At 71.0% G+C, this 82,436-nt stretch carries 77 protein-coding genes and 1 other RNA gene; 36 read left to right on the forward strand and 42 right to left on the reverse strand.

What is annotated here, in order from left to right; genetic code table 11:
* Nucleotides 1–262: 262 nt before the first annotated feature.
* From ABD151_RS03290 to ABD151_RS03305, 4 genes are all read left to right on the forward strand, one after another.
* Nucleotides 263–670 (forward strand): YccF domain-containing protein, encoded by a 408-nt coding sequence (locus ABD151_RS03290; RefSeq protein ID WP_343991298.1) that lies wholly within the window; start codon nt 263–265, stop codon nt 668–670.
* Nucleotides 671–709: 39 nt separating this feature from the next.
* On the forward strand, nt 710–1,303 hold the full coding sequence (locus ABD151_RS03295; RefSeq protein WP_343991300.1) for a dihydrofolate reductase family protein: 594 nt from the start codon (nt 710–712) through the stop codon (nt 1,301–1,303).
* Between the two features lie 106 nt (nt 1,304–1,409).
* Nucleotides 1,410–2,942, forward strand: coding sequence for an HNH endonuclease signature motif containing protein (locus ABD151_RS03300; RefSeq protein ID WP_343991302.1), 1,533 nt, complete (start codon nt 1,410–1,412; stop codon nt 2,940–2,942).
* A gap of 80 nt (nt 2,943–3,022) precedes the next feature.
* A complete protein-coding gene (locus tag ABD151_RS03305; RefSeq protein WP_343991304.1) occupies nt 3,023–3,415 on the forward strand; it encodes a YdeI/OmpD-associated family protein in 393 nt (130 codons plus the stop codon).
* Between the two features lie 10 nt (nt 3,416–3,425).
* Here ABD151_RS03305 and ABD151_RS03310 read toward each other — a convergent pair whose 3' ends face one another.
* Complete coding sequence (locus ABD151_RS03310) at nt 3,426–4,166, reverse strand: NUDIX hydrolase (RefSeq protein ID WP_343991306.1); 741 nt, start codon at nt 4,164–4,166, stop codon at nt 3,426–3,428.
* Nucleotides 4,167–4,288: 122 nt separating this feature from the next.
* Here ABD151_RS03310 and ABD151_RS03315 point away from each other — a divergent pair, with 122 nt between their 5' ends.
* Nucleotides 4,289–5,074: a PIG-L deacetylase family protein gene (locus ABD151_RS03315; RefSeq protein WP_343991308.1), complete on the forward strand. Its 786-nt coding sequence runs from the start codon at nt 4,289–4,291 to the stop codon at nt 5,072–5,074.
* Between the two features lie 18 nt (nt 5,075–5,092).
* On the opposite strand, the gene ABD151_RS03320 is transcribed toward ABD151_RS03315, so the two are convergent.
* The 3 genes from ABD151_RS03320 to ABD151_RS03330 are packed head-to-tail and all read right to left on the reverse strand — an operon-like array spanning nt 5,093 to nt 8,612.
* Entirely contained in the window at nt 5,093–5,878 is a 786-nt protein-coding gene (locus ABD151_RS03320; protein ID WP_343991310.1) for an enoyl-CoA hydratase/isomerase family protein, read from the reverse strand.
* The gene (locus tag ABD151_RS03325) at nt 5,878–6,978 is read right to left on the reverse strand and encodes an NAD(P)H-dependent flavin oxidoreductase (RefSeq protein WP_343991312.1); all 1,101 of its coding nucleotides are present in this window, start codon (nt 6,976–6,978) and stop codon (nt 5,878–5,880) included. The genes ABD151_RS03320 and ABD151_RS03325 overlap by 1 nt, the downstream gene beginning before the upstream one ends.
* Entirely contained in the window at nt 6,978–8,612 is a 1,635-nt protein-coding gene (locus ABD151_RS03330; RefSeq protein WP_343991314.1) for an acyl-CoA synthetase, read from the reverse strand. Before ABD151_RS03330 ends, ABD151_RS03325 begins: the two co-directional genes overlap by 1 nt.
* A 47-nt stretch (nt 8,613–8,659) precedes the next feature.
* Here ABD151_RS03330 and ABD151_RS03335 point away from each other — a divergent pair, with 47 nt between their 5' ends.
* The 6 genes from ABD151_RS03335 (at nt 8,660) to ABD151_RS03360 (ending at nt 14,265) form a co-directional block, all read left to right on the forward strand.
* Nucleotides 8,660–9,460 carry a crotonase/enoyl-CoA hydratase family protein gene (locus tag ABD151_RS03335; RefSeq protein ID WP_343991316.1) on the forward strand — a complete coding sequence of 267 codons (801 nt, stop codon included), beginning with the start codon at nt 8,660–8,662 and terminating at the stop codon, nt 9,458–9,460.
* Between the two features lie 85 nt (nt 9,461–9,545).
* Nucleotides 9,546–10,181, forward strand: coding sequence for a M15 family metallopeptidase (locus tag ABD151_RS03340; protein WP_343991318.1), 636 nt, complete (start codon nt 9,546–9,548; stop codon nt 10,179–10,181).
* Entirely contained in the window at nt 10,178–11,320 is a 1,143-nt protein-coding gene (gene alr / locus ABD151_RS03345) for an alanine racemase (protein WP_343991320.1), read from the forward strand. Before ABD151_RS03340 ends, alr begins: the two co-directional genes overlap by 4 nt.
* Complete coding sequence (locus ABD151_RS03350) at nt 11,317–12,312, forward strand: D-alanine--D-alanine ligase family protein (RefSeq protein WP_343991322.1); 996 nt, start codon at nt 11,317–11,319, stop codon at nt 12,310–12,312. Before alr ends, ABD151_RS03350 begins: the two co-directional genes overlap by 4 nt.
* Nucleotides 12,296–13,606 carry a sensor histidine kinase gene (locus ABD151_RS03355; RefSeq protein ID WP_343991324.1) on the forward strand — a complete coding sequence of 437 codons (1,311 nt, stop codon included), beginning with the start codon at nt 12,296–12,298 and terminating at the stop codon, nt 13,604–13,606. The genes ABD151_RS03350 and ABD151_RS03355 overlap by 17 nt, the downstream gene beginning before the upstream one ends.
* Nucleotides 13,603–14,265 carry a response regulator gene (locus ABD151_RS03360; RefSeq protein ID WP_343991326.1) on the forward strand — a complete coding sequence of 221 codons (663 nt, stop codon included), beginning with the start codon at nt 13,603–13,605 and terminating at the stop codon, nt 14,263–14,265. The genes ABD151_RS03355 and ABD151_RS03360 overlap by 4 nt, the downstream gene beginning before the upstream one ends.
* A gap of 17 nt (nt 14,266–14,282) precedes the next feature.
* Here the strand turns inward: ABD151_RS03360 and fadD8 are convergent, their stop codons facing one another.
* Together fadD8 and ABD151_RS03370 are read right to left on the reverse strand one after the other, a co-directional pair.
* Nucleotides 14,283–15,923 (reverse strand): fatty-acid--CoA ligase FadD8, encoded by a 1,641-nt coding sequence (gene fadD8, locus ABD151_RS03365; RefSeq protein WP_343991328.1) that lies wholly within the window; start codon nt 15,921–15,923, stop codon nt 14,283–14,285.
* Nucleotides 15,920–16,966: an LLM class F420-dependent oxidoreductase gene (locus ABD151_RS03370; RefSeq protein ID WP_343991330.1), complete on the reverse strand. Its 1,047-nt coding sequence runs from the start codon at nt 16,964–16,966 to the stop codon at nt 15,920–15,922. The genes fadD8 and ABD151_RS03370 overlap by 4 nt, the downstream gene beginning before the upstream one ends.
* A 62-nt stretch (nt 16,967–17,028) precedes the next feature.
* Here ABD151_RS03370 and ABD151_RS03375 point away from each other — a divergent pair, with 62 nt between their 5' ends.
* From ABD151_RS03375 to map (ABD151_RS03390), 4 genes are all read left to right on the forward strand, one after another.
* Complete coding sequence (locus ABD151_RS03375; protein ID WP_343991332.1) at nt 17,029–18,003, forward strand: Zn-ribbon domain-containing OB-fold protein; 975 nt, start codon at nt 17,029–17,031, stop codon at nt 18,001–18,003.
* 15 nt (nt 18,004–18,018) lie between these two features.
* Nucleotides 18,019–19,071, forward strand: a complete 1,053-nt coding sequence (locus ABD151_RS03380; protein WP_343991334.1) for a thiolase domain-containing protein — start codon at nt 18,019–18,021, stop codon at nt 19,069–19,071.
* Entirely contained in the window at nt 19,071–20,234 is a 1,164-nt protein-coding gene (locus tag ABD151_RS03385; protein ID WP_343991336.1) for a thiolase domain-containing protein, read from the forward strand. The genes ABD151_RS03380 and ABD151_RS03385 overlap by 1 nt, the downstream gene beginning before the upstream one ends.
* Nucleotides 20,235–20,316: 82 nt before the next feature.
* Entirely contained in the window at nt 20,317–21,087 is a 771-nt protein-coding gene (map, locus tag ABD151_RS03390; protein WP_343991338.1) for a type I methionyl aminopeptidase, read from the forward strand.
* Nucleotides 21,088–21,126: 39 nt separating this feature from the next.
* Here the strand turns inward: map (ABD151_RS03390) and ABD151_RS03395 are convergent, their stop codons facing one another.
* The 3 genes from ABD151_RS03395 to ABD151_RS03405 all read right to left on the reverse strand — a co-directional run bounded on the left by ABD151_RS03395 (nt 21,127) and on the right by ABD151_RS03405 (nt 26,080).
* A complete protein-coding gene (locus tag ABD151_RS03395) occupies nt 21,127–21,456 on the reverse strand; it encodes a DUF1801 domain-containing protein (RefSeq protein WP_343991340.1) in 330 nt (109 codons plus the stop codon).
* On the reverse strand, nt 21,453–22,649 hold the full coding sequence (locus tag ABD151_RS03400; protein ID WP_343991342.1) for a glycoside hydrolase family 6 protein: 1,197 nt from the start codon (nt 22,647–22,649) through the stop codon (nt 21,453–21,455). Before ABD151_RS03400 ends, ABD151_RS03395 begins: the two co-directional genes overlap by 4 nt.
* Before the next feature lie 68 nt (nt 22,650–22,717).
* The gene (locus tag ABD151_RS03405; RefSeq protein WP_343991344.1) at nt 22,718–26,080 is read right to left on the reverse strand and encodes a M36 family metallopeptidase; all 3,363 of its coding nucleotides are present in this window, start codon (nt 26,078–26,080) and stop codon (nt 22,718–22,720) included.
* Nucleotides 26,081–26,273: 193 nt separating this feature from the next.
* Between ABD151_RS03405 and ABD151_RS03410 the strand changes: the two genes are divergently transcribed.
* The 6 genes from ABD151_RS03410 to ABD151_RS03435 all read left to right on the forward strand — a co-directional run bounded on the left by ABD151_RS03410 (nt 26,274) and on the right by ABD151_RS03435 (nt 30,775).
* Nucleotides 26,274–27,227, forward strand: a complete 954-nt coding sequence (locus tag ABD151_RS03410; RefSeq protein ID WP_343991346.1) for an RDD family protein — start codon at nt 26,274–26,276, stop codon at nt 27,225–27,227.
* A gap of 58 nt (nt 27,228–27,285) precedes the next feature.
* Nucleotides 27,286–27,519, forward strand: a complete 234-nt coding sequence (locus ABD151_RS03415) for a hypothetical protein (RefSeq protein WP_343991348.1) — start codon at nt 27,286–27,288, stop codon at nt 27,517–27,519.
* Nucleotides 27,516–27,929: a hypothetical protein gene (locus ABD151_RS03420; protein ID WP_343991349.1), complete on the forward strand. Its 414-nt coding sequence runs from the start codon at nt 27,516–27,518 to the stop codon at nt 27,927–27,929. Before ABD151_RS03415 ends, ABD151_RS03420 begins: the two co-directional genes overlap by 4 nt.
* A 104-nt stretch (nt 27,930–28,033) precedes the next feature.
* On the forward strand, nt 28,034–29,554 hold the full coding sequence (gene scpC / locus ABD151_RS03425) for a succinyl-CoA:acetate CoA-transferase ScpC (RefSeq protein WP_343991351.1): 1,521 nt from the start codon (nt 28,034–28,036) through the stop codon (nt 29,552–29,554).
* A gap of 10 nt (nt 29,555–29,564) precedes the next feature.
* Entirely contained in the window at nt 29,565–30,347 is a 783-nt protein-coding gene (locus ABD151_RS03430) for a sulfurtransferase (RefSeq protein ID WP_343991353.1), read from the forward strand.
* A gap of 20 nt (nt 30,348–30,367) precedes the next feature.
* Nucleotides 30,368–30,775, forward strand: a complete 408-nt coding sequence (locus ABD151_RS03435) for a S24/S26 family peptidase (protein ID WP_343991355.1) — start codon at nt 30,368–30,370, stop codon at nt 30,773–30,775.
* A 6-nt stretch (nt 30,776–30,781) separates the two neighbouring features.
* Here the strand turns inward: ABD151_RS03435 and ABD151_RS03440 are convergent, their stop codons facing one another.
* The 4 genes from ABD151_RS03440 to ABD151_RS03455 are packed head-to-tail and all read right to left on the reverse strand — an operon-like array spanning nt 30,782 to nt 33,957.
* Nucleotides 30,782–31,270, reverse strand: coding sequence for a hypothetical protein (locus ABD151_RS03440; protein WP_343991357.1), 489 nt, complete (start codon nt 31,268–31,270; stop codon nt 30,782–30,784).
* A 40-nt stretch (nt 31,271–31,310) separates the two neighbouring features.
* Nucleotides 31,311–32,336 carry an ABC transporter substrate-binding protein gene (locus ABD151_RS03445; RefSeq protein WP_343991359.1) on the reverse strand — a complete coding sequence of 342 codons (1,026 nt, stop codon included), beginning with the start codon at nt 32,334–32,336 and terminating at the stop codon, nt 31,311–31,313.
* A gap of 41 nt (nt 32,337–32,377) precedes the next feature.
* Nucleotides 32,378–33,094 (reverse strand): ABC transporter ATP-binding protein, encoded by a 717-nt coding sequence (locus ABD151_RS03450; RefSeq protein WP_343991361.1) that lies wholly within the window; start codon nt 33,092–33,094, stop codon nt 32,378–32,380.
* Nucleotides 33,094–33,957, reverse strand: coding sequence for an ABC transporter permease (locus ABD151_RS03455; protein ID WP_343991363.1), 864 nt, complete (start codon nt 33,955–33,957; stop codon nt 33,094–33,096). Before ABD151_RS03455 ends, ABD151_RS03450 begins: the two co-directional genes overlap by 1 nt.
* Before the next feature lie 139 nt (nt 33,958–34,096).
* Here ABD151_RS03455 and ABD151_RS03460 point away from each other — a divergent pair, with 139 nt between their 5' ends.
* The gene (locus ABD151_RS03460; RefSeq protein ID WP_343991365.1) at nt 34,097–35,005 is read left to right on the forward strand and encodes a LysR family transcriptional regulator; all 909 of its coding nucleotides are present in this window, start codon (nt 34,097–34,099) and stop codon (nt 35,003–35,005) included.
* Here the strand turns inward: ABD151_RS03460 and ABD151_RS03465 are convergent.
* The 4 genes from ABD151_RS03465 to ABD151_RS03480 all read right to left on the reverse strand — a co-directional run bounded on the left by ABD151_RS03465 (nt 35,002) and on the right by ABD151_RS03480 (nt 41,311).
* Complete coding sequence (locus ABD151_RS03465; protein WP_343991367.1) at nt 35,002–38,460, reverse strand: ATP-binding protein; 3,459 nt, start codon at nt 38,458–38,460, stop codon at nt 35,002–35,004. The genes ABD151_RS03460 and ABD151_RS03465 overlap by 4 nt on opposite strands.
* The gene (locus ABD151_RS03470) at nt 38,457–39,293 is read right to left on the reverse strand and encodes a DUF4194 domain-containing protein (RefSeq protein WP_343991369.1); all 837 of its coding nucleotides are present in this window, start codon (nt 39,291–39,293) and stop codon (nt 38,457–38,459) included. The genes ABD151_RS03465 and ABD151_RS03470 overlap by 4 nt, the downstream gene beginning before the upstream one ends.
* A complete protein-coding gene (locus tag ABD151_RS03475; RefSeq protein WP_343991371.1) occupies nt 39,290–40,804 on the reverse strand; it encodes a DUF3375 domain-containing protein in 1,515 nt (504 codons plus the stop codon). Before ABD151_RS03475 ends, ABD151_RS03470 begins: the two co-directional genes overlap by 4 nt.
* A gap of 105 nt (nt 40,805–40,909) precedes the next feature.
* Nucleotides 40,910–41,311: a DUF5709 domain-containing protein gene (locus ABD151_RS03480; protein WP_343991373.1), complete on the reverse strand. Its 402-nt coding sequence runs from the start codon at nt 41,309–41,311 to the stop codon at nt 40,910–40,912.
* Nucleotides 41,312–41,369: 58 nt separating this feature from the next.
* On the opposite strand from ABD151_RS03480, the gene ABD151_RS03485 reads away from it, so the two are divergent.
* Nucleotides 41,370–41,723: a hypothetical protein gene (locus ABD151_RS03485; RefSeq protein ID WP_343991375.1), complete on the forward strand. Its 354-nt coding sequence runs from the start codon at nt 41,370–41,372 to the stop codon at nt 41,721–41,723.
* 27 nt (nt 41,724–41,750) lie between these two features.
* Here ABD151_RS03485 and ABD151_RS03490 read toward each other — a convergent pair whose 3' ends face one another.
* The 5 genes from ABD151_RS03490 to ABD151_RS03510 all read right to left on the reverse strand — a co-directional run bounded on the left by ABD151_RS03490 (nt 41,751) and on the right by ABD151_RS03510 (nt 49,212).
* A complete protein-coding gene (locus ABD151_RS03490; protein WP_343991377.1) occupies nt 41,751–44,597 on the reverse strand; it encodes an ATP-binding protein in 2,847 nt (948 codons plus the stop codon).
* 120 nt (nt 44,598–44,717) lie between these two features.
* Nucleotides 44,718–45,188, reverse strand: coding sequence for a TspO/MBR family protein (locus ABD151_RS03495; protein ID WP_343991379.1), 471 nt, complete (start codon nt 45,186–45,188; stop codon nt 44,718–44,720).
* Nucleotides 45,189–45,216: 28 nt separating this feature from the next.
* Complete coding sequence (locus ABD151_RS03500; RefSeq protein WP_343991381.1) at nt 45,217–46,728, reverse strand: sulfatase family protein; 1,512 nt, start codon at nt 46,726–46,728, stop codon at nt 45,217–45,219.
* Nucleotides 46,729–46,795: 67 nt separating this feature from the next.
* The gene (locus ABD151_RS03505; RefSeq protein ID WP_343991383.1) at nt 46,796–48,349 is read right to left on the reverse strand and encodes a sulfatase family protein; all 1,554 of its coding nucleotides are present in this window, start codon (nt 48,347–48,349) and stop codon (nt 46,796–46,798) included.
* Nucleotides 48,283–49,212, reverse strand: coding sequence for an amidohydrolase family protein (locus ABD151_RS03510; RefSeq protein WP_343991385.1), 930 nt, complete (start codon nt 49,210–49,212; stop codon nt 48,283–48,285). The genes ABD151_RS03505 and ABD151_RS03510 overlap by 67 nt, the downstream gene beginning before the upstream one ends.
* Before the next feature lie 25 nt (nt 49,213–49,237).
* Here ABD151_RS03510 and ABD151_RS03515 point away from each other — a divergent pair, with 25 nt between their 5' ends.
* A complete protein-coding gene (locus tag ABD151_RS03515) occupies nt 49,238–50,242 on the forward strand; it encodes a 5'-3' exonuclease (protein WP_343991387.1) in 1,005 nt (334 codons plus the stop codon).
* A gap of 3 nt (nt 50,243–50,245) precedes the next feature.
* Here ABD151_RS03515 and ABD151_RS03520 read toward each other — a convergent pair whose 3' ends face one another.
* Nucleotides 50,246–51,718: an MDR family MFS transporter gene (locus tag ABD151_RS03520; RefSeq protein WP_343991389.1), complete on the reverse strand. Its 1,473-nt coding sequence runs from the start codon at nt 51,716–51,718 to the stop codon at nt 50,246–50,248.
* Between the two features lie 117 nt (nt 51,719–51,835).
* On the opposite strand from ABD151_RS03520, the gene ABD151_RS03525 reads away from it, so the two are divergent.
* Nucleotides 51,836–52,462 (forward strand): TetR/AcrR family transcriptional regulator, encoded by a 627-nt coding sequence (locus tag ABD151_RS03525; protein ID WP_343991391.1) that lies wholly within the window; start codon nt 51,836–51,838, stop codon nt 52,460–52,462.
* Nucleotides 52,463–52,490: 28 nt separating this feature from the next.
* Nucleotides 52,491–53,936 (forward strand): protein adenylyltransferase SelO, encoded by a 1,446-nt coding sequence (locus ABD151_RS03530; RefSeq protein WP_343991393.1) that lies wholly within the window; start codon nt 52,491–52,493, stop codon nt 53,934–53,936.
* A gap of 2 nt (nt 53,937–53,938) precedes the next feature.
* On the opposite strand, the gene ABD151_RS03535 is transcribed toward ABD151_RS03530, so the two are convergent.
* From ABD151_RS03535 to ABD151_RS03555, 5 genes are all read right to left on the reverse strand, one after another.
* Nucleotides 53,939–54,670 carry a hypothetical protein gene (locus ABD151_RS03535; protein ID WP_343991395.1) on the reverse strand — a complete coding sequence of 244 codons (732 nt, stop codon included), beginning with the start codon at nt 54,668–54,670 and terminating at the stop codon, nt 53,939–53,941.
* Nucleotides 54,667–55,308 carry a SatD family protein gene (locus ABD151_RS03540; protein WP_343991397.1) on the reverse strand — a complete coding sequence of 214 codons (642 nt, stop codon included), beginning with the start codon at nt 55,306–55,308 and terminating at the stop codon, nt 54,667–54,669. The genes ABD151_RS03535 and ABD151_RS03540 overlap by 4 nt, the downstream gene beginning before the upstream one ends.
* A 93-nt stretch (nt 55,309–55,401) precedes the next feature.
* Nucleotides 55,402–58,383 carry a bifunctional [glutamine synthetase] adenylyltransferase/[glutamine synthetase]-adenylyl-L-tyrosine phosphorylase gene (locus tag ABD151_RS03545; RefSeq protein WP_343991399.1) on the reverse strand — a complete coding sequence of 994 codons (2,982 nt, stop codon included), beginning with the start codon at nt 58,381–58,383 and terminating at the stop codon, nt 55,402–55,404.
* 19 nt (nt 58,384–58,402) lie between these two features.
* Nucleotides 58,403–59,740: a glutamine synthetase family protein gene (locus ABD151_RS03550; RefSeq protein ID WP_343991401.1), complete on the reverse strand. Its 1,338-nt coding sequence runs from the start codon at nt 59,738–59,740 to the stop codon at nt 58,403–58,405.
* A 73-nt stretch (nt 59,741–59,813) separates the two neighbouring features.
* The gene (locus ABD151_RS03555; protein ID WP_343991403.1) at nt 59,814–60,257 is read right to left on the reverse strand and encodes a hypothetical protein; all 444 of its coding nucleotides are present in this window, start codon (nt 60,255–60,257) and stop codon (nt 59,814–59,816) included.
* 112 nt (nt 60,258–60,369) lie between these two features.
* On the opposite strand from ABD151_RS03555, the gene ABD151_RS03560 reads away from it, so the two are divergent.
* A complete protein-coding gene (locus tag ABD151_RS03560; protein ID WP_343991405.1) occupies nt 60,370–61,056 on the forward strand; it encodes a response regulator transcription factor in 687 nt (228 codons plus the stop codon).
* A 3-nt stretch (nt 61,057–61,059) separates the two neighbouring features.
* Nucleotides 61,060–62,388 (forward strand): sensor histidine kinase, encoded by a 1,329-nt coding sequence (locus ABD151_RS03565; protein WP_343991407.1) that lies wholly within the window; start codon nt 61,060–61,062, stop codon nt 62,386–62,388.
* 38 nt (nt 62,389–62,426) lie between these two features.
* Here the strand turns inward: ABD151_RS03565 and ABD151_RS03570 are convergent, their stop codons facing one another.
* From ABD151_RS03570 to ABD151_RS03580, 3 genes are all read right to left on the reverse strand, one after another.
* A complete protein-coding gene (locus ABD151_RS03570) occupies nt 62,427–62,813 on the reverse strand; it encodes a hypothetical protein (RefSeq protein WP_343991409.1) in 387 nt (128 codons plus the stop codon).
* A 34-nt stretch (nt 62,814–62,847) separates the two neighbouring features.
* Nucleotides 62,848–63,237 (reverse strand): hypothetical protein, encoded by a 390-nt coding sequence (locus ABD151_RS03575; RefSeq protein WP_343991411.1) that lies wholly within the window; start codon nt 63,235–63,237, stop codon nt 62,848–62,850.
* A 117-nt stretch (nt 63,238–63,354) separates the two neighbouring features.
* A complete protein-coding gene (locus ABD151_RS03580) occupies nt 63,355–65,415 on the reverse strand; it encodes an NAD(+) synthase (RefSeq protein ID WP_343991413.1) in 2,061 nt (686 codons plus the stop codon).
* Nucleotides 65,416–65,546: 131 nt separating this feature from the next.
* On the opposite strand from ABD151_RS03580, the gene panB reads away from it, so the two are divergent.
* Both panB and ABD151_RS03590 read left to right on the forward strand, forming a co-directional pair.
* Complete coding sequence (gene panB / locus ABD151_RS03585) at nt 65,547–66,416, forward strand: 3-methyl-2-oxobutanoate hydroxymethyltransferase (RefSeq protein WP_343991415.1); 870 nt, start codon at nt 65,547–65,549, stop codon at nt 66,414–66,416.
* A gap of 39 nt (nt 66,417–66,455) precedes the next feature.
* Nucleotides 66,456–67,613, forward strand: coding sequence for a PQQ-dependent sugar dehydrogenase (locus ABD151_RS03590; protein WP_343991417.1), 1,158 nt, complete (start codon nt 66,456–66,458; stop codon nt 67,611–67,613).
* 9 nt (nt 67,614–67,622) lie between these two features.
* Here the strand turns inward: ABD151_RS03590 and ABD151_RS03595 are convergent, their stop codons facing one another.
* Nucleotides 67,623–67,886 (reverse strand): hypothetical protein, encoded by a 264-nt coding sequence (locus ABD151_RS03595; protein WP_343991419.1) that lies wholly within the window; start codon nt 67,884–67,886, stop codon nt 67,623–67,625.
* A gap of 19 nt (nt 67,887–67,905) precedes the next feature.
* Nucleotides 67,906–68,100 (reverse strand): hypothetical protein, encoded by a 195-nt coding sequence (locus ABD151_RS03600; RefSeq protein WP_343991421.1) that lies wholly within the window; start codon nt 68,098–68,100, stop codon nt 67,906–67,908.
* Between the two features lie 24 nt (nt 68,101–68,124).
* Between ABD151_RS03600 and map (ABD151_RS03605) the strand changes: the two genes are divergently transcribed.
* On the forward strand, nt 68,125–68,979 hold the full coding sequence (gene map / locus ABD151_RS03605; RefSeq protein ID WP_343991423.1) for a type I methionyl aminopeptidase: 855 nt from the start codon (nt 68,125–68,127) through the stop codon (nt 68,977–68,979).
* A 63-nt stretch (nt 68,980–69,042) separates the two neighbouring features.
* Here map (ABD151_RS03605) and ABD151_RS03610 read toward each other — a convergent pair whose 3' ends face one another.
* Nucleotides 69,043–69,444 (reverse strand): tetratricopeptide repeat protein, encoded by a 402-nt coding sequence (locus tag ABD151_RS03610; RefSeq protein WP_343991425.1) that lies wholly within the window; start codon nt 69,442–69,444, stop codon nt 69,043–69,045.
* A 65-nt stretch (nt 69,445–69,509) separates the two neighbouring features.
* On the opposite strand from ABD151_RS03610, the gene rnpB reads away from it, so the two are divergent.
* Both rnpB and ABD151_RS03620 read left to right on the forward strand, forming a co-directional pair.
* An RNA gene (gene rnpB, locus ABD151_RS03615) (RNase P RNA component class A) lies at nt 69,510–69,931 on the forward strand.
* Nucleotides 69,932–70,529: 598 nt separating this feature from the next.
* Nucleotides 70,530–70,931, forward strand: a complete 402-nt coding sequence (locus tag ABD151_RS03620) for a DUF5994 family protein (RefSeq protein WP_343991426.1) — start codon at nt 70,530–70,532, stop codon at nt 70,929–70,931.
* A gap of 204 nt (nt 70,932–71,135) precedes the next feature.
* On the opposite strand, the gene ABD151_RS03625 is transcribed toward ABD151_RS03620, so the two are convergent.
* Nucleotides 71,136–71,579, reverse strand: a complete 444-nt coding sequence (locus ABD151_RS03625) for a DUF5994 family protein (protein ID WP_343991428.1) — start codon at nt 71,577–71,579, stop codon at nt 71,136–71,138.
* A 316-nt stretch (nt 71,580–71,895) separates the two neighbouring features.
* On the opposite strand from ABD151_RS03625, the gene ABD151_RS03630 reads away from it, so the two are divergent.
* The 3 genes from ABD151_RS03630 (at nt 71,896) to ABD151_RS03640 (ending at nt 74,993) form a co-directional block, all read left to right on the forward strand.
* The gene (locus ABD151_RS03630; protein WP_343991430.1) at nt 71,896–73,005 is read left to right on the forward strand and encodes a fatty acid desaturase family protein; all 1,110 of its coding nucleotides are present in this window, start codon (nt 71,896–71,898) and stop codon (nt 73,003–73,005) included.
* Nucleotides 73,006–73,455: 450 nt separating this feature from the next.
* Nucleotides 73,456–73,929: an Ltp family lipoprotein gene (locus ABD151_RS03635; RefSeq protein WP_343991432.1), complete on the forward strand. Its 474-nt coding sequence runs from the start codon at nt 73,456–73,458 to the stop codon at nt 73,927–73,929.
* Nucleotides 73,930–74,366: 437 nt separating this feature from the next.
* Nucleotides 74,367–74,993, forward strand: a complete 627-nt coding sequence (locus ABD151_RS03640) for a hypothetical protein (protein WP_343991434.1) — start codon at nt 74,367–74,369, stop codon at nt 74,991–74,993.
* Between the two features lie 63 nt (nt 74,994–75,056).
* On the opposite strand, the gene ABD151_RS03645 is transcribed toward ABD151_RS03640, so the two are convergent.
* The 7 genes from ABD151_RS03645 to ABD151_RS03675 form a co-directional block, all read right to left on the reverse strand.
* Entirely contained in the window at nt 75,057–76,151 is a 1,095-nt protein-coding gene (locus tag ABD151_RS03645) for a DNA polymerase IV (RefSeq protein ID WP_343991436.1), read from the reverse strand.
* Nucleotides 76,148–77,842, reverse strand: coding sequence for an alpha/beta fold hydrolase (locus ABD151_RS03650; RefSeq protein WP_343991438.1), 1,695 nt, complete (start codon nt 77,840–77,842; stop codon nt 76,148–76,150). Before ABD151_RS03650 ends, ABD151_RS03645 begins: the two co-directional genes overlap by 4 nt.
* A complete protein-coding gene (locus ABD151_RS03655) occupies nt 77,839–78,522 on the reverse strand; it encodes an isochorismatase family protein (RefSeq protein ID WP_343991440.1) in 684 nt (227 codons plus the stop codon). The genes ABD151_RS03650 and ABD151_RS03655 overlap by 4 nt, the downstream gene beginning before the upstream one ends.
* On the reverse strand, nt 78,519–78,836 hold the full coding sequence (locus tag ABD151_RS03660; protein WP_343991442.1) for a Dabb family protein: 318 nt from the start codon (nt 78,834–78,836) through the stop codon (nt 78,519–78,521). Before ABD151_RS03660 ends, ABD151_RS03655 begins: the two co-directional genes overlap by 4 nt.
* 1 nt (nt 78,837) lies before the next feature.
* Entirely contained in the window at nt 78,838–79,605 is a 768-nt protein-coding gene (locus ABD151_RS03665) for a maleate cis-trans isomerase family protein (RefSeq protein WP_343991444.1), read from the reverse strand.
* Nucleotides 79,606–79,636: 31 nt separating this feature from the next.
* A complete protein-coding gene (locus ABD151_RS03670) occupies nt 79,637–81,781 on the reverse strand; it encodes an FAD-dependent monooxygenase (protein WP_343991446.1) in 2,145 nt (714 codons plus the stop codon).
* A partial coding sequence (locus ABD151_RS03675) for a carbon-nitrogen hydrolase family protein (RefSeq protein WP_343991448.1) occupies nt 81,774–82,436 on the reverse strand: 663 nt, incomplete at its 5' end. The genes ABD151_RS03675 and ABD151_RS03670, both read right to left, overlap by 8 nt.

Genomic DNA, 82,436 nt, shown 5'->3' on the forward strand with positions numbered 1-82,436 from the left:
CACCGGGTCGCGCACACCACCGTGCACATCCACGGCGGCGTGGGCATCGACCTCGACGGCGACGCACACCGCTACTTCACCGCCGCCAAGCGCTTCGAGTTCACCTTCGGCGGAGCGACCGAGCAGGCACTGGCGATCGGCCGGTTGCTGGCCGCGGGCTGAGCAGTCGCTCGCTGACCCGATGAGTCGGGTGTCCCGGGACCAAGGCCCTGGGGCACCCGATTCGCCGTCTCCACGGGGCGAACTGCCCTAGGCTCGAGCCGTGAAGGCCATCCTCAACGTGATCTGGCTGGTGCTCGCCGGCTTCTGGCTGTTCCTCGGCTACCTGCTGGCGGCGCTGCTCTGCTTCATCACCATCATCGGCATCCCGTTCGGCATCGCCTCGTTCCGGATCGGCGTCTATGCGCTGTGGCCGTTCGGACGGATCGCCGTCCGCAAGCCCACGGCGGGTGCCGGCAGCGCGATCGGGAACGTGCTCTGGTTCATCTTCGCCGGGATCTGGCTGGCCCTCGAGCACGCCTTCGTCGGCGTGCTGCTCTGCCTGACCATCATCGGCATCCCACTCGGCGTGGCGAGCTTCAAGATGATCCCGATCAGCCTGCTGCCGATGGGCCGCGAGATCGTCAGCACCGACGAGGTCGACGCGGCGATGGTGGCCTACCGCATCTGAGCCATCGCGCACCGCGTCTCGGGCCCCTAGTCTCGGTGCATGGGGCACCTGATCTATGCGGCGATCGGCTCACTCGACGGCTTCATCGCCGACGCGGACGGCGACTTCGGATTCGCCATGCCCTCGGCGGAGCTGCATGCCTACCTGAACGCGCGGGACCGCCGGGTGAGCGCCGACCTCTACGGACGGCGGCTGTACGAGGTGATGCGGTTCTGGGAGACCTACGGCGTGGATCCGGCGAGCATGCCGGACGACGCCGCGCAGGACCCGCTCTTCGAGGTGAGCAAGGAGTACGGCGAGCTCTGGCGGGGCCGCGACAAGGTCGTCTTCTCGACGACGCTGGACGCCGTCGACACCGCGCGCACCGGACTCGTCGACCACTTCTCCCCCGCCGCGGTGCGGCAGTTCGTCGAGGACCAGCCCGGCGACGTCAGCATCGGCGGCCCGACCCTGGCAGCGCACGCACTCCGGGCGGGCATCGTGGACCGCATCGAGTACTACGCGTTCCCGGTGGTGATCGGCTCCGGCGCCCCGTGGCTGCCTCCTGGCTGGCGCCAGGAGCTGCGGCTGATCGAGGAGCACCGGTTCCTGTCGGGCGTCATGCACAGTGCGTATGAGGTGCTCCGCGGGTAGCCCGGCTCGTGCGTGGAGGAGGCCTCCGGGGTTGTGTCGGCAGTCACTCGTAGCGTCTGTCGTGTGCTCGGGAATTCGCTCCGGGCCGGCCGACTCGGAGGCGCACATGCCACGCATCACTCCCTCACCCGATCCGCCCGGCGGGCTCGACGCCGCCGATGCGCTGACGTCGAGCCAGCAGGCGATCTGCCAAGCCACGTTGGCGATCGAGGCCGCACTCGACTCCTGCCTCGACGCGAATCCGATCTACCTCAGCACTGCCGAGAAGGAGGCCGTGCTGCTGAAGATGCCGGTGTTGCAGGCCCGTCTCACCGAGTTGAACTACCGGCTCCTGGCGTGTGCCTTCGACGTGGCCGACGCCCACGGCGCAAGGAACATCGGCGACTACCTCGCCCACGCCACCCACCAAGCCCACGGCACCATGGCCCGCGAGCTGCGGATCGCTCGTGAGCTCGACAGCAGGTGGATGCACCTACATGCCGCACTCCGCGAGGGCCGGGTCAACCTCGCTCAGTCGGTGGAGATCACCCGGTCCTTGAACGCGCTGCCCGATGACCTCGACGCCACGGTTCTTCGTGACGCCGAGCGGACCCTTGTCGAGCACGCCGAACAGTTCGGACCCAACGACCTCCGCCGGATGGGCAAACGCATCATCGACATCGTCGCCCCCGACATCGCCGAAGCAGTCGAAGGCAAACGCCTCGCCGACGAGGAACGCTCCGCCCGCGAACGGCAACAACTCACCTTGAAGCCCCAAGGCGACGGCACCACCCGCATCAGCGGCCTGCTGACCGACGGCTGCGCCAACCGCCTCGCCACCGCCTTGAACGCGATCACCAACCCACGTAGGGATCACCTCACCCCGGCACCCTGCGGGTGTGCGCCCGACGAGACGGGCGAGTACGCCGAGTCGTGCGGAGACCTCGAATGTCCTGGCCACGATCCTCACCACGGCGAGTTCGACGAACCAGCCAGCGACGACGCGACCGGCAGTGGTGGCGGCAACGGCGGCAGCGCCACCGGCTGCGGCTGTGGCAGCGACCGAGAAGGCGCCGGCAGTCGCTCCGGCTGCACGAGTGGTGGCGACACCAAGCCGAACCCCGTCCGCAAGCTCTCCACCCCACAACGCAACGCCCGCGCGCTCGACACACTCCTCGAGACGCTCGACCCGAAACGGTTGCCCCTGCACGGCGGAGACGCCACCACCGTCGTCGTCACCATCAGCCTCGACGCCCTGCGCAACGAGATCGGCACCGCCACCCTCACCACCCAACGCGACGGATGGCACGACAGGATCTCCGCCGGCGAAGCCAGGCGCCTCGCCTGCAACGCCGGGATCGTCCCGGCAGTGCTCGGCGGAAACTCCGTCCCGCTGGACCTGGGACGAACCAAACGCTTCTACAGCGCCGCCCAACACCGAGCACTCGCCCTCATCCATCCCTACTGCCTCGCCGAGAACTGCCGAATACCCGCCACCTGGTGCGAAGCACACCACAACAATCCCTGGGCACTCGGCGGGCGAACCGACCTCGCCGACGGCAGCCTCCTCTGCAGCAAGCACCACCACTACATCCACGACCCCACCTACACCGTCGAACATCTCCCCCACGGCGGGATCAGATTCCACAGACGCACGTGAGCAGTCACGACAGCCAGAAGAGCGGGGCCCACCCTCGTCAAGCGCTACCGGCGCGTGCCGCCGACTTCTACAGTGAGGCCATGTCTGCGACCCCAGAGTTCGAGATCGACGGCGAGCCAGCACTCGATCTGCCGAGTCGAGAGCAGTTCGAGCAGTGGCTCGCCGAGGCCCCGGGCGACACCCGTGCGGTCTGGCTGCGCACCGCCAAGAAGTCGTCTCGCCTGACCTCGATCACCGAGGACGAGACGGTCGACGCCGGGCTCTGCTACGGCTGGATCTCAGCGGTCCGCCGCAGCTGGGACAACGACACCTACGTCCAGCGCTACACCCGGCGCCGTCCCCGCAGCAAGTGGTCCCGGATCAACATCGCCAAGGTCGAGCGGCTGACGGCGGAGGGCCGGATGCGTCCTGGAGGACTCGCCGAGGTCGCCGCCGCCAAGGCCGACGGCCGCTGGGACAACCCCTGGACCTGAGCGCCGAGCCCTACCGCCAGGCGAAGGTCGGCTGCTCGAACCCCGCCACCGGCTGCGGGTCACCCTCCAGGCCCAGCCAACGGAACTGCAGCAGGACGGCACCCGTCGGGGCGTGCACCAGGTCGTTGCCCAGCGGCAGTTGCACCACCGGACGGTCGCTCTCCGGGATCGCGATGAACCGCGGCGAGTCCGGCGCGAGGAGGTTGTGCACGCCGATCCGGTAAGCGGCCAGCACCTCGTCGGGCGCGGGCGCCAGCTCCAACCGCCCGCCGCCCCAGAGCACCACCGGAGTGATCACATACCCCGACCTGGTCGGGTAGTCGTCCATCAGGCCGAGCACGGACTCCTGGCCGAGCCGGACCCCCAACTCCTCGTCGGTCTCCCGGATCGCCGCCTCCACGGCGGTCTCGCCCTCGTCGATCCGGCCGCCCGGCAACGCCCACTGCGCCGCATGCGCACGTAGCCGCGCCGAGCGACGGCACAGCAGGAAGGCAGCACCGCCCGCGACGTTCTCCATCCGGCCGTCCAGGTTCTCCACATTGCCGGGGACCTGCGCCATGTCGCCGAGCCCGGTCGGCGCCGGATCGATGCGGTCCTCTCCCACCTCCGAGTCGACCACGACCACCGCGACCGCGGCCCGGCGCCGCTCGTCGAGCGGCAGCACCCGCCGCTGGTGCCCGGCGAGGTTCCCGGCGATCCGCTCGCGCAGGGCGGCGTCGTAGGGCAACGGCGGTGGAGGGGCAGCAGGCATGGCGCCATTGTGCCGTGACCGCGAGCACCCGCTCCCACAGGTGTCCAGGGATGCCGCGAAGCCCTTGGTTTTCAGCAACTTTGGGGCAGTCCGCCCCCGCCCACGGCTCCTAGGGTGAGCGCATGCAGACGCTCCCCACGCTCCCCTCCGACGCCTTCGGCCGCGTCCTGTGCGTGGTGGCACATCCCGACGACGTCGAGTACGGCACCTCCGCGGCGGTGGCCGCCTGGACCTCAGCGGGCGCCGACGTCGCCTATCTGCTGCTCACCCGCGGCGAGGCGGGCATGGATGCGCTGGAGCCCGAGCAGACCGCTGTGCTGAGGGCGGCGGAGCAACGCACTGCCTGCGACGTGGTCGGCGTCCGCGAGCTCGACTTCCTCGACCACCCCGACGGGGTGCTCAGCTACTCGCTGGAGCTGCGTCGCGACATCGCCCGCAGAATCCGGGGCTACCGGCCCGACGCCGTCCTGGTCGGCAGCTGGGACGTCGAGTTCGTCGCGGGTCTCAACCAGGCCGACCACCGGGTCGCCGGGCTGGCTGCCGTCGACGCGATCCGCGACGCCGGCAACCGCTGGGTCTTCACCAACCTGATCGACGAGGGCCTGCTGCCCTGGACGACGCGCTGGCTGCTGGTGGCCGGCGACGACCAGCCGACGCACGGCGTCGACGTCACCGGCGAGCCGTTGGAGAGGGGCATCGCCTCCCTGGAGGCGCACGCTCGCTACCTCGCGGGCATCCCCGGCCATCCCCCGCCACGGCAGATGCTGACCGGCATCACCGCATTGCAGGGCAGGCGCCTGGGCGTGCCGCACGCCGTCCTGCTCAAGGCCTTCGACTTCCAGGCGCCCCCGCCGATCGCGTTGGAGGCGATGGCCCTGGCCGCCGAGGCCGCGTCCGACCAGCCGTAGGCCGGCCGGACGCCAGCCTCACCAACCAGGCGGCAGCGCCGTGAAGTCAGGCTCGCGCCCCTCGGCGAACGCGGTCAACGCCTCCAGGTTCGCCGGGCCGCCCATCAACTCGGCGAAGCAGGCGTTCTCCCGCTCCCGGGCCTCGCGGACGGCGTCACGATGCGGCGCCGTCATCGTCCGCTTGACGGCGAGCAGGCTGGAGATCGGCCGGGCTGCCAGCACCTCGGCGTGCCGGTGTGCCTCGGCCAGCAGGTCGTCGGGCTCGCAGAGCCGCCAGGCGAGCCCCGTCTCGAGGGCCTGCTCGGCGCTGATCCACTCCGCGGAGAGCAGCATCCAGGCCGCGTTCTGGCGACCGATCAGCTGCGGGAACAGCAGCGAGGAGGCCGCCTCCGGTGCCACTCCGAGGCTGGTGAACGGGCACTTGAGCCGCGCCTTCGTGGACATGAAGACGAGGTCGGCGAAGCCGACCATGGTCGCGCCGATGCCCAGGCCCAGCCCGTTGATCGCCAGCACCAGCGGCTTGCCGAAGTCGGCGAGCGCGTCCAGGAAGCCCACGAAGCCGTGCTTGCCGGGGACGAACGCCGGGTCGCTGACCCGGGCATGCATCTCCAGCAGGTCGGTGCCCGCGCTGAACGCGCGCCCGGCACCGGTCAGCAGGACCACCGCGACGCTGTCGTCGGCGGCCGCTGCCAGCAGGGCGTCCGCGGCGGCGTCGTAGAGCTCCTCGTTGAACGCGTTCAGCGCGTCCGGACGGTCGAGGGTGATCGTCCGGACGCGCTTCTCGTCACTGATCCGGAGGACCATCAACGACCCGACTTGGCGAGCCGGTCGACGGTCTCCTCGTACTCGCGGATGATGTCGGCCATCACGTCGGCCACCGGGCGCACCTCGTTGGTCCGGCCGACGATCTGACCGGCCGGCATCGAGATGGTGTCCGGGTTGTCGCCACCGTTCATCCGGTTGTGCGCGTCCGCGACCAGCAGGTTCTGCAGCGGCATCGGCAGCGGGGTCGGCGCGTCCTCGGCCTCCCAGGCCTCGGTCCACTTGGTCTTCAGCAGGCGGGCCGGCTTGCCGGTGTAGACCCGGGTCCGCACGGTGTCGCCCGAGCCCGCCTTGAGCAGCGCGTCCCGGATGCCGGTGCCGGCGGAGAGGTCGTACTCCTCGACCGTCAGCCACAGCGAGCCGGTCCAGGCGCCCTGGGCGCCCAGCGCCATCGCCGCGGCGACCTGGCGCCCCGAGCCGATGCCTCCGGCGGCGAGCACCGGAACGTCGGGACCGACGGCGTCGACGATCTCCGGGGTGAGCACCATCCCGGCGATCTCTCCGGTGTGGCCACCGGCCTCATAGCCCTGCGCGACGATGATGTCGACGCCGTTGGCCACGTGCGAGAGCGCGTGCTTGGCGGCGCCCGCGAGGGCAGCCACCTTGACGCCGGCAGCATGCGCCTGCTCGATCACGTCGACCGGCGGCGAGCCGAGGGCGTTGGCGATCAGCACCGGACGGTGCGCCAGCGCGACGTCGACGTGCGAGCGGGCGACCGAGTGCAGCCAGCCGAGCACGCCCTCGCGACCCTCGCCCTCGGGCAGCGGCGGGACGCCGAGCTGCTGGAGGGTGCGCTCGACGAACGAGATGTGCTCGTCGGGGATCATCGCCTTGAGGTCGACGGCCTTGCCCTCGGTGGGGATCTTCATCGGCATCACGACGTCGACGCCGTACGGCTTGCCGTCGGTGTTCTCGTCCAGCCAGGTGAGGGTCTTGTCCAGGTCCTCGGCGTCGTTGAAGCGCACGCAGCCGAGCACGCCCAGGCCACCTGCCTTCGAGACCGCTGCCGCCACCTTCTCCGAGGGGGTGAAGGCGAAGATCGGGTACTCGATCCCGAACATCTCGCAAATGTCGGTACGCATCAGTTGCTCGCCTCCTTGGCGGTGCGGTCGGCCAGGGCGATCTCCTTGGCCTGCGGGTACTGGGCCTTGCCGGTCGCGTTGCGCGGGATCTCGGGCACGAGGGTCAGGCCACGAGGCAGCTTGTAGCCGGAGAGGTGGGAGCGCAGGTAGTCGCGCAGGCCCTCGAGGTCGAGCTCGGCGCCCTCGCGCAGCTCGACGACGGCGTGCACGGTCTGGCCGTACTTCTCGTCGGGCAGCCCGACCACCAGCACGTCGTAGACGCCCTCGTGGCCCTTGATCGCCATCTCGACCTCTTCGGGGTACACCTTCTCCCCGCCGGTGTTCACGCAGTTGGAGCCGCGCCCCAGCAGGGTCAGGCGATTGCCCTCCTCGATCCGGGCGTAGTCGCCGGGGATCGAGTAACGGGTGCCGTCGATCTCGATGAACGTCTGGGCCGACTTGACCGGGTCCTTGTAGTAGCCGACCGGCACGAAGCCGGCCTTCGCGGTGCGACCCACCTTGCCGACGTCGACGCTCGGGTCGAGCACGGTGCCGTCGTCGTCGATGATCACCGTGGCGTGGCCGATGGTGACCACCGGGCCGTCGGTGGAGAGCGCGCTGGCGTCCTGCAGGCCGGTGCCCTGGAAGCCGGTCTCCGAGGAGCCGACCGAGTCGGTGAAGACCGCGTTGGGGAACTTCGCCATCCAGCGCTCCTTGACCGCCTTGGAGAAGATCGCGGCGCTGCTGGCGATGGCGAAGAGGCTCTGGCCGTCGAAGCCGCCCTCCTCGTACGCCTCGATCAGCGGACGCGCCATCGCGTCGCCGGTCATGAAGATCATCTGCACCTTGTGCTCGTCGACGAGCTCCCAGGTGCGGACCGGGTCGAACTTCGGCTCCATGATCGTCAGCTGCCCGGCGAAGAGGTGCATGAGCAGGCTGGCCTGCGCGCCGCCGTGCATCAGCGGGCTGAGCGGGAGGGTGACCAGGCCGGCGCCGTCGGCGGCGGCCTTGGACTGGTCGAACTCGCCCTTGAGCTCGCCGGTCATGAAGTCCACGCCACCGCCCAGCACGCGCCAGAAGTCCTCGTGGCGCCACATGACGCCCTTCGGGTACCCGGTGGTGCCGCCGGTGTAGATGATGTGGATGTCGTCGGCGCTGCGCTCGCCGAAGTCGCGGGCGTCGCTCTGGCCGGCGACGGCGTCCGCGAGGGTGACTCCGCCGAACCCGCTCAGGTCGCTGGCGTCGTCCGGCTCCATCGAGTTGGGCAGGGCGATGATGGTCTGGAGCTTCGCGAACTTGGGCGCGACCTCACCGACCAGCGGCGCGTAGACGCGGTCGTGGACCAGCCCGACGAGGTCGGCGTTGTCGAAGATGTACTCGAGCTCGCCGGCGACGTAGCGGTAGTTGATGTTGATCGAGACCGCACGCACCTTGAGGATCGCGATCAACGCGATCACGTGCTCGATGCTGTTCTTGGAGTAGAGGCCGACGTGGTCACCCTTGCCGATGCCTTGCGCGGCGAGGTAGTGCGCCAGCTTGTTCGATTCGGTCTCGAGCTCGGCGAAGGTCAGGGTGTCCGCGCCGACCTGGACGGCGAGACGATCGGGCACTGCGTCGACGGCGTGCTCGAAGAGATCAGCGATGTTCAGGGCCATGCCCGCAAGACTAGAACACGTTCTCGTTTGCGGCTATGGTTTCCGACATGTCAACCGAAGTCGAAGCTCCGCACTGCCTCGTGGAGCAGGTCGGCCACAAGCTCGTGGTGACCATGAACCGTCCCCAGGCCCGCAACGCGCTCTCCACCGAGATGCTGAGGATCCTGGAGGAGACCTGGGAGCGGGTGAACAACGATCCCGAGATCCGCGTGGTCATCCTCACCGGCGCCGGCGGCTACTTCTGTGCCGGTGCCGACCTCAAGGCGATGAGCAAGGACGCCCCGAGCGACAAGTTCTCCTCGGGCGCCTACGACCCCAGCATCATCAAGGCCCTGCTCAAGGGCTACCGCCTCAACAAGCCGCTGATCGCCGCTGTCGAGGGCCCCGCGATCGCCGGCGGCACCGAGATCCTGACCGCCACCGACATCCGGATCGCCGGCGAGTCCGCCCGCTTCGGCGTCTCCGAGGCCAAGTGGAGCCTGTACCCGCTGGGCGGCTCCGTGGTGCGGCTGCCGCGCCAGATCCCGCAGACCGTGGCCATGGACCTGCTGCTCACCGGCCGGCACATCAAGGCGCCGGAGGCCAAGGAGATCGGGCTGATCGGCTACGTCGTCCCGGACGGCGAGGCCCTGGCCAAGGCCCACGAGATCGCCGACCTGATCTGCGCGAACGGCCCGCTCGCCGTCCAGGCGATCCTCAAGACCGTCCGCGACTCCGAGGGCAAGCACGAGGACGAGTGCTGGAAGGAGGACGCCGCCGTCGGCGCCGCCGTCTTCGCCTCGAACGACGCCAAGGAGGGCCCGCGCGCCTTCGCCGAGAAGCGCGCGCCGCAGTTCACCGCCTCCTGAGGGCAGGCCGCCTCCACCTTGCGGTGACCACCTCGGTACCTCAGGTGGAGGCGGCACCCGGCCCCGGCTTCGTAGCGTCTGGGGCATGACGATCCTGTTGAGCGACCCCCGGGTGCGGGCGATGCCGGTGCGCGACTCCGGCAGCACCCTGGTGCCCCTGCCCACGCAGCTCTCCCCTGCCGCCTGCCTGGTCCGCGTCGAGCTGTCGATCCGATTGCAGGACGCCGCCACCCGGCTCCCCGCCGGGGTCGGCCTGAAGGTCGTCGAAGGGCACCGCTCGCCCGCGCTGCAGGAGCAGATCATCGCCCGCTACAGCGCCGAGGTGTGCGCCGCGCATCCCGGCGTCGGGCCGGCCGAGCTCGACCGCCTGGTCAGCCGCTTCGTCGCCCCGCTGGGCGTCGCGCCGCATGTCGCGGGCTCCGCGGTGGACCTGACCCTGGTCGCCGCCGACGGCACCGAGCTGCCGATGGGGACGCCGATCGACGCGACCCCCGAGCAGAGCCGGGGACGATGCTTCACCGACTCCCCCGACATCACGCCGGACGAGCGGGCCAACCGCGAGCTGCTCGGCTCCGCGCTGCGCGCGGTCGGGCTGGTCAACTACCCGACCGAGTGGTGGCACTGGAGCTGGGGCGATCGCTACTGGGCACTGCTCACCGGTGCGCCCTTCGCACTGCACGCGCCGATCCTGGCCCGACCGCTCGCTCCGAGCGCGGCATGAGCGGCCCGACCCTCACGGTCGCCACCGAGGCGATCCGCGCCAACGCGCGCCGGCTGCGCGGCCAGCAGGAGCTGATCGCGGTGGTGAAGGCCGACGGGTTCGGCCTCGGCGCGACGACCATGGCAGGCGCCGCCCGGAGCGCTGGTGCTGCCCTGCTCGGCGTGGCCACGCTCAGCGAGGCCGTCGAGCTGCTCGCCACGGGCGCCGCCGACGCCCGGGTGCCGGTGCTGGCCTGGCTCACCGACCCCGACGAGCTCGCCGCCGCACTGCCCGCCCTGGTCGAGCTCGCCCTGCCCAGCAGGGCCCACCTGGCTGCGCTGCTCTCCGCACTCCGCCGAGCGCCCGGGGCAGGCGGCGTGCGCCGGGTCCACCTCTTCGTCGACACCGGCATGTCGCGCGATGGGTGCCCGCCCGCCGACTGGCCGGCGCTCTGCGCCGCCGCCCGGAGCGCCGAGCGGGCCGGGCTGATCACGGTGGTCGGCGTGATGGGCCACCTCGGCTGCGCCGATCCCGGATCGGTGGACCACGACCTCGCCAAGCACCGCTTCGCCGCCGCCGTCGCCCGTGCCCGCCGCGCCGGGCTCCGCCCGCGACGTTGTCATCTGGCGGCCACCGCGGCCTGTCTCGACGCCCCCGGCACCCGCCACGATGCGGTGCGCGTGGGCGCCGGGCTGGCCGGCATCGACCCGAGTGGCCAGGAGCGGTTGACGCCGGTCGCCCGGCTCAGCGCCCCCGTCGTCCAGGTGCGGCGTGCCCTGGCCGGTGCGCTGGTCGGCTACGGCACCGGCACCCGGCTGAGCGCACCGACCTGGCTCGGACTGCTCCCGATCGGCTATGCCGACGGCCTGCCGCGAACCGCCTCCGGGCGCGGCGAGGTGGTCATCGCCGGACGGCGGCGTCCGCTGCTGGGCGCGATCTCGATGGACCAGGTGGTCGTCGACCTCGGTGGCGCGCCGGTCCCGGTCGGCACCGAGGCCACGGTCTTCGGCGCTCCCGGTGCGCCGACCCTGCGGGACTGGGCCGACTGGGCCGGAACCATCGAGCACGACGTCCTCACCGGCATCGGCAGACGGGTCCGCCGGGTCGCGGTGGACCACCTCGCCGGCGACTCCCCCCTTTCCCAGCAGGAGGCAGCATGAAGAGCACGATGAGCCGGGTCGCCCTGATCGGCGGCGGCGCCAACAGCGAGCACGCGGTCTCGCTCGCCTCCGCGGACGCCGTCGGCGCTGCGCTGATCCGTGCCGGCTTCGTGGTGCTCCGCCTCGATCTCGACCAGGACGGCGGCTGGCGCGACGCGAACGGCGGGCCCCTGACTCCGGCCGCGGCGGTCGCCGCGATCGGCACCTGCGACGTGCTGTTTCCGATGGTGCACGGTCCCGGCGGCGAGGACGGCTCCCTGGCCGCACTCGCCACCCTGCTGGCGATCCCCTGTGTGGGCTCAGGTCTGCGCCCCGGCGCCGCGGGCATGGACAAGTGGCTGAGCAAGCTGATCGCCGCCGAGCTCGGCGTCCAGGTCGCGGACGGCGTGCTGGTGCGCGCAGGCGACCCGCTCCCGCAGGTGCCGGGCGACTGCGTGGTGAAGCCGGTCGCCGCCGGCTCCAGCCAGGGCGTCACCCTGGTCACCTCAGCGGACGGCGACGACGCGCTGCAGCGTGCTATCGCGGCGGCGCTCACCCACGACGAGCAGGTCCTGATCGAGGAGCGGCTGCGCGGGCGGGAGATCGACATCGCGGTGCTCCGTCGTGCCGACGGCAGCCTGCTGGTCTCGCCGCCGCTGGAGATCGAGGTGCCGGGGTTCTTCGACTACGCCGCGAAGTACGACGGCTCGGCGCAGTTCACGCTGCCGGCGGCGATCACCGACGTCGAGCTCAAAGCCCTGCAAGAGCACGCGATCACGCTCTTCGAGGGCTTCGGCTGCGCCGGGCTGGCCCGGATCGACTTCTTCCTCACCGAGCGTGGCTGGGTCTTCAACGAGATCAACACCATCCCCGGGATGACCGAGCAGTCGCAGGCGCCGCGGATGCTGGCCGCAGCGGGTCTCGACTATGCCGCGTTGCTGACCGAGCTGGTCACGGCGGCATTGCCGCCACCTTCGACCATGAGACAGTTCCCTGGTGACCGCGCCCACTGAAGCACCGAGGCTCAACAACCGTCTCGTGGCCGCGGGCGCGCTGTGCGGGGCGATGATCGCGCTCAGCCTCCTGACTGAGCGCTACAGCACCGTCTTCTCCGTCAAGCAGCTCGTCGTGCTGACCGTGGTCGCGGCCGCCGGCGTCGTCGTCGCGGCGCGGTGGCAGGCTGCGGCGCTCGGGCTGATGTGGCTGCTGCTGGCCCTCCACGTCACGACCACCACCCTGTTCCTCCCGGCGGAGCTGGCGATCGCCTTCGTCGCCTTCGCCTGCGCTGCCTGGGGTTCGCGCTGGGTGCTGGCCGCCAGCCTGGTCTCCATCCCGGTCGCAGCGGTCGCCTGTGCGGGGGTGGTGGTCTACACGTGGGACAACGATCCCGACCTGGTCGCCACCTGGCTGATGGACTTCGGTCTGCTCAACGTGGCCACCACTGCGCAGGACTCCGGCCCAGGGGCGACCATCGTGGCCGGACTTCTCGGGCTGTTCAGCCTCACCGTGCCGTGGCTGGCCGGCCTCGCGGTCCGGCTGGCGCGGCGCTCGGACGCCTCCCTGGCGACCGCTCAGCGCGCCGAGAGCGAGCGCGACACCGCGCAGGCGGCACGCACCGAGGCCGAGGAGGTCGCCCATGTGCGCGAGGCACAGGCCCAGCTCGCGCGCGACGTGCACGACGTGGTCGGGCACTCGCTGACGGTGATCCTGGCGCAGGCCGAGGCGGCTCAGTTCCAGAGCGACCCGGAGGCGGTCAAGCGCACCCTGGCGACCATCACCGACACCGCCCGGGCCTCGCTCGAGGACGTCCGCCAGGTGCTGCACAGCACCGGGTCGCACCCGGTGGTCGGTGCCGAGCAGGACCTCCAGGACCTGTTGGAGGGCATCCGCGCCTCCGGACGCGAGGTGCACCTGCACGACGTCGGCGAGCCGCGACCGCTGCCACCGGACCGGGCTCCGGTGGCGCACCGGGTGCTCCAGGAGATGCTCACCAACGCGATCAGGCACGGCGCGCACGGCGCGATCCATGTGGAGCGGCACTGGGCGGGCGATCTGCGGCTCGAGGTCACCAACCCGGTGGTGCCCGTCGCCGCAGCGACCGCGGAGTCCGCCGCGGCCGACCCCGCGCTGACCCAGCCGATCGCCCTCGACCCGGCAGCCCGGCGCACCGGGAGCGGCATCGAGGGCATGCGCCGGCGCCTGGAGGCTGTCGGGGGCCGGCTCGACGTCCGGCAGCGGAGCACCCCGCCCACCTTCACCGCCACCGCCTGGATCCCGCTTCCGGGCCGCTTCGAGGAGAGTCGATGAGCGAGCCGATCCGGGTGCTCCTGGTCGACGACCAGGACCTGTTCCGCGAGGGCGTGGCGGTGATCGTCGACGCACAGCCGGGCATGGAGGTGGTCGGCTCCGTGGGCAACGGCGTCGACGGGGTGCGTGCGGTCGACGACCTGCACCCGGACGTCGTCCTGATGGACATCCGGATGCCCGAGCTGGACGGCGTGGAGGCGACCCGGCAGATCCTCTCACCGGCCCGCGTCTCCGGGCGCGAGCGGCCGGTCCGGGTGATCGTGCTGACCACCTTCAACCTCGACGACCGGGCGGCCACCGCGATCCGGCACGGGGCGAGCGGCTTCCTGCTCAAGGGCACCACGCCCGCCTTGCTGGCCGACGCCATCCGCACCGTGCACTCCGGGCATGCGGTGCTCGCCCCCGACGACCTGGCCGCCCTGATGTCGGGGCAATTCGGGGAGCGGGCACCGACGCCGCCGGTCTTCGAAGAGCTCACCGAGAAGGAGCGAGAGGTGTTCGCCGCCGTCGCCAGAGGTCTCTCCAATGCCGAGATCGCGGCCGCCACCTTCTCCGGGGAGTCCACGGTGAAGACCCACGTCGGCTCGATCCTGCGCAAGCTCGGCCTGCGGGACCGGGTCCAGGTCGTCGTCTTCGCCCACGAGCACGGCCTCGTTTAGCCCTCGGGCGGTGGGGGTCAGCCGACGGTGCGGCCCTGGCCCTCCCAGAACCGGGCCCGGAGGGCCTTCTTGTCGGGCTTGCCGAGGCCGGTCAGCGGGAGCGCGTCGACGGCGATCACCTGCTTGGGCACCTGCACCGATCCCTTGCGCTCCTTGACCGCCTCCTGGATCTCGGCGATCACCGCGTCGGTGAGCTCGCTGCCTGCGCGCATCACCACGATCGCGGTCACCGCCTCGCCGAACTTCTCGTGCGGAGTGCCGATCACCCCGACCTGCGCGACCGCCGGGTGCTCGGCGACGACGTCCTCGACCTCACGTGGGAAGACGTTGAAGCCGCCGGTGACGATCATGTCCTTGGTGCGGTCGACGATGTACCAGAAGCCGTCCTCGTCCTCGCGGGCAACGTCACCGGTGCGCATCCACCCGTCGCGCCAGGTCTCGGCGGTCTGCTCGGGCAGGCCCCAGTAGCCACCGGAGACCAATGGACCGGCCACGCAGATCTCGCCGGGCTCACCGGTCGCGACGGGGCTCCCGTCGTCGTCCAGCAGCGCGGCACGCACCAACGCGGCCGGACGACCACAGGAGGTGAGCCGGTGCTCCAGCGGAGCGCCGTCGGCGTCCACGTGGTCGCCCTTGGCGAAGTAGGTGATCGCCATCGGCGCCTCGGACTGGCCGTAGTACTGGGCGAAGATCGGGCCGAAGCGCTCGATCGCCTCCTTGAGCCGGACCGGGTTGATCGCCGAGGCGCCGTAGTAGACCGTCTCCAGGCTGGACAGGTCCCGGGTCTGGGAGTCCGGGTGGTCCATCAGTGCGTAGAGCATCGTCGGCACCAGCATCAGCGAGTTGATCCGCTCCCGCTCGATCACCTCGAGCACCTCAGCAGGATCGAAGCGCGCGGTGACGAAGAGCGTCCCGCCCTTGATCACCACCGGCACGAAGAAGGCAGCCCCCGCATGCGAGAGCGGCGTGCACATCAGGAACCGCGGCGCGGTGGGCCACTCCCACTCGGAGAGCTGCACGCTGGTCATCGTGTTCATCGACTGCGCCAACCCGATCACGCCCTTGGGCTTGCCGGTGGTGCCACCGGTGTAGGCCAGCGAGACGATGTGGTCCGGCGGCAGCAGGCGGGCCTGCAACGGTCCCGGCTCGAAGTTCGCGGCCGCAGCCACGAGATCGTGGGCCTTGGCCTGCGGGTGGTCGGCCAACGCCTCGGGGACCGGGCCGATGGTGAGCACCTGGTTGAGGCCCGGGCACTTGTCGAGCAGCTCGAGTGCGCGCTCGGCGAAGTACGGGTCGACCACCAGGGTGGTGATCTCGGCGTCGTTGATCACGTAGGCGTGGTCGTCGGCGGAGCCCAACGGGTGCAGGGAGATCCGGCGGAAGCCCTGGGTCTGCCCGGCCCCGAGGATGAAGAGCACCTCGGGGCGGTTCAGCGCGAGCAGCGCACCGGAGACGCCGCTGCCGGCGTCCAGCGACTCGAAGGCCTGCACGTACTGGCTGATCCGCGCCGACACCTCGCCGCCGGTCAGGCTGACGTCGCCGAGGTGCATGATCGGCCGGTCGCGGTGCCGCTTGAGCGCGGAGACCATCAGGTGTCCGTTGTGCGTGCCCCAGCGCAGGGTGTCGTTGCCGGGGAGTTCGGTGGCGAAGTGACTCATGCGAGGACCTCCGCGACCTGGTGCACCTCGGCGGCCGAGCGCAGGCTCAACAGCAGGGTGGTGACGCCGGTGGACTCCCACTCGGCCACCCGCTCGCGCACGTAGCCGGCGTCGCCGATGATGTGCATGTCGTCGACCAGCTTGTCCGGGATCAGCGCGGTCGCCTGTTCCTTGCGGCCGGTCAGGTAGAGCTCCTGGACCTCGTCGGCGAGCGCGCCGTAGCCCATCCGCTCGAAGACGTTCTTGTGGAAGTTCTGGTCCTTGGCGCCCATGCCGCCCATGTAGAGCGAGACGAACGGCTTCATCGCGTCGATCACGGCCTGCTTGGCGGCGCCGTTGTCAGCGGTGATGGTCAGGTTGCAGGTGGCCGCGATCTCGAAGTCGTCGCGGGTGCGGCGGGCGCCGGGGCGGGCGAAGCCCTCGTCCAGCCAGGGCCGGTACATCTCGGCGGAGTTCGGCGTGTAGAAGATCGGGATCCAGCCGTCGGCGATCTCGGCGGTCTGCGCGACGTTCTTGGGGCCCTCGGCACCGAGCCAGATCGGCAGATCCGCCCGGAGCGGGTGCACGATCGGCTTGAGCGGCTTGCCGAGGCCGACCGAGCCCGGGCCGGTGTAGGGCAGCGGGTGCAGCGGGCCATCGTTGGTGACCGCCTCCTCGCGGGCCAGCACCTTGCGGATGATCTCGACGACCTCACGGGTGCGCGCCAGCGGCTTCTGGTACGGCACGCCGTACCAGCCCTCGACGACCTGCGGGCCGGAGACGCCCATGCCCAGGATCACCCGGCCACCGGTGAGGTGGTCGAGGGTCAGCGCGTGCATCGCGATCGAGGTCGGCGTGCGCCCGGACATCTGCACGATCGACGTGCCGAGCCGGACCCGCGAGGTGTCCTTGCCCCACCAGGCCAGCGGAGTGAAGGCGTCAGAGCCCCAGGCCTCGGCGGTGAAGATCGCATCGAAGCCCGACTCTTCGGCCGCGGCGACCAGATCACCAACACCTGTTGGGGGTTGAGCACCCCAGTAGCCCAACTGCAGGCCGAGTTTCATCTTCATCCTCCTGGCAGGGAATCGCTTGCCAGTAACACTAGAACATGTTTCACTTTTGAGCCATGACCTCCTCCCAGAACCGGACCTTGAGCTCGCCGGTCCGCGTGAGCTTCGACTACACCCGGTCCACCGGCCCGGTGCTCGGAGCCTTCCTCAGCGGACTGGGCGAGACCACGATCCTCGCCGGGCGGACCAGCGACGGACGTGTGATCACCCCGCCGCTCGAGTTCGACCCGATCACCCACCAGGCCACCTCCGACTTCGTCGAGGTGGCCCCCACCGGCACCGTGACCTCGTGGGTCTGGTGCCCCGAGCCCGTCGAGGGACAGCCGCTCGAGCGCCCGTTCGCCTGGGTGCTGGTCACCCTGGACGGCGCCACCGAGCCGATGCTGCACGCCCTCGACGTCAGCGCCCCCGAGCAGGTGCACACCGGCCAGCGGGTCCGGGTGCGCTGGGCCGAGGACCGCAACGGCACGATCACCGACATCGCCTGCTTCGAGGTCACCGACGAACCGCAGGGCGCAGGCTGGCCCCGCCCGGCGAGCGTCGGCGAGAAGGAGCCGGCCGTCGTCGTCACGCCGGTGAACCTCAACTACACCTACGCCGCCAGCCCCGAGGAGAGCGCCTTCTTCCGCGGCCTGGCCGACGGCCGGATCATCGGCCAGCGCTGCCCGGCGTGCAACAAGGTCTACGTGCCGCCGCGCGGCGCCTGCCCCACCGACGGCGTGCCGACCACCGACGAGGTCGAGCTCTCCCAGACCGGCACCGTCACCACCTTCTGCGTGGTCAACGTGCCGTTCATGGGCCAGAAGATCAAGCCGCCCTACGTCTCGGCCTACATCCTGCTGGACGGCGCGGACATCGCCCTGCAGCACATCATCCAGGAGCTCCCGGCCGACCAGGTCCGGATGGGCATGCGGGTCGAGGCCGTCTGGAAGCCCCGCGAGGAGTGGGGCACCACGATCGAGAACATCGACTACTTCCGGCCCACCGGCGATCCGGACGCCGACTACGAGACCTACAAGCACCACCTGTGAGAAAGGAGTCTGCTCATGCGTGACGTCGCAGTAGTGGGATACGCCCAGCGACAGACGACCCAGTTCGACGGCTCCCCCACCATGGTGGAGCTGCTCGTCCCGGTCTTCCAGGAGCTGTACGAGAAGACCGGCCTGACCCGTTCCGACATCGGCTTCTGGTGCTCGGGATCCTCCGACTACCTGGCCGGCCGCTCGTTCTCCTTCGTGCAGTCCGTCGACGCGATCGGTGCCCTGCCGCCGGTCAACGAGTCGCACGTCGAGATGGACGCCGCCTGGGCCATGTACGAGGCCTGGTTGAAGATCCAGACGGGCGAGGTCGACACCGCGCTCGTCTACGGCTTCGGCAAGGCGTCCGCCGGCACCCTGCGCCGGACCCTGACCCTGCAGCTCGACCCGCTGACCATGACGCCGCTGTGGCCCGACACGGTCTCCATCGCCGGCCTGCAGGCCCGGATGGGCATCGACGCCGGCCTGTGGAGCGAGCGCGAGATGGCCGAGGTGGTCAACCGCTCGCTCAGCGACGCCGAGAAGAACGAGTACGCGATCCGCAAGGGCGGCTCCTCGGTCGAGGACCTGCTGGCCCGCCCGATGTACGCGGACCCGCTGCGCAAGCACGACTGCGCACCGGTCACCGACGGCGTCTCCGCGGTGGTGATCGCCGCCGGCGACGCCGCCCGCGAGATCACCGACCGGCCGGCCTGGATCCGCGGCATCTCGCACCGGATCGACCCGCTGCACCTCGGTGCCCGCACCCTGACCGAGTCGCCCTCGGCCCGGGCGGCCGCCGCGGCACTCGACCTCACCGGTGTCGAGGTCGCCGAGCTGCACGCGCCGTTCAGCCACCAGGAGCTGATCCTGCGCCGCGAGATCGGCCTGGCCGACGACGTCACGATCAACCCGAGCGGTGGCGCGCTGGCCGCCAACCCGATGTTCACCGCGGGCCTGAACCGTGTGGGCGAGGCCGCGAAGCGGATCTGGGACGGCAGCGCCAACAAGGTCCTCGCGCACGCCACCTCCGGACCGGCGCTGCAGCAGAACCTCTTCTGTGTCATGGATGGGAGCAACTGATGGGCAAGCAGCGTGCCGCGGTGATCGGCGTCGGGCAGACCCACCACCGCGCGGTGCGGAGCGACGTCTCGATCGCCGGCCTGTGCCGTGAGGCGATCGACCGCGCTCTCGCCGACGCCAACCTCACCTTCGACGAGATCGACGCCGTCGTCGTCGGCAAGGCGCCCGACCTCTTCGAGGGCGTGATGATGCCCGAGCTGTACCTGGCCGAGGCGCTCGGCGCGGCGGGCAAGCCCCTGCTGCGCGTGCACACCGCCGGCTCGGTGGGTGGCTCGACCTCGATCGTGGCCGCCTCCCTGGTGCAGGCCGGCGTCCACAAGCGGGTGCTGACGGTCTCGTTCGAGAAGCAGTCGGAGTCGAACGCGATGTGGGCGCTCTCGGTGCCGCTGCCGTTCATCATGCCCGTGCACGCAGGTGCCGGCGGCTACTTCGCTCCGCACGTGCGCTCCTACATCCGCCGCTCCGGTGCACCCACGCACATCGGCGCCATCGTGGCCGCCAAGGACCGCACCAACGCGCTCAACAACCCGTACGCGCACCTGCACAACGAGGGCACCACCGTGGAGTCGGTGATGGCCTCGCAGATGCTGTGGGACCCGATCCGCTACGACGAGACCTGCCCGTCCTCCGACGGCGCCTGCGCACTCGTGATCGCCGACGAGGACACCGCTCGGGCCTCGGACTCGCCGGCCTGGATCCACGGCACGGTGATGCGCTCGGAGATGACCACGGCCGCCGAGCGCGACCAGGTCAACCCGCTCGCCGGGCGCGAGGCCGCAGCGGCGTTGTGGAAGCAGGCCGGGATCACCGACCCGCTGCGGGAGATCGACGCCGCCGAGATCTACGTGCCGTTCTCCTGGTTCGAGCCGATGTGGATGGAGAACCTGGGCTTCGCCGCCGAGGGCGAGGGCTGGAAGCTCACCGAGTCCGGTGCCACCGCGATGGGCGGCATCCTGCCGGTCAACGCCTCGGGCGGCGTTCTCTCCTCGAACCCGATCGGCGCCTCGGGCATGCTCCGCTTCGCGGAGGCCGCGCTTCAGGTGCGCGGCAAGGCCGGCGACCACCAGGTCGACGGCGCCCGGCGCGCCCTGGGCCACGCCTACGGCGGCGGCTCGCAGTTCTTCGCCATGTGGGTGGTGGGGGCTGAGCCGCCCAGCAACTGAGGCGGTTCAACACGCAGTGCACCCCGTTCGCCCTCACGGACGGGGTGCACTGTCTTTCCGGGTCCGCACCTAGGCTGGCTCCATGATCGAACTCCAGACCCCCGCCCAGATCGAGGAGATGCGCCCGGCCGGACGCTTCGTCGCCGAGGTGCTGACCGCACTCGCCGAGGCCGCCGACGTCGGCGTCAACCTGCTCGAGTTGGATGCGCTCGCTCACCGGATGATCAAGGACCGGGGCGCGGAGTCCTGCTACATCGACTACCACCCGTCGTTCGGTGCCTCGCCGTTCGGCAAGGTGCTGTGCACCTCGGTGAACGACGCCGTGCTGCACGGCCTTCCGCACGACTACAAGCTCCGTGACGGCGACCTGCTCAGCGTCGACTTCGCGTGCAGCGTGGACGGCTGGGTCTCCGACTCAGCACTCAGCGTCGTGGTCGGCACCCCGCGCCAGGAGGACCTGGACCTGATCGCGACGACGACGCGCGCGTTGGAGGCAGGCATCGCCGCCGCCCAACCCGGCAACAAGGTCGGCGACATCAGCCACGCCATCGGCAACGTCGCGCGCGAGGCGGGACTGAAGGTCAACCTGCAGTTCGGCGGTCACAGCGTGGGCCGGACCATGCACGGCGACCTGCACATCTCCAACGACGGGCGCCCCGGCCGCGGCTTCAAGCTGCAGCCCGGCCTGGTGATCGCGATCGAGCCGTGGTTCATGCACACCACCGACGAGATCTACACCGACCCCGACGGCTGGACCCTGCGCAGCGCCGACGGCTCCCGCGGCGCGCACATGGAGCACACCGTGGCGATCACGCCGGACGGGCCGTTGGTCTTGACCGACCGCTCGATGTGACCTCAGCGCGCACTTTTCGCCGGAAACCCAGCGCTGCGGTCACATTGAGGCGGCGCGGACCAGCTCGCTGAAGGCGTCGGCGTCCAGCTCGTCGTCGACCTTGAGGTCGACGGCGCGCCGGGTGCCGGCGTCCAGGCTGGCGTTGAAGACGCCGGCCGGGTCGGGCAGCGAGGCGCCCTTCGCGAAGGTCACCTTGACCTTGTCCTTGTAGGTCTCGACCGTGCAGATCAGGCCGTTGTGCGAGAAGGTCGGCACGCCGTCCGGGTTGGTGGGCTTGCGCCACTTCGCCTCCTCGACGACGTCGGGCACCGCGGCCACGATCAGCTGTCGAATCTGCTCCACCCGTGCTTCGCGCCAGTCCTCGCTCATGAGCCCGAGCCTAGCGTCAACGGGCGGGGCCAGGGGGTGCTGCGCGCCATCGCGCGGGCCCGCTTCATCACGAACGGGTCGGCCTGGCGGTAGAGCCAGGGGCGGCCGAACCAGACGAAGCCGTCCACGTGGCGCCGGGCCAGGGCGACGACGTCGTCCGGCAAGCCCCAGGCCGGGTCGCCGACCCGGACCGTCGGCGGGATGCCGAGGGTCACGCACCGGTCGGTGACCGTGGCGGTGCAGACCCGGGCGTCGTCGCGCAGCCCGCCCTTGGTGGACGGCACCATGTCGTTCCAGCGGGTCGGACGCCCGCTCTTGGCGGTGTCCACGATGAAGTGCTTGGTGCCGTAGCCGTCACGGGCCAGGATCGCCGCGATCTTGGCGCCGTGCCGCACGTTCTCGGCCGGCCCCATGTAGTGCGTGGAGTCGAGCGCGAAGCCGCGGGCGTGCTTCACGCCGGTCAGCTTGAGGATCTGCGCGCACCGCTCGGGGTCGTTGCCCTTGCCGTTCTCGCACCAGTCCGCAGCACCCGCGTCGAGATAGACCGCGGTCCGGGGCAGCGCCGCCAGGGTCCGGGTCGCGTAGGTCAGCAGCCGTGCCTTGACCGCACGGTCCGGCACGCACCACAGGAAGGGTGCGTCCGGCTGCATGATCGCCAGCGTGGGAGTGGCGCCGATCCCGGCGGCCAGCTCCCGGATCCAGCGACGGTAGCTCCTCCGCTCGGCCGTAGTGGACCGTCGCTGGCAGGCCGCGTGCTCCCAGGGCCTCATCCGGAAGACGGCGAGCTGCACCAGCTTCTCCGGATCGCCGTTCTGTGAGGAGGCGATGTAGCGCTGGACACTGGCCCGGATCTTGGCGTCGGGCACGAACGCGCCGTACCACTTGGTCCGTGGCCGCAGCGCGATCACGTCCAGATCGGCCCGCTGCTTTGTGCCGGCACTCTGGTACGCGACCGAGACCTGGTCCTGCGGCCCCTGGTAGACGCCCCAGACCCGCGCCGCCAAGGGGTTGTCGGCGTTCTCCGGGTAGGCGGCCTCGGCCACCTGCCACACCTCGGCGCGCGGCTCGCCCGCGGCGTGGACCGCTCGCGGCGCGTCCTCGGGCTCGGCCGTGCTCACCACCATTGCGGCCAGCAACGCGCCGGCAGCGACCAGCGCTGCGGCCGGACGCCATCGCGGCGGAATGCTTCGCATGCCTGACCCATCGGCCGGGCGGGCGCGGAACCAAGGGGTTCGGCGCGCGCACCCGGCCGATGCATCGCTCAGCGGATGCGCACCTTCTTGCTCGGTGCGCTCCACGGGCTGGTGCCGAGCTTGGTGGTGACCCGGGCCCGGCAGGTGTACTTCTTCTTCGCGGTGACCTTGGTGGCGGTCAGCGTCGGGCGGGCACCGCCGGCAGTACGGGTCTTGCCGCCCTTGGCCCGGCAGGTCACGGCATAGCGGCTGATGCTCAGCCCGCCGTTGTCCCCTGCCTTCAGGGTGACCTTCAGCTTCCGCTTGCCGAGCGCCTTGACCTTCGTGACCTTCGGAGCAGCGGGCTTCACGCCCTGCACGTACGCCGCGCTGGCAGCGCCCAGACCGGCACCAACCGCGTTCTCGGCCTGCACGGTGCAGACGTAGCTCCGGCCCGCGCTGAGCCCGGTCACCACCAGCGGCGACATCGCACCGGACGCCGTCCGGGTCACCCCGCCCGGCGCCGCGCAGGAGACGCGGTAGCCGGTGACGGGCGAGTCGCCGTCGTAGCCGGGCGAGGCGAAGGTGACGCGGGCACTGGTCTTGGTCAGCACCGTGGCCTTCACCGCGGTCGGGGCATCGGGGGCACCGGTGGCGACCGGGGTGCTCACCGTGACGCTGCGCGAGCTCAGGCCGTTGGCGACGCCGGTGACCTGCGAGGCCAGCCGGACCCGGCGGCCCACCTGAACCTCGTCGATCCACCAGCCCTCGGAGCGGGTGAAGACGTCGGTGGCGACCCGGAAGCGCAGCTGCACGCTCTGGCCGGCCCAGGCCGAGAGATCGGCGGCGGCATGCTCCCAACCACCCGAGTCGCCGGAGAAGACCCACTCGCCGTCGACCGGGCTGATCGGCACGCCGCCGTCGGTCTCCGTGGTCGCTCGCAGGTCCGGCCCGTTCTGGGTGAACTCGGAGACCAGGTTCGTCCAGGTGGCACCCCCGTCACCGGAGATCAGCACCTGTGCACCGTCATAGGCGAAGCCACCCGCAGAGTCGTCGCCGCCGCCGCCGCTGGCGTCGTACCAACGCTCCAGCGAGAGCTGCTGGTCGAAGTGGAGCTCGTCGCCGGCCCGCACGGTGAAGGCGTCGGTGATCACGCTGTGGTCGGCCTGGTGGTCCGATCCCGTTCCCCAGGCCACATCAGCCGCCAGGTCGCGGGTCATGCGGGCCACCCACTGCTCGGGCCCCAGATCCGTGACGGTCGACCACGGCGCGAGCGAGCCGTCGAAGCCCTGGTCCAGCACGAGATCGGTGACCGCGCTCGGCGAGACCCGGACCGAGAAGGCGCACTCGGCGCTGGCCCCGGCGGCGAGGGCGCCGACGGTGAAGGAGACCACCCGGGTGCCCTCGTCGTAGACCGCGGCGCAGGTGCCGTCCAGGTAGCTGGTGCCCTCGGGAACGGTCGCGGTGGCGCTCGCGTCGCTCAGCGCGACCGAGCCGGTGTTCGCCAGAGTCACCTGGTAGTCCAGGTCGCGGGTCGGCGTCGCGGTCGGCGTCGACGTGGCGGCGCTGACCACCAGACCGTCGCACTCCGGCGATACGTCATGGGCCTCGATGCCGTCGGTGATCAGGCTGGAGCTGCCCTGGCTGGCGCTGTAGCCCAGGCCGTGCTTGGCGAAGGCGCTCCAGATCGCGCAGGAGTTCGCGCCGCCGTTGCTGAGCTCGTCCGCGGTGAGGATGGCGTTGCGTGCGTCCACGAAGCCGGGGCTGCACGGCTGCAGCTTCATCCCGTCCAGCACCAGCTGCAGCGCCAGGCTGTTGCCGCCGGTGCCGGCGTCAAGATCGCCGTAGCCGTGCTCGTCGATCAGGTTCCAGGTCATCTCCCACAGCATCTGGCCCCAGACCTCGCCGACGTCGTGCGGCAGCACATCGCCCTCGTTGTCGAAGGCCACCTTGATGTCGTCGTAGCTCATCGTGTTGATGGCCGGGTTGCGGCTGTAGCGCTGGGTGCGGATGCCGACGCCGTTGGTCGGCTGGCCGAGGGCGTAGGTGCCGATGCCCCGGCCGTCCACCGGCTCCTGGTCGCTGGGCATGGTGAGGATGTAGGCGAGGAAGTCGCTCCAGCCCTCGCCGGCCTGCTCGTGGTTCGCCAGACAGCTGCTGGTGGCCGGGCCGCCGGTCAGCCGGGTGGAGACGCCGTGTCCGTACTCGTGGGCGATCACGCCGTTGTCGAGGTCGCCGTCGCGCTTCGGCGCTCCGTTCCACAGGTACATCTGCATCCGCGGCTGCTGGCCGTCGGGCGGCGTGGCGAAGTTGGCGTTGTTCGCCTTCGGCGGCGAGGCGGTGGAGCCGTCCTGCGCCTCGGCCAGTACCGCGTCGCCGCCCTCGCCGCCCCGGCCGTAGTTGTTGGCCTGGAAGTTGCCGGCCACCTCATCGAACCCGTATCCGTACAGGACGTCGTGGATCCGGTTGTTGACGTAGAAGAGGTTGGCGACGGCAGCGGGACGGTAGGTCGACGGCTGTTGGGTGAGGTCCAGCGGGAAGTGGAACTCGTGGCCGGCACCGCCGTCCGCCTCACTTCCCGGGTCTACCAGGTTGTCGTTGTTCAGATCCGCATAGGCATGGACGTTGTTGCCGCTGGTCAGCGTGGTGTCCGCGCCCGCGACGCCGTCGGTGTCCAGCCAGCCGAACGGCGAGGCGGTGGCGTCGGCCGGGTCCTCGGCGATCGTCCGGTCGCCGAAGGTCGGCGCCTCGAGGGGCAGCTCGTAGACCTCGTAGGACTCATCGGCGTGGGCGACCCAGTCCGCCCGCGCCAGCTCCTTGCCGGTAGCGGCATCCATCCGGATCTGCCACCAGTTGGCGCCGTCCACGGGGTTGATCGCGAGCTGCCAGGCCAGCCGCAGGCCGCCGCCCTCGGTGCGCTGATAGACCAGGTTCGCCGGGATCGGGTCGATGGAGATGCCGCCGTCGCCGAGCTCACGGGCCTGGTCGTCGCCGCGCGCCGTGCGGCGCGACGCGAACGGCTCGGTGGCCTCCAGCCCGAGAGCGCGTGCGGCAGAGCGCGCCGCGGCCACGTCACTGATCGTGGGCGCGGCCGCGTTCACCCGCGCCGCTGCGAACTTCACGGGGTCGCCTGCGGTGTGCGCCACCGCGTCGTCACGCAGGACCACGTTGACGATCGCCTCCGCGACGTCGATGCCGTCGACCTGCTGCTGCAGGTAGACATGGGTCAGGTCGCCGGACGGCACCACCGAGGAGACGCGCAGCTGGGACGCGTCGTCGGGGGTCAGGCCGTACCGGCCAGGGTCCGCGGCGACGGCAGCGAGCGCACGCTGGCCGGGGTCACCGGGCGCGGCGACGACGGCGCTCGGCGCCGCCATCTGGACGACGGCGGCGCTGGAGAGCGCGAGGCCGAGGGTGAGTCCGGCGGTGGCCAGACGGGGAACGCGGTACATGAGGCACCCTTCGAGACGGGGCTACGCGGACGGCATAGCCACCGGCCACTCTAGGCTTTCTGCACTAAGTGCACATTTCACAGGTCCCGCACATCTAGACCAGATGCCTCAGGCCGCTGGCCTAGGGTGCGGTCATGACCACCGAGCCCCGCCGACGCGCTCCGCTCCCCATCGCCGACGCAGCAGGTGCCGCGTGAGCGCGCCCGAGCAGCGGCGCGAGTTCGGCCGGGTGGGACGCCTCGCTGACGCCGTGGCCAGCCGGGTCGCCGATGCCGTGCCGGCCGAGGCGATCCTCGATCACGTCGACATCGACGCGCTGCTGGACCGGGTCGACGTCAACCACCTGCTGGACCGGATCGACGTCGACCGGCTGCTCGACCGGATCGACGTGGACCGACTGATGGAGCGGGTCGACGTCAACGCCCTGCTGGCGGACGTCGACCTCAACGACCTCGTGCTGCGCGCGGGGATCCCGGCGATCGTCGCCGACACCACCGGGCAGCTGGCCGGCAGCGGCCTCGACACCGCCCGTAGGCAGCTGATCGGCGTCGACACCCTGCTCGGCCGGGTGGCCGACAGACTGCTGCGCCGCACCTCGCCGATCGGCCCCGCGGCCCTCGTCGCACGGGTGGAGGGACGGGAGCGGGACGGGCGCACGGTGGTCACCGGCCGCTACGCCGGCGCCTGCACCCGCGCCCTCGCGGCGTTGGCCGACGTCGGCATCACGCTGCTGGGCTACACCCTCGGCATCCGGCTGCTCTCGGTGATGGCCGACGTCTTCTTCGGGGGCTCGCTGCCCGACGCCGACGGCTGGTGGGCCGCAGCGGGCCTGGCCACCTGGACCTTCCTCTACCTGGTCTGCACGACCGCGATCAGCGGCCGCACCCCGGGGATGGCACTGGTCGGCCTCCGCATCGTGCATGCGGACGGTACGCCGTTGCGCCCGATGCCAGCCCTGGTCCGGGTCCTGCTGGCGCCGCTGAGCTCGCTGCTCCTCGGCTTGGGCTACCTGCTGGTCCTGGTGGACGCGCGGCACCGCACGGCGCACGACATGCTGACCCGCACCGTGCTGGTCTACGACTGGGGCCGCCGCGACGCCCAGATCCCGGCACCGCTGAGCGAGTTCCTGCGCCGCCACCAGGTCTGACGCTCCCAGGCGCCGCAAGCCTCGACCCACCGAGTCCTACTCGGAGAAGGATAGAGCCATGAGCGCTGAGGCACGCCGGGTCGAGAAGCACTCCATCACCATGCCCACCGAGACCTCGGAGGGCGTACGCAGCCGGGTCGGCAAGCGTGGGTTCTCCTCGTACGTGGCAGACGCGGTCGCCCGTCAGTTGGAGCGCGACGCTCTGCACGATGTCCTTGCCCAGATGGAGGCCAAGCATGGGCCGGTCGACGAGGACGACGTTGCGGCGATCATGGAGCGCATGAGCGGATGAACGTCCGCCCGCACGCGATCCTGCTCGACGCTGAAGGGCTCTCGGCCCTTGCTGCAGGCGAGCGTCGGATGCAAGCCTGGGCCGAAGTGGCGCTGCGAAGCAGTTCGATCCTGTACGCCTCGACGGCCACGTTGGCAGAGGTCGCCCGCGGCACGGCTGCGAATGCCAACCTGAGACGGACTGCGAAGGCGGTGCGCCTGGTGCAGGTGGACGAGTCCATCGGCTACCGGGCCGGTGCGCTGCGAGCCCGTGCCGCCTCCCGGCGCCGCAAGCCACGGGATCTGACGGTGAACGCCATCGTCGCCGCCACGGCGATCGATCTGCCGCGACCGACGATCGTGCTCACCTCGGACGCTCCCGACCTCGCGACGCTCCTGGCAGGACACGCGGTCCAGGTCGAGTCCATCTGAGGTCCGGAGGCAGCACGCCGCGTCGGTGAGCAAGCCCACAGCCGAAGCGCGCGCTCCCGGGGCCCATTGACGCTCCCGGCGCGCCCGGAGGTTCAATGGAAGGCATGTCTTCCAGGATCAGCTGCCCGACCCTGCGCACTCGGGTGATGCCGGCCGACGCTGCGGCGGCACTGATCGAGAACGGCGACAACGTGGGCATCAGCGGATTCACCGGCGCCGGCTACCCGAAGGCGGTGCCGACCGCCCTGCACGACCGGATGACCGCCGCCCACGAGCGTGGCGAGGAGTTCCGGATCGGGCTCTGGACCGGTGCCTCCACCGCCCCGGACGCCGACGGCGTGCTGGCACGGGCCCACGGCGTCGGGACCCGGCTCCCCTACAACTCCGACCCGACGATGCGCGCGCTGATCAACTCCGGCGAGGTCGACTACATCGACGCCCACCTGAGCCACTCCGCGCAGCACATGTGGTTCGGCTTCTACGGACGGCTCGACGTCGCCGTGGTGGAGGTGACCGCGATCCTTCCCGGCGGCCTCCTGGTGCCGAGCAGCTCGGTGGGCAACAACAAGACCTGGCTCGAGCAGGCCGACCGCGTGATCCTCGAGGTCAACCACTGGCAGCCGCGTGAGTTCGAGGGCTTCCACGACGTCTACTACGGCACCGCGCTGCCGCCGCACCGTCGTCCCCTGGAGCTCACCGAGCCCATGCAGCGGATCGGCGAGCCCTACCTGCGCGTCGACCCGGCCAAGGTGGTCGCCGTGGTGGAGACCGACCGGGCCGACCGCAACTCCCCCTTCTCGGCACCCGACGCCACCTCGGCCGCGATCGCCGAGCACGTGGTCGCCTTCCTGCGCGCCGAGGTCGCCGCAGGCCGGATGCCGGAGAACCTGCTGCCGCTGCAGTCCGGCGTGGGCAACGTCGCCAACGCGGTGCTGGCCGGGCTCGACGCCAGCGACTTCACCGACCTGGTCGCCTTCACCGAGGTGATCCAGGACGGCATGCTCGACCTGCTCGACTCCGGCACCCTGCGGGCCGCATCGGCGACCTCCTTCGGCCTCTCCGACGTCGGCGTGGCCCGATTCATGGAGAACATCTCGGCCTACAAGGGCCGGATCCTGTTGCGCAGCGAGGAGATCTCCAACCATCCCGAACTGGTCCGCCGGCTCGGCGTGATCGCGATGAACGGCCTGCTCGAGGCCGACATCTACGGCAACGTGAACTCCACGCACGTGATGGGCAGCGCGATCATGAACGGCATCGGCGGCAGCGGCGACTTCGCCCGCAACGCCTTCCTCAACTTCTTCCTCACCCCCTCGACGGCCAAGAACGGCGCGATCTCGGCGATCGTGCCGATGGTCAGCCACGTCGACCACACCGAGCACGATGTGCACGTGATCGTCACCGAGCACGGCCTGGCCGACCTGCGCGGGCTCTCCCCGCGCGCCCGCGCCGTCCGGATCATCGAGCAATGCGCCGATCCGCGCTTCCGCCCCGCGCTCCTCGACTACACCGAGCGCGCCTGGGCCCAGCGTCCCGACGCCCGGCACACCCCGCACCTGCTCGACGAGGCGCTCAGCTGGCACCAGCGCTACCTCGACACCGGCAGCATGGGCACGGATCACTAGACTCCTGGCCGTGGAATCCGTGCTCAACATCTCGGCCTACCTCTTCACGCCGATCGATGACCGCGAGGCGCTGCGCGCTCACCTGCGCGCGCTGACCGAGGCGGCAGGGCTCAAGGGCACCATCCTGCTGGCCCCCGAGGGGATCAACATGTTCCTCGCCGGGCAGGCCGGCCTGCTGCGCGGCTTCCTCGACGCCGTCCGCGCCGAGCCGGGCTTCGCCACGCTCGAGGCCAAGGAGAGCTGGTCGGACGAGCAGCCGTTCCGCAAGATGCTGATCAAGCTCAAGAACGAGATCATCCGGATGGACCACCCGACCATCCGGCCGGCCGCCGGGCGGGCCCCGGCCGTCAGCGCCACCGTGCTCCGTCGCTGGCTCGACCAGGGCCATGACGACGACGGTCGCGAGGTGGTCATGCTCGACACCCGCAACGCCTTCGAGGTCGACTACGGCACCTTCGCCGGCGCCATCGACTGGCGGATCGAGAGGTTCACCGAGTTCCCCGAGGCCGTACGGGCCAACCGGGACGAGCTCGAGGGACGCACCGTGGTGAGCTTCTGCACCGGCGGGATCCGCTGCGAGAAGGCGGCGATCTACATGCACGACCTCGGGCTGACCAACGTGCTCCAGCTCGAGGGCGGCATCCTCAAGTACTTCGAGGAGGTCGGCGGCATCCACTACGACGGCGACTGCTTCGTCTTCGACGGCCGCGAGTCCCTGCGCCCCGACCTCTCGGTGCAGGACGAGGAGCCCAGTCGGCGGCTCCCCCGCCGATCTGTGCTTGCACCCACCTGAGCACCCGCTAGAGTTCGAACATGCGTTCGGCACCCCGGGCCGCGCCCGACGACGTCGGCCTGCCCTTCGATCTCCCCCAGGAGCGCGCCCGTCCCGTCACGGGTCCGGCCACCGAGGCCGCCGTCCCCGGCCCGGAGCCGCTGGCCTGGTACCGGGTGGAGGGCAGCGAGTTCACCTCCCGCGGTTGGCCGGCCGGCACCGAGCTGCTGATCGACGTCAACCGCACGCCCCAACGAGGGGACGTGGTGCTGGCCCGGCACGGCGGCATGCTGCGGGCCGGCGAGCTCTCCCACGAGGTGGGTCGGCTCGCCGTGCGCAGCGACCACGGATCGATCTGGCTGGAGTCCGCGGCCCAGGTGGTCGGCGTGGTGCGGGTCGCCGAGCCGCCGCTGCACGGCATGCCGGTCAGTCCGGCACGCCGGCAGTGACCGGCGTCAGTGCCCGATCGGCAGCGCGTCGACGGCGGCGTCCTTCGCCGAGCCGATCTTGGCGGCGGTCCGGCGACCGGCACGACGCGCGCCGTTGAAGAAGCCCTGCAGGCTCAACGTGGCACCGGCGCCGACCAGCCAGACGTCCTTGGCGATCGGCACGCCGGCCTCGCTCGGCCGGATGCTGCCCGGCTGGCGCAGCCCGGGCACCCGCGCATAGAGGCCGAGCAGGCCCGCGCCGAAGCCGGCCAGGGCCAGGCCGGCCACCGCGGAGGGAACCTTGGGGGTGAGCAGTGCGCTGCCCACGGCGATCTCCGCGATCGCCACCTTCTTGGTGAACGAGGCGGGCTGCTGGCCGCTGAGGAACGGATAGGCGGTCGAGGCGAAGCCGTGCAGCTGTTCGGCCGTCGCGGCGTCGGCACCGAGCTTGGTGATCCCTGAGTTCAGGATGTAGGCGCCGGTGGCAACACGGAGCGGAGCATGAGTCAGGTTCATGTCCTCCACCCTAGCCACGCGGCCGAAGCCCGCCCGCCCGCTACTTGATCAGTCCCTGCTCGACGATCGAGGCGAAGTCGATCGCCTGCGGCAGCTCGCCGGCTTCGAGGAACGCGTCCGCCAGCGCCTGCTGCGCCGCGATCGTCTCCTCGGTCACCGGACCGAAGTCGGCGGCCTTCTTCTTCGCCACCGCTCGGGTCACCTCGGCGGGCAGACCGGACTCCGCCGCCCAGCCGTCACCCCAGGCGTCGCTGTTGTCGATCGCCCAGACCCAGGCCTCCTGCAGCAGGCCGACGAAGTGCTCGATGTGCTCGCGCTTGGTGGCGTCGTCGAGCGACTTCGCCGAGGCGATCTCGAACTGCACGCCCTGCTCGTCCGGGGCTCCGCCGGTGATCTCACGGGCGCCGCTCTGCTCGATCACCTGGGTGACGAACGGGTCCCACACCACCCAGGCGTCGACGTCGCCGGAGGTGAAGGCCGCGAGCCCGTCCGCGGGCGCGAGGTAGTTGGCCTTGACGTCGTCCAGGGTCAATCCGTTGCGAGTCAGCGCTCCGAGCAGCAGGCCATGGGCGGAGGTGCCCTTGCCGACGGCGATCTCCTTGCCCTTCAGGTCGGCGACGCTCTGGATGTCGGAGTCGGCGGGGACCAGGATCGAGTTCTCCTGGTTGTCGCGCTCCTGGACCTGGGCGACGACCTTGAAGTCGGCGCCTGCGGCCGCTCCGAAGATCGGCGGGGCGGAGCCCACCCAGGCGACGTCGATCTGGTCGGCGGCCGCGGCCTCCACGATCGGGGGGCCGGCGGTGAACTCGGCCCACTCGATCTCGTACGGCAGGTCCTCCAGGAGCCCGGCCTCCTGCAGCACCGCGCGCACGCCGTCCTTCTGAACGCCGACGCGCAGCACCGGCTTCCCACTCGAGTCGGCCTCCGAGCTGCAGGCGCTCAGCCCGGCGAGTGCCAGCGAGGCTGCGACCAGCGCGCCGAGGAGACGCCCGCGGGGGCGGCGGCCGCTGCCCGGGCCCGAACGCGGGGAGTCGGAGTGGTTGGCGTGCGATGCGGTGGTGGTCATCTGAGTCTTCCTGTGGGACGGGGTTGCGGACGGATGGTGCTTCATGCGGACACCGAGCTGTCCTGGTGCACGCCGAGCAGGCCCAGGAGGGCGACGCGACGGCGGACGATCTCCGGATGGTCGCGACGCCGGGGCCGCGGCAGCTCGAGACGCTCGTCATGGATGATCCGGCCCTGCTCCATGACCAGCACCCGGTCGGCGAGCAGGAGGGCCTCCTCGACGTCGTGGGTGACCATCAGGACCGCGGGCCGGTGCGCCTCGACGAGGCGCTGGACGAGCTCCTGGGCCGAGATCCGGGTCAGCGCGTCGAGCGCGCTGAACGGCTCGTCCAGCAGGAGCAGATCGGGCTCGCGTACCAGCGCCCGGGCAAGCGCGACGCGTTGCCGCTGACCGCCGGAGAGCTGACGCGGCCAGGCGTCGGTGCGATCGCCGAGGCCGACCTCGCCGAGCACCGTGCGCGCCCGCTCCGCCCGGTCACGCCCGCGCAGGCCGAGCAGCACGTTGTCGAGGACCCGGCGCCACGGGAAGAGCCGCGGGTCCTGGAAGACCACGGCCGGCTCCCTCCCGCCCTGCACCTGGCCCAGGGCCCCTGTGTCCAGGCCGGCCATGATCCGCAGCAGCGTGGACTTGCCACAACCGCTGCGTCCCAGCAGGGCGACGAACTCCCCGGTGCGGATCTCCAGGTCGACGCCGCGCAGGACGTGGTTGTCGGCGAAGGTGCGGTGCAGGTCGTGGACCGAGGCGACGACGTCACTCATCAGCGCACCCCCTCATCGCGCCAGCGGACCGCCCAGCGCTCCAGGCTGCGGACCACCGCGTCGGTGAGCAGCCCGAGGATCGCGTAGCAGAGCAGGGCGACGACGATGATGTCGGTGCGCAGGATGTCGCGGGCGTTGTTGATCAGGTAGCCCAGCCCGGCACCGGCGTTGACCTGCTCAGCCACCACGAGCGCGATCAGCGCCGAGCCGAGGGACTGGCGCAGTCCGACCAGGAAGCCGGGCAGCACCGCAGGAGCGTAGAGGTGGCGCAGCCGCTCCCACCAGGTCAGGCGCAGCGACGCTGCGACCTCGCGCAGGTCACGGTCGACGCCCTGCAGCGCCGCCACCAGGTTCAGGTAGAGCGGCACCAGCGCGAAGAGCGCGACCAGGTAGATCTTGGGCTCCTCCTTGATGCCGAACCAGATGATGAACAGCGGCACCAGACCGAAGAGCGGGAGCACGCGCAGCATCTGCACGAGCGGGTCGATCAGGGCGTCGCCGAGACGGCTGAGGCCGACGATCGTGCCCAGGAGCACCGCGATCGCGGCGCCGATCAGGAAGCCGAGGGTGGCGCGCCGGATGGAGACCTGAAGCGCCTCCTGGAGCTGCTGGGTCTCCCAGAGGTAGGTCGCGGTGTCCCACAGCTCGCGCGGCGAGGGGAGAGTCTCCGCCGAGAGCAGGCCGAGGGTCGAGGCGAGTTGCCAGGCGCCGAGCACGAAGACCGGGCTCAGCCAGCGCAGCACGCGCAGCGCGTGGTCACCGGACCGGCTCCGCTGCCCGGCGCGATCCGGGCTCGGCGCTTCGGCGCCGGAGCTCACGAGCGGGCTCGTCGGGGACGCAGGGGTCAGCAGATCCGCCGTCATGGAGTCGCCCTCCTTCCAATAGTTGAATGTCTAGTGAACTACTATTACTAAGCGTTCTGCAAGGTGAAGCCGTTCAGATCCACGACGGCTCTCACGACGGCGCAATCGCGTTTCCCTATCACCGAGAGGCAGGTCACAGATGCGGATCCAGCAGCTGGAGTACATCGAGGCGATCACCCGGTTCGGCTCCTTGCGGCGCGCCAGCGAGCACCTGCACATCTCCCAGCCCGCCCTGTCGGAGTCGATCAGCAGGCTGGAGCGTGAGCTGGGTGTCGCCCTGCTCGACCGGCATCGCACCGGAGCCCGGATCAGCCGTCGCGGGCGCGAGCTGCTGACCCACATGAACGACGCCACCGAGGCGGTGCGCCGGCTGCGCGCGGCCGCGAGCGAGGAGTTCGTGGCGACCCGCAACGTGCACATCGGCACGGTCCAGGCAGCCAACGCGACCCTGCTCACCCCGGCGCTGCGCGCCTACCGCGCCCGGTTCCCGGAGGTGAACGTCGAGATCCGCAACATGCAGCAGACCGAGATCTTCCACGAGCTCAGCGTGGGTGCGCTGGACCTCGGCCTGGTCAACGTGCTGGAGGGCGACGACCCGCCCAGCGACATCGACCGGATCGACCTGATCCACGGCGAGCCGGTGGCGGTGCTCCCCCACGACCATCCGCTGGCGGAGCACCCCAGGCTCTCGCCGGCGCAGGTCGGCTCCGCGCCCTTCATCGCCATGCGGCCCGGCTACCTGATGCACCGCTTCGCGCACCGTTGGTTCGACGGCCGGCTGCCGCGCAGCGTCTACACCGCGGACGGTGCCGAGCTCGGCACCTCACTCGTGGCCGAGGGCCTGGGCCTGACCCTGTTGCCGGACTTCACCGTCGTCGGGCACCCGTTGGCACGGGCGGGAGCGATCACCTACCGCCCGCTGGACGGCGATCCGCCCACGGTCACCCTGATCGCCTGCCAGCGCCAGGGCGTGCGTCCGCCCGAGCCGGTGCGCGACCTGATCTCGGCCCTGCTGCGCAAGGCCCGGGACTACACCGGCGCGAGCTAGGCCGAGGCCCGGATCGGGGTGATCCAGGACTGGTGCGTGGTCGCGTTCTTGGTGATCGCGAGCAGCTCGTCCATGTGCGGCTCCAGACCGGTCACCTTGTCCAGCGGGACGCCGATGATCAGCTGGAACCCGAGGCCCTTCCAAGCCTGCACCGCGCGGCCGGCGAACTCGGAGTCCGCCTTCACGAAGCCCTCGTCGAGGAAGACCGGTGCGAACCGGGGTCGCGAGCGCATCTCGTCTCCGAGCCGGAAGCGCAGCGCCGAGCCGACGATGAAGGCGACCAGCTCCTGGCTCTCGCCACCGCTCTTCTCGCCGAGCGTGCGGTAGGTGGCGCGGACCTCGCCGGAGGTGCTGTCGTAGCGCTCCGCGCTGATCTCGACGTGGCGGCGCACATCGAGCAGCCGGTCCCGCTCCGAGGTGCCCTCGGTGCTCTGCGAGGGCCGGCGCAGCTGGTCCATGAACTTGCCGAGGTCCTTGAAGCGACGCTCCAGGCCGGCCTCGTCCAGGTCTCTCGGGGTCTCCGCGGAGAGCACCCGCAGCTCGCGCATGAAGACCTGCACGTGCGCCGGCGCGAGCCGGCGCAGCCGGATCCGCAGCCGGTCGCCCTCGGCGCCGAACTCGATCCGGCGCAGGATGTTGTTGATCGGCTCGAGCCTGTCCTCGATCTCCTCCACCGAGGAGGCCATCGCGCCGACCAGCGGCACCAGGTCCTGTCCGCTCCACTCGGTCAGCCGCCGGCGCCACTCGGAGCGGCGCTGCGCCAGACCGGTGCCGCGGATCTCGTCGAGGATCCGGGCGAAGTCGGGGAACGAGTCGGCGCTCGAGCCGAGGTTCGGCGAGTCCCACTGCATCTTGTACAGCCGGAAGATGCCGGCCAGCTCCTCGTCGACCCGGCGGATCTCCTGCCCCGCCTCGTCGACGGCGCTGTGCAGCCGCTGGGCGAGCCGCTGGGAGTTCTCGCTGAACCGCTCCAGCTCGTCGGGGTCGCCGGGCGCCACAGCGGCGGCGAACTCGGCGGCCAGCGCCAGGCTCTGCTCGTCGGTGATCGCCAGACGGCCGTCGCGGGAGACCGTCTCGAGCCGGTCCTTGACCAGGTCCTCGGCGTCGACGAGCTCACCGTGCGCGGCGTTCAGCTCGCGCTGCCGCGCCTCCAGGCCGTAGTGCTGCTTGCGGGTCTCGTCCAGACGGGTGGTCAGCTCGACGATCTGCGCCTCCAGCACCCCGAGCGCGTCGTCGGCGGTCAGGATCTCGTCGCGGCGCTGCTCCAGCTCGGCGATGCGGCGATCGCTGCCGGCCACGTCGAGGTCGTCGAAGCGGACCAGGGCCACGGCGTCGTAGGCGGTGCGGCGCTGGACCAGCACCCGCTCCTGGCGCTCCAGCTCGGCGACCTCGGCGTCGAGCTTCTCCAGCTCGCGCTCGATGGTGTCGAGCTCGGCCTCGGTCTCCGCGATCGCCTCCTCGTTGGAGAAGCCGATGATGTTGCGGGCGTCGTTGCGTCCGTGGGTGCCGCGGCTGCCGAGCCGGGTCTGTCCGGCCAGGGTCACCCGGAAGCCCTCGCCGGCCAGCGAGGCGGCGTCCTCCACGCAGAGCGCGTTGCGCTGCGGGTCGCGCACCAGCGTCTGCACCCAGCCGGAGAACGGCGACTCCTTGTAGACCAGCTTGCCGGCCACGTGGTCGGCGTCCTCGGGCTCCTCGTCGGGGAGGTCGAGGGTGGCCCCCTCGAAGGTCAGCCGGCCACGCAGGCGCAGTCCGTCGATCGCTGCGGAGAAGTCGTCGAGGCGCTCATGCGGCACCAGCATCAGCCGTGCGGCGCCGCCGAGCACCGTCTCGATCGCGTTGCGCCAGCGGCCCTGTGCCGGGTGGACGTCGATCAGCTCGGCCACGAACGGCAGCTCGTCGACGCTGAGGCCGCTGGCCTTGGCGACCTCGTCGCGCATCTCGTGCATCCGCGCCGGCACCCGGCCGGCCCGGCTCTCCAGCGAGACGCGCTCGCGCGCCACCTCCGCCTGGCGCTCCTTGACCGGGTAGAGCCGGTCGCGCACCGAGTCGCGGGCCTCCTTGAGTCGCTGCTGCTCGGCGGGCAGGTCCGCCAGCCAGCGCTTCGCCTCCTGCTGCAGGGTCGCGAAGTCGCCGGCGGAGTCGAACGCCGCCTCCAGCATCGACTCCTGGCCCTCGCTCACCTCCAGCAACGGCAGCATCCGCTCCGAGACGTCGGCGCGCCGCGCAGCGCGCTCGCCACGCAGCACCCGCTCGCTCTCCAGTGAGCCGCCCAGCGCCTCCAGGGTGGCGCCACCCGCGGCGCGGTGCGCCTCCTTGGCGGCCTCCAGGTCGCCGCCCAACGAGCGCTCGGCGGCGATGCAGGCGTTGAGCTCGTCGCTGGTCCGGCCACGGTCGCGGCGGTTCTCGGCCAGCGCCGTCTCCAGCAGCCGCAGGTGGGTGCGGTAGAGCCACAGCCGCAGCGGCGTCTCACCCTGCAGGGTGACGCCGAAGGCGTCCAGCTCCGCGCGCCGGTGGCGGGCGGAGACCTTGCGCTCGTGCAGCTCGGTGATCGGCTCCAGGAGCTCGAGCTTGCGCTCCTCGGTGCGCATCGCCGAGTAGGCGGCGTCCAGGTCGTCGAAGTGCTCCACCGCGCGGTCGGCCGCGGCATAGGTGGCCGGCCGCTCGAGGACCATCTCCTTGTAGAGCTCGTCGACGCTGCGCACCTGGTTGCCGGCCTGGATCCGGGCCAGCAGCCGCAGCGCCTTGGCGCCGTCGCTGTTCGCGCCGATGCCGAGCCGGGCGTGCAGGACGGCGGCGAACTCGGCATAGGTGCGGTGCACCCGCAGGCCCGGGAAGAGCTTCTTGAGGGCGTTGGCATGGAAGCGCTCCGGCACGCAGAGCTCGACCTGCTCCAGCGCGAGCGGGGCGTCCAGCGTCGCCAACTGCATCAGCACCTCGCTGGAGCGGGTGGCGCGCCGCGGCACGTAGTAGGTGCGCAGCGCGGTGAACTGCCCGCCCTGGTCGTTGACGAAGGTCATCGCGACCGCGCCCCAGGTGTCGCTGCCCTTGCCGCGCAGCAGCTTCTCCACCGGACGCCCGGTGCGCGGGTCGTCCACCACGTCGACGGCGCCGCGCAGATAGGAGAGCAGGTTGCGCTGACCGGCGCTGCGGGCGCGACCCGCCACCGCGTCGTTGGAGGCGCCGTTGAACTTGGTGTCCGAGGGCATCATCAGGGCGGTGTAGGCGTCCAGCACGGTGCTCTTGCCGGCACCCGAGGAGCCGGAGATCATCGTCGCGTCGCCGCCGAGCGGCACCCGGGTCAGGCCGCTGAAGCCGCCCCAGTTGACCACCTGCAACAGGGTCGCCCGCCACTGCATGGTGTCGTCGCTGGGGTTGGCCACCACCTCGCGGTCGAAGAGGCCCTCGCCGCTGTTCTCCGCGGAGAGCTCGGTGGGCTCGACGTCGATGCTGCTCATGCCTGGTCCTCGTCCTCGTTCACGGCCTGGGCGGCGCCGTCGTCATCCCACTCCTCGCCGAAGAGGTCGCGGGTGCGCAGCTGGGTGGGCACCGGCGCGGTGTTGGCGCGGTGCAGCGTGGCCAGCAGCTCCTTCAGCAGCTCGAGCGGGAGCAGGGGCTCCACGGCCTCGCTGATCTCGTAGCGCTCGTCGGCCGCGGTGGCGATCAGCAGCCCGGCCTTGGCCACCGCCAGCACCGCGTTGCGCGCCCGCTTGGCATCGCCGGCGACGTCGGTGGCGTGCGCCGGGCGGAAGCTCTCGATGTAGTCGAGGATGTCGTCGCGGTCGACGAACACCTTGCTCTCTCCCCCGGCCTGTCCGGCACGGAGCCGGTCACGCAGGTGGATCAGCACCAGCGTCTCCTCGCGCGACCAGGCGGTGTCGTGGAGCAGGGTCGGGAACCGGCTGGCGGTCTCGGAGACGGCCTGTCGCTTCCAGGCGACCTCGCGGTCGCGGTCGATCTGCAGCTCGAGGAAGAGGTCGTTGAGCCGGGAGCGGAGCAGCCGCTCGTGCTCGCTGAGCACGCGCCACTCGCGGGGGTGCGTGCGGGCGCTGATGAAGCGCTGCTTGAGCAGGGTGACCAGCACCTGCCGCTCGGCGAAGGCGAGCTCGCCCTCATCACCCTCGAAGAGCGAGACCGAGGCGAGGTCGGAGCCGACCAGGTCGTCGTCGAGGACCGCGGAGTCGTCGTCGGCCCGCTCGTCCGCCTCGTGCTCGCTGGCCCGCTCCTCGATCGCCTCCGGCTCGACGGCGTCCTCGGCTGCACCGTGCTGCGCGATGTGGTCGTCGATCATGCGGGAGACTCGCTCTTCGTCGGGGTGTCGGTGACGCCGAGATCGGCGTCGGGCAGGGCCACCGTGGGCACGTTGAAGACCCGCCGGGTGCCATCGGTGCGCAGCGCGGCGTACTGCTCGAACACGGCGCCGTCCTCGGCGCTGAGGCCATGCTCGGCGGCCAGGTGCAACAGGCCGAAGATCTCCACCGGGCGGCGCAGCACCGGCGCCAGCTCGTCGAAGATCCGGCCCAGGGTGTCGGCCGGGCGCTGACCGCTCAGCGCGGCGTCGAAGTGCCGGCGCAGCTGGGTCAGCTGCGGACCGCCCTGGGCCATCAGCGCGGTCAGCGACACCTCGGGGGCGTCGTCGTCGGAGGGTCGGTGCAGCGGCTCGGGCAGGATGTCGTCGGCCGGGTCGTAGAAGCGCTCGCGCAGGTGGTCGATCGCGGTGCGAGCCGGCAGCAACGGCACGTCGTGGGTGGCGCGGGGGCCGGTGCCGGCCAGCCAGGTCATCAGCTCGGACTCCACGCCCCGCAGGGTCTGCTCCAGCTCGCGGTCACGCGCCGCGTCGTGGGAGATGATGTACTCCTTGAGCGTCGCCGTGACCCGCGAGCGCTGGGTGAGCACCCGGTCCAGACCCTCGCGGACCAGCTTCACCGTGCCGCGCAGCTCGGTGCGCTCGGCGTCGGCGAGGATCGCGTCCGACAGCGGGTGCTCGAGCAGATCGCCGAGGTCCTCGCGCAGCTGGGTGACCAGGCCGTCGTCGCGGAGCAGGGCGAAGGCACCCTCGAAGGCGCGCCCCTCCTGGGTGGCGGTCATCAGCGCGTCGGCACGTGCCAGGTAGTCGTCGATCACCTCGCCCGCCGGGCGGTCCTCGCCCCGGAAGGCGGCCAGGATCTCGCCGCGGATCTGCGCGAACCGCTCCTCGACCCGGGCGAAGTCGCTCGGCAGCGCGGAGATCAGCGAGAGCAGCTCGGTGAACCCCTCGGCCATGTAGTCCTCGGTGGCGCTGACCAGGTCGGCGCCGTCCACCAGCCGGTCGCGCTCGGCCGTCATCCGGGCGATCTCCTCGTTGAGGATGGTGACCCGGGCACTGCGGTCGGGGTGCGCCTCGGAGTTGAACCGGCGCACGGTGCCGAGGATGGTGGTGATCCGGTGCTCGCTCAGGGTGGCGCGGTCACGGGCCAGGTTCTTGACCAGCTCCAGGGCCTGCTGGGCGTGCGAGGTGAGCGAGTAGACCTCGCGACCCCGCTCGTCCAGCGCCCGCACCAGCCACTGCCCGCGCATCCAGCGCTGGCAGACCTCGCGACCCGACCCGCCGGGCAGGTCGACCTCGCCGGCCTGGCGCATCGAGGCGAAGTGGTCCTCCACCTGGGTGTGCAGCCGCGCGGTCGGGATCGGCTTGTTGTCGCGCCCGAACGCAGCCCGGAAGACGGTGATCACCACCGGCGCCTGCCGCTGGTGCAACAGGGTCAGCGTCGGTTGGTCGAAGGCGCTCGTCACGCGCGCCAACTCCCCCGCGATGTCACTCATCGTTCCGCGCCTTCCTCGCGCCCTACTGGCCAGTCGTCCCCGTCAGAGAGGCCAGCATTCCAGAGCGGAGGGCCAGACGCCGAACCCGGTCTCCGAGTTGTGGATTCAGTCGTCCTCGATGACGTGGACGGCGGCCTCCTCAGCGGAGGCGCCCGCCCCGTCGATGCCGACGTCGGTGCCCAGCAGCTCGGCGTCGACGTCCTCGCCGAGGCCGCCGTCCGGGCTCACCAGGCGCCCGGCGCGGGGCCCGCCCACCTCGCCGCCGACGGGGCCGTCCACGATGGCCTCCTCGTCGAGATCGGCCAGCTCCTCGTCGGTGGCCCAGACCTCGGGCTCCTCCTGGGCGATCCGCTCCTCGAGCGTCTCGCCCTCGAGCTCACCGCGAGCGGTGACGCTCTTGTCGTTGACGCCGTGCGGCCGGTCCGGGGGCGAGTAGCCCTCGTCGAGGGCGTCGTCGACGCCGCGGTCGAGCAGGGTGTCCTCCGGTTGCAGCTGATCTCCACTCATGCCACTTCACGCTAGCGCGCTGTCCGCCGATTCCAAGGCGTGGCGCACAATCGACTCTGTGAACGACGACCTCCCCACCGATCTGACCCCCGAGGCACTGCTGGTGCTGGCCGACCACCAGGACGAGGACGGCAGCCTGTGGCGGGCGATCACCATCGAGGACGACGCGTTCGTGCTCTCCGGCCACGACGTCGGTCCCGGAGTGGAGCGGGTGCTGGGTTGTCGGGAGTACGAGTTCGAGCGCCGGCTCACCGCCGAGGAGACCGCGCGGCTGCGCGCCCTGCTCGGGGTCGCGGGCGCCCAGCCGCTGCTGGACGCCGTCGCCGCTCGCTTCGACGCGGTCGAGGAGCTGGAGGCCTACCTGGCCGAGCACGAGATCGAGGGGATCTTCTGGAGCCAGCTCGGCGAGTAGCTCGGCGCGCCCCACCAGGCAGCCGGACTAGTCCCCTGCCCCCGCTCGCAACGCCGCGGCCAGCTGGTCGCGCCGGGTCACGCCCAGCTTGCGGTAGCCCCGTGACAGGTGCGCCTCCACGGTCTTCGGCGAGACCACCAGCTGTTGCGCGATCTCCCGGTTGCTGAGCCCGCGCGCCGCGAGCCGGCAGACCCGGGACTCGCTGGCGGTCAGCGCCGCCTGGCCGTTGACCGCCATCCGCCGTGGCCGGCTGCCCGCAGCCGCCAGCTCGGCGTTGGCCTGGCGGACCAGGGCGGCGGCACCGCAGGCGTCCGCCTCGGCACGGCCGAGCAGCAGCCAGGTACTGGCCTCGCGGCGCTGACCGGCTCGCCGCAGCGCGGCGCCGAGCTCGATCCGGGAGACCTGCAGCTCCAGCACCGCCTCGGTGCGCTCCAGCGCGGCGACCGATGCCCGGAGCGTGGCGATCTCGTCGTCGGCACCGGCGTCGCCCAGCCGGGCGGCCCAACGCAGCGCGATGCCCCGTTGCAACGGGTCGGTGCGCGCCTCGGCCTGCGCCAGGTCCTCGTCCAGGAGCCGGCGCGCCTGATCCCGCTCGCCCCGCTGCCAGTGCGCCGCGATCATCGGCACCCGCCAGGCACACCACGGCGGATTGTCAAGCGCGATCAGCGCCTGCCGCTCGCGACAGTCGGCCAAGGCGCGCAGCGCGCCCTCGGCGTCGCCCAGGGCGAGCAGCACGAGCCCGCGGGCACGGAGCAGGTTGATGCTGCCGTTGAAGGAGGCCTCGCTGACCGGCACCTCGACCGGCACCAGCGCCACCGCCTCGGCATTGCGGCCCTGGGCGAGCAGTGCCTCGGCGAGCGCCGAGGTGGCGATCGCAGCGGCGATCTCGCCGCCGCCGTGCTCGCGCACCAACGCGATGCAGGCGCCGAAGTCGGACTCGGCCCGGGCCAGCTCGCCCGACCAGAGCGCGGCGAACCCGCGCACGAAGCAGATCGCCACCTTGCCGAGGATCGATCCCGAGCGATCCACCTCAGGATCCCAACGCCGACAGGACTCCACCACGTCTGCGTAGCGGCCCGCTGCTGCCAGCTGGAGCCGGACCAGGGTCCACTCGTGCGCCTCGGGGTGCAGGTCGTGGGCGCCGTCGCCGATCGCCTGCAGCGCCGCGGTGACCACCTCGGCGACCGGGCGGCTGCTGGCGTTGCCGATCGCGGCCCGGTGGCTCAGCAGCAAGCGCTCACCGGTGGTGGTGCCGCGCAGGCCGGCCCGGGCGGCGACCAGCTCCCGGGCGCGGATCACCTGGTCCGGGAGCTGGAGCGCCGCCGAGACCAGGCCCGCCTCCACCACCAGCGCCAGGTCCGCGGTCGGGTCGAGATCGCGCAGCGCCGCCTCCAGCACCTTGACCGACTCGGCGTAGGCGCCCGCGAAGTTGTAGGCCATCGCCAGGGCGAGCGCGGCCTGCGCCCGCTCGGCAGGCTGGGGAAGCGTCTCCGCGGCGGCCGCCAGATCGCCGACGCAGGCCGGGTCGCCGGCCCGCATCTCGGCAAGGCCGAGCCGGTACTGGACCTCGGGACGCTGCTCGGCGGACGGCGGCTCGGCGAGGGCACGCGCGAGCAGCGTGGTCGCCTCGCGCGGCGCCCCGCTCTCCAGCGCGGCGGCTGCGGCGCGGAGCAGGGTCTGCACGGCCTCGCCGTCCCCGATGCCCTCGACGTGCAGCAGCTGACCCGCTGCGCGGTGCAGTCCCTCCGGCTCGCGCACCAGCACCTGCGCGGCTCGGCGCCGCAGGGCCGCAAGCGCGCCGGGCGCGATCGTCTCCCCGACGGCGGTGCTCAGCAGCGCGTGGCGGAAGCGCAGCCGGGCGCCGGCATCGAGCAGCCCGGCCTCGCGCAGCCGGTCCGCGGCACGCTCCACCTCGGCCGTGGTGAGGTCCGCGACGTCGGCAACCAGGCGCACCGAGGCACCGCCCAGGACGGCGACACCGTGGGCGAGCGCCTGCTCGGCCGCCCCGAGCGCCACCAGGCGATGGACGACGACGTCAACCACCCGGCGCGGCACCAGCTCCCGGACCGCAGCCGGCTCCAGTGCGCCCCGGTCGTCGCGTGCCAGCAGGCGCGCCAGCTCGACGACCAGGAACGGATTCCCGTCGGTCACCTCGACGCTGGCCGCGACCACCTCCGGCGAGACCTCCTGACCGAGCCGCTCGCCGAGCACCCGGGCCACCGCCTCCGGGCTCAGCAGGGCAGGCCGCACCTGCGGCAGCCGAGGATCGGCGAGCAGCGCGGCGAGCTCGGCACCGCGGCCGCTCGCCGCCACCTCGCGGCCGGCCAGCAGGATGCCGAGCGGGCGTCGCGTCGTTTGCTCGAGGAGCCGCAGCAGGAAGCCGAGCGACGGCGCGTCGGCCCACTGCAGGTCGTCGACCACGACCAGGGTCGGCCCGGCCAGCAGCGCCTCGGCCAACACCAGCAGGCTCCGGGTCATCTGCCCCGGGTCACTCGGGGCGATGGCGTCCGGGCCCGCGTCCTGCTCGCTCACCAGGGCCAGCGCCCAGCGCCCCGGCCCTTCGGCGAGACGCCGGCGCTCCTCGTCGGCCAGGGCGGCGACCGGCCCGCCGAGCAGGTCACGGACGACGGCGAACGGCGCCGTCGCCTCCAGCTCACGGGCACTCGCCTGCCACAGCGCGACGTCCTCGGTTGCCCGCGCGCTCGCCGCCGCGAGCAGGGTCGACTTGCCGATCCCCGGAGGCCCGAGCACACAGACGCCCGCACCGGCTCCGGCACGGACCCCGTCCACCAGGCGCTCCAGCAGGAGCAGGTCATCGCGACGCTCCCAGAGCGGGGTCGACTCCCCGCCGCCGGCTTGTTGGGACTCGCTCACGGAACCACACTGCCAGAGCACGGCGCCCACGCGCGGCGGAACGCTGCAGCGACCTGCCCGAGCCGACCGTGGCGCCGTTGTGCGACGAGTTCCGCTTCGACCGGATCGGCACGAGCCGGCTCAGCGGTTGCGACGCCAGATCGCCCCGTTGAGCACCGTCGCGAAGCCGGTCCACGCGGCGTACGGCACGAGGAACGCGCCGGCCCGGCGGTCGGCCTTGGCGGCGGTGCGCGCCAGGTCGGCGGTACTCGCCGCGAGCGCGCCGGCCACCAGCACCGAGCCGCCCACCTGGCGGCCTCGGAAGAAGCTCCAACACCAGCCGGCGTTGAGCGCCATGTTCAGCGCGAGCTTGCGGCGGTACTCTCTGCGACCGGCCTCGTCCAGGTGGGCCTGCGCCATGCCCGAGCCCACCGCCGACTGGGCGTAGAGGACGCTCCACGCGATCGGGAAGGCCAGCGCCGGAGGTTGGAAGGGCGGCTTCTCCAACTCCTGGTACCACCGGCTCTTCGTGCCGGAGGCCGTCGCCACGGAGCCGAGTGCGGCTGCGGCGATGGGGAGGCCGACGCTGCTGATCACGCTCTTCTTGTCCATGGCTCGACGCTAGCCGAGCGTGCCACCGTCACCGCTGGCACGCGGTGCCGGCGCAGGCCCGGTACTGGCGTGCCAGCGCTCGCAACCAGGCGCGTTGTGGCGCGTGCGCGGTGCTACGGGCCAGGTTGTCCAGCTGGTAGCGGTCCCTACGCAGGTCGTAGATCTCCTCCACGCCCGAGGGGCTGACCGCGTACGACCAGCGGTTCCCGACCCGGACTCCGGAGTAGAGCCGCTTGGTGCTCCTGGCCGTGATCGGGTAGGCCGCGATCGGCACCACCCGCTCGTCGACCGACTGGCCACCGATCTCCCGGCCACCGGCCAGCAGCGGCCTCAGGTCGAGCCCGTCGACCTGGCGGGTGGGCGTGGCGCCGGCAGCTGCGGCGAAGGTGACCGGCAGGTCGGCGTGGCTGACCACGCCGTCCACGGTGAGGCCCTTCGCCACCCCGGGGCCGCGGATCACCAAGGGCACCTGCACGGCCTCCTGGTAGAACCAGAGCTTGCCGTTCAGGTTGTGCTGCCCGACCAGGAACCCGTTGTCGGAGGTGAAGGCGATCAGGGTCTCCTCCAGCTGCCCGCTCCGGCGTAGGGCGCGGACATGCGAGCCGACCGCCTCGTCGACGGCGCGCAGCGACTCGATCCGCTGCTGGTAGCTCTCCCGCAGTGCGACGCGGGCTCGCTTGGCCCACGGGCGCTTGGTCGCGTTCACGAAGCTGCGTCCCGGCGTCTTGAAGAGCGAGGGCACCTTGGGCAGCCGGACATGGTCGAACCGGTCACGGTGCCGGGGCGCCACTGCCGGGGTGGCGATCTGGTGTCCCTTGATCCGGTGCCGCGGATCGTCCGGCTCGCGCGGACCGCCCTTGTGCGGCGCCACGTAGTTCACCCAGAGGTAGAAGGGGTCCGCGTCGCGGCCCTCCCGCCTGATCGCCTGGTTCGCCAGTCGGGCGAAGCTGTCGGTGCTGTAGCGCGCGTCCCGCACGATGCGGCCGTCGCGGTTGGTGACGGTGCGGGCGTAGTTGTAGGTGAAGGGGTCGACGCTGCCGCGCCACCCGGTCCACCCCGGCGGCACGTAGCGCTTCGGCGTCGCCCTGCCGTAGCCGTTGAGGTACTTGCCGACGAAGTAGGTGTCGTAGCCGGCCCGCCGGAGCCAGACCGGGAGGGTGTCCCGGTCATCGAGGCTGGTCACGCCGCCGTGACGCCCGCGGATCCCGAGGGCGCCGTGGTTGTGGGCGTACTGGCCGGTGAGCAAGGTGGCGCGGGCCGGCACGCAGAGCGGCGTCGGCGCGAGCGCATTGGTGGCCTGCACGCCGTGGCGGCCGATCAGCCGCCGCACCTGCGGCATCCAGCGCAGGTCACTGGCGGCGGCGTCGTCGACGGTGATCAGCAGGATGTTCGGCCGGGTGGGCCCCGCCGCCGCCAAGCTCTGCGGCGCCGAGGTCGGCGCCGTTGCGGCCAGGGTCGGATTGACGACGCCGCTCACCGCGCAGACCGCGAGCGCGAGGGCTGCGGTGGCGTGCTTCGGACGACGGGTCAGCGAGATCATGGCCAAACATTAGTATTTCGACCCATTCACTTCACTTTGGCTCGCCGAGTGAGACGACGACTCGCCGCTACGGCACGTAGGCCTCACGCGGGCAGTCCTGGCCCATGCAGTTGCGGTACTGGTCGGTGAGGACGCGGGCCTGCGCGAGCACGTCGGCGGCGGCAGCGTCGCCGACCAGGTTCCGCACCTGGTACGGGTCCCGGATCAGGTCGTAGAGCTCCTCGCGGCCGGCCGGGTTGACCACATAGGTCCACTCGTCCCCGATCCGCACCCCCGAGTAGAGCCGGCGCGTGCTGGTGGCATTGGTCGGATAGGCCTCGATCGGCACCACCCGGCGCACCCGCGAGCGCGACCGCAGCCACGGCATCACGTCGACGCCATCGGTGGAGGCTGCCGGCTGCACGCCGGCCGCCGCAGCGAAGGTGACCGGGAGGTCGACATGGCTGACCGCGGTACTGGTCAGGTCGCCCTTCGGCAGCCCCGGCCCGCGCAGCACCATCGGCACCGTCACGCCCTCGTTGTAGAACCAGGTCTTGCCCTGCAGGTTGTGCTGCCCGAGGAAGTAGCCGTTGTCGGAGGTGAAGACGATCAGCGTGTTGTCGAGCTTGCCCGACTGCCGGAGCACCCGCACGTGCCTGCCCACCGCCTCGTCCACCGCCTGTAACGCCTCCAGCCGCTGCTGGTACGACTCGCGCAGCTCGCGGCGGCCCCGCTTGCTCCAACTGTCCTGCGTGGCCCGCACGAACGAGTCGCGCGGCGCCCGGAACGACGACGGCCCGGACGGCAGCGTCAACCGCCGGAACATGTTGCGGTGCCGCTTGGCCGGCGACGGCGTGCGCAGCGCGGTCTTGGAGCGAGGCCTCCAGCGGACCGGGTCGTCGGCGTCGTGCGGTCCCCCGTTGTGCGGGGCCACGTAGTTCACCCAGAGGTAGAACGGCGCCGACCGGTTCCCGGCCCGGGTGAGCAGGGTGTCGGTCTGCCGGGCGAAGCTGTCCGTGCTGTAGGTCCGGTCACGCACCACGCGCCCGTTGCGGTTGGTGATGGTGCGCTTGTAGTTGTAGGTGTACGGGTCCAGGCTGCCGTGCCAGGTCGACCAGCCCGGCGGCACATAGCGCTTGTCCCGCTTGCCGTAGTTGTTCAGGTACTTGCCGACGAAGTAGGTGTCGTAGCCGGCGGCCCGCAGCCAGACCGGCAGCGTGTCGTCGTCATCCAGGGCCTGGAAGCCGCCCTTGCTGCCGTTCACGCCGAGCACGCCGTGGTTGTGCGCGTACTGCCCGGTGACCAGCGAGGCCCGGGCCGGGGCACACAGTGGGGTGGGCGCCACGCCGTTGGTGACGGTCACCCCCTGGTCGCCGATCAGCCTGCGCACCTGCGGCATGAAGCGCAGATCGCTGGCCGCGGCGTCGTCGACGGTGATCAGCAGGATGTTCGGTCGCGGCGCACTGCGATCGATCGTCTGCACCACCTCCGGCACCCGGGCCGGACGGTCCGAGGAGAACGAGACCGGGCCGACGCCACACCCGGCGACCGCCGCCAGGCTGAGCGCCGCCGCCGCTACTCGGGCGCGCTTGCCGACCCGAAGAGAGCGTGCGCGTTCTGGCGCAGCACCCCACGCAACCATTCATCCCCCAACTCAAGAGCGCGGACCGCTTCCACTGCTTCGAGGAAAGGGTAGGGGATGTTGGGGAAGTCGCTGCCGAAGAGGACCCGGTCAGCGAGTTGGAGCAGCCGGGAGCGCTCGGCGACCGGGAACGGCGACTCCTGCTCGGTGAACCGGGTGAAGGCCATCGTGGTGTCCAGATGCACGCCTGGATAGCGCTCAGCGAGGTCCAGGAAGCGTCCGTAGTCGGGCAGCCCCATGTGCGCGATGATCAGCACCAGGCCCGGGAATCGGGCCAGCAACCGGTCCATACCAGCAGGCCCGGTGAAGGTGCCCGGAGCCGGTCCGTGGCCGGAGTGGATCACCACCGGCACCCGGCGCTCCTGGAGCAGCTCCCAGACCGGGTCCAGCAGCGGGTCGTTGGGGTCGTAGTCGCCGACCTGCACGTGCGCCTTGAAGACCTGGGCACCGGCGTCGATCGCCTCGCGCACGTAGTCGACCGCGCCGGGCTCGGGGTAGAAGGTGGCCGAGGAGAGGCAGTCCGGCGTCTCGGCCGCGAAGTCGCGGGCCCAGCCGTTGAGCCAGGCCGCCATGCCGGGCTTGTGCGGGTAGACCAGCGAAGTGAACCGCTCGACGCCGAAGCTCCGCAGCGTCGCCAGCCGCTCCTGCTCGCCGGTGCGGTAGGCGATCGGCCACGGGCGACCGGTCAACGGCCCGGCCTGGTCGAAGTAGGCCCAGACCTTGTCCATCACCTGACGCGGCATGAAGTGGGTGTGCACGTCGATCATCCCGGGAAGCCCGAGCTCGTCGAGCAGCGCGCGCACCTGCGCGGCCTCGTCGCTGGGCAGCCGGACCCGATCAGCCGTGGGAGTGACCTCGCTCATGCCATTAGCATGGCCGACGAGCATCATGACCTCCTTCGACACCCCCTCCCGAGCGCGCAGGCTCCTGCTGGCCGTGGACGCGCCGTCCCTGCTGCACCGCAACCATCACGCCCGCGCGCACACCGACCATCGCGACCGCTCGCACCGTCCCGCCTGGGCCCTGCACGGCATGCTGCGCCAGATCCTGGAGTCGATCGACGCCTTCGCCCCGGACGCGGTGATCTTCGGGCTCGACGACCGGACGACGTCGGTGCGCGAGGGGCTCTATCCCGACTACAAGGCCGGACGTCCCGCCAAGGACCCGCTCCTCGTCGAGCAGCTGGACCGGGCCGGCGCGATGCTCGACGCCCTCGGGCTGGCCACCCTCACCCCGCCGGGGCTGGAGGCCGACGATGTGAACGCCTCGGCCGCGACCTGGGCCGGTGCCAACGGCTGGGACTGCGTGATCATCACCTCCGACCGCGACTCCTTCGCCCACATCAGCGAGCACACCCAGGTGCTGCGGCTGATCAACGGCGGGATCAGCGCCTCTCCCCTGCTGAACCCGAAGCGGCTGCGGGTGATGTACGGGGTGTCGGCCGGCAACTACCTGGCCTACGCCGCGCTGCGCGGCGACTCCAGCGACAACCTGCCGGGCGTGGTGGGGATCGGCGAGAAGACGGCGGCAATCCTGCTCGACGCGATGGGCTCGATGCAGGAGGTCTGGGCCGACATCGACCACGCGGGCGGCGAGAACCTGGTCGCCGCGGTCGACTCCTACTGCGCCGAGACCGAGCAACGCCGGATCGGCGCGATGCTGCGCAGACGACTCAGCGAGCCGGGTGCGCGCGAGCGCTACGAGTTCAACGTCGCGATCATGTCGGGACGCGACGACCTCGACCTCGGCCTCACCCCCGAGGTGCCCGGCAGCCCGGGCCTGCTCCCGCTCGAGATCGAGCGGGTGGCGCGCGTGGTCGGCCATCTCAACTTCGCCGCGACGACCGACCTCGCGCTCCGGGTGCTCACCGAGCCCCCGGCCTCCGCAGGCTGAGGCTCAGACCTCCACCGGGCGCGGCTTGCGCACGAAGAGGGCGATCACCACGGCGATCGCGGAGATGCAGGCGCCCCAGACGAAGGCCGTGTGCACGCCGTCCGCGAAGGCGATCACCGGGTCGGTCTCGCCTGACTCGAGGGAGGCGGTGGTGCCGCGGGTCATCAGGGTGATGAAGAGCGCGGTGCCTGCGGCGCCCGCGACCTGCTGGGCGGTCGAGATGATCGCCGAGCCGTGCGAGTACAGGTGCGGCGGGAGCGAGCCGAGGGCTGAGGTCATCAGCGGGGTGAAGGTGAAGGCCAGGCCGATGTGCAGGATCACGTGGTACAGGACGATCTCGCCCTGGCCGGTGCCGGCGTCCAGTCCGGTCATCAGGAAGAGGGCGACCGCGGCGAGCAGCGCGCCCGGAGCGACCAGCGGCCTTGGGCCGACCTTGTCGAAGAGCATCCCGACGACCGGCGCGAGCAGACCCATCACCAGACCACCGGGCAGCATCAGCAGACCGGTCTCCAAGGTGGTGAGGTCGAGGACGTCCTGCAGGTAGAGCGGGAGCAGGATCAGGGTGCCGAAGAGCGCCATCATGCTGGCACAGACCAGCAGCACGGCCAGCGCGAAGGAGCCCGACGAGAAGGCCCGCAGGTCGAGCAGTGCCTCGCCCTTGAGTCGCAGCTGACGCCAGACGAAGACGGCGAGCGCGACCGCACCGATCACGATCGGGAGCCACGGGCTGACCATCGGGTCGTGGGCCCCGGCGGACTCGCCGATCAGCGAGAGGCCCCAGATCAGGCCGCCGAAGGCCAGCACGGAGAGCAGCACCGAGAACGGGTCGAGGTGAGCGGGACGCGGCTCACTGACGTTGCGCACCCACAGCGAGCCCAGGGTCAGCGAGAGCACGGCGATCGGCAGCACCAGCCAGAACATCCAGCGCCAGGAGAGCTGGTCGAGGATGACGCCGGAGATGGTCGGACCCACCGCGGGCGCGACCGAGATGACGATCGAGACGACGCCCATCATCTGACCGCGCTTGGCGGCCGGCACGATCGTCATGATCGTGGTCATCAGCAGCGGCATCATCAACGCGGTGCCCACGGCCTGCACGACGCGGGCCAGGACCAGCACGCCGAAGACCGGCGCCAGCGCGGCGAGCAGCGTGCCGAGGGTGAAGGCCGACATCGCGATGATGAAGATCGTGCGCAGCGAGAGCCGCGCCATCAGCCACCCGGTCGTGGGGATCACCACGGCCATGGTGAGCAGGAAGCCGGTGGTCAGCCACTGGCCGGCACTCGCCGAGACGCCGAACTCGTCCATCAGCGGGCGCAGGGCGACGCCCATCACGGTCTCGTTGAGGATCACCACGAAGGCGGAGCCGACGAGCAGGGCGATCAGGCGGGCGGCACCCGGCGGCAGGTGAGTCGCCGCAGCGTGGTCGGGGCTGGGCGCGACGGGGACGTCGGCGTCCGGCGCGATCGAGGTCATGAAGGGCGTACTCCTGGGCAGGTCACGAGAAGGGGACGCGCTATTCTGTCACTGACTGACAACTCGGCATAAGCCGACAACCAGTGGTCCTCGCCACACTTCCCCCAGGAGCAGCACATGTCGGAGACCGGCACCACCCCCGCGCCGTCCCTGCGCGAGCGACGCCGGCACCAGACCGAGTCCGACATCTGCCACGTCGCCCTGGAGCTCTTCGAGCAGCACGGCGTCGCCGCCACCACGGTCGAGCAGATCGCCGAGGCCGCCGGGGTCTCGGCACGCACCGTCTTCCGCTACTTCCCGCACAAGGAGGACGCCGCGCTGGTCCCCCACCGCGACATCGAGGCGACGGTCACCAGCCGGCTCGCCGGCCTCGACGGCGGCGCCCCGCTGCTCCCCCAGCTCGAGCAGATGTGGGAGGAGATCCTGACCGGCTTCGACAACGGCACCAGTGAGGCCGGGCACCAGATGCTCCGGGTCTGGAGCCTGATCTGTCGCGAGCCCACCCTGCTCGCCGCCTCGCTGCGCGCCGAGGCGCAGCGGATGGAGCACGCGGTCACCGCGGTCCGCCAGGCGCTCGGTGCCGACGCCGACGACTTGCGGCCGCGGCTCGCCGCAGAGAGCCTGGCCACCCTGGGCCGGGTCACCATCGAGACCTGGGCCGCCAAGCGCGATGCCGGGCAGGAGGCCGACCTGCTGGAAACCTTCCAGCAGGCACGGGACGCGATGCACCGGCTGACCCGGTGACCGGACCAGGCCCACGTAGGCTCGCGGTGTGCAGCCGCATCTGAGCCACCTGTTCGCCGACGACCTCGGGGCGATGGCCCTGCCCTGGACCGCCGAGGAGCCGACCGCTCCCCGGCTGCTCGTCCTGAACACGTCCCTGGCCGCCGATCTCGGGCTGCATGCGGAGTGGCTGGCCGGCCCCGACGGCGTCGCGCTGCTCACCGGGCAGCGGCTGCCCGACGGCGCGGCCCCGGTCGCCCAGGCCTACTCGGGCCACCAGTTCGGCGGCTTCTCGCCCCGACTCGGTGACGGGCGGGCGCTGCTGCTCGGCGAGCTGAGCACCCCGTTGGGCCTGCGCGACCTGCACCTCAAGGGGTCCGGCCGCACGCCGTTCTCCCGGGGCGGCGACGGTCGCGCGGTGGTCGGCCCGATGCTCCGCGAGCTGCTGATCGGCGAGGCGATGCACGCCCAGGGCATCGCCACCACCCGCGCCCTGGCCGTGGTCGCCACCGGCACCGTGGTCCAGCGCGAGCAGCCGATGCCGGGCGCCGTCCTGGCCCGGATCGCCGCCAGCCACCTGCGGGTCGGCTCCTTCCAGTTCGCCCGCGCCACCGGCGACGGCGACCTGCTGCGCGCGCTCGCCGACCACGCGCTTGAGCGGCACTACCCCGCGTTGGCCGAGAGCGCGCAGCCGTACCTGGCGCTCTACCGGCAGGTGATCGCGGCGCAGGCCGGGTTGATCGCGGCCTGGATGGGTGCCGGCTTCATCCACGGCGTGATGAACACCGACAACATGACGATCTCCGGCGAGAGCATCGACTACGGCCCCTGCGCGTACCTCGAGGGCTACCGCCCCGACGCCGTCTTCAGCTCGATCGACGACGCCGGGCGCTATGCCTACGGCAACCAGCCGGCGGTCGGCCAATGGAACCTGGCCCGCTTCGGCGAGGCGCTGCTGCCGCTGCTCGCCGACGACGAGACGGCCGCGATCGAGGCGGCCACCGACGCTCTGGCCGGCTTCTCCACGCACTATCGCAACGCCTGGGTGGGCGTGATGCGCGCCAAGCTCGGGCTCGATGCGACGGCGCCCACCGACGTGGTGGCCGCACTCGCCGAGGAGCACCTCGCCCTGCTGGCGAGCGCCGGCGCGGACTGGACCCAGAGCTGGCGGAGCCTGGCAGCGGCCGCGCGCGGCGACGCCGAGCCGTGGCGCGGCCGGCTGCTGGACCTGGCGCAGGCCGACTCCTGGCTCGAGCGCTGGCGTGCGGCCTCCCCCGACCCGGAGCTGATCGAGGCCACCAACCCGCTCTACGTCCCGCGCAACCATCTCGCCGACGCCGCCCTGCGCGCAGCGGAGGCCGGAGACCTGGCCCCGTTCGAGCGGCTGCTGGCAGCGGTCCGCGAACCGTTCACCGAACGGCCCGGGCTCGCCGATCTGTCCGAGCCCGGGTCGGCGGAGTTCGCAGCCGGGTTCCGCACCTTCTGCGGCACCTGAGCTCAGGCGAGCAGGACCAGCCCGCCCAGCGCCCAGAGCCAGGAGACGAACGAGCCGACCAGGAAGTACTCGGTGACGTCGTCGATGCTCGGCCCGGTGGCGGCGTCGCGTCGCGCCTGCAGCTCCGGCCACCGCAACAGGCCCTTGGCGGCGACCACGATGCTGGCCGCGGTGGCGTGTCCGGCGACCCCGAGCCCGACGATGAAGACGCGCTCCATCGGCCCCAGCAGGCGCCCGCCCTTGAGGGTGCTGGTGGCGTCCGGCCCCTTGCCGGGGTTCACCGTGCCGGTCGCGGCCAGCACCAGCCGGACGATCACGTTGCCGGTCGACATCTGGGCGACCAGGACGGCCAACAGGAGCAGCACCTGCTCGGGGTCGCGCTCGGCCAGGACCGGCAGCGGCGTGCTCTCGACCCAACGCCCGAACGCACCACCGACCGCACCGGCCTGTTGCGCGATGAGCAGGAGCAGCCCGGTGACGACGGCGTAGCCGGCCAACGCCATCGGGGCCCGGCCCCGGCCGAAGCCGAAGGTGACCAGGTAGCCCCAGCCGGCCACCGCTCCCGCCAGCAGGGGCAGCGCGGCGAGGTCCGCGCCCGAGCTGAGCCCGGCCAGCAGGCCGAACAGCAGCGTGCCCGCGGCGCCCACCGCCGAGGGCAGGTGCCGGGCGGGGCGCACCGAGTGGGCGAGGTCGCAGAGCCCCGCGCCCAGCAGCCACAGCGCCAACCAGCTCATCGTGCATCCCTCCAGGCCTCATCGGCGAGCACCAATGCGGCCAGGCCCTCGGCCCGCACCCGCTGGGAGACGGCGGAGGGGCTGATGCCGAGCCGCTCGGCGATCTCGCGTTGCGTCTCGTCCTCCAGCAGACCACGAAGCACCGACACCGACCGTCCGTCGAGTCGCGCCAGCGCCTGATCGCGCAGGATCAGCCCGGCACGGACCGCCGGCTCCACCGCGTCCGGCAGGGCGCTCTCGGCAGCGATTCCCAGCCCGGTGCGCACCCAGGAGGTGGCCGGGCGCTCCTGCTCGGCGTGCACGGCGTCGATCGCCGCGCGGGCCGCCCACCAGCCCGGGCCGTCCTCCACCCGCGGCTCCTGCTGGAGCTCGGCGACCTCTCCCCACCCGATCCCGTGCCGCACGTCGTAGTGCTCGCCGATCCGCACGGCGAGGGCCAACGAGGCGCGGACCGCCTCCGCCAGGCTCGCGAACGCGCCCTGGTACTCGTCGCCCACCGTGATCCGCAGCGCGACGGCCGGGGCGAAGCGGTCGTTGACCTCCTCCAGCGCGGCACTCATCGTGCGGTGCAGGTCGGCGCGGTCCGCCGCAGCGCGGGATGCCACGACGTCACCGATCAGGGTTGCGCGAGCCACCATTGCTTCTCACCTCAAATGAAGGCTAACACTTCATTCGATCAAAAATGAAGCAGATTGCTTCATTTCGGTGCGCACGCTCTCCGCATCCGAGGATCACTCCCAGAAGATCCGGTCCACCACGGCACGCGCGCGCCGGGTCACCCGCAGGTAGTCGTTGACCATCTCGTCGCTCTGGCCGGGTGCGTAGCCGATCACCGAAGCCACCCCGGCGCGCTCGCGGGGGTCGCGCGGCAGCGAGTCGAACTGCTTGCCGCGGACCAGGGTGACCGCGTTGCGCATCGCACTCACCCGGCACCAGGCCTGGCGCAGCGCCTCGGCGTCGTCGGCCTCGATCAGCCCGGCCTCCAAGGCCGCCTGCAGCGCCTCCAGGGTGCGCGGGGTGCGCAGCCCCGGCACCGCGCCGGCATGCCGCATCTGCAGCAGCTGGACGGTCCACTCGATGTCGGCCAGCCCGCCGCGGCCGAGCTTGAGGTGCGTGTGCGGGTCCGCGCCACGGGGCAGCCGCTCGGCGTCGACCCGCGCCTTGATCCGGCGCACCTCACGCACCTGGGCCTCGTCGATGCCCCCGGCCGGGAACCGCAGCGGGTCGATCAGCGCCGTGAACCGCTCCCGCAGCCCTGGGTCGCCGACCACGGCGTCGGCCCGCAGCAGTGCCTGGAACTCCCAGACCGCCGACCAGCGCGCGTAGTAGCTGGCGTACGCGTCCAGCGAGCGCACCAGCGGCCCCTGCTTGCCCTCGGGACGCAGATCCGCGTCGACCTCCAGCGGCGGGTCGGTGGCCGGCATGTGCAGCATCCGGCGCAGCTCGTTGACCGTCTGCTGCGCATAGGCCGCGGCGGTACGCGCCTCGACCCCCGGCAGCGGGTCGTGCACGAACATCACGTCGGCGTCGCTGCCGTAGGAGAGCTCGAAGCCGCCGTAGCGCCCCATCCCGATGATCGCCAGCCGGGTCGGGGCGACGTCCAGCCCGAGCCTGGCCCGCACGGCCCGGCCGGCCACCTCCAAGGTGGCCTCCAGGGTGGCGTCGGTGAGGTGCGAGAGTCCCGCGCCGACGCCGACCACGTCGTTGCTGCCGAGCAGCTCGCCGGTGGCGATCCGCAACAGCTCGCGCCGACGGACCGCGCGGATCGCGCGCACGGCGTCGTCGGGCGCACTCTGCCGGCCGGCCGAGGAGGTCATCTCGGCCAGCACCGCGCCCGCCGAGCGCGGGGTCAGGTCCTCGGCCAACAGCTTGACCCCGTTGGGCTCGCGCTCCAGCAGGTCGGTGGCGTAGCGCGAGGTCGCCAGCACGCGGGCCAGCCGCTGGGCCACCTCGCCCTCGTCGCGCAGCAGCCGCAGGTACCAGGGCGTGCGGCCCAGCGCCTCGCTGATCCGCCGGAATCCCCAGAGCCCGGCATCCGGGTCGGGGGCATCGGCGAACCACTCCAGCATCACCGGCAGCAGGGCGCGCTGGATCGCCGCGGTGCGCGAGACTCCCCCGGTCATCGCCTGCAGGTGCCGCAGCGCCGCCTTCGGGTCCCCGTAGCCCAGCGCCGCCAGCCGCCGCTCCGCCTGCTCGTGGCTGAGCGAGACCGGGTCGTCGCTGATCCGGGCCACCGCGCCGAGCAGCGGACGGTAGAAGAGCTTCTCGTGCAGGCGCCGCACCTCGCGGCGGTGGTGGCGCCACTGCCGCTCCAGCCCTGCGACCGGGTCCTTCGCATGCCCCAGCGAGCGCCCCAGCCGGCGCAACGACGCCTCGTCGGCCGGCATCACATGCGTGCGGCGCAGCTCGAAGAGCTGGATCCGATGCTCCAACGTGCGCAGGAAGAAGTAGGCGTCATGCATCGTCCGGCCGTCCTCGCGCCCGACATAGCCGCCCTCGATCAGCTGGTGCAGCGCGCTCAACGTGGTCGGGGCGTGGATGCTCTCGTCGGTGCGCCCGTGCACCAGCTGCAACAGCTGGACGGCGAACTCGACGTCGCGCAGGCCGCCGGAGCCGAGCTTGAGCTGCCGCTCGGCGACGTCGGCCGGGATGTGGTCGACGACGCGGCGCCGCATCGCCTGGACGTCCTCCACGAAGCCCTCGCGCGCGGCCGCGGACCAGATCATCGGGTTGACCATCGCCAGGTACTCGGCGCCCAGCTCGCGGTCGCCGGCCACCGGGCGGGCCTTGAGCAGGGCCTGGAACTCCCAGGTCTTGGCCCAGCGCTCGTAGTAGCCCTGGTGACTGGCCAGGGTGCGCACCAACGGGCCCTGCTTGCCCTCGGGGCGCAGCCCCGCGTCGACCGGCCAGATGGTGCCCTCGCCGGTGTGCACCGAGCAGACCTGGATCAGCTGCGCCGCCAGCTGGGTGGCAGCTCGGAGAGCACCGTTCTCGCTGGCCCCCTCGGCCGGCGCATGGACGAAGACGACGTCCACGTCGCTGACGTAGTTCAGCTCGTGGCCACCGCACTTGCCCATGGCGATCACGGCCAGGCGCGCCGACGCCGCGGCCTCCCCGACCCGGGCCCGGGCCACGGCCAACGCCGCCTCCAGGGTGCCGGCGGCCAGATCCGAGAGCTCGGCGGCGACGTCGTCCACCCGGGCATCGTGCGCGAGGTCGCGTGCGGCCAGCCGGAGCAGGATCCTGCGGTACTCCACCCGGAGCGCGTCGACGGCCTCCGCATCGCTGAGCGGCGACGTCGGCGTGGCGTCGTCCGGGTCGGCGCCGACGGCACCGAGCAGGCTCTCCCGCATCGCGAAGGCCGCCGCTCGGGTGGAGCCGAGCGACGGGTCACGCAGCTCGCGCCAGTGGTCCGGGTGCCGGACCAGGTGATCGGCGAGAGCAGTGCTCGCGCCGAGGACCCGCAGCAGCCGCATCGCGGTGCCCTCGTCCTCGGCCAGCGCTCGCAGCAGCTCGGCGCGGTCGTCGACCACCTCCAACAGCCGGACCAGCCCCTGCAGGGCGAGGTCGGGGTCCGCGGTGCGGCCGAGGAAGGCGCGCAGCGGCTCGGCGGCGTCACCGAGCACGGCCAGTCCGGCGTGGGCGCCGTCGAGGTCGTGGAACCCGAGTGCCAGCAGTGCTGTGCGCGAGCTACCGGAGGTCGGTCGGTTCATCGCGCCAGCACTCGGTGACTCAGAGGACCGGCAGCATCCGGTCGCGCTCCCAGGCCGAGACCTGGCCCCGGTACTCCTCCCACTCGGCGCGCTTGTTGCGCAGGAAGAAGTCGTAGACGTGCTCGCCGAGGGTCTCGGCCAGCAGCTCGGAGTTCTCCGCCACCCGGATCGCCTCGTAGAGGGTCTTCGGCAGCGGCTCGATGCCCAGCGCCTTGCGCTCGCGCTCGGTCAGCGACCACACGTCGTCCTCGGCCTCGGCGGGAAGCTCGTAGCCCTGCTCGATGCCCTTCATGCCGGCCGCGAGGATCACCGCGAAGGCGAGGTACGGGTTGCAGGCGGAGTCGATCGTGCGCAGCTCGATCCGGGTCGACTGACCCTTGTTCGGCTTGTACATCGGCACCCGCACCATGGCGGAGCGGTTGTTGTGGCCCCAGCAGATGTAGGACGGGGCCTCGCCACCGCCGATCAGCCGCTTGTAGGAGTTCACCCACTGGTTGGTGAGAGCGGTGATCTCGCTGGCGTGACGGAGGATGCCGGCGATGAAGCGGCGGCCGGTCTGGCTGAGCTGGTACTCGGCGCCGGCCTCGTAGAAGGCGTTCTGGTCGCCCTCGAAGAGGGAGACGTGGGTATGCATGCCGGAGCCGGGGTGGGTGGTGAACGGCTTGGGCATGAAGGAGGCCCACATGCCCTGGCTCAGCGCCACCTCGCGGACCACGGTGCGGAAGGTCATGATGTTGTCGGCGGTGCTCAGTGCGTCGGCGTAGCGCAGGTCGATCTCCTGCTGGCCCGGGCCGCCCTCGTGGTGGCTGAACTCCACCGAGATGCCCATCGCCTCGAGCATGGTGATCGCCTCGCGCCGGAAGTCCGATCCGAACGACTGGGCGGTGTGGTCGAAGTAGCCGCTGCGGTCCACCGGCACCGGCTCCACGCCCTGCTGCGGGGTGTCCTTGAACAGGTAGAACTCGATCTCGGGGTGGGTGTAGAAGGTGAAGCCCTTCTCCGCCGCGGCGCTCAGCGTGCGCTTGAGCACGTAGCGCGGGTCGGCGTAGGAGGGGCTGTCGTCCGGCATCGTGATGTCGCAGAACATCCGCGCCGTGCTCGGGCCCTCGCCGCGCCAGGGCAGGATCTGGAAGGTCGACGGGTCCGGCTTGGCGAGCATGTCGGCCTCGTAGACACGGGCGAAGCCCTCGATCGCCGAGCCGTCGAATCCGATGCCCTCGCTGAAGGCTCCTTCGAGCTCGGCAGGGGCGACCGCCACCGACTTGAGGAAGCCCTGGACGTCGGTGAACCAGAGTCGAACGAACCGGACGTCACGCTCTTCGAGAGCGCGGAGGACGAAGTCTTCCTGCTTACCCATGGGGTCAACTATGACCTATCGCGTGTTTCCGACGCATGACGCCCCGCTGGCGCGGACGGACCAGTGGATGCCACTAGTCGTCGGAGAGCGAGTTGAACTCGAGATCGGAGATCGTGGGCCGGCCGCGGTTGCAGAAGACCTCGATCTCGATCGAGCGGTTGCCGTTGCTGAACACCGCGTCCACGTCGTCGTCCGGGCCCGGCTCGAAGCTCACCGTGCGCCACCCGTTGGCGGTGTCCGGCAAGGCCTCCACACCGAAGGCGTAGACGCCCTCGCAGGCCACCACGAAGGTGCCGAACTCCTTGGTGATCCGCTGCTCCACCCGGGGCACGTCACTGGGCAGGTCGGAGGGCTGCACGCTGCCCTCGGAGATCTCGGCGTTGCGGATCACCTCGTTGCCCAGCGGGCCACGACCACGGATCGAGGCGCCGACGCTGGAGACGGTGATCACGCCGATCGTCACCAGCGCCACGGCCGCCGCGATCCAGGCCAACGCCCATGTCCACTTCCTGCTCACCTGCGCATTCTCGCCCCTGCCGGCTCTCGATCGGGCTATCCGATCCCTAAGGTCACGCTAAGGACCCCGTTGCGACCCCGGTTCTGCGCCGCCGAGGCGATAGCGTCGGGGTGTGGCGCATCTGCTGGTGATCGAAGACGACGACCGGATCCGCAGCCTGGTGCTGCGCAGTCTGCGCGAGCTCGGCCATGCCGTGGACTCGGCAGCGAACGGGATGAGCGGGCTCAACGCCGTCGTCGACTCCCGGCCCGACCTGGTGGTCCTCGACCTCGGCCTGCCCGACGTCGACGGCACCCAGGTGCTCGCGATGATCCGCGCGGTCTCCGCGGTGCCGGTGATCATCGCCAGCGCCCGCGACGACGACCCGTCGCTGGTCAGCGCGCTGGACGCGGGAGCGGACGACTACGTCGTCAAGCCCTACACCACCGCCCAGCTGGAGGCCCGGATCCGGGCGGTCCTGCGGCGCACCCAGGGCGACGCCGAGCAGCGCCAGCAGGTCGAGGTCGGCGGCCTGAGGATCGACGTCCGGGGCCGGATCGCCAGCCTGGACGGGGCTCCGCTCGACCTCAGCCCCCGCGAGTTCGACCTGCTCCTGCACCTGGCCGAGAACGCCGGGGCCGTGGTGACCAAGAAGGAGCTGCTCACCCAGGTCTGGCAGCAGCCCTGGGGCGGCAGCGAGAAGACCGTCGACGTGCACCTGTCCTGGCTGCGCCGCAAGCTCGGCGAGACCGCGGACGCACCGCGCTACCTGACCACGGTGCGCGGGGTCGGCGTCCGGCTCGCAGCGCCCGCGGAGTGACGGATGCGCCGCAGCCTGATCCTGACCGTCGGCGCCACCGTGGCGGTGGTGCTGCTGGCTCTGCTGATCCCGATCGCCGTGCTCCTGCGCAGCTATGCGCTGGAGGACCGGCTCTCCCGGGCCGCGCTGGAGGTGCAGGCCACCGAGTCGGTGGTCTCCGGCCAGGCCAGTGACCTGGGCGCGGTCGCGCACTACCTGGACCGGATCAACAGCGCGGACGAGGGGATCATCACCACCGTCTACTACCCACCGTCGACCGAGCATCCCGAAGGGCTGATCGTCGGGCCCGACGACGCCCGGGAGGACGAGCGGATCCGGGAGGCCCGGCGCACCGGTCAGGCCCGGATCGACGATGTCGAGGGCGGCGCGGAGTTCCTGGTGCCGGTCTCCCTCGGCGGCGTGAACGCCCGTCCCGAGGACACCCCCGTGGTCCGGGTCCAGGTGTACGAGGAGTCGTTCCCCTCCCCCGTGCACCGCGCCTGGCTGGTGCTCGGGCTGCTCGGGCTGGTGGTCTTCGGCGCCGCGCTGGTGCTGGCCGATCGACTGGGTCGCTCCTTCGTGCAGCCGATCCGCTCGCTGGCCCAACGCGCCCAACAGCTCGGCACCCACGGGCACGCCGAGCCGATCACCGTCGAGGGGCCGGCCGAGGTCGCCGAGCTCGGTGCCGCGCTGAACCGCCTGGTGGTGCGGATCGAGGCGCTGCTGGTCCGCGAGCGCGAGGGCGTCGCCGATCTCTCGCATCGACTGCGCACCCCGATCACCGCGCTGCGCCTCGGCATCGACTCGCTCACCGACCCGACCGAGCGGGCCCGGCTCAGCGCCGACGCCGACCGGCTGCAGGCCATGGTCGACGACGTGGTGCGGGAGGCACGACGCGGGCAGCGCGAAGGGCTGATCGCGACCGCGGACGCCGGCGCCGTCGTCCGCGAGCGGTGTGCGTTCTGGCAGCCGTTGGCCGAGGACCAGCGGCGCCCGTTCACGGTCACCGCGCCCGAGACGCCGGTCTTGGTGGCGGTCAGCGTCGAGGACGTCGCCGCGCTGCTCGACGTGCTGTTGGACAACGTCTTCAGCCATACCCCCGAGGGCGCCGGGATCGTGGTGAGCCTGTCCGCACGCGAGGGCGGCGGCGCGATCGTGGAGGTCGGCGACGACGGGCCCGGCTTCCCGGACGGCGTCGACGTCTCGGCCCGCGGCGCGAGCGGAGCCGGGTCCACCGGTCTGGGCCTGTCGATCGCGGCCCGCACCGCTGCGGTGGCAGGCGGCTCGGTCGGCATCGGCAGCAGCGCCTCGGGCGGGGCATGCGTCAGGGTGGAGCTGGGACCACCTCAGTAGTCCCTGCCCCACCCCGGGCGGCGCTCAGGCCGTGACGATCAGCGGAAGGTGATGGTGCGGACGACCGACTTCTTCGCGCCCACCTTGGTGATCTTGACCTTGAAGGTGTCCGACCCGGCGGTGTTGGGGCGCAGCCGCTCCAGCTCCACGTCGCCCTCGTAGTCGGCGGTGCGGGTGGTCTTCACGATGCGCTGGCCGTCGTGCCAGAGCACGATCTTCCAGCGGCTGCCCGGCTTGGCGTCGTCGACGTCGACCGACACCTCGTAGCCGCGGCCCTCGCGATCGGCGCTGAACTCGTAGCGGGCACCGGCGTAGCGGCCCTCGCGGTCGACGTCGGCGTTGGCGGCGGGGGCGGCGGCCAGCAGTGCGGCCGGGACGGCGATGGCTCCGGCAGTGGCGGCTGCGACACGGGTGATGCGGTTCATGAGGATGTTCCCTTCGGTTGGGTGGCGGCAGCGATCAGCGGGTGAGCTCGACGCGGCAGGGCTTCTGCCCGACCGGTCCGAACTCGGCGAGGTAGGTGGCCGACTTCTTGTCGGCCGCGGTGACGTCGACGTCGATCTCGGCGTCGTCGTCCGCCACCCGGACCCCGCTGTAGAGCGTGTGCCCGTCCTGGCTGAGGCTCACCTGCCACTGGTCGCCGACGGCGGCGGCCAGCAGCTCGAGGTTGACCTCGACCCGGTCGTTCTCCTCGGACTCGACCTCGAACTCGTAGTTGGCGGTGGTGCAGGTGCCGGTCCGGACGACGTCGCTGTCGTCGGCCATCGCCCACACCGCACCGCCGGCGACGAGCCCGACGACGGCGACGCCTGCGGCGCCGATCACCAGGTGACGGGGACGGATGCTCATTGCTCTCTCCTCACTGCGGCCTTCTGGATGCTGCTCGTCCAGACGTGGTGCCTGGCGATGACCCAGAGACTTCCGCAGTGCCCGCTAACCGCGAACCAGCAGATTGCTAAGCGCCGGCTAAGCCTTGCTCTCGTCGCGCACCCGGGCCAGCTCGGCCAGCCAGGGGGCGGCCGAGGCGTCGGAGGGCATCCGCCAGTCGCCGCGCGGCGACATGGTGCCGCCGGGCGACACCTTGGGTCCGTTGGGGAGTGCGGAGCGCTTGAACTGACTGGCGAAGAAGCGCCGGATGAAGACCTCCAGCCAGTCCAGGATGACCGGCAGGTCGTAGGCGACCTGCCGGTGCTCCTCGATCCCGGGCGGCCACTGGCCGGCCTCGGCGTCGCGCCAGGCGTGCCAGGAGAGGAAGGCGATCCGCGACGGCCGGGCGCCGTGGCGCAGCACATGCCAGAGGGTGAAGTCCTGCAGGGCGTAGGGGCCCACCGAGTCCTCGGTGGCCTGCGGCTTGACGCCCTCGGTGGTCGGGATCAGCTCCGGGGTGATCTCCTGCGCCAGGATCTCGGTGAGCACGCCGCGGATCTCCTGGGCGTGCTCGGAGGAGTCGAACTGGCCGGAGCTGATCACCCAGCGGATCAGGTGCTGGATCAGCGTCTTCGGCACGCCGCCGTTCACGTTGTAGTGCGACATCTGGTCGCCGACGCCGTAGGTGCACCAGCCCAGTGCCAGCTCGGAGAGGTCGCCGGTGCCGAGCACGATCCCGCCGCGGTGGTTGGCGAGCCGGAAGAGGTAGTCGGTGCGCAGACCGGCCTGGACGTTCTCGAAGGTGACGTCGTAGACCGGTTGGCCGCCGGCGAACGGATGGTCGAGGCCGTGCAGCATCTGCTCGGCGGTCGGCTTGATGTCCAACTCCTCGAAGGTGACCCCGAGGGCCTGCGAGAGCCGGGTGGCGTACGACTTGGTGACGTCGCCGGTGGCGAAGCCCGGCATGGTGAAGGCGTGGATGTCGCTGCGCGGGCGGCCGAGCCGGTCCATCGCCTTGGCGGCGACGATCAGCGCGTGCGTCGAGTCGAGGCCACCGGAGACGCCGATCACCACCTTCGGGTGGCCGATCGCCTTGAGCCGCTGCTCGAGCCCGGAGACCTGGATGTTGTAGGCCTCGTAGCAGTCCAGTGCCAGCCGCTCGGCGTCGTCGGGGACGAACGGGAAGCGGTCCACCTTGCGCAGCAGGCCGATGTCGCCGGCCGGCGGGCGCAGCGTGAAGCCGATCGTGCGGAACGTCATCCGGTCGGCGTAGGTGCGGCGGTTGTCGTCGAAGGTGCCTTGGCGCAGCCGCTCCTGACGGATCCGGTCGAGGTCGACGTCCGCGACGCTGCGCTGCGCGGTGTGCGGGAAGCGCTCGGTCTCGGCGAGCAGGTCGCCAACCTCGTAGATCATCGTCTGGCCGTCCCAGGACAGGTCGGTGGTCGACTCCCCCTGCCCGGCTGCCGCGTACAGGTAGGCGGCGGAGCAGCGCGAGCTGGCGCTACGCACCATCAGCCGGCGGTCCTCGGCGCGGGCCACCGTGATCGGCGAGCCGGAGAGGTTCACCAGGATCTGGGCGCCGGCCAGCGCTGCCTCGGCGCTGGGCGGGATCGGCACCCACATGTCCTCGCAGACCTCGACGTGGAAGGTCAGCCCGCGCACGTCGTCCGCGGCGAAGATCAGGTCCGGACCGAACGGCACCTCGACGCCGTTCAGGGTGATGGTGCTGCCGCGGCGGTCGTCGCCGGGCGCGAACCAGCGGCGCTCGTAGAACTCGCGGTAGGTCGGCAGGTAGGACTTCGGTGCCACGCCGAGCACGGCGCCGGCGTGGATCACCACGGCACAGTTCAGCACCCGGGTGCCGTGCACCAGCGGGGCGCCGACCACCAGCACCGGCCGCAGCTCGCGGCTCGCCTCGACCAGCTTCTCGATCGCGGCCTCGACGCCCTCCAACAGCGTGTCCTGGAGGAAGAGGTCGTCGATGGAGTAGCCGGACAGGCAGAGCTCGGGGAAGACCGCCACCGCGACGCCCTCGTCGTGGCAGGCACGGGCCTCGCTCAGCACAGCCTCCGCGCATCCCGCCGGATCAGCGATCGTGATCGGGATGGTGCAGGCCGCGACCCGAGCGAAGCCATGGGCGTACGCGCTGTAGAAGTCCACGGCAGGGAGTCTAGTGTCGTGCCGCCGCCGGTGATGCTCCCCACACTGCCGAACGGCGTGCACAGGACTAGCCTTTGAGGCGGTCCGTGGACTCCGTCAAGGGAGCTGCGAGAACACGAGGGAGAGTCGCGATGAGCGAGCCGAAGAGCAACAACGAGGTTGCTGCGCCGTACGGCACCGGAGCCGCCGGCAGCGCTGCCGCACCGGTGCGCAAGGTGCGCACCCATCACCTGCGGGAGATGAAGGAGCGTGGCGAGAAGATCACCATGCTCACCGCCTACGACATGTACACCGCGGCCACCTTCGACGAGGCCGGCATCGACATGCTGCTGGTCGGCGACAGCGCCTCGAACAACGTGCTGGGCAACGACACCTCGCTGCCGATCACGGTCGACGAGCTGATCCCGATGACCCGCGCGGTGGCGATGTCGGCCAAGCGCGCGATGGTGGTCGCCGACCTGCCGTTCGGCTCCTACCAGGCGTCGCCCGAGCAGGGCTACCTGACCGCCGTCCGGTTCATGAAGGAGGCGCGCGCCCACTGCGTGAAGCTGGAGGGCGGCGCCGAGATGGCCCCGGTGATCACCAAGCTCACCCAGGGCGGCATCCCCGTGGTGGCGCACATCGGCTTCACGCCGCAGAGCGAGCACACCCTCGGCGGCTATCGGGTCCAGGGCCGCGGCGAGACCGCGGACCGAATCAAGGCCGACGCCCGGGCCCTCCAGGAGGCCGGCGCGTTCGCCGTCGTCATGGAGATGGTGCCGGCCGACGTGGCCGGCGAGATCAGCCGCGAGCTCACCATCCCGACCATCGGCATCGGCGCCGGCAACCAGTGCGACGGCCAGGTGCTGGTCTGGCAGGACGCCTTCGGCCTGCGCACCGGCAGGATGGCCAAGTTCGTCAAGCAGTACGCCGACGTCCACCAGGCCCTGCTGGACGGCGCCAAGGCCTACGCCGACGACGTCAAGGGCGGCAGCTTCCCCGGCCCTGAGCACTCCTTCTGAGCCCTCGCCCGTGGTCGCGAGCGGCGGTACGGTGGACGCATGCGCCGCCGTGCCGCCGCTCTGACCGCCTCGGTCCTCGTCCTCACCCTGCCGGCTGCCCTGCCTGCCGCCGCTGAGCCACCACCGCGCGCCGCCGGACCGGCCGACGTCGGACTGATCGTCACCACCGCCGTCAGCGGGCTGGCGCAGCCGTGGGACGTGCAGCCACTCGGCAGCGGCCACCGCCTGATCGTGAGCGAGCGCGACAACCGCCGGCTGGTGGTCTCCGACGGACTCACCTCGACCACGGTGCGGTTCCCGCGCGGTGCGATCTGGGCGGCCGGCGAGACCGGCCTGATGTCGGTGGTGCGCGACGTGCGCTTCGCACGCAACAACCGGATCTACACCTGCCACGGCCACCGATCCGGCACCACGCGCGACGTCCGTGTCGTGGCCTGGCGCCTCGACCTGGCCCGCAAGCGCATGGTCCGCATCAAGAACCTGGTCACCGGCATCCCCGCCACCACCGGACGCCACGGTGGTTGCCGACTGCTGATCGCGCGCAGTGGTGCGCTGCTGGTCGGCACCGGCGACGCGGCGCAGAGCCGGAACCCGCAGCGACTGACCTCGCTGGGCGGAAAGGTCCTGCGGTTGAACCGCTACACGGGCCGTCCGTGGCCGAGCAATCCGTGGATCAAGGCCAAGAGCCGCACCAAGCGCCTCGTGCTGACCTACGGGCACCGCAACGTGCAGGGGTTGGCGCAACGCAAGGACGGCACCGTGTGGTCGGTCGAGCACGGCTCCTACCGCGACGACGAGGTGAACCGGCTGCGCAAGGGCGGCAACTACGGCTGGGCCCCGGGGCCGGGCTACGACGAGTCGGTGCCGATGACCGACCACCGCCTGCCCGGCCGGCAGATCTCCGCTCGCTGGCGCAGCGGGACGCCGACGCTGGCCACCTCGGGGGCGGCCTGGGTCCGTGGTGAGCGCTGGGGCGCGCTGAACGGCACCCTCGCCGTGGCGGCGTTGAAGGGCGAGCGGGTGGTCTTCATGAGGTTCGACCGGCGCGGCAAGCTGCGGTGGACCTATGCCCCACCGGCCTTGCGCGGCTTCGGCCGGCTCCGCTCGGTGACCGTCGACCTCAACGGCGACCTGCTGGTGACCACCGCCAACGGCAGCGACGACCGCGTGCTGCGGGTCAGCACGGCGGCCGACTGAGCGTCCGCGTCAGGCGGTCCAACCGAGCCACGCACCGCCGGCGTTGACGTAGCCGAACCAGAAGACGACGGCGAAGAGCGCCAGCCACGGCAGTCGTTGCGGGTGCGGGGTCCACCAGCGGCAGGCGGTCACGAAGAGCACCAGCCAGAGCAGGACCAGGATCAGCACCGCCCACCACGGCACCAGCAGCACGCTGGCGCCGTAGAGGAAGAGCGCGCAGGCGAGGCCACCCATGCCGACGAACGGCCAGGGTGAGATCTTCTCGAGGGGCACGCTGCGAACGGTAGCCGGTCTACGCCTCGCTCTGGCCCTTGTCGTCGTTCCAGTCCGGATCGTTGTCCCAGTCCTCGTTGCGCTCCGCGACCTTGTCGAGGGCTCGGGAGGCCTCGGCCTGGGAGGCGTACGGGCCCAGTCGGTCGGCGTTGCGGCAGCCCTCGCGCGGCTCGACCGTGTGGTGCTTGAGACAGAACCAGTACTCGGTGTCCATGCTGACGAAACTACACTCGGAGCCATGTCCACGTCTTCGGTCGTCGCCGGCCGCATCTCGCCCCGCCGTCCGGTACCCGCCTCGATCCCCCGCCCCGAGTACGTCGACAAGGAGGCGCCGGAGCGGTTCACCGGCAACGAGGTCAAGGACGCCGAGACGATCGAGAGGATGCGGGTCGCCGGTCGGATCGCCGCCCAGGCGCGCGAGGAGGTCGGGCGCCACGTCGTTCCCGGCGTCACCACCGACGAGCTGGACCGGATCGGGCACGAGTTCCTGCTGGACCACCACGCCTATCCCTCGACCCTGGGCTACCGCGGGTTCCCGAAGTCGCTGTGCTCCTCGGTCAACGAGGTGGTCTGCCACGGCATCCCCGACGACCGGGTGGTGCAGGACGGCGACATCGTCAACATCGACATCACCGCCTACATCGGCGGCGTGCACGGCGACACCAACGCCACCTTCCTGGCGGGCAACGTGGACGAGGAGACCCGACTGCTGGTGGAGCGCACCAAGACGGCGTTGGAGCGCGGCATCAAGGCGGTCAAGCCGGGGCGCCGGATCGACGTCATCGGCCGGGTGATCGAGGCGTACGCGAAGCGGTTCGGCTATGGCGTCGTCCGCGAGTTCACCGGGCACGGCATCGGCACGCACTTCCACAGCGGGCTGGTGGTCCCGCACTACGACGAGTCGGGCTACGACGACGAGATCCTGCCGGGGATGACGTTCACCATCGAGCCGATGCTCAACCTCGGCACGCACGAGTGGGAGATGTGGGACGACGGCTGGACCGTCGTCACCACGGACCGCAAGCGCAGCGCCCAGTTCGAGCACACCCTGCTGGTCACCGCCGACGGCGCCGAGGTCCTCACCAACCCGTGACGTCAATGTGACCTGACGGTTCACAAACCGGACAAGAATGCGCCGTCAGGTCACATTGAGCGCTCAGAGACCGCGCAGTCGCTCCACCCGGAGCACCGACAGCTCGTGCTCGGGGTCGCCCGACATCACCGCGGCGAGCCGCAGGTGCGGCAGCGCCTCGTCGTACTTCGACTGACGCTCGAGGGTGCGGCCCAGCATGAAGCGCACCCACGCGTCGGTGGGGTCGGCCTCGACGAGAGCCTCGAGCTCCACGCGGGCCTTGTCGAGCTGGACCCGGATGAACCAGGCCCAGGCGCGCAGGGTGCGCAGACCGTGGTTCTCGGGCTCGAGCTCGAGGGCGGGCTCCAGCACCTCGAGAGCCTGGACGACTTCTCGGCGCGAGAGCAGGTCGAAGGCGACCCGGTATGCCGAAGCGGGGTCGCGCTGGTCGGGGAACACCATGACCGGAGGCAGCAACTTGTCCATGCCGCAACAACCATGACGGCGGCTGCGGCATTCCCGGCGCGGTGTCCTAGGCTGGGTGCCGCGGAAGGGCTGGCCGGGCGGCCGCGGCGGTGTCCCACAAGGGCATCGTCGAGGAAGGTCCGGGCTCCACAGGGCACGGTGGTGGGTAACACCCACCCGGGGTGACCCGCGGGACAGTGCCACAGAGAACAGACCGCCTGCGGTCGTTCTTCGGAACAGCCATGCAGGCAAGGGTGAAACGGTGGTGTAAGAGACCACCAGTGCCCTGGGCGACCAGGGCAGCTAGGTAAACCCCACCGGGAGCAAGATCAAGAAGCTGGCTCGCTTCGGCGAGGCAGTGCGCACACGTCCGAGGGCTGCTCGCCCGAGTGTGCGGGTAGATCGCTTGAGGCCAGCGGCAACGTTGGACCCAGATGGATGGTCGCCAACCAGGGCGGTCGCAAGGCCCCCTGGCGAACAGAACCCGGCCTATGAGCCAGCCTTTCCGCTTTTAAGCCTCTGACCTGGGCAAACGCATGAGCGAGGTGGCCAGAACGGCCGAAAGTCCGCCAACAGTCCGGAACATCTGTCGTTTCCGTAACTCGGTAGCGGGATTCGGACCTGCCACAGGCGGGGCCAGCGCCGCTGATCTAGACCAATCCGCAGCCACCCCTAGGCCCTACCCTCATGGGCTATGAGGATCCGACTGATAGCTGCGATGGCCGCCACGCTGGTCGTCGCTGTCGCTGGCTGCAGCACCGACAACGACGAGCCCAAGGCCAAGCCGACGAGCGAACCGTCACCCACTCAGGTCTCCGAGATCTCTGCGATCCCCCGACCTGCTGAGCAGCACTACCCGCCTGACCCAGCAGCACCCCGAGTACCCCGTCAGCTTCGGCTGGCGGGGGCTTTCGGCGTTTGAACGGAAACATGACGCCGCGAGAGTGGCGGCGCCGCACTCCCTGATTCCAGTCGCGCCTGATCCATTCGCCCTGAAGGCCGCTGCCGCCTGGGCGTGATGTTCGCGGAGTAGGATGGAAGAAGACTGCGATCACCCGTCTCCATCGCGAGTTCGGCAAGGCAGCAACTGAATAGGCGGTGACCTCATGGTCACTGAAGCATCTGGCAGACGGTTTGCGATCACTTCGCGTACAGAGACCGGACAAATCGACGCGGCATGGTGGCCACAAAGCCGCCAACTCGGCGAGCAACTGCCTGCACTCTTGGAGCTCTGGCCGGCGGCGTCAACTGGGCTCCAGCGAATCCTGTATTGCCCACACGACTGGGACGACCACCCGCACTCGGTGCCGGTGGGCGACCGCCTGATCGCGACCGACTCGGTCCCCGACAGCACCCGAACCTTGGTTCTGCAGATGGATGATGGAACCGAGTTGACCTTGCGCATCATCGCTCCAGGGGCAACCCAAGCTACGGCCGCAATCATCCTCAACAGCATGGTCCTCGAGGTTCTCGACCTACCATCGCTCTTGCTACTCAAGAAGCCGTAGACGCCGGGTGGCGCGAGGGCGTCAGCATGCGAAGCCCACTGAGGCTTGCATTGGCTGGCGCCCTCACTACGGGGCAGCGCGTCCACCCCGTGCCTCAGGGTCGCACGCTGCATCCGCACGCGATAGCCCACTGCCGCTCGGAGAAGCGGCAGCAGCTACCCACCGGGAGCATCCCCGAGACCCTCACGCGGCCCCCGCAGAGTGCTACGAGTGCCCGCCCTCGTTGTCCCAGTTCGGGAGGTCGAAGGTGTCCGCTGCCACCCGCGACAAGATTTCCTCGTGGGCGCCGGTTGCCATGTCCCCAAGTATCCGCGCAGCCTCCTCGGGGGCTGCGTCGGGAGCGATGATCCGCAGAGTCAGCTCATTTCGATTTGCCATCGACAGAACCAGCGAATGCGTGTCATCGCGTGGAAACGATCCCGTCTTGACCACACGTGTTCCCACCGGCACCGAGTGCGGGTGGTCGTCCCAGTCCGGCGGTGAGTAGAGCACACGCGAAATGCGCCCAGCTGCCGGGGGCCAGAGCTGGAACAGTGCAGGCAGTTGCTCGCCGAGTTGGCGGCTTTGTGGCCACCATGCCCCGTCGAACCGGCCCGGGTCTGGGCTCGCGCTGAGTTCGAGCCGCCGTTGTAATGCTTCAGTGACCATGGGGTCACCACCTAACCACTTGCTGCCTTGCCGAACTCGCGATGGAGACGGGTGATCGCAGTCTTCTTCCATGCTACTCCGCGCCAGCAGAAAACCAGCAGGATCGGTCTGCTGCACGGATAGGTGACATCTGATTTGCGTCGATGTGTGTCGGCATCCATTCTGCAAGCTGGTCACAGCAGACAGGACACAGGACACAGGAGAGCTTGGCCGGCCCGGTAGACTGAAGACGGAACTGCGAGTACGCGCATCGTGGACGCCGAGGACCATCTGGACGTCAAACCCCGCGACAGCAGCAAGCGGAGGCGGACGTGAGATGAACTCACCCCGAGCACGATTATTCGGTTCTCCCCAAAGCAGCTCGGCAGCGACGAGCCGGTTTCCTTCGAACGCCTACGCCAGCCAGTTCACTGAACTTGCAGATGAGGTTCGGCGGTCGGGGCTTCTTGAGCGCAAACATGCGTACTACTGGACGCAGATCTGCGGCACCATCTTCGCCTTCATTGCTGTCTGGGTCGGCTTCTTCCTTATCGGGGACTCCTGGTTCCAGCTACTCATCGCGGTTGCGCTCGGAGTGGTGGTCACACAGTTCGGGTTTCTGGGTCATGACGCTGCCCACCGCCAGATCTTTCGCTCTCCAACGTGGAACGCCTGGACTGCTCGGGTCTTCGCAGCCGCGTTCGCCGGGTTGAGCTATACCTGGTGGCGGGCGAAGCACAACAGGCACCACCAAGCCCCCAATCAGGAAGACGTAGACCCTGACATCGGCCCTGGAGCAATGGCGTTCACCCCCGCGGTCCTTGCCCGCCGCACAGGCCTGAGCGGATGGTTCGCCAGACGCCAAGGTTGGTGGTTCTTTCCCTTGCTGACGCTTGAGGGCCTCAATCTCCATGTGGAGAGCATCAAAGCCGGCCTCGATCGTCAGTCCGGCGCACCGTGGCGTCGCCTGGAACTCGCCGTGGTGCTCACCAGACTAGGTGCCTACGTCACGATCCTCGTCCTCTTTCTTCCGCCAGGTCTCGCAGCGTCCTTCCTTGCTCTACAGATGGCAGTCTTCGGATTCTGCTTAGGCGCAGCATTTGCTCCCGCTCACAAGGGGATGCCCATCGTTCCGCGGACCATGAAGCTCGACTTCCTGCGGCGCCAGGTGATGGTCTCGCGAAACATACGAGGGAACTTCGCCGTTGATTCCTGGATGGGCGGGCTGAACTATCAGATCGAACACCATCTCTTTCCCAACATGCCGCGTTGCAACCTGAAGCGAGCCCAACCGATGGTGCGCGCACACTGCGAGCAGCTAGGGATCACCTACACCGAGGTGGGCCTGTTTCGCTCGTACCTCATGGTGGTCGACTACCTCAACAACGTAGGGCTGCGCGCCCGGGATCCGTTCGACTGCCCGCTGGCTGTACAGCTCCGCGACTAGCGACGCCGCATCGGTACCCGAGGGCCATCTCAACGTCGCGCTCTGGGTGAGTTGTGCGGCCCTGCACGGCGTATCACGGGCGTACTAAGGCGCCTCGGGCGCAGCGCCTACTGGGACGGGAACATCCATGCCAGCAGGCGAAGCATCTCCAAACCCCCGTTAAGCCAGGTGGCCGAACCGGGATGGCCATCCACGAAAGTAGATACCTCTTACAGGAGGCGGCGGCCAGCGTTGCGGTGCATCCGGACGCCGAGACCCGCACGCTGCTGCACGTCATGGTCGACCGCTAGCTCGCTGGTCTGGACCGACCCCGGTGGCGATCGACGAATCTACTCACGCAGGTGACAACTTCCCGAGATCTTTGGCCACGCCCACGGACTGGATGCCCGAATCGGTGGCGCCCCAGCTGCGCCGCCTCCTACGGTTCCCGGAACCCACCCCGAGAAGAACGTGAGCAACCCCAGCATGAAGAAGGCGATCGGAGCCCTGCTCCTCACGGCCGGCCTGTCCCTGACCACCGTCGCGTGCGAGATGCCCGAGGAGAACGACGGCACCGCAGCGGACCGCGCCGAGGTCAACCAGGCCGCGGACAAGAAGGGCGCCAAGGACAAGAAGAAGGCCGACAAGCCGTCCGAGACCAAGGGCCAGGAGAACGCCCGCCGGTCCGCTGAGAACTACCTCGACATGAGCTCGTTCTCTCGCGACGGTCTGATCAAGCAGCTCAAGTTCGAGGGCTTCTCGGCGGCCGACGCGGCCTACGGCGTCGACGCCCAGAACGCCAACTGGAAGCAGCAGGCGGCCGCGAAGGCCGAGGAGTACCTCGACATGAGCGCCTTCTCCCGCTCCAGCCTGATCCAGCAGCTCAAGTTCGAGGGCTTCACCCAGGCCCAGGCAGAGCACGGAGCGAACAAGGTCGGCCTGTAGCTCCACCACGAACGCACCCCCATTGGCTCCGAGGCCGGTGGGGGTGTTTCTGCGTTCGGCACTACCCGCTCCAGCGGCCCGGCACTCGTCAGCATCCGCTCGCTAGTCCGTGAAAAGTCCGTGAAGAATCCACCGGAGGTCACCAACAGCCACCTGCGGGGCTCCCCGACTGGACAGCGTTTCCGCAGGTCAGACCCACTTGTCCACCAACCACCACCGATAGTCACCGATCTCGATTCCCTCCGTGAACGCTCCCCGGCCTATGAGCCAGCCCTTCCGCTCAATGTGACCTCTCGGCGCCTTGGCGTCCGATTTGTGAGCGCTGAGGTCACATTGAGGTGGTGGGCTACCCAAGCAGGCACATTTCTCAGCGTTGCCGGGTCAGTCGACGGCCGTCGCCGTTAGCGTCGTGGGGAGCACCTCTCCTAGGAGGAACGATGCGACGCTGGTTGAAAGGCGTGCCGATCGCGGTGGCGGTCGCGGCGGCAGCGTTGGTCGGCTGTGCCGAGGAGGACAGCGCGCCGGCGGCCTCCGGCCGGCCCAGCACCGGGGGCCTGCTGGACTGCTACGCCCGGTTCGCGCCGGCCGAGGACTGTGACGCCGACACCGTCGTCAACCAGTTCGACCGTTACCCAGCAGCGGACGACCGGAGCTTCGACTTCGACGGCGACGGGATCGCCGACTTCCTCGACACGTTCTACGGTGACAACGACGCGGACGCTGACGGCGACGGACTGGTCAACGGCTTCGACGCCCAACCGTATGCAGCCCCACCCGGAGGCGTCGCCGTCCAGCCCCCGGCCACGATCAGCCGCGACCAGCTGTCGCGCCAGCTCCTGCTGGACCAGCTCGGGCGCAAGTTCACCGCCGAGCTGGTCGGCCCGGAGCCCGACCGCGACTACGACGGCATCCCGGACGACGTCGACACCACGCCGACCCAGTTCACTAACGATCGCGACGGCGACGGCGACCAGGACTTCTACGACCCCGAGCCCGGCGACCCGTACGTCGACTCCCGCAACGACCCCTACGACCCGCGCAATGACGAGTATTGGGAGGACTGACCCGCTCCATGTGACCTCTCCGCAGGTCGGCGTCCGACTTGTGAGCGCTGAGGTCACATTGAGCTAGGGGTCGACCATCTCCAGGCGGACGCCGAGCAGGCGGACCGGGGCCCGCCGCTCGATCCGGTCGAGCAGGGCGACGGCCTCGTCCGCCAACAGCTCCGGGTCGTTGCTGGGCGCCGGCAGCCGGTGCACCCGGGTCAACGTCACGAACGGCCGCAGCCGCACCTTGATCTGCACCCGTTGGCACGGCCGGCCCTCACGGTCGATGTCGGCCACCACCCGCCGGGTGATCCGTCGCAGCGCGGCCTCGACGTCGGCCCAGTCCTCCAGGTCCTGCTGGAAGGTCTCCTCGCGGCCGTGCGCCCGCGGCACCCACGGCGTCGCGTCGACGGCACCGGTGTCGACGCCGGACGCGAGCCTGCGCAGCCAGGGGCCGGTGCTCGGGCCGAACGCCGCCGCCAGCCCGGCCGGATCGGCATCTGCCAGCTGCCGCACGGTCTCGATGCCGAGCGCCGCCAGCCGTCCCGACGTCTTGGATCCAATGCCCCACAACGCCTGCGTGCCACGCTCCCCCAGCTGGGCGAACCAGGAGTCGTGCGCGATCACGTGCACGCCGGGCTCCGGCTTGCCGAAATCGGTGGCGATCTTCGCCTGCACCTTGTTGTTGCCGATCCCCACCGAGCAGCGCAGCTCCGAGGCCGCCAGCACCTCCGCGCGCAGGTGCTCCGCCAGCCCGAGCGGGTCCAGGATCGGCGCCCCCTCACGCCGCGGCGATGCCGGGTCCACCGGCTCGTCGGTGAGCGCCACGAACGCCTCGTCCCAGCCCAACACCTCGACGACGGTGCCGCGCCCCTCCCAGCGCGCATCGCGCAACGCACCCATCACCCGTGCGGAGGCCGCCTCGTAGATCGGGAAGTCGACCGGCAGGAAGACGGCGTCGGGGCACTTGCGCAGCGCCACCCGCAAGGGCATCCCGGACCGGACGCCGAACGCGCGCGCCTCGTAGGACGCCGTGGAGACCACGCCCCGCTCGGTCGGGTCTCCCCTGCCGCCCACCACCACCGGGCGGCCGGCCAGCTCGGGGCGGCGCAGCATCTCGACCGCGGCCAGGAACTGGTCGAGGTCCACATGGAGCACCCAGCGCTCGGAGGTCATCGCCTCCGACTATGCCCGACCGCGGCCACGAAGTCGCGCCAGTGCGCCGCCACGGCGTCTGGTCGCTCCTGGTGGGCGAAGGCGCCCGCGCCGTCGACCACGACCACTCGCAGGTCCCTCAGCGCGTCGAGGGCGACGTCCTCGAAGCGCCGATAGGGCCCGTCTGCTCCGTTCAGAACCAGGGTCGGGGCAACGATCAGCGGCAGCAGGTGGGCGACGCCGCCGATGGCGACGCCACGCTCGCTGGACCGCACCCAGGCGCCGGCAGCGGCACGTGATGCGTCCAGGTCGGCGAGCACGTGCGCCGGCGCGGCGCCCGCTCGTGAGCTACCACCGGGCAGCGGCATCCACCCTGGGCCGAACCGGCTCCGCGCCGCGCGTTCGCCCTCGAGGAGTCGCCGAGAGGTCCACGCCTCGCCCAGCGCGGCCCCGGCCAGCGTCAGGGTAGTCACCCGGTCGGGAGCGAAGGTCGCAAGATGAGCGGCCACCACCCCGCCCAGGGAGGCGCCGACCAGATGACACGCGCCGATGCCCTCGGCGTCGAGAAGGTCGAGGACCGCCCGTGCGCTGTCGGCCGGCCGCTGCAGGAACGGCGCCGGCAACTCATGCGCGGAGCCGTGGCCGGGCAGGTCGAGCGCCAGCACCCGTCGGCCGCCGCCCAGCGCATCGATCATCGCCTGCCACTCAGCGGCCCAGCCACCGAGCTTGTGCAGCAGCACCACCGGCTCGGGGTCGCCCGACGACACAGCCTCCCGGCGCTTACCCACCTCCACCTCTCGGCGCTCGCTCACCTCCACGCGCGCAGGTGCACCCGCGCCAGCGCGACGCCAGGCCTGCGTCGACTCGTCACGGAGTCCGCGCCACGCCTCCGTCCGGCGCCGGGCGTCCGCGCCGAGCACCGGCGCCAGCGCCTCGACCTCGACGGGGTGCAGGGAACCGTCGGCCAGCGCCTGGTCGGCCAGGGCGCCGATCCGCACAGCGCTCAGCAGGAGGTGATGCCCGGAGCGGACCACGCCATCGGTGTCAGCGAGGCCGAGCACCTTTGGCTCGACGCAGACCAAGGCATCTGGCGAGCAGTCCGCGCTCGCGGCGCCCGGATCCCCCAGCCGCGCCTGGCAGATCACCGCCACGCCCGTCTGATCGGGAGCCGCAGCGAAGGCAACCGCAGTCGGTGCGTCGACGGGCACGTCGATCCCGATCAGGTACGCAGCGACCAGCCGCTGCGTGACCTCCTGGTTATCGGCGAACTCGCCCAGCAGCGCGCGGACGTGCCGCGCACCCTGACTGTGCCCGCCGAGCACCAGCGGCCGCCCCGATCCCGAGCTCACCGCGAGGTACTCCACGAACGCGGCCGCCACGTCGTCATAGGCGAGCTCGTACGGCAGCTCGCCCAACTCGGCGCGCGCATGGAACGCCGCGACGCCGGCCTGGCGGTAGCGGGGTGCCCATACCCGGCCCCCGAACGCCGCGACCTGCGACCTGACCACCCGGTCGACGGCGATCTGGGCGTCAGGTACGGCGGCGTCTCCGAACCAGGCCGAGCGCTCGGTGGTCGGGTGCACCCAGAACAGGTCGGCGTCGTCGTGCTCGACCAGCGTTCCCCGCAGCGCCCACCCCGATTCGGCGGCGGGGTCCGGCGTCTCGAGACCGCCGAACAGCTCGCGGATTCTGGAGGGGGTGGGCAGGGTCACCGGCCGCCGTCCACGCCGATCTGCCGCAGGTAGTCGGTGGCTTGGGCCAAACCGACGACCTCGCCGATCTTCGCGGCGATGTCGCGCAGGTTGGACTGATGGGGCTCGTCATGGCGGTCGCCGACCGCGTCGCGCACCACCAACGGCACGAAGCCGCTCTGCAGGGCGTCGAGCGCGGTCGCCCGGATGCAGCCTGAGGTCGACCAGCCGGCGATCAGCAGTGTGTCCACGCCACGGGCGGCGAGCGAGGCGGCCAGCGAGGTGCCGGCGAAGGCGCTGGGATAGTGCTTGGTGATCACGCTCTCCCCCGCTCTCGGCTCGAGCCCGTCGACGAACTCCGCCAGGGGGTTGCCCGTCACGAAGCAGCGCAGAGCAGGAACCTTGCGGAAGAAGAGGCCACCCAGCGCGCCGTCGGCGTCGTCGTAGAGCACCCGGGTGAGGTAGATCGGGACGCCGGCCGCGGCCGCCGCCTCCCGCAGCTCGATCATCGCGGAAGCCGACGACTCGACGGCGGCATACAACGGCGACGCGGGGTCTAGATAGGCCCGCGCGGGGTCGACCAGTATCAAGGCCGGGCGGGTGCCAGGCTCGAGGCTGCCCCCGAACCCGGCACTCGCGTAGTCCTCAGCCAGGGTGGCACCGCGCAGCGGCTCCCCGACACCGCGCAGCGGCTCGTTCACGCCTCGCTCCGCCGGACGGCGGCGTCGTCATACTGCACGAACGCCTTGCCCGCCAGCACCGGTCCGATCCGCTCCTTGACCACGGCCACGTGCGCCGGGTTGGTGCGGTAGGCCTCCCACGACGGCTGGGCGTCGAAGCGCATGTGGAAGCGCAGCGCGGCGTTGCCCTCGCTCAAGCCGGCGTCCGGCACGACCTCGGCCGAGACCAGGCCGTCGATCTGGCCCGGCAGCGCCAGCAGCCCGGCGGCGATCGCCTCGAGCTGCTCGGGCGTCGTCTCCGGCACCAGGTTCAGGTGTCCGACGTGGTTGAACATCTCAGTGCTCCTCGAGGAGGCGGCCGTAGCCGGAGATCTTGTCGTCGATGCCGTTGGCGCGGAACGCGTGCCAGGCGGTGGCGACGTTGATCGCGATGACGGGCTTGCCGAGCTCCTTCTCAAGCGCCGCGGCGGTGGCAACACACTCGAGGTTGGTGCCGCACTGGATCAGCGCGTCGACATCGTCTGCGTCGACGGAGAGGAAGGCATCACGCAGCTTCTCCGGCGACTCGGTGGCGATCGAGGTCGCCGACTCCGAGCAGAGGCCCTTGATCGCCGCGACGTCGAAGCCGAGCTCGGTGAAGTAGGCGAGGACCTGCTCGTCGCCCACCGGCGGATACGGGGTGACGATGCCGATCCGCTTGGCACCGAAGGCCTTCAGCGCCTCCCCCGCGGCAGTGGCCCCGGTGGTGACCTCACGGCCGGTCAGGTCACGGACGCCCTGCTCGAACTCGGCGTTGCCGGCGACCCCGCCCCAGAAGGTCTCTGCGCTCATTCCCATCACGATGTAGTCGGGCTCCGCGGTCATCACGATCTCCAGCGCGGAGGGCATCGAGGCGTTCAGGCCCTCGCGGAAGGCGCCGAACGCGTCCGCGGAGTCGAGTGCGGGAGCCTCGATCATGATCCGCCCGGTGTGCCAGGAGCAGTCCTGGGGCCGCAGGTCGTGCAGTTCGCGCTCCACGGAGGTGTTGGTGGAGGGCAGGACCAGAGCGAACTTGGTGCCCTTGCTCTCCTGCGCCGTGATCACGGCGCCGGTGCCGACTGGCATGGTGTTTCTCCTCAGGCTCTAGAAGTGGTGGTCAGTCGCCGGCGACGAGCCGGTCGGCTCGCGCCAGCTGGGCGTCTTGGCCCATAACCGCTGTGAAGGCGCCCCAGTCAGCGGTGCCCTTGCCGGAGTCGCCGGCCTCACGCAGCCTTCCGTACATGCCCTGGACCGCCTCGGCGGCGGCCAGGAGCGCGGAGACGGGATGGAAGAGCAGCCCGACGCCGGCCTCACGCGCCAGCTCGATCGGCGGCAGGTCGGAGGGGTCCCCTGCCTCGGAGAGGTTGACCGCGAGCGGAACCCCACCGACGACCGAGCGCAGCGCGGTGAGCCGTTCCAGGCTGGTGACGCCCTCGGCGAAGATCAGGTCGGCCCCTGCTGCCGCGTAGGCACGCGCACGTTCCAGGACGGCGTCGAAGCCGTCGACCGACAGCGCGTCGGTGCGCGCGATCACCAGCAGCGAGCTGCGCTCCGCGATGGCGGTCTTGATCTTCGCGACCATCTCGGCGGTGTCGACGAGCTCCTTGCCGGCCAGGTGGCCACAGCGCTTGGGCAGCACCTGGTCCTCGAACTGGACCGCGGCTGCGCCCGCCTGCTCGAATCGGCGCACCGCCTCGCCCACTTGGAGGACGCCGCCGTAGCCGGTGTCGCCGTCCACGATCGCCGGCAGCGAGGTGGTCGCGGTGACTCGGCGGACCTGCTCCGCCATCTCGGCAAGACCCAGGTAGCCGAGATCCGGCTGGCCCAGGACTGCTGCGGAGACCGCGGAGCCTGCCACGTAGACGGCCTCGAAGCCGGAGCGCTCCACGAGAGCCGCGCTCACGCCGTCGTAGGCCCCGGCGGCGGTGACCGGCCCAGCGGCCAGCAATGCCGAGAGCCGCTGGCCGGCGGTGCGCGCCGGCGCACGGACCGCGTGCAGCTCACGCTTGATCCGGCCACGAGTGATCCGCAACGAGGTCAGCATCGCGGCGCGTCGTTGGTGCTCGCGCTTGTCGAGCTCGTCACGGTCGAGTTGGGACAGCAGGCTCTCCCGCTGGGCGCGGGCGGAGCCGTCCTCCTCGCGCATGCTGTCGTAGTTCTTCTGCGCGGAGGCCTGGACGTGGTTGATCGCCGCATCGCGCCGCAGGTCGGAGTAGAGACGCCCGGCGTGGGTGGCGTCGACGCCGTCGGCGAGCACCGCGTGAATGCACTCGGCAGCCGCCCACGCGTCGTGGATGCCGCTGTTCATGCCCATCCCGCCGAGCGGGTTGTTGACGTGCGCGGAGTCGCCGGCGAGCAGGACCTGCCCGACAGCGAAGGTCGCCGCGGCGCGCATGTTCACTGCATACACATTGGCGTGCACGATCTCGTAGGGCTCGGGCTGAGCAGCGAAGCGCTGCATCCGCTCTTCCATCCGGGCCGGCGCCATGGCCTGTTCGTCGGTCTCGTCGTCACGTACGGGCAGTAGTGCACGCCAGTGCTTCGGGGTGCGCAGCAGGACGCCCCACTCCTCCGGGTCGGAGATGTAGGAGACGTAGGCCAGGTCGGGAAAGTCGTCGCGGAACTCGTGGGTGGTCGAGATGACCAGGAACCGCTCGTCGTAGGTGGTCCCCTCGAAGGCGATGCCGAGCGACTTGCGCACCGGTGAGGCGGCACCGTCTGCGGCGATCAGCCAGCGCGCGAGCACCGGGTGGTCCCGGTCGCCACCCTCGAGGTGGATCCGCACGTGCCGGTCTGCGACCTCCACTCGGGCGACGGGACTGTCGAAGCGCAGCGTCACGTTGGGCAGCTGCTCGAGGCGCCGGCGAATGATCTGGGTCAGATTGTTCTGCTCGCTCTGCAGCCGGTAGGGGTAGGCGGTCTCCCCCGCGAGCAGCGACATGTCCATCTGCGAGAGCACTCGCTTGTCGGCGCCGTCGCGGTACTGGTAGATCGGCGCCTTCAGCCCTACCTCGTGCAGCGCCTCGACTACGCCGAGCTCCTCGAGCAGCTCGAGGCTCGAGGGGTGGAAGGTCGACGCCCTGGCCTCCTCGGAGAGATCGCTGAGCTTCTCGAATACGACGACATCGTGCCCGAGCTGCGCGAGCTTCAGTGCGGCGAACATGCCGACCGGCCCCATCCCGGAGACCGCGACGGTGTGCATGGCCTCGAAGTCGGGCCGGTCGCGACGAGCGAGCAGGGTGGCGACGTCGGGCTCAGCCACGCGCGGTCTCCTCGACCGGCTTGACGAGGTCGGCGTAGAGACCGGGCTGACGGGTGCCGACCGGGTCGAGGTGGTGACCCATCATCTTGTTGTGCGACTCGCGCAGGTCGAGGGTCGCGAAGAGCTGCTCCTCGAACCCGTGGCGGGTCCACTGAGCAGACGGATAGCGCATGAGAGCGACCGGCTGACCCGGGATGAAGAGATCGGCGCGCACGATCTGGCTGCCGATCGGGGCCGGACTGTCGAGGCGGTTGACCGAGAGCAGGTGTACCCGGTTCTCCTCGGTGCGCTCGGTGGCGGCGCACTCGGCCGCCTCGCGCCGGTCCCAGTTCGCAGGGTGCGCGATCAGCTCCGCACCGCGCAGGGTCAACAGGCGGGAGACCTCCGGGAGCCATACCTCGTTGCCGATCATGATGCCGATCGCGCCGATCTCGGTCTGTGCCACGGGGAGTTCGTCGCCCGCCGTCGCCCAGGCGGCCTCTGCCGTGTCGAGGTGCGTCTTGCGGTAGGTGAGTCGCACCTCGCCGCTGCCGTCGATCAGCCAGGCGGCGGAGTGGAAGCCGGCGTCGGTTCGCTCGACCAGGTTCGCCACCAACCAGAAGTCGTTCTCGGCGCAGGCGGCCCGCAACTGTGCGAGCACCTTCTCGGAGTAGTC

The organism is Nocardioides dubius (assembly GCF_039528155.1).
In the GTDB taxonomy this organism is placed as follows: Bacteria; Actinomycetota; Actinomycetes; order Propionibacteriales; family Nocardioidaceae; genus Nocardioides; species Nocardioides dubius.

Coding starts and splice junctions, on each gene's coding strand:
- ABD151_RS03295 (WP_343991300.1), top strand. CDS start 710: ATGGGGCACCTGATCTATGCGGCGATCGGCTCACTCGACGGCTTCATC.
- ABD151_RS03300 (WP_343991302.1), top strand. CDS start 1,410: ATGCCACGCATCACTCCCTCACCCGATCCGCCCGGCGGGCTCGACGCC.
- ABD151_RS03305 (WP_343991304.1), top strand. CDS start 3,023: ATGTCTGCGACCCCAGAGTTCGAGATCGACGGCGAGCCAGCACTCGAT.
- ABD151_RS03310 (WP_343991306.1), bottom strand. CDS start 4,166: ATGCCTGCTGCCCCTCCACCGCCGTTGCCCTACGACGCCGCCCTGCGC.
- ABD151_RS03315 (WP_343991308.1), top strand. CDS start 4,289: ATGCAGACGCTCCCCACGCTCCCCTCCGACGCCTTCGGCCGCGTCCTG.
- ABD151_RS03320 (WP_343991310.1), bottom strand. CDS start 5,878: ATGGTCCTCCGGATCAGTGACGAGAAGCGCGTCCGGACGATCACCCTC.
- ABD151_RS03325 (WP_343991312.1), bottom strand. CDS start 6,978: ATGCGTACCGACATTTGCGAGATGTTCGGGATCGAGTACCCGATCTTC.
- ABD151_RS03330 (WP_343991314.1), bottom strand. CDS start 8,612: ATGGCCCTGAACATCGCTGATCTCTTCGAGCACGCCGTCGACGCAGTG.
- ABD151_RS03335 (WP_343991316.1), top strand. CDS start 8,660: ATGTCAACCGAAGTCGAAGCTCCGCACTGCCTCGTGGAGCAGGTCGGC.
- ABD151_RS03340 (WP_343991318.1), top strand. CDS start 9,546: ATGACGATCCTGTTGAGCGACCCCCGGGTGCGGGCGATGCCGGTGCGC.
- alr (WP_343991320.1), top strand. CDS start 10,178: ATGAGCGGCCCGACCCTCACGGTCGCCACCGAGGCGATCCGCGCCAAC.
- ABD151_RS03350 (WP_343991322.1), top strand. CDS start 11,317: ATGAAGAGCACGATGAGCCGGGTCGCCCTGATCGGCGGCGGCGCCAAC.
- ABD151_RS03360 (WP_343991326.1), top strand. CDS start 13,603: ATGAGCGAGCCGATCCGGGTGCTCCTGGTCGACGACCAGGACCTGTTC.
- fadD8 (WP_343991328.1), bottom strand. CDS start 15,923: ATGAGTCACTTCGCCACCGAACTCCCCGGCAACGACACCCTGCGCTGG.
- ABD151_RS03370 (WP_343991330.1), bottom strand. CDS start 16,966: ATGAAACTCGGCCTGCAGTTGGGCTACTGGGGTGCTCAACCCCCAACA.
- ABD151_RS03375 (WP_343991332.1), top strand. CDS start 17,029: ATGACCTCCTCCCAGAACCGGACCTTGAGCTCGCCGGTCCGCGTGAGC.
- ABD151_RS03380 (WP_343991334.1), top strand. CDS start 18,019: ATGCGTGACGTCGCAGTAGTGGGATACGCCCAGCGACAGACGACCCAG.
- ABD151_RS03385 (WP_343991336.1), top strand. CDS start 19,071: ATGGGCAAGCAGCGTGCCGCGGTGATCGGCGTCGGGCAGACCCACCAC.
- map (WP_343991338.1), top strand. CDS start 20,317: ATGATCGAACTCCAGACCCCCGCCCAGATCGAGGAGATGCGCCCGGCC.
- ABD151_RS03395 (WP_343991340.1), bottom strand. CDS start 21,456: ATGAGCGAGGACTGGCGCGAAGCACGGGTGGAGCAGATTCGACAGCTG.
- ABD151_RS03400 (WP_343991342.1), bottom strand. CDS start 22,649: ATGCGAAGCATTCCGCCGCGATGGCGTCCGGCCGCAGCGCTGGTCGCT.
- ABD151_RS03405 (WP_343991344.1), bottom strand. CDS start 26,080: ATGTACCGCGTTCCCCGTCTGGCCACCGCCGGACTCACCCTCGGCCTC.
- ABD151_RS03415 (WP_343991348.1), top strand. CDS start 27,286: ATGAGCGCTGAGGCACGCCGGGTCGAGAAGCACTCCATCACCATGCCC.
- ABD151_RS03420 (WP_343991349.1), top strand. CDS start 27,516: ATGAACGTCCGCCCGCACGCGATCCTGCTCGACGCTGAAGGGCTCTCG.
- scpC (WP_343991351.1), top strand. CDS start 28,034: ATGTCTTCCAGGATCAGCTGCCCGACCCTGCGCACTCGGGTGATGCCG.
- ABD151_RS03435 (WP_343991355.1), top strand. CDS start 30,368: ATGCGTTCGGCACCCCGGGCCGCGCCCGACGACGTCGGCCTGCCCTTC.
- ABD151_RS03440 (WP_343991357.1), bottom strand. CDS start 31,270: ATGAACCTGACTCATGCTCCGCTCCGTGTTGCCACCGGCGCCTACATC.
- ABD151_RS03445 (WP_343991359.1), bottom strand. CDS start 32,336: ATGACCACCACCGCATCGCACGCCAACCACTCCGACTCCCCGCGTTCG.
- ABD151_RS03450 (WP_343991361.1), bottom strand. CDS start 33,094: ATGAGTGACGTCGTCGCCTCGGTCCACGACCTGCACCGCACCTTCGCC.
- ABD151_RS03455 (WP_343991363.1), bottom strand. CDS start 33,957: ATGACGGCGGATCTGCTGACCCCTGCGTCCCCGACGAGCCCGCTCGTG.
- ABD151_RS03460 (WP_343991365.1), top strand. CDS start 34,097: ATGCGGATCCAGCAGCTGGAGTACATCGAGGCGATCACCCGGTTCGGC.
- ABD151_RS03465 (WP_343991367.1), bottom strand. CDS start 38,460: ATGAGCAGCATCGACGTCGAGCCCACCGAGCTCTCCGCGGAGAACAGC.
- ABD151_RS03470 (WP_343991369.1), bottom strand. CDS start 39,293: ATGATCGACGACCACATCGCGCAGCACGGTGCAGCCGAGGACGCCGTC.
- ABD151_RS03475 (WP_343991371.1), bottom strand. CDS start 40,804: ATGAGTGACATCGCGGGGGAGTTGGCGCGCGTGACGAGCGCCTTCGAC.
- ABD151_RS03480 (WP_343991373.1), bottom strand. CDS start 41,311: ATGAGTGGAGATCAGCTGCAACCGGAGGACACCCTGCTCGACCGCGGC.
- ABD151_RS03495 (WP_343991379.1), bottom strand. CDS start 45,188: ATGGACAAGAAGAGCGTGATCAGCAGCGTCGGCCTCCCCATCGCCGCA.
- ABD151_RS03500 (WP_343991381.1), bottom strand. CDS start 46,728: ATGATCTCGCTGACCCGTCGTCCGAAGCACGCCACCGCAGCCCTCGCG.
- ABD151_RS03505 (WP_343991383.1), bottom strand. CDS start 48,349: ATGGTTGCGTGGGGTGCTGCGCCAGAACGCGCACGCTCTCTTCGGGTC.
- ABD151_RS03510 (WP_343991385.1), bottom strand. CDS start 49,212: ATGAGCGAGGTCACTCCCACGGCTGATCGGGTCCGGCTGCCCAGCGAC.
- ABD151_RS03515 (WP_343991387.1), top strand. CDS start 49,238: ATGACCTCCTTCGACACCCCCTCCCGAGCGCGCAGGCTCCTGCTGGCC.
- ABD151_RS03520 (WP_343991389.1), bottom strand. CDS start 51,718: ATGACCTCGATCGCGCCGGACGCCGACGTCCCCGTCGCGCCCAGCCCC.
- ABD151_RS03525 (WP_343991391.1), top strand. CDS start 51,836: ATGTCGGAGACCGGCACCACCCCCGCGCCGTCCCTGCGCGAGCGACGC.
- ABD151_RS03535 (WP_343991395.1), bottom strand. CDS start 54,670: ATGAGCTGGTTGGCGCTGTGGCTGCTGGGCGCGGGGCTCTGCGACCTC.
- ABD151_RS03540 (WP_343991397.1), bottom strand. CDS start 55,308: ATGGTGGCTCGCGCAACCCTGATCGGTGACGTCGTGGCATCCCGCGCT.
- ABD151_RS03545 (WP_343991399.1), bottom strand. CDS start 58,383: ATGAACCGACCGACCTCCGGTAGCTCGCGCACAGCACTGCTGGCACTC.
- ABD151_RS03550 (WP_343991401.1), bottom strand. CDS start 59,740: ATGGGTAAGCAGGAAGACTTCGTCCTCCGCGCTCTCGAAGAGCGTGAC.
- ABD151_RS03565 (WP_343991407.1), top strand. CDS start 61,060: ATGCGCCGCAGCCTGATCCTGACCGTCGGCGCCACCGTGGCGGTGGTG.
- ABD151_RS03570 (WP_343991409.1), bottom strand. CDS start 62,813: ATGAACCGCATCACCCGTGTCGCAGCCGCCACTGCCGGAGCCATCGCC.
- ABD151_RS03575 (WP_343991411.1), bottom strand. CDS start 63,237: ATGAGCATCCGTCCCCGTCACCTGGTGATCGGCGCCGCAGGCGTCGCC.
- panB (WP_343991415.1), top strand. CDS start 65,547: ATGAGCGAGCCGAAGAGCAACAACGAGGTTGCTGCGCCGTACGGCACC.
- ABD151_RS03590 (WP_343991417.1), top strand. CDS start 66,456: ATGCGCCGCCGTGCCGCCGCTCTGACCGCCTCGGTCCTCGTCCTCACC.
- ABD151_RS03600 (WP_343991421.1), bottom strand. CDS start 68,100: ATGGACACCGAGTACTGGTTCTGTCTCAAGCACCACACGGTCGAGCCG.
- map (WP_343991423.1), top strand. CDS start 68,125: ATGTCCACGTCTTCGGTCGTCGCCGGCCGCATCTCGCCCCGCCGTCCG.
- ABD151_RS03610 (WP_343991425.1), bottom strand. CDS start 69,444: ATGGACAAGTTGCTGCCTCCGGTCATGGTGTTCCCCGACCAGCGCGAC.
- ABD151_RS03620 (WP_343991426.1), top strand. CDS start 70,530: ATGGTCACTGAAGCATCTGGCAGACGGTTTGCGATCACTTCGCGTACA.
- ABD151_RS03625 (WP_343991428.1), bottom strand. CDS start 71,579: ATGGTCACTGAAGCATTACAACGGCGGCTCGAACTCAGCGCGAGCCCA.
- ABD151_RS03630 (WP_343991430.1), top strand. CDS start 71,896: ATGAACTCACCCCGAGCACGATTATTCGGTTCTCCCCAAAGCAGCTCG.
- ABD151_RS03640 (WP_343991434.1), top strand. CDS start 74,367: ATGCGACGCTGGTTGAAAGGCGTGCCGATCGCGGTGGCGGTCGCGGCG.
- ABD151_RS03645 (WP_343991436.1), bottom strand. CDS start 76,151: ATGACCTCCGAGCGCTGGGTGCTCCATGTGGACCTCGACCAGTTCCTG.
- ABD151_RS03660 (WP_343991442.1), bottom strand. CDS start 78,836: ATGTTCAACCACGTCGGACACCTGAACCTGGTGCCGGAGACGACGCCC.
- ABD151_RS03665 (WP_343991444.1), bottom strand. CDS start 79,605: ATGCCAGTCGGCACCGGCGCCGTGATCACGGCGCAGGAGAGCAAGGGC.